The sequence below is a fragment of the Variovorax sp. CCNWLW225 genome (assembly GCF_037204045.1).
GTDB lineage: Bacteria > Pseudomonadota > Gammaproteobacteria > Burkholderiales > Burkholderiaceae_C > Variovorax.
The window spans coordinates 673112-782138 of the sequence record NZ_JBBCBV010000001.1 but is presented as its reverse complement, the minus strand read 5'-3'; the positions used below and the strand labels follow the sequence as shown (position 1 = coordinate 782138).

The window sequence follows — 109027 nt, the reverse complement described above, 5'->3', positions numbered from 1 at the left end:
CGTCGAGCCGGGGAGGGGCGTGACGAAGCGGGCTGCGGTTAGCCGGTAATCGTCTTTTTGGTGATTGCTGCAACAACCGCGTCGCCCATCTCACGGGTGCCGACGCGCTTCGTACCTTCTGACCAGATGTCACCCGTGCGCAGCCCGGAGGCGAGCACGTGCTTGACCGCCGACTCGATACGGTCGGCAGCTTCGGCTTGGTTGAGTGAAAAGCGGAGCATCATGGCAGCGGACAGTATTGTAGCCAAAGGATTGGCAACCCCTTTGCCGGCAATGTCGGGCGCGCTGCCGTGGCTGGGTTCATACAGGCCCTGGTTGCTCGAATTGAGCGAGGCCGAGGGCAGCATGCCGATGGAGCCGGTGAGCATGGCGGCCTCGTCCGAGAGAATGTCGCCGAACATGTTGCCGGTGACGATCACGTCGAATTTCTTCGGCGCCTTCACGAGCTGCATGGCTGCGTTGTCGACGTACATGTGGTCGAGTTCGATGTCCGGATAGTCCTTGTGGACCTCGGTCACCACGTCCTTCCAGAACTGGAAGGTCTCGAGCACGTTGGCCTTGTCGACGCTGGTCACGCGCTTGTTGCGCTTGCGTGCCGCCTCGAAGGCCACGCGGGCAATGCGCTCGACCTCGGGGCGCGAATAGCGCATCGTGTCGAAGGCTTCTTCTGCGCCCGGAAAGTGCCCGTCCACGGCGGTGCGGCGGCCGCGCGGCTGGCCGAAGTAGATGTCTCCGGTCAGTTCGCGAATGATGAGGATGTCCAGGCCCGCGATGAGTTCGGGCTTGAGGCTCGATGCATCCACCAGCTGCTCGTAGCAGATGGCCGGGCGGAAATTGGCGAACAACCCGAGGTTCTTGCGCAGGCCCAGAATTGCCTGCTCGGGACGCAGCGGTCGGTCGAGCTTGTCGTACTTCCAGTCGCCGACGGCGCCGAACAGCACCGCATCCGCTTCTTTCGCAAGCTTCAGCGTCGACTCGGGGAGCGGATGGCCATGCGCCTCGTAGGCCGCGCCGCCGACCAGCGCAGTTTCCATTTCGAACGAGAGGTCGAGCGCGTCGAGCACGCGGATGGCTTCGGCCACGATTTCGGTGCCGATGCCGTCACCCGGGAGAACTGCGATTTTCATAAGTTGGTCTGAGGTTTGAAATTGGAGATGCGAAGCTTCAGGCGATCATCGTGTGCGCGAGCCACGGCTTCTGCGCCAGCCGCTCGGCCTCGAAGGCCTTGATCTTGTCCTTGTGGCGCAGTGTCAGGCCGATGTCGTCCAGCCCGTTGATGAGGCAATATTTGCGGAAGGCCTGTACGTCGAAAGCAAACTCGCCGCCGTCGGGCTTTACGACCACCTGGCGTTCCAGGTCGATGGTCAGCGAATAGCCGGGGAAGGCAAAGGTCTCGTCGAACAGCTGCGCCACCTGCGCTTCAGGCAGCACGATCGGCAGCAGGCCGTTCTTGAAGCTGTTGTTGAAGAAGATGTCGGCGTAGCTCGGCGCAATGATCGCCCGAAAGCCGTACTGGTCGAGCGCCCACGGCGCGTGCTCGCGCGACGAACCGCAGCCGAAGTTCTTGCGCGCCAAAAGGATCGATGCGCCCGCGTAGCGCGGCTGGTTCAGCACGAAGTCGGGGTTCGGCTTGCGGCTGGCCGGGTCCTGGCCCGGAAAGCCGGCGTCCAGATAGCGCCATTCGTCGAACAGGTTCTGGCCGAAGCCGGTCTTGCGGATCGACTTCAGAAACTGCTTCGGAATGATGGCGTCGGTGTCGACGTTCTCGCGGTCCATGGGGGCGACGAGGCCCTTGTGCACGGTGAATTTCTGCATGTGAATCTCTCTTCTTGTTCAGGCGAAGGTGCGCACGTCGACGAAGTGGCCGTGCACCGCGGCGGCGGCGGCCATGGCCGGGCTCACCAGGTGGGTGCGGCCACCGGCGCCCTGGCGGCCTTCGAAGTTGCGGTTGCTGGTCGATGCGCAGCGCTCGCCGGGTTCCAGGCGGTCGGCATTCATGGCGAGGCACATCGAGCAGCCGGGCTCGCGCCATTCGAAGCCCGCGGCCTTGAAGATCAGGTCGAGGCCCTCGCGCTCGGCCTGTTCCTTCACCACGCCGGAGCCCGGAACCACCATCGCGAGCTTCACGTTTTTCGCAACCTTCTGGCCGAGCTTCTTCACCACGGCCGCGGCTTCGCGCATGTCCTCGATGCGGCTGTTGGTGCACGAGCCGATGAACACCTTGTCGATGAAGATGTCGTTCATTGCCTTGTTGGGCTCCAGGCCCATGTAGACCAGTGCGCGCTCGATGGCGCCGCGCTTGCTGGCGTCCTTTTCCTTGTCGGGATCGGGCACGCGGCCGTTGATGTCGACCACCATTTCGGGCGATGTGCCCCAGGTGACCTGCGGCTGAATCTGCGTTGCGTCGAGCTCGACCACGGCGTCGAACTTCGCGTCGGGGTCGGACTGCAGCGTGCGCCAATAGGCCACGGCCTGATCCCATTCCACGCCGGAGGGTGCGAGCGGGCGGCCCTTGATGTAGCTGATGGTCTTTTCGTCGACCGCCACGAGCCCCGCGCGCGCGCCGGCCTCGATGGCCATGTTGCAGACCGTCATGCGGCCTTCCATGCTCAGGTCGCGAATCGCCGAGCCCGCGAATTCGATGGTGTAGCCCGTGCCGCCTGCAGTGCCGATCTTGCCGATGATCGCGAGCACGATGTCCTTGGCGGTGCAGCCGAACGGCAGCTTGCCTTCGACCTTCACCAGCATGTTCTTCGCCTTCTTGCCGAGCAGCGTTTGCGTGGCCATCACGTGCTCGACCTCGCTGGTGCCGATGCCGTGCGCCAGGGCGCCGAATGCGCCGTGCGTGGAGGTGTGCGAGTCGCCGCAGACCACGGTCATGCCGGGCAGCGTGGCGCCCGATTCGGGGCCGATCACGTGCACGATGCCCTGGCGCTTGCTCAGGAACGGAAAGAACGCCGCGGCGCCGAACTCCGCGATGTTCTTGTCGAGCGTGGTGACCTGCTCCTTGCTGGTGGGGTCGGCAATGCCTTCGTAGCCGCGCTCCCAGCCCGTGGTGGGCGTGTTGTGGTCGGCCGTGGCCACGACCGAGCTGATGCGCCAAAGCTTGCGGCCGGCCTCGCGCAGCCCCTCGAAGGCCTGCGGGCTGGTGACCTCGTGCACCAGATGGCGGTCGATGTAGAGGATGGCGGTGCCGTCTTCCTCGGTGTGGACGACGTGTTCGTCCCAGATCTTGTCGTAGAGCGTGCGTGCCATGTCGTTCTCTGTCTTTCGTGGGGAAGTGAATTGTCTTGTTTCTATGCCGCAATCGGCTCGGCCACATCGTGGGTGGCCGCCGGCGTATGCAAGTGGTTGACCAGCGTGCGCGCGGCCACGGGAAGGGTGGAGAAGTCGCGCGCTACCAGCCGGATTTCGCGGTTCGACCAGGCGTCGTTCAGCGCCACGCTGCACAGGCGGCTGCCGATGCCAGCCTGCAGCAGCTCGAACGCACGCTCCGGCATCACGCCGATGCCCAGGCCGTTGTCGATCATGCGGCACATGGCGTCGAGTCCGGTCACGTGGATGCGCAGCTTGACGCTGCGGCCCGCTTCAACCGCGGCCTGGTGCATGGCCACGTAGATCGAGCTGTTGGTGTGCAGGCCGACGTGGTCGAAGTCGAGCGAAGCCGTGAAATCGATCGAACCTTGCGTAGCGAGTGGGTGCCCTGCGGGCACGATCAGCACGAGCCGGTCGTGGCGGTAGGGCAACGTCTGCAATTCGTTGGTGCCGTCGGGAATATGGCAAATACCCAGGTCGGCGGCGCCTTCCTGCACCGCACGCACCACTTCGTTGCTCAGGTGCTCTTCCAGGTCGATCTTGATCGCGTCGTGCTCGCGCGTGAAGGCGCCGAGGTCTTCAGGAAGAAACTGCACGATGGCCGAGATGTTGGCGTGCACCCGCACATGGCCACGCACGCCCTCGGCGTATTCGCTGAGTTCGCCCTGCATCTTCTCAAGGCTGTAGAGCACCGAGCGCGCATGGTGCAGCAGGCTTTCGCCCGCGGGCGAAAGATCGACCCCGCGCGCGTGACGGTAGAGGAGGGTGGTGCCCAGGGTGGCTTCCAGGTCGGACAGCCGCTTGCTGATGGCTGAGGCCGCAATGAATTCGCGCTCCGCCGCCCGTCCGATGCTGCCCAATTCGCAAACGGCCACGAACAACTGCAGCGACGTGAGGTCGATGCGCCGGGCGAAGTTGCGTTCTGAAGTGCTCATGGGGTGTCGGACATCGCGTCTGGCGATGAGTTCGTCATTTTCTATGGGTTTTGATCAACTTGCCATCGTCATCTGAGATGGGTTTGTTGCCCTGAGGCGAGGAGTTCCAGCCCCGGAACCCGTGCAAGCGGTGAATTTCCCGCACCGCAGACGGCAAAACGCCCCGCTCCTCGCTTTTCAGGCGAGGGAGCGGGGCGTGCGTCAGAGCGCGGTACGCAGGCGAGGAAGCGGTCTTCCGACGCCCGCGCGGGTCTTGGAAGACCCGGGGTCGGTGCCTGCTTACTGGCGCTTCTTGGCGGCGTCTTCTACTTTTTCGCCACCCTTCTGGATGTCCTGGCCAGCACCCCGGAAGGTGTTGCAGCCGGACAGCGGGACGGCGAAGGCGAAGGTGACGGCAATCAGCGCGGCAATTTTCTTCATGACGGATCTCCTGAAGGCGTTGAAAAAGGCGGCCCGACCTCGGGCCTCCGATACACAACGTACCGACGCCGCACAACGAATCCTGTCAGCCAAGACGCAAAAAAGCTGCCCGAAGGCAGCTTTCCGCGGTGAGCGCCGGGGCGCCTTCAGCGCTTGCCGATGGGCTGAACGTCGCGCTTGGGCGAGCCTTCGAACAGCTGGCGCGGACGGCCGATCTTGTACTCCGGGTCGCCGATCATTTCGTTCAGCTGGGCAATCCAGCCGACCGTGCGGGCCAGGGCGAAGATCGCGGTGAACAGCGGCACCGGAATGCCGATGGCGCGCTGCACGATGCCCGAATAGAAGTCGACGTTCGGGTAGAGCTTGCGCGAGACGAAGTATTCGTCTTCGAGGGCGATCTTTTCCAGTTCCTTGGCCAGCTTGAAGAGCGGATCGTTTTCCAGGCCCAGCTCGGTCAGCACTTCGTTGCAGGTTTCCTGCATCAGCTTGGCGCGCGGGTCGTAGTTCTTGTACACGCGATGGCCAAAGCCCATGAGCTTGACGTTCGAGTTCTTGTCCTTCACCTTCTTGATGAACTCGCCGATCTTCTCCACGCCGCCTTCCTTCTGGATGTCGTAGAGCATGTTCAGCGCCGCTTCATTGGCACCGCCGTGCGCCGGGCCCCAGAGGCAGGCCACGCCGGCCGCAATGGCCGCGAAGGGGTTGGTGCCCGACGAGCCGCACAGGCGCACGGTCGAGGTCGAGGCGTTCTGCTCGTGGTCTGCGTGCAGGATGAAGATGCGGTCGAGCGCGCGCTCGAGCACCGGGTTCACCTTGTACTCCTCGCACGGCGTGGCAAACATCATGTGCAGGAAGTTGCCCGCGTAGCTCAGGTCGTTCTTCGGGTACATGTACGGCTGGCCGATCGTGTACTTGTAGGCCATGGCCACGAGCGTGGGCATCTTCGCGATCAGGCGGATCGCGGCGATCTCGCGGTGCTCGGGATTGTTGATGTCCGTGCTGTCGTGATAGAAGGCCGACAGCGCGCCAACCAGGCCGGTCATGATGGCCATCGGGTGCGCATCGCGGCGGAAGCCGCGCAGGAAGAACTGCATCTGCTCGTTGACCATCGTGTGGTTGGTCACGAGCTTGGTGAAGTTGGTCTTCTTGGCCTGGTCCGGCAGCTCTCCGTAGAGCAGCAGGTGGCAGGTTTCGAGGAAGTCGCAGTTGGTTGCGAGCTGCTCGATGGGGTAGCCGCGGTACAGCAGTTCGCCCTTGTCGCCGTCGATGTACGTGATGGCCGACTGGCATGCGGCGGTCGACATGAAACCCGGGTCATAGGTGAACATGCCGGTCTGTGCATACAGCTTGCGGATGTCGATCACGTCCGGGCCCACGGTGCCCTTGTAGATCGGCAGTTCGACGCTGTCGCCGCCGTTGCTGAACGACAGCGTGGCCTTGGTATCGGAAGCTTTCATTTCGGGTTTCTTTCAGAGAGTATTCAGGAAGGCGAAGAGGAAACGGAGGCGGAAACAGAGGTGGAGGGACGCTGCGCGCCGTCGGTGCGCATCAACTGGAGCAACTCGACCACCTCGGCCCCGGCCCATGCGGGCTCGGGCTCCTTTCTTCGCAGCAGAAGATCGAGGAGGTCGTTGTCCGACAGGTCCATCAATGTCTCCATCGCTCCCGCCTGGCCGACGGTCATGTGCGACTCGTGCCGCTCGAAGAAGCGCGCGATGAACAGGTCGTTCTCGAGCAGACCGCGCCGGCAGCGCCATTTCAGCTTGCTCAGCGCACGTTCGCTGAGAGGCTGTGCGAGTTCGGCGGCGGTTTGCATGGTTTCTCTCGGCAAAGGATCAGATGGCGCGGCGCACCATCAGTTCCTTGATCTTGCCGATCGCCTTCGTCGGGTTCAGGTTCTTCGGGCACACGTCCACGCAGTTCATGATCGTGTGGCAGCGGAACAGGCGGTACGGGTCCTCGAGGTTGTCCAGGCGCTCGGCGGTGGCTTCGTCGCGGCTGTCGGCGATGAAGCGGTAGGCCTGCAGCAGGCCGGCCGGGCCCACGAACTTGTCGGGGTTCCACCAGAAGCTGGGGCAGCTCGTGGAGCAGCTCGCGCACAGAATGCACTCGTACAGGCCGTTGAGCTCGTCGCGCTCCTCGGGCGACTGCAGGCGCTCCTTCTCGGGCGGCACGTTGTCGTTCTGCAGGTACGGCTTGATCGAGTTGTACTGCTTGAAGAACTGCGTCATGTCGACGATCAGGTCGCGGATGACGGGCAGGCCCGGCAGCGGCTTCAACACGATCGTGCCCTTGAGCGTGAGCATGTTGGTGAGGCAGGCGAGACCGTTCTTGCCGTTGATGTTCATGGCGTCCGAGCCACAGACGCCTTCGCGGCACGAGCGGCGGAACGACAGCGTGGGATCCTGCGCCTTGAGCTTCATCAGGGCGTCGAGCAGCATGCGCTCATGGCCGTCGAGTTCGATCTCGATGGTCTGCATGTAGGGCTTGGCGTCCTTGTCCGGGTCGTAGCGGTAGATCTGGAATGTGCGCTTCATCGTGAAACCTTGTGATGTTGTTCTTGCTTGCTTAGAACGTACGGACCTTGGGAGGAACGGAGTCGACCGTCAGCGGCTTGAGGTTGACCGGCTTGTAGGAGAGGCGGTTGCCCTCGCTGTACCAGAGGGTGTGTTTCATCCAGTTGGCGTCGTCGCGGCCGAGCGGCGCAACCGGGTCGTCCGACGGACGCTCGTAGTCTTCCACCGTGTGGGCGCCGCGGCATTCCTTGCGGGCGGCCGCCGAGACCATGGTGGCTTGCGCCACTTCGATCAGGTTGTCGACTTCGAGCGCTTCGATGCGCGCGGTGTTGAACACCTTCGACTTGTCCTTCAGGCCAATGGCGTTGACGCGCTCGCGCACGGCGGCGATCTTGACCACGCCTTCGTCCATCGAGGCTTGCTTGCGGAACACGGCCGCATGCTGCTGCATGACCGAGCGGATTTCGCCGGCCACATCCTGCGCGTATTCGCCGTCGGTGGCCGCTTCGAGCCGGTTCAGGCGCTCCAGCGTGCGATCGGCGGCATCGGCCGGTAGCGGCTTGTGCTCCTTGTGCTTGTCGTTGAACTCGACGATGTGGTTGCCGGCCGCGCGGCCGAACACCAAGAGGTCGAGCAGCGAGTTGGTACCCAGGCGGTTGGCGCCGTGCACACTCACGCAGGAGCATTCGCCCACGGCATAGAGGCCGTTCACCACGGCGCTGTTCTGCTCGCCCTGCTGAATCACGACCTGGCCGTTGATGTTGGTCGGAATGCCGCCCATCTGGTAATGGATGGTCGGCACGACGGGGATCGGTTCCTTAGTGATGTCGACGTTGGCGAAATTCACGCCGATTTCGTACACCGAGGGCAGGCGCTTGTGGATGGTCTCGGCACCGAGGTGATCGAGCTTCAGCAGCACGTAGTCCTTGTTGGGGCCGCAGCCGCGGCCTTCCTTGATTTCCTGGTCCATCGAACGCGAGACGAAGTCGCGCGGTGCCAGGTCCTTCAGCGTGGGCGCATAGCGCTCCATGAAGCGTTCGCCGTTGCTGTTGAGCAGAATGGCGCCTTCCCCGCGGCAGCCTTCGGTCAGCAGCACGCCGGCACCGGCCACGCCGGTCGGGTGGAACTGCCAGAACTCCATGTCCTGCAGCGGAATGCCCGAACGCGCGGCCATGCCCAGGCCATCGCCGGTATTGATGAAGGCGTTGGTCGAGGCCTGGAAGATGCGGCCCGCGCCGCCGGTGGCCAGCAGCACGGTCTTGGCCTGCAGGATGTGCAGGTCGCCGGTTTCCATTTCGAGGGCCGTGACACCGACCACGTCGCCTTCGGCGTCGCGGATCAGGTCGAGCGCCATCCACTCGACGAAGAACTGGGTGCGTGCCTCGACGTTCTTCTGGTAGAGCGTGTGCAGCATGGCGTGGCCGGTGCGGTCGGCCGCGGCGCAGGCGCGCTGCACGGGCTTTTCGCCGTAGTTGGCCGTGTGGCCGCCGAATGGGCGCTGGTAGATCGTGCCGTCGGGGTTGCGGTCGAACGGCATGCCGAAGTGTTCGAGCTCGTACACGACCTTGGGTGCTTCACGGCACATGAACTCGATCGCGTCCTGGTCGCCGAGCCAGTCGGAGCCCTTGATCGTGTCGTAGAAGTGGTAGTGCCAGTTGTCCTCGCTCATGTTGCCGAGCGACGCGCCCACGCCGCCTTGGGCAGCCACGGTGTGCGAACGGGTGGGGAACACCTTGGAGAGCACCGCCACGTTCAGGCCGGCGCGGGCCAGTTGCAGCGAAGCGCGCATGCCGGAGCCGCCGGCACCGACGATCACGACGTCGAACTTGCGCTTGGTGATTTGTTCTTTTGTGTAGGTCATGGTGGGGTCAGATCTTCCAAAGCACTTGAATGGCCCAACCCGCACAACCGACAAGCCAGACGATGGTGAAAATTTGCAGGGCAAGGCGAATGCCGACGGGCTGGACGTAGTCCATCCACACGTCGCGCATGCCTACCCACACGTGATAGAGCAGGGAAGCGATCACGGAGAAGGTCAGCACCTTCATCCACTGCGCGGCGAAGATGCCGGCCCAGAGGTCGTAGCCGAGCGGGCCACGCGTGAAGATCAGTTGCGCGAGCAGGATGATCGTGAAGAGCGCCATCAGGCCGCCCGTGATGCGCTGGCTGAGCCAGTCGCGCAAACCGTAATGTGCGCCGACGACGATGCGCTTGGAGCCGTAATTCACAGACATGGTTGGCTCCTTCTCAGTACAGGCCGAACAGCTTGGCGCCGAGCACCACGGTGAGCAGAACGCTCAGGGCCAGCGTGACCAGGGCCGAACTCTGTCCGAACTCCTTGGTGACGGCGGCGTGGCTCACGTCCATCCAGAGGTGGCGCAGGCCGGCGATGAAGTGGTGCAGGTAGGCCCAGATCAGTGCGAGCGCGACCAGCTTGAAGAACCAGCCCGGAACGAAACCAAGGCCGCTGTTGAAGGCGGCCTTGAATCTGGCGAACGAATAGTCGGACGAAAGCGAGGTGTCGAACATCCAGATGATGAATGGCATCAGCAGGAACATCAGCACACCGCTCACGCGGTGCAGGATCGACACGATGCCGGCCGGCGGCAGCCGGTAGGTCGTGAGATCGGTGAAGGCATTGATGTTCCGGAATTCGCGACGCGGCGGCCGGGGAGGGGTTGCAAGCTCTGTCATTGGGGGGAGGCTTTCGTGGCTTGGTGGCTTGTTCTGATAGCGAACGCTTTTGTTTCTTCTGCGGAATGCAAACAACGCAAAATTCTATTGCAATGCACCATTGCATGGCGGAGGTGCCCGCGTCGGCGCAGTGCCGCAGTCGGATGCTATTGACTTCGGAGCGTGCTGCGCGCCGTGCGCAGGTGCTGCAATGCGGTTCGATCGTGGTTTCATCTTGGCGCGATCTCAGCCGAGCTGATTCCGGTAATGGTGCGTGTCGGTGCGATACAAGCCGCGGCGCAGTTCCATCGGCGTATCGTGGTACGTGTGCGCCAGGCGCTCCACGCTGAGCAAGGGCATCTGCAGCGATACGTCGAGCAAGGCCGCCTGCTCCGCGTCGGGCAGCACCGCGCGAATCTTTTCTTCGGCGCGCACCATGCGCACGCCGAATTCGGTTTCGAACATTGCGTACATCGGGCCGGGCCAGGCCCGCAGCCGCTCGGCCGTGAGGCCCTTGAAGGGTGCGCCGGGGAGCCACAGGTCTTCGAGAATGGTCGGCACGCCGCCGTAGGCGAGCACGCGCCGCACCTGCAGCACCGCGTCGCCGGTGCGCAGGCCCAGTGCGCGCGCCACGTCGGCCGATGCGCGCTGGCGGCGGCAATCGATGATGGTGCGCTCGGCGGGACCTTCGGTGCTTGGCGTGCCGACATCGGGCACGAGCTTCAGAAAGCGGTACTGCACGTGCTGCTCGGCGTGCGTGGCAACGAAGGTGCCCTTGCCCTGGCGCCGCACCACGAGGTTCTCGGCCGCCAGCTCGTCGATGGCCTTGCGCACCGTGCCCTGGCTCACGCGATAGCGCACGGCAAGATCCATTTCGCTCGGAATCGGTTCGCCCGGCTTCCACTCGCCGGCCTGCAGGCTCTGCAGGATCAAGGTCTTGATCTGCTGGTAGAGCGGACTGAAGGAAGGCGTCGCGGAGTCTTCGAGGACGGTGGCATTCATGGCAGCGGTGGGGTGCGCCGTGGCGGAACCTCCGAGCATATCTTATATAAGACATAAGACGGGCTGCATCGATTCGGCTTAAAATGCGGGCCGGCCTGCGCCGCGGGAAGGATTCCCGCCCTGCAGGACACCGGCGCCAAACGCGCCCGCCGATACCGTTTTCACCATCTTCTGGAGTCTTCCCATGAGCAAAAAACCCGTCCGCGTTGCCGTCACCGGTGCCGCCGGCCAAATCGGTTACGCCCTGTTGTTCCGTATCGCGTCGGGCGAAATGCTCGGCAAAGACCAGCCGGTCATCCTGCAACTGCTCGAAATCCCCGACGAGAAGGCCCAGAAGGCGCTCAAGGGCGTGATGATGGAACTCGACGACTGCGCTTTCCCGCTGCTGGCCGGCATGGAAGCCCATGGCGACCCCATGACCGCCTTCAAGGACGCCGACTACGCGCTGCTGGTCGGCTCGCGTCCGCGCGGCCCGGGCATGGAACGTGCCGAACTGCTGGCCGTCAACGGCGCCATCTTCACGGCACAGGGCAAAGCGCTGAACGCCGTGGCCAGCCGCAACGTGAAGGTGCTGGTGGTCGGCAACCCCGCCAACACCAACGCCTACATCGCGATGAAGAGCGCCCCTGACCTGCCGCGCAAGAACTTCACCGCCATGCTGCGCCTGGACCACAACCGCGCCGCCAGCCAGATCGCCGCCAAGACCGGCAAGCCTGTGGCCGACATCGAAAAGCTCGTCGTGTGGGGCAACCACTCGCCCACGATGTACGCCGACTACCGCTTTGCCACCATCAAGGGCGAAAGCGTCGCCAAGATGATCAACGACCAGGAATGGAACGCCAACACCTTCCTGCCGACCGTCGGCAAGCGCGGCGCGGCCATCATCGAAGCACGCGGCCTGTCGTCGGCCGCCTCGGCCGCCAACGCAGCCATCGACCACATGCGCGACTGGGCCCTGGGCACCAACGGCAAGTGGGTCACCATGGGCATTCCGTCGGACGGCCAATACGGCATTCCGAAGGACACGATGTTCGGCTTCCCCGTGACCTGCGAGAACGGCGAATACAAGCTGGTCGAAGGCCTGGAAATCGATGCATTCAGCCAGGAACGCATCAACAAGACCCTGGAAGAGCTGCAGGGCGAGCAGGCGGGCGTCGCTCACCTCCTGTAATCGCAATCGCAGCATCGGCATGCTCGACTGGAACCCCGCGCTCTATCGTCGCTACGAGGACGAGCGCACCCGGCCCGCACAGGAGCTCCTGGCGCGGGTGCCGTTGTCCGAGGCGGCCCATGTGGTCGACCTCGGCTGCGGACCGGGCAATTCCACCGAGCTGCTGTTTCATCGGTTTCCGAAGGCGCGTGTCGTCGGAACCGACAACTCCGAAGCCATGCTGGCCAGCGCGCGCGAGCGCCTGCCGCAGGCGCGCTTCGAGTTGAGCGACATTGCGACCTGGGCGCCGCAAGACCAAGCGCCCGACCTCATTTACGCCAACGCAGCCCTGCAGTGGGTGCCGGATCACGAAACGCTGATCCCGCGCCTCTTTGCCGCGCTGGCCCCGGGTGGCGTGCTCGCCGTCCAGATGCCCGACAACCGCCAGGAGCCCACGCATCGCCTGATGCGCGCCGTGGCCTCCGAGGCGCCGTGGGCCGAGCCCATCGGCGACGCCGACCGAATGCGCACGCTGCTGCTGCCGCTCGGCGGCTACTACGACCTGCTGGCGCCCGAGGCGGCCAAGGTCGATGTCTGGCACACCATCTATCAGCATCCCATGGCCGACGCCGCAGCCATTGTCGAATGGGTGCGCGGCACGGGGCTGAAGCCTTTCGTCGACCGGCTGCCTGACGAGCTGCGCGCAAGCTACCTGGCCGAATACGAGCGCCGTATCGACCAGGCCTATCCCGCCCGTGCCGACGGCAAGCGGCTGCTCGCCTTTCCGCGCATGTTCATCGTGGCGCAGAAAAAAGCATGACGAACCCGGTCCATCCCGCTGAAGTGTTGCTCGGAGCGCAAGCCGGCGCTGTGACGCTGCCCGTGTGCGACCACTACAGCGGCGTTGAAGCGCGCATGAAGAAGAGCCTCGCGCTCCAGGCCGAAATGGCCGAGGAGTTCGGCGCCTGCGTGTTCGACGTCACCCTCGACTGCGAAGACGGCGCCCCGGTCGGCGGCGAGGCCGAGCATGCCGCGCTTGTTACCGAACTGGCACTTGCCGCAAAGCCGGGCATGCGAGTCGGCGTGCGCGTTCATCCGGTCGATCACCCGGCCTTCGCCGGCGACGTGGTCACCATTGCCGGGCGTGCCGGCCACCGGCTCAGCCACCTGATGGTGCCCAAGGTCGAGTCCGTGGCCGACGTGGCGCAGGCCGTGGCGGCGCTCGAGGCGGCCGACGCCGATGCGCTGCCGCTGCACGTGCTCATCGAATCGCCGCTGGCGGTGCACAACGCATTCGAAATTGCCGCGCATCCGCGCGTGCAATCGCTGAGCTTCGGCCTGATGGATTTCGTTTCCGCCCATGCGGGCGCCATTCCGGCTGACGGAATGGGGGCTGCCGGCCAGTTCGCGCATCCACTGGTGGTGCGTGCCAAGCTGGCCATCGCGTCCGCTGCGCATGCCTACGGCAAGGTGCCTTCGCACTGCGTGGTCACCGAGTTCAACAACACCGATGCCATGCGCACGGCGGCCCGCAAGGCGGCCTCCGAATTCGGCTACACGCGCATGTGGAGCATCCACCCGAACCAGATCCGGCCGATCCTCGAAGCGTTTGCGCCGGACGAGGCCCAGATTCAGATTGCCGTAGAAATCATTACAAATGCCGCACTCGCGGATTGGGCGCCGACACAAATTGATGGCACATTGCACGACCGCGCGAGCTATCGCCATTTTTGGCAAGTGCTGACGCGTGCCCACGCAACAGGGCGCGCGTTGCCTGCAGAGGCAAAAGCCTGGTTTGCACTCGCGGCCTCCTGAAACTTACGAATCCAGCCTCAAGGAAACACCCATGAAAAAAATCGCTCTGATCGCAGCCCTGGCCCTGGCGCTCCCGTTTGCCGCCACGGCGCAAACCACCCCTGCCAAGCCGGCCGCCAAGGCTGAAGCCAAGAAGGCGCCCCCCAAGAAGCAGGTCACCCGCAAGGCCGCCAAGGCCGTCGAAGAAGTGACGCCCATCGCCGATGAAACCAACATCGTGCTGACCGACGCCGACCTCGAAGTCGCCAAGCGCGTTTCGCTCGGCAAGGCCCAGTGCGAACTTGGCGCCGACGTGACCGTGGCCGCCGACGAGAAGAAGCCCGGCTTCTTCAACGTGTCGACCAAGGGCCTGAAGTACCGCATGCACCCGGTCGAAAGCCGCACCGGCGCCATCCGCCTCGAAGACCCGCGCGCCGGCGCCATGTGGCTCCAGCTCGGCAACAAGTCGATGCTGATGAACCAGAAGGCGGGCCTGCGCATTGCCGATGAATGCCAGACCGCCGAGCAGGTCGCGTTTGCCGAAGAAATGAAGAAGAACCCGCCCAAGAGCCTGTTCGAAGGCGCCGACGCGGCCAAGAAGTAGTCGTACCAAACACGGGGTGCGGCGCGGCTCTTGCTTGCCGCACTGCACGCTCGCCAGCCCCAGTTTCCGGAGAAAAGAAGATGTTGCAAGCCTACGTTGACCATGTTGCCGAACGCGCCGCGCTCGGTATTCCGCCGCTGCCATTGAGCGCGAAGCAAACCGCCGAAGCCATCGAGCTCCTCAAGAGCGCGAATGCCAAGGACGGTGCCTTCCTGCTCGATCTGCTCACCTATCGCGTGCCCGCCGGCGTCGACGACGCGGCCAAGGTCAAGGCGAGCTACCTGGCGGCCGTGGCCCACGGTACCGAGAAGAACGCGTTCATCACGCGTGCCCGCGCCACCGAATTGCTCGGCACCATGCTCGGCGGCTACAACATCAGCCCGATGATCGACCTGCTCGACGACGCCGAAGTGGGCGCCGTGGCGGCCGAGGGCCTGAAGAAAACCCTGTTGATGTTCGACCAGTTCCACGACGTCAAGGAAAAGGCCGACAAGGGCAACGCCAATGCCAAGGGCGTGCTGCAAAGCTGGGCCGATGCCGAATGGTTCACCAGCCGCCCCGAAGTGCCGCAAAGCCTGACCATCACGGTCTTCAAGGTGCCTGGCGAAACCAACACCGACGACCTGTCGCCCGCGCCCGACGCCACCACGCGCCCGGACATTCCCATGCACGCGCTGGCCATGCTCAAGAACAAGCGCGAAGGCACGGCCTTCGAGCCGGAAGAAGACGGCAAGCGCGGTCCGGTCAAGTTCATCGAATCGCTGAAGCAGAAGGGCCACCAGGTCGCCTACGTGGGCGACGTGGTCGGCACGGGTTCCAGCCGCAAGTCGGCCACCAACTCGGTGCTCTGGTTCACCGGCGACGACATTCCGTTCATCCCCAACAAGCGCTTCGGCGGCGTGTGCCTGGGCACCAAGATCGCCCCGATCTTCTACAACACCATGGAAGACGCGGGCGCGCTGCCCATCGAACTCGACGTGAGCCAGATGGACACGGGCGACGTGGTCGAGCTGCGCCCCTACGAAGGCAAGGCACTGAAGGACGGCAAGGTCATTGCCGAGTTCAAGGTGAAGAGCGATGTGCTGTTCGACGAAGTGCGCGCCGGCGGCCGCATTCCGCTGATCATCGGCCGCGGCCTCACGTCCAAGGCGCGCGAAGCGCTCGGCCTGCCGGCTTCCACGCTGTTCCGCCTGCCGCAAAGCCCGGTCGACACCAAGAAGGGCTTCTCGCTTGCACAGAAGATGGTCGGCCGCGCCTGCGGCCTGCCCGAAGGCCAGGGCGTTCGCCCGGGCACGTACTGCGAACCCAAGATGACCTCGGTCGGCTCGCAAGACACCACCGGCCCGATGACGCGCGACGAGCTGAAGGACTTGGCCTGCCTGGGCTTCTCGGCCGACCTCGTCATGCAGTCGTTCTGCCACACCGCGGCCTACCCCAAGAAGGTGGACGTGAAGATGCACCACGAACTGCCCGACTTCATCAGCACGCGCGGCGGCGTGTCGCTGCGCCCGGGCGACGGCGTGATCCACAGCTGGCTCAACCGCCTGCTCACGCCCGACACCGTGGGCACGGGCGGCGACAGCCACACGCGCTTCCCGATCGGCATCAGCTTCCCGGCCGGTTCCGGCCTCGTGGCCTTCGCGGCCGCCACCGGCGTGATGCCGCTGGACATGCCCGAGTCGGTGCTCGTGCGCTTCAAGGGCAAGATGCAGCCCGGCGTCACGCTGCGCGACCTGGTCAACGCCATTCCGCTGTACGCCATCAAGAGCGGCCTGCTCACGGTCGAGAAAAAGGGAAAGAAGAACATCTTCTCGGGCCGCATTCTCGAAATCGAAGGCCTGCCGGACCTGAAGGTGGAGCAAGCCTTCGAACTGAGCGACGCCTCGGCCGAACGCTCGGCCGCCGGCTGCACGGTGCACCTGAACAAGGAACCGATCATCGAGTACATCAACAGCAACATCACGCTGATGAAGTGGATGATCGCCGAAGGCTATGCCGACGCCCGCACGCTGGCGCGCCGCATCGCCGCGCAGGAAGCCTGGCTCAAGGACCCGCAGCTGCTCAAGGGCGACGACGACGCCGACTACGCGGCCGTCATCGAAATCGACCTGGCCGACATCCATGAGCCGATCGTGGCCTGCCCGAACGACCCCGACGACGTGAAGACGCTGTCCGACGTGGCCGGCGCACAGATCGACGAAGTGTTCATCGGCTCGTGCATGACCAACATCGGCCACTTCCGCGCCGCGTCGAAGCTGCTCGAAGGCAAGCGCGACATCCCGGTCAAGCTGTGGATTGCACCGCCCACCAAGATGGACGCACACCAGCTCACCGAGGAAGGCCACTACGGTGTTTTCGGCAATGCCGGTGCGCGCACCGAAATGCCGGGCTGCTCGCTGTGCATGGGCAACCAGGCACAGGTGCGCGAAGGCGCGACGGTCATGTCGACCAGCACCCGCAACTTCCCGAACCGCCTCGGCAAGAACACCAACGTGTACCTTGGCTCGGCGGAACTGGCCGCCATTTGCTCGCGCCTGGGCCGCATTCCGACCCGCGAGGAGTACATGGCCGCAACGGGCGTGCTCGATGCATCGAGCGCGCAGATCTACCAGTACCTCAACTTCGACAAGCTCGACGAGTACAAGACCGAAGCGGCTGCTGCCGTGGCGCCTGCCGTGGTCGCAGCCTGATCAGAGCGCATAACTCGCGGTTAAGAAAGCCCCGCTTCTGCGGGGCTTTTTTCATGTCGGCTGTGCCGCCAGCGCGGTCAATGCCGCGGCCGTTTGCGCATCGGCCGGAAAGAACGATTCCACCGCCAGCTCCTGCAACGTCACGTCTACCGGCGTGCCGAAGATGGTGGTGGTGCTGATGAAGCTCAGCACGCCGTTGGGCGTGACCAGCTGAAAAGGCACCACGACGCCTGACAGTTCGGTGTTCGCGGCCGGCGCGTCGTGGCTCACGCTGGGCGTGGGGTAGGCCTCGAGCTCGTCGTGCAGCGCCTGCAGCACGGCATCGCCTGTCGCGGCAATCTGCTGCTGCAGCCGTTCGAGCAAGTGGGCACGCCATTGCGCCAGATTGGCGATGCGGGAGGCCAGCCCGTCGGGGTGCAGGCTCAGGCGCAGCACGTTGATCGGGGCTTGAACCAGTTCCGGCGCTGCGCCGGCCATCAGCATCGGCACCAGTGCGTTGTGCGCCACCAGGTTCCAGTGGCGGTCGACTGCCAGCGCGGGAAACGGCTCGTGGCCCTTCAGCACCAGGTCGACGGCGCGGCGCGCCGAGGCCAGGGCAGGGTCGTCGAGCGAGCGCTGCCGGTACATCGGCGCGAAGCCCGCGGCCACCAGTAGGGCGTTGCGCTCCCGCAGCGGCACTTCCAGTCGTTCGGCCAGGCGCAGCACCATCTCGCGGCTCGGTGCGGCGCGGCCGGTTTCCACGTAGCTCAGGTGGCGCGTCGAAACCTCGGCCTCTTGCGCGAGATCGAGCTGGCTCAGGCGGCGATGCGTGCGCCAGTGCCGAAGATGCGCGCCGAACGGGTCGCGCGCGCCGGGCTGGCCGGCCTTGGACGAATGGGTGCGGGGAGTGTTCATGGCCCGCATTCTGGCGCGGCGCCGCTGGCACGCCATGACCTCCGAGGTTATCGACGCTGTGCCTGCCTTTCGAAATCATTGGGTCCAACGCGGCAGGACAGGCTTGCGGCGTACCAACCGAAGGAGATTCTCATGTCCGTCTTTGCATCCCCCCGTTTCCTCCCCAACGTCATGTGGGCGGACGCCGCTTCATGCGCCGCGACCGGCGCAATGCAGGTGGCTTTCACCGATGCGCTGGCAAGGCTGACCGGCCTGCCGGCTCCGCTGCTCATGGGCACAGGCGTATTCCTGCTGGCATATGCGGCGGCCGCAGCCTTCATGGCCACCCGCCGCATGCCGCCCCGCACACTCATCGGGCTGGTGGTAGCCGGCAATTTCGGCTGGGCGGTGGCCTGCGTGGCGCTGCTGATGAGCGGCCTGTTCGCGGTTACCGCATTGGGCATGGCCTGGGTGCTGGCGCAGGCTCTGTGCGTGGTGGTGCTGGCCGAGCTGCAATGGACGGGCCTGCGCCGGACGCGCGGCAGCGCGAACATGGCCCTGGCTTGAGCGAAGCGGATGCCGGCGACGCCCATTTACCCGGCATTCGTGGCCATGAGGAACGTGGCGCCGCGGGGGCATTGCAGGGAAGACCGACTACAACAACTGACATCGATCCCTGCTATCTTTGAGGTGCATCCACGAACAGATCGAACGAACAGGAGTTCCTCAATGGCCAAAGCACCGGCGCACGCCTTTGCGTCCACCCTCAAGACCTTCAAGACCTCGTCCGGCGCTTCCGGCAAATATTGGTCCCTGAAGGAGCTGGCCAAACAATATCCCTCCGTGAACCGGCTGCCGGTGTCCATCCGCATCGTGCTCGAGTCGGTGCTGCGCAACTGCGATGGGCAGAAGGTCTCGCCCAAGCATGTCGAAGAACTGGCGCACTGGGCCCCCAATGCAGACCGCGTCGATGAAATCCCTTTCGTCGTCACCCGCGTGGTGCTGCAAGACTTTACCGGCGTGCCGCTCCTCGCTGACCTGGCTGCCATGCGCAGCGTGGCTGCCAAGCTCGGCAAGTCGCCCAAGACCATCGAGCCGCTGGTGCCGGTCGACCTGGTGGTCGACCACTCGGTGATGGTTGACTACTACGGCACGCCGAAGGCGCTCGACCTGAACATGAAATTGGAGTTCCAGCGCAACAACGAGCGCTACCAGTTCATGAAGTGGGGCATGCAGGCCTTCGACACCTTCCGCGTGGTGCCGCCGGGCTTCGGCATCGTGCACCAGGTCAATCTTGAATACTTTGCGCGCGGTGTCTACAAGAGCTCGAGCGACAACGCCGAGGTGCCGGTGTACTACCCCGACTCGCTGGTCGGTACCGACAGCCACACGACCATGATCAACGGCGTTGGCGTGGTCGGCTGGGGCGTGGGCGGCATCGAGGCCGAGGCCGCCATGCTGGGCCAGCCGGTCTACATGCTGACGCCCGACGTGGTGGGCTTCGAGCTCACCGGCAAGCTGCGCGAAGGTGTGACGGCCACCGACCTGGTGCTGTACGTCACTTCCATCCTGCGGGCCGAGAAGGTGGTGGGCAAGTTCGTCGAATTCTTCGGACCCGGCGCTGCGTCGATCGGCGTGCCCGACCGCGCCACCATCGGCAACATGGCGCCCGAGTACGGTGCCACCATGGGCTTCTTTCCGGTCGACGAGGCGACTGTCGCTTACTTCGAAGGCACCGGCCGCACCAAGGAAGAGGTCGAGCGCTTCGAGGCCTACTACAAGGCGCAGGGCCTCTTCGGCATGCCGGCGCCTGGCGACATCGATTACACCAAGATCGTCAAGCTCGACCTGGGCACCGTGTCGCCGAGCCTCGCAGGTCCGAAGCGGCCGCAAGACCGCATCGACCTGGGCCACCTGTCGACCAAGTTCTCTGAACTCTTCAGCAAGCCCAACGACGCCAACGGTTTCAACCAGCCGGCCGAGCGGCTCAAGCTGCGTTATCCGCTGACCACGAGCGGCCAGGGCGACGACAACGAAGCCGCGCCGCCGCCGCCCGGCGCACCGCGCGAACTGGTCGAAATGGTGGCCAACCGGTCGACCAAGGCCGCTGCCCATGTGAACGCCACGGCACCGGCGGCGCCCAAGGGCGGCGTGACCATCGGCAACGGCGACGTGCTGATCGCGGCCATTACCTCGTGCACCAACACTTCCAACCCGAGCGTGATGCTCGCGGCCGGCCTGCTGGCCAAGAAGGCGGTGGAGGCGGGCCTTACGGTCAAGCCGCACGTCAAGACCTCGCTGGCGCCCGGTTCCCGCATCGTCACCGAATACCTCGAGAAAGCGGGGCTGCTGCCGTATCTCGAAAAGCTCGGCTTCTACTTGGCCGGCTACGGTTGCACGACCTGTATCGGCAACGCGGGCGACCTCACGCCCGAGATCAACGACGCCATCATCAAGAACGACTTAGTCGGCGCCGCAGTGCTTTCGGGCAACCGCAACTTCGAGGCGCGCATCCATCCGAACCTGAAGGCCAACTTCCTTGCCTCGCCGCCGCTGGTGGTGGCTTTTGCAATTGCCGGCAACGTGATGGTCGACCTGATGACCGAGCCCGTGGGCAAGGGCAAGAACGGCAAGGACGTGTACCTGGGCGACATTTGGCCCACGCCGAAGGAAATCGACGAGAACCTGCGCTACGCGATGAACGCCAAGTCGTTCCGCGCCAACTACGACAAGGTCAAGACCGACCCCGGCAAGTTCTGGAGCAGCATCCAGGGCACCACGGGCCAGGTCTACGACTGGCCCACCTCGACCTACATTGCCGAGCCGCCGTTCTTCGCCGACTTCAAGATGCAGCCGCATGCATCGGACGCGGGCTTCAAGGGCGCGCGCATCATGGCGCTTTTCGGCGACTCGATCACCACCGACCACATCTCGCCAGCCGGCTCCATCAAGGAAAGCTCGCCCGCCGGCATCTGGCTCAAGGCGAACGGCGTGGCCAAGGCCGACTTCAACAGCTACGGCTCGCGCCGCGGCAACCACGACGTGATGATGCGCGGCACCTTTGCCAACGTGCGCATCAAGAACCTGATGATTCCGCCGGACATCAACGGCACGCAGGAAGAGGGCGGCGTCACGCTGTTCCAGCCTGGCAACCAGAAGATGTTCATCTACGACGCCGCCATGAAGTACATGGAGCAGGGCATTCCGACCGTCGTCTTCGGCGGCGAGGAATACGGCACCGGCTCATCGCGCGACTGGGCCGCCAAGGGCACGCAGCTCCTGGGCATCAAGGCCGTGGTGGCGCGCAGCTTCGAGCGCATTCACCGCGCCAACCTGGTCGGCATGGGCGTGCTGCCGCTGCAGTTCCGCGGCGCCGATTCATGGCAGACGCTGGGCCTAACGGGCGACGAAAAGATTGACGTGGTCATTGGCGGCGAACTCAAGCCGCAGATGGACGTGAAGCTGGTCGTGCATCGTGCCGACGGCTCGCACCAGGAAGTGACGGTGCGCCTTCGCATCGATACGCCGATCGAGGTGGACTACTACAAGCACGGCGGTATCCTGCCCTTTGTGTTGCGGCAGTTGCTCAACGACTGATGGCGCAGGGCCTCGGCTTCAGATCGACAAGGCAGGAATCGGCACCTTTTCTTTCAGCCGCTGCGTGAAGTAGCGGTCCTGGTAGTAGCGGATCTTGTCGCACTTGACCGGATGCGGAATGCCCTCGTAGAGGAAGACCTCCGTATCCGGCCCCATGGCCTTGAGCTCCTGCGGCAGCATCAAGGCGCGGCGCTCTTCCGATTCGCTGCGGCTGGTTTCTCTTCCCCGGCTGACGTTTTCTTTCTTGACCGTGGTGTAGCCCAGCATGTCGGAATAGTCGTTGGCGTCCTGCTGCTCGCGCGGCGCGTAGATGATCTGCAAGGCATGGTTCGTAATGAGCGTGCGCGCCACCTCCTTGCCGTAGGTGGCGTCCAGCTGGGCCATGCTCTGGATGATGGGCAGCAGCCGCATGTTGTAGCCCGCCATGTAGCTCACGGCGTTGGCGATGATGTTCACCTTGCCGATGCTGGTGAACTCGTCCATCAGCAGCAGGCACTGGTGCTTGAGCGCCTTATTGTTCTGCGGCAGCTCCTTGGTGTTCACGTTGATGAGCTGGCTGAAGAACAGGTTGACGATTAAACGGCTCTCCGACTTTCAAAGGAGTGCTTTCGCGGTACGACAACGTGGAGAAATAACGCGTGGCGGACTTGTGCGCCAAGATGTCATTCAGGGCGATGGAGTGGCCGAACACCAAGTTGCCGATCCGCAGGCTGAAGTTGGCGAAGGGCATGGACCAGCGGCAAAGGCCCAGTCCGAAGTAGTCCTCGTCCGTCAACAAATCGACATAGAGTTCACCCTTGTAGACCTTGTCGTTCACGCGGCTCAGGGCCATCGGGACATCCTTTTCGGGAGTCAGCGTGGCGCCGCTGAAAGGGGTGAGCGGTACACAACTACCGTTCGCAACTTCATAGCCAGCCGACCCCTCCACAGCATCGAAAGTCGTCGCGGAAGGTATTGATCTTGTTGTCGACCCAAACGTAGATCAGCGCGAAATAGGCCATGTCCATGATAAGGAGCCTTTACTTGATGGCCAGGGCGGCTGCCAGGGCGCCTGTCTGGATGAGCTGGCCTGTACTGGGAACGCTGCCGCCGCTGCCGTTGATAGCAGTCTGGGTGAGGGCGTTTTGCTGGCCTTCGTGAAACTTGATGGCGGCCTCGTAGGCCGCCAGACGGGTGCGCCAGAAACCCATTTCGGCTTGCAGCTTGCCGATGGTGCGCAACGACTCGTTGGTGTTGGCCCACAGGTCGCCCTGGGTCTTGGCCGAGCCACGGTTGTTGTCGATCTTCGTGAGCTGCTCGCTGTATTGCTCGAACCGGTTCGCCATCTCGATGCTGTCGTTGAAGGCCTGAACGCGCAACTGGATGAGTTGCTGGCAGATTTGCTGCTTGCCTGCGCTGATGGGGGCAATGGTTGTGACGTTTTGACCGGCGCCGCCAGCCCCTGCGCCCACTGCGTCCAGTACGCCGCCCACTGCGCCGCCCTTGCCGGGACAGGCCTGTTTCACGTAGGCGGAGAGGTCCGAGATTTTCTGGAGCTGGTTGTTGGGAGTCAGCGTGGCCGAGAAGCCCACGCTTTTGACACCGGTCTTGATTTCGTCGAGGAGTTTGGAGGTCGTCTCGTTCAGATTGCCTTCGCCGAGACGGTCTTTGATGTCTTTGAGTTTTTCATTGGCGTCCTTGTCGTTGACGGCCCAATCGGCATGGGCCGCGCTCGCGAACACCACGGCCAGCGAGAGGGCGGCGCGGGCTGCGAGGGAGGTTAAAAGTCGGCGATGGTGTTTGATGCGGTTCATGGGGATTCCCTGGGGCTTCAGTGTTCGTACGGGGTGCTTTCCGGTCGGCCCGACCCCTTCCATTGGCCTTGCCGGTGGGCGGCCGGGCAGATCGACATGTATTGGAAAACGGCGGTCACGGCCGTCTGCGTCCAATCGCTTCCGAAACGCAAAGGGCCGACGACGCAGTACGTGCTCGGCCACGGGCAATACCCTGGCACCGCATTCCAACTGCCGGCAATGGGGTCGAGGGGGGTCCAGTTTTTGTCCTGGTCCTTGCATCCCTGGGTGCAGAACACGAAGGGGTCGTTGTCGCGGCAGACGAGTTGCTGGTAGACGCGCTGATCCGCCTGTGCCGCAGCTTGCATGCCCAGGCACAAGGCGGCGGTCCAAATCCAACGTGTGGTATGCATTTTTTCTTTCGAAGGGAAATGATCTCTGGCGGCCGCTCAGGCCATCAGGCGCGGACGCCCCGTGCGCTGAACGGGCTGAATGGACAAGGCCGTACCCGCCGAAAGGCGGCTTGTAGCGCGCACACGAGCGCCCCACGCAATAGCTTGCGTTTGGTTAAACACTGCGACTCCCTGAAGTCTTTTTTATGTCCGCCGATCTTAGGTAGATCAGGCGGTCGTGCCGTGCTGCGCTGTGCAGGAGTGCACGAATTGAACGCAATCAGACTGCATATCGTTAACACTTCGGAGCGCTGGCTTCTTCGCCGACAGCACGGGGTTCCTCGTTCTCGCGGATTCGGCGGAGCAGAGGCTTCAGGGGCGCAATTCGTCGACCTCGGGCGGGCAGGGATGGCCCACCGGGACCAGGGATGAGTCCGTTTCAATGATAATTGTTCTCATTGCTGATGATGAATGAGCTCCAACCCGCATGACCATCCCTCTTTCCGTGGCCGCCGCCCCTGCCCATGCTTCTATCCGTCTGGACGAATTACCCAGCCATCAGTGGGCGACGGTATTGGACGTCGCGCGGTCGGCCGACGCCGAAGGGCAAGAATTGGCACTGCGCCTGACCGAAATCGGCTTCGTGCCGGGCGAAGCGGTGCGCATTGTCGCCATCGGCCGTCCGGGTCGCGAGCCGCTCGCCGTCCGGCTGGGCCACACCACCTTCGCGTTGCGTCGCCACGAGGCCGCACTGATCCATGTGGCACCGGGCCTGCCGGAGGGCGCAAACCATGGTTGAGGCGGTCATCCAGGGGCCGGGGCGCCTTGCCGCCACGGCCCAGCCCTCCCGCGTCGCGCTGCTCGGCAACCCGAATTGCGGCAAGACCGCGCTTTTCAACCTGCTTACCGGCAGCCGTCAAAAGGTTGCCAACTACGCCGGCGTTACCGTCGAGCGCAAAGAGGGCACGCTTCGCACCGCATCGGGCCGCCGCGTCTTCGTTCTCGACCTGCCCGGCGCCTACAGCCTGAACGCGCTGAGCGCCGACGAGGCCGTGACGCGCGACGTGGTCACCGGCAAGAGCAGCGAGCCCTTGCCCGACCTGCTGGTGTGCGTGACCGACGCCACCAACCTGCGGCTCAACCTGCGGCTCGTGCTCGAGGCCAAGCGCCTCGGCTTGCCGATGGTGGTGGCGCTCAACATGACGGACATGGCGAAGAAGCAGGGCATTGCCATCGACACGGCCGTGCTCTCGCGCGAACTGGGCGTGCCGGTCATCGAGACCGTCGGCGTGCACTCCGGCGGCGCGCAAGGCCTGCTCGAAGCCCTGGATTCGCCGGTGGCCGCCGCCGCGCCGCAGCCCTGGCAGGCGCCGGGGCTCGACGATGTGCTTGCCACGCAGCGCGAAGTGCGCCGCATCCTCGGCATTGCGGTGCGCGAGCCCGTTGGAAGCCTGGCTACCAGCGACCGCATCGACCGCGTGGTGATGCACCCCGTGTGGGGCATGCTGGTGCTCGCGGTCACCATGTTCCTGATGTTCCAGGCCGTGTTCAGCTGGGCGAATGTGCCAATGGACGCGATCAAGGCCGCGACCGAGGGCCTTGGCGGACTGCTGAAGACCCGCATGCCCGAAGGCATGCTGCAAAGCCTGCTGGTCGACGGCGTCATTGCCGGCGTGGGCGGCGTGATCGTGTTTTTGCCGCAGATCCTGATCCTGTTCCTGTTCATCCTGGCGCTGGAAGATTCGGGCTACCTGCCGCGTGCCGCATTCCTGCTCGACCGGGTAATGGGCACCGTGGGGCTCTCGGGCCGCTCTTTCATTCCGCTGCTTTCGAGCTTTGCCTGCGCCATTCCCGGCGTGATGGCGACGCGCACCATCAGCAACTGGCGCGACCGCATCACCACCATCATGATTGCGCCGCTCATGACCTGTTCGGCCCGCCTGCCGGTCTATGCGCTGCTCATTGCGGCCTTCATTCCGGCACGCACCGTGGGCGGCGTGTTCAACCTTCAGGGCGTGGTGCTGTTCGCGCTGTATGTGTTCGGCATCGTCTCGGCCATGGCGGTGGCATGGGTGATGAAGCGCTTCCGCGACAACAAGCAGCAATCGCCGCTGATGATGGAACTGCCGGCCTACCGCTGGCCCAACCTGCGCAACCTCGCGCTGGGCCTCTACGAGCGGGCATGGATCTTCATCCAGCGCGTGGGCACGATCATCCTCACGCTCACCATTCTCTTGTGGTTCCTGTCGACGTTTCCTTCACCGCCTGAAGGCGCCACGGGGCCCGCCATCCAGTACAGCCTGGCCGGCATGATCGGACGCGGTCTGGAGCACATCTTTGCGCCCATCGGCTTCAACTGGCAGATCTCCATTGCGCTGGTGCCGGGCATGGCAGCGCGCGAGGTGGCGGTGGGTGCCCTCGGCACCGTGTACGCGCTTGCGGCCAGCGGCGACGATGTGGCGGGCCAGCTCGAGCCGCTGATTGCTGGCAGCTGGTCGCTCGCGACGGCGCTGTCGTTGCTGGTCTGGTACGTGTTTGCGCCGCAGTGCATTTCGACCCTGGCGGCCGTGAAGCGCGAAACAGGGTCGTGGCGCTATGTGTGGATCATGGCGGGCTATCTCTTCGCGCTTGCCTACGCAGCCTGCTTCATTACCTACCGCGTTGCAGTGGCGCTCGGAGCAGGTTAAAACCTGCAATGAAAGGCTTCAAGAAGATATGGCACAGCAACTGATCGTCGGATTGATCGTCGCCGCTGCCGCGTTCTACGCGGTGTGGCGCTGGATGCCTGCGGGCTGGAGGCGCAGCGCCGCGCAGAAGGTCGCGGCCGGCACCCACCGCGCGGGCCTTGTCGACCAGCAACGTGCCGAGCAACTGGCGGCGTCGCTCGCCAAGACTTCAGGCTGCGGCTCCTGCGACAGCTGCGACAGCTGCGGCAGTTGCGGCCCCAAGGCCACCGACAAGAAACACGCCGAAGAAGCCGGCCGCGGCCCGCTGTCCACGCACAGCCGCTGAAGGCCGATGCCTGCACACATCCTCGTCGCCGGCGGCGGCATCGGGGGGCTTGCTACTGCGCTGGCGCTGTTTCGAGCCGGCCATCGCGTCGATGTCTTCGAACAGGCTGCTGCGTTTGCCGAAATCGGCGCCGGCGTCCAGATCGGTCCCAACGTCACGCGGCGTCTACAGCAACTGGGCGTGGGCAAGAGCGTCGATGCCGTCGCCGCGCGCCCCGAAGCGCTGGTGGTGCAGAGCGCCGGCAGCGGCACCGAGCTGGCCCGCCTGCCGCTGGGCGATGCCATGCACCGGCGCTATGGCGCCCCCTACCTCTGCGTACACCGGGCCGACCTGCATTCGTTGCTGCTCGAAGCCGTGCGGTCACAAGGCTCGGGCACCCTGGTGACCGATGCCCGCATTGCGCAGATCGAAATGAGCGATGACCTCGTCTGCATCTCGAGCAGCGGTGCGCGCGCCTGGGAAGGGGAGGCGCTGGTCGGCGCCGACGGCCTCTGGAGCGTGGCGCGCCGGCGGCTCGAATCGGCGTCGGCGGCCGAGCCGCCCCGCGTCACAGGCCACACGGCTTGGCGCGGACTGGTCGCGCAAGCTGAACTGCCGCAGGCGCTGCGCCGCCGCCGCATCGATGTATGGCTCGGGCCCCGCCTGCACGTAGTGGCTTACCCGGTACGCGGCGGCGATTGGCTCAACGTGGTGGTGATTGCCGAATCCGCCCCGGCCGGCGATGCACGCGACTGGGACCAGGCCAGCAGTCTTGGCGCACTGCAGCAGGCCACGGGCCGCAGCGGCCGCGCCCTGCAAGCCTTGCTCGAAGCCATGCCCGGCTGGCGTGCGTGGACGCTCTGCGACCGCGCGCCGTTGTCCGGCGCGGCGGACATGGCCCACGAGCGCATTGCGTTGGTCGGCGATGCCGCGCATCCGATGGTGCCTTACCTCGCGCAGGGCGCCGGCATGGCCATCGAAGACGCTGTGGCCCTGGCTGAAGCGCTTGGCAACGGTGGGGCGGCCGAAGTGCCCGCGGCCTTTGCGCGTTATGCCGAGGCGCGCTGGCAGCGCAATGCCATGGTGCAGGCAAGGGCGCGGCGCAACGGACAGGTCTTTCATGCCACCGGCCCCATGCGCCTGGGCCGCGACCTTGCCCTGCGCACGCTGGGCGCGCGGCTGCTGGACCAGCCCTGGCTGTACGGGGGCTGAAAAGCCGCTGCGCCCCGGTTCTCAGAGCCTGAATGTCTGCAGGTGCTCGATCCGTTCGGCGAGCCCCTCGGGGCCGAGGTAGTGGCCATGGGAACCGTCGCGCACCTCCAGCAACGTGGCCTCGAGTTCGGCCAGCATCGCATCGCGCTCGGCGGCGAAAGCGGGCGACACGTCGATGCCGGCCTGCGTGCATGCATCGGCGATCAGGTGGGCGCTTGCGGGCGCGCCGCAGGCCGCGCACTTGACGATGGCAGCCACGTTCGGCTCGGCCCCGTTCGCGAGCAGCGCATGCGTGAGTTCGGGTGAAATCTGGCCGTCGATGTTGCGCAAGGCGTCGCGTGCCACGGGAGCCCCCGCGCGGACCAGCGCCATGGCCGCGGCAAAGGCACCGTTGCCTATGGCAACGTCCGTGGCCAACGCACTTCCCTGCTGCGGTCCGTCGAAGCTCACGCCTGCGGCGGCGAGCTCGGCCACCAGGTCCGCGTCGTCGCTGGCAATGGCATGGTGCAGCGCCGCGCGCGCAGTGGCCGGCAGCCGGCGCAGCGTTCCGTTGGCCAGCGGTGTGCGCCAGTCGATCACCGCGCGGCAATAAAAGCTCACCAGCTTGTCCATCAGGTCGAGGTCCAGGCCATGGTCCTGGTGCCGGTCGTCCAGGTACTGGAGCAGGGCTTGGCCTGAAAAATAATCGCCAGTGGGTGCCAGCGGGTCTTCGTCGAGATGCAGTGCTCCAAAGGCGCTGTACAGGTCGGGCGCGATGGTGCTCACGCAGTCTTCATGCAGCGCATGCGTCCAGGCCGCCGGCAGCCCGTGCTTCCACGCGGTGATGTGGCCGTGCTCGGGTCCGGGCTCGACCACCGCATAAACCCGGTCCAGGTACTCGAAGCCGCCGAAGGGCAGGTGCGTGAGCTTGCCGCTCCAGTCGCGGCCATCTTCTTCGGCTGCCTCTTCGGCCAGCTCCTGCTCATGCTCGATCCAGCCCTGCAGATCGCGATAGCCGTCGCTGCCGTTCCAGAACAGCTCCGACCAGCTGACGGATTCGATGTTGCCGTTCATCGGCAGCGACAGGTCGTAGTCGAGCCGGCCGCCCGCCGTTTGCCGCCACAGTTCGAGCAACGGCTCGGGAACCGGGCCCGCGCACAGCGCCTGGACGGCGGCTATCTGCTGCTCAGGCATCGGTGGCTGCGCGTCGAAGATCACGCGGTCCGCGAACAGGACCACGCCATGTTCGCGCAGGGTAGCAAGCTCTTCGACCGAGAACTGGACATCTTTCATTGGCAGTGCCTCCGTTGATGCCAATGTAGCGCTTTGTGCAAATGGAGCAAGCACTTGCAAGCACTTGCATGGTGGCCCGCGCATGCGGCCCGCATCAAAGGTCCGTGCGCAGCTTCCAGATCTCGGGAAACAGCACCACGTCGAGCATCTTGCGCAGGTAGCTCACGCCGCCCGTGCCGCCCGTGCCGCGCTTGAAGCCGATCACGCGCTCGACCGTGGTCACATGGCGAAAGCGCCAGAGCCGGAAAGCGTCTTCGAGGTCGGTGAGCTTTTCGCCGAGCTGGTACAGGTCCCAGTGGTCGTGCGGGTTTCTGTACACCGTGAGCCACGCGGCCTCGACGCCATCGCTGACTTCATAAGGCTGCGTCCAATCGCGTTCCAGATGATCGGCGGGCACCGCAAGGCCGCGGCGCGCCAGCAGTTTCAGTGACTCGTCGTAGAGCGAAGGCGAGCGGTAGGCTTCTTCGACCTGCGCCAGCAGATCGGCCCGGTGCGCATGCGGCTTGAGCATGGCGGCGTTCTTGTTGCCGAGCGCAAACTCGATGCAGCGGTACTGCGCGCTTTGAAAGCCGCTCGAGTTGGCCAGGTAGGGCCGCATGGCGGTGTACTCGGGCGGCGTCATGGTCGAGAGCACGGTCCATGCGCTCACCAGCTGTTCCATGATGCGGCTCACGCGGGCCAGCATCTTGAAAGCGTCGGCGAGTTTTTCTTGCGCGATGCAGGTGGTGGCGGCGCGCAGCTCATGCAGCATGAGCTTCATCCAGAGCTCGCTGGTCTGGTGCTGCACGATGAAGAGCATTTCGTCATGCGCGGGCGAGAGCGGGTGCTGCGCGTTGAGGATCTGGTCGAGATGCAGGTAGTCGCCGTAGCTCATCGACGCGCTGAAATCCAGCTGCGCTTTTTCTTCGTGAACGATTTTTTCGGTGCTCATGATGCTTGCTGCCGGGTCATCGCCAGACCACTGCGGTGTAGGAAGGGCGGCCCGGTACCGAATCTTTTGCGGGATAGACGAAACGCACGACGTCGTTCTTGCGCTTGAACTCCTGGTAAGTCTCGCCGCCCGGAATGCGGCCCTTTTCGGCTGGCGCGTAGCCCGCGGCGCGCACCTCCTTCACCAACCGCTCGAAGGCGGCCTTGTCGGTCAGCGAGAGCTGGATGTTGTTTTCGCCGGCTCGGCTTTCCGCGTAGGTGGACTTCATGAAGCGGATCGTGTGGTCGTCAACCACCTTGTCGTATTCAATCATGCTGACCTCGGGGGTCACGGTCTTGTCGGCGTAGGAAAAACCTTGGCCCTTGACCTGCTGGCGGAACGCATCGGGCGTGAGGGCGACGAAAGCCTTGAGTTGGTCAAGCGTGTAGCTCGCCTGCTGTGCGAAGGCCGGTGCGGCCAGCATCAGGAGCGAGGCGAAGAGGGTGATCAATTTGTGTTTCATGGGTACGTGCTGCTCAGGTCACTGCATTCTTGCGATTGAATTCTTCGCGCTTCCACTCGCCTGCCTCCAGCACCTGCACCAGGTGCTCGACGGAGTTCCACACATCCTCGAAGCCGAGGTACAGCGGCGTGAAGCCGAAGCGCAGGATGTCGGGCATCTGCGAATCGCCTGCGCGGTAGTCACCGATCACGCCGCGCGCAATCAGCGCCTGCACGATGGCGTAGGCGCCTTCATCGCGGCTCAGGCACACCTGCGAGCCGCGGCGCGCATGGTCGCGCGGCGTGACGAGCGAAAGGCCTTGCCCTGCACAGCGCTCTTCGACCAGCGCGATGAAAAGATCGGTGAGCGCAAGCGATTTGGCGCGCAGGGCCGCCATACCGCCCTTGCCGCCATCGAACGCCTCGGCCGCCAGCACCGTATCGAGCCCGCATTCGAGCCCCGCCAGCGCGATGATCGGTTGCGTGCCGCAGAGGTAGCGGCCCACGCCCGGCGCAGGCCGGTAGTGCGGCGTGAATTCGAAAGGCGCCGCATGGCCCCACCAGCCAGACAGCGGCTGCTCGAACTTGCCCGCATGCCGCGTGTGAACCCACACGAATGCCGGTGCACCGGGGCCGCCGTTCAGGTACTTGTAGCCGCAGCCAATGGCGTAGTCGGCATTGCTTTCGTTCAGCGCAACGGGCACCGCGCCCGCGCTGTGCGCGAGGTCCCACACCGTGAGCGCGCCGGCGGCGTGCGCGGCGGCAGTGATGGCCTTCATGTCGTGCATGGCGCCGGTGCGGTAGTTCACGTGCGTGAGCATCAGCACGGCCACGTCATCGGTCAGCACCGCGGGCAACTCGTCCGCGTCGATCAGCTTGAGCGTGAAGCCGCGCTCGCGGCACAGGGATTCGGCGATGTAGAGGTCGGTCGGAAAGTTGCTGCGCTCGCTGATCACCAGCTTGCGGGCGCTGTCCTTTTGCTGCGAGAGCGCCGCGAAGAGCACCTTGTACAGATTGACGGAGGTGCTGTCGGTGCACACCACTTCGCCGGGTGCGGCGCCGATCAGCCGGGCCACCTTGTCGCCGAGGCGCTGCGGCAGGTCGAACCAGCTGGCCGTGTTCCACGAGCGGATCAACCCCTGGCCCCATTCCTCGGCGACCACTTCGGCAATGCGTGCGGGCGCGGCCTTGGGCAGCACGCCGAGCGAGTTGCCGTCGAGGTAGATCACGTCCGGCGGCAGGGTGAATTGGTCGCGCAGCGAGCGCAGCGGGTCTTGCGCGTCGAGCGCGCGGCAGTCTTCAAGGGTCGTCATTGGGCGGGGTTTCAGCGTGGAAGGTCGCGCAGCACGGCGCGAACGGGAGATGCGTCGGCGCTGACCAGCTTGAGCGGCAGCGCGATGAGTTCGTAGTCGCCCTCGGGCACATCGTCGAGCACGAGGTTCTCGAGCACGCGCAGGTTGAGGCGGCGGATGCGCTGGTGGCTTTCCAGCGTCTTGCTGTCGGCCGGGTCGATGCTGGCCGTGTCGATGCCGATGAGCTTCACGCCCATGGCCGCAAGGCGTTCGACGGTGGCAGGTGCGTAGGCCGCGAGCTGCGGATCCCACTGGGCGACGGGCATGGCGGCATAGGTGCGCACCAGCACGCGGGGCGGCAGGTCGCTCGCGATCGCATGCGCAATGTGCTCCCACTCGATCAGCGGGCCCTTGGCAATCGCGTGGATCACGCGGCAAGGGCCGAGGAAGGGCGCGAGATCGACCTGGCCGATGGTCTGGCCCTCGGGGTCGTAGTGCAGGGGCGCATCCGCATGGGCACCCACATGCGGCGAGAGCTTGATCTCGCTGACGTTCACCGGGCAGACCTGCGAAATGGTTGCGGCCCATCGCTGCTGGTAGGGCGTGTCGCCGGGGAACACCGGCGTGCCTTCATGCACGGGCGGCGAGATGTCCCAGATGCGGGGTTGAGATTGCAGAGAACGCATGGCGCAAAGTTAGCGCCGGGAGCGGGGTCGTGGTGTCGGTTATTTCCAACACACAACGTGACGAGATGATCGGCTCAGGAGGGCAGGGCTGGCAGCCCGTGCCTGGCGCGTGCGCGCTCGCAGGCGTCGCTACCGGCCTGCAGTTCATGGCACGGATTGGGCCGCCATTCGTAGATGCCGCAGGCCACCGAGTGGCCGATCTTGCCGGTCAGCGCGGCGCAGCGCATGGGCGTGTGGTCGGTGCCGCGCATGCGGCAGAGGGCGTCGTTCACTTCGACGGCAAGGCCCGAGGGCACCTTGCCACCGTTGTCGTCGAGTTCGTGGACGCTGAAGTCGACGCGGTAGCTGGCGCAGCAGGCGCCGCATTGCTGGCAATGAGACACGCGGCCGCGCCTTCAGCTTTTTTTCAGAGCCTGCCGAGCAGCAAGAACTCCATCAACGCCTTCTGCGCGTGGAGCCGGTTCTCGGCCTCGTCCCACACCACCGACTGCGGGCCGTCGATGACTTCGGCCTGCACTTCCTCGCCGCGGTGGGCGGGCAGGCAGTGCATGAAGAGGGCGTCCGGCTGGGCGACGCGCATCATGTCTTCGTCGACGCACCAGTCGGCAAAGGCCTTGCGGCGGGCCTCGTTCTCGGACTCGTAGCCCATGCTGGTCCAGACGTCGGTGGTGACGAGGTCGGCGCCGCGGCAGGCTTCCATCGGGTCCTTGAAGACCTCGTAGCTGTCGGCCGACCGCAAGCCAGCTACGGATTGATCAACCTCGTAGCCGCTGGGCGTGCTCACATGCACCTTGAAGCCGAGGATCTCGCTCGCCTGCAGCCAGGTGTTGGCCATGTTGTTGCCGTCGCCCACCCAGGCCACCGTTTTCCCCTGGATCGAGCCGCGGTGCTCGATGTAGGTGAAGATGTCCGCGAGGATCTGGCAGGGATGGAACTCGTTGGTCAGGCCGTTGATCACCGGCACGCGCGAGTGCGCCGCAAAGGTGTCGATCTTGGTCTGCTCGTAGGTGCGGATCATCACGATGTCGACCATGCGGCTGATCACCTTGGCGCTGTCCTCGATGGGTTCGGCGCGGCCGAGCTGGCTGTCGCCGGTGGTCAGGTGCACCACGCTGCCGCCCAGCTGGTACATGCCCGCCTCGAAGCTCACGCGGGTGCGCGTGCTGGCCTTCTCGAAAATCATTGCCAGCGTGCGGTCGGTCAGCGGCTGGTGCTTTTCGTAGGTCTTGAACTTCTTCTTGATGATCGCCATGCGATCGAAAAGATAGGCGTATTCGTCGGGCGTGAGGTCCGAGAACTGCAGGTAGTGGCGGATGGCGTTCGGCGTGGTGGCGGTCGTCATTGCGCTGCTGGCTCCGACAGGAAGGTTTTCACGATGGGCGCGAGGATGGCGACGATTTCGTCGGCCTCGGCAATGCTCAGGATGAGCGGCGGCACGAGGCGGATCACCTTGTCGGCCGTCACGCTCAGCAGCAGGCCGGCGTCGCAGGCGCGGTTCAGGATGACGCCGCAGGGCCGGTCGAGCTCGATGCCCAGCATCAGGCCCTGGCCGCGGATTTCCTTCACGCCGGGCAGGCCGCCGATTTCGCGCTGCAGCGCGCTCTTCAGGTGTTCGCCCACCGTCGCGGCGTTTTCGAGCAGCTTGTGCTCTTCCATGATGCGAATGGTCTCGATGCCGGCGCGCATCGCGAGCGGGTTGCCGCCGAAGGTTGTACCGTGGTTGCCCGGACCGAAGATGTTGGCGGCCTTGGGGCCGGCCACCACCGCGCCGATAGGCACGCCCGAGCCCAAGCCCTTGGCCAGCGGCATCACGTCAGGCTTGATGCCGGCCCACTGGTGCGCAAACCACTTGCCGGTGCGGCCCATGCCGCATTGCACTTCGTCGATCATCATGAGCCAGTCGCGCTCGTCGCACAGGGCGCGGACCTGCTTCAGGTAGTCCACCCGCATCGGGTTGATGCCGCCTTCGCCCTGAATGGTTTCGAAGAACACGGCCACCACGTTGGGGTTGCCTTCGGTGGCTTTCTTGAGCGCCTCGATGTCGTTCAGCGGCACGCGGATGAAGCCCTCGACCAGCGGGCCGAAGCCGGCCTGCACCTTCGGATTGCCCGTAGCGGACAGCGTGGCGATGCTGCGGCCATGGAAGGCGGCCTCGTAAACCACGATTTCAGGCCGTTCGATGCCCTTGTCGTGGCCGAACTTGCGCGCGAGCTTCAGCGCGGCTTCGTTGGCTTCCAGGCCCGTGCAGCAGAAAAAGGCGTTGGTCAGGCCCGAAAGCTCGGTCAGCTTGGTGGCCAGCTGCTCCTGGCCGGGCACGTGGTAGTAGTTGGAGCTGTGGATCAGCTTGCTGATCTGGTCCTGCAGCGCGGGCACCAGCTCGGGGTGGTTGTGGCCCAGCGTATTCACGGCAATGCCGCCAAGGCCGTCGAGATACGCCTTGCCCGAGGTGTCCCAGACTCGGCAGCCCTGGCCGTGCGACAGCGCGATCGGCAGGCGACCGTAGGTGTTCATGACGTGGGGCGAGGTGGGCTGGGCGGTAGCGCTCATTCGGGTTCTCCAGATAGGGAACCGCGGATTCTAGGCGTCCGGTCGGGCAGCTTCATTGAGGATTCCGCATTACAGCAATGCCCTTGGGCCGAGCGGCAAAGTGGCGCGGATAGAATCCCTTGTTGCACTGCAGCACCTGCTTGCGGGCGCCTCATTCAACGATGATTTCCCCCACTGCCAAAGAAATCTTCATCCAGGGCATCACCCATGATGGCCGGACTTTTCGCCCGAGCGACTGGGCCGAGCGGCTGGCCGGCGTCATGTGCTCTTTTCGCCCCGGGGGCGCCTATCCCGGAAGCCACCTGAGCTATTCGCCGTGGTGCGTTCCCACCACCATCAACGGTGTGAAATGCGTGGTTGTGAACCGCGCCCTGCGCGATGCCGAGCCCATGGCCTGGGACTTCTGCGTCAATTTTGCGCGCGACAACGACCTGCAGGTGGCCGAGGCTTGCCTGGTTCCCGACGCGCCCGGCGCACCGCCCAAGACCTGAGCCGGCCCGCCCCGCTTCTTCCACAAAGCGAACGCCCATGAAAAAACCGCCCGAAGGCGGTTTTTTACACTTTGCTGCAGCGCACCCCGATCAAACGGCGGACCGGAGAATTCCGATCCGGGCTTGCCTGACAGGTGTCAGGCGGCTGCCTTTTCAGGCGCGAGGGCGAGGGCCTTGACCTTCGCCGACAGGCGGCTCTTGTCGCGAGCTGCCTTGTTCTTGTGGAAGATGCCCTTGTCGGCGACGGTGTCGACGATGCTCTGGGCCTTCGCGAAGAGTTCGCTTGCCTTGGTCTTGTCGCCGGCCAGAACGGCCTTCTCGACATTCTTCACGGCGGTGCGGTACTTGGAGCGCAGCGAGGTGTTCGCAGCGTTGAGTTTGGTGTCCTGGCGGACGCGCTTACGGCCGGAGGCGAGGCGCGGGTTCTTTTTCTTGGGCTTGGCGGATGCCATGATTTAGTTCCTTAGGTGTCTGAGGATGATGCAGCAAAGCCCTCCATTATAGGCCGGGTTGGGTTTTTCACCGAATCGGGGGCTTGCCGGGCCCTACACTCGCCCCGTGTCACTGCTCAAATCCGCCTCCACCGTTTCCCTTCTGACGCTCGCATCGCGGATCACGGGCCTCGTGCGCGACGTGCTTTTCGCCTCGGTGTTCGGCGTCAGCGCGCTCACCGACGCCTTCAACGTCGCTTTTCGCATTCCCAACCTGTTCCGGCGGGTTTTCGGCGAAGGCGCCTTCAGCCAGGCCTTTGTGCCGGTGCTGGCCGGGCACAAGACCGAGGCCGGGGAAGAGGGCGCCAAGGCGCTGATCGACCACGTGGCCACGCTGCTCACCTGGGCGCTGGTGATCGTGTGCGTGGCCGGCGTGGTTGGCGCGCCGTGGCTGGTGTGGGCCATGGCCAGCGGGCTGGAGGGCTTCGACGCGGCCGTGGTCATGACGCGGTGGATGTTTCCGTACATCGGCTTCATGTCGCTCGTGGCGCTGGCGGGCGGTGTCCTGAACACCTGGCGCAAGTTCGCGGTGCCGGCCGCCTCGCCGGTGCTGCTCAACATTTCGCTGATTCTTGCCATCGTGGCCGGCGCGCCGCTGTTCAGGCGCTACGGCATCGAGCCGATCTACGCGCAGTGCGCGGGCGTGCTGGTCGGCGGTGTGCTGCAACTGGCGCTGCAGGTGCCCGCGCTGCGCGCGCTGGGCCTCATGCCGCGTATCGGCGCAACCTTCGGAGCGCTCCGCGCCGCCTGGACCGACCCGACCACGCGCAAGGTGCTCAAGCTCATGCTGCCCGCCTTGCTGGGCGTGAGCGTGGCGCAGATTTCGCTGCTCATCAATACGCAGATTGCATCGCACCTTGCCACGGGCAGTGTCACCTGGGTGGTCAATGCGGACCGCCTGATGGAGTTTCCGACCGCCATGCTGGGCGTGGCGCTTGGCGTGGTGCTGATGCCGCAGTTGGCCGGCGCGCGCGCCGCCAAGGACGACGAGCGCTATTCGGCGCTGCTCGACTGGGGCCTGCGGCTGGTGGTGCTGCTCTCGGCGCCGTGCGCCATTGCGCTACTGCTGTTCTCGCAGCCGCTGGTTGCGGTGCTTTTTCACAACGGCGCGTATGGCGCCGAAGACGTGAGGCGCACCACGCTCGCCTTGATGGGCTACGGCGTCGGGCTGGTCGGCATCGTCGCCATCAAGGTGCTTGCGCCGGGCTACTACGCCAAATACGACATGCGCACGCCGGTGATCATCGCTGTCTCGGTGCTGGTGCTGACCCAGTTGCTCAACGTCTTTCTGGTGCCGGTGCTGCAGCATGCCGCGCTCACGCTCACCATCGGCATCGGCGCGGTGGTCAACGCGATCTGGCTGCTGGTGGGGCTGGTTCGCCGCGGCAGCTACAAGCCCGAGCCGGGCTGGGGCAAGTTCATTCTGCAGGTGGCGGCGGGCACGCTGGTGCTGGCGGCCCTGCTGGCCTGGGGCTCGTACTATTTCGACTGGATCGGCCTTCGGGCCCAGCGGCTGCAGCGTATCGGGCTGCTGGCGGCGCTGATCGCGGGGGCGGGGCTGCTGTACTTTGCCGTGCTTGCCGCCGTGGGCGTGCGGCTGCGCAGTTTCATGCGCCGTTAAGCCGCAGGTACAACGGCTGACAACAGGGCCAGATCAAACCGCCGCCGGCTTCTGCAGCCGCGGCGTTTTCGTATTGCGCAAGCTGAAAACACCGCCTTGACGCTCCCCGAATGCTCCTCTACAAAGACACATGACGTTCAGCTTTCAGGTTCCCACGGCACTGGCGTATTTCGAGTCGCTGGTGCAGAGCGACGACCACTTTCCGCTGCTCGAGGCTGCCGCCAGCCTTGCGCAGGACGAATACCCCGACCTCGACGTGCAGCAGGTGCTCGGCGACGTCGACCAGTTGCTGGCTCGGCTCAAGCGCCGGCTGCCCGCCGACGCCGCGCCGCTCGCCCGACTGCGTGCGCTCAACCAGTTCTTCTTCAACGACCTGAACTTCGGCGGCAACGTCAACGACTACTACGACCCGGACAACAGCTACCTGAACGCCGTCCTGCGCACGCGCCGCGGCATTCCCATTTCGCTGGCGGTGCTGTGGATGGAGCTGGCGCAGGGCCTGGGCCTGCAGGCGCGTGGCATCGGTTTTCCGGGGCACTTCATGCTCAAGGTCACGCTGCCGAAGGGGCAGGTGGTGATCGACCCCTTCACCGGCAAATCGCTCTCGCGCGAAGAGCTCGGCGAGCGGCTCGAGCCCTACAAGCGCAGCAACGGGCTGGTCGGCGATTTCGACGTGCCGCTGGGCCTTTACCTCCAGCCCGCCAGCTCGCGCGAAATCATCGGGCGCATGCTGCGCAACCTGAAGGAAGTGCACCGCGCCCAGGAAGACTGGCAGCGGGCCATCGCCGTGCAAGACCGCCTCATTGCGCTGCTGCCCACCGCCTGGGGCGAATACCGCGACCGCGGCATTGCGCATGCCGAGCAGGGCAACACCGCGGCCGCCGTGCGCGACCTGGAAACCTACCTGGAGCACGCAGAAGACGCGCTGGACGTCGACGTCATTGCGGAGCGGGTGGCCGCCTTGCGCCGAGCGGCCAACTGATGAGCGCCAGGAGCGGCGTTGCCGACGCCTCCGATCTCGGCACGCTTCACGAATTTCACGGCGTGCAGCCGGTGCTGCCGGTGTCCGACGTCACGCGCGCCGCGCGCTGGTTCCGCGACATCCTGGGCTTCGAGCTCGATTTCATCGCCGGCGAGCCGCCCAGCTACGCACGCGTGAAGAAGGGCGACCGCACCTATGGCGATCCGGTCTACCTGCGCCTGTGGCAATGCAACACGCGCGGCGCCGTACCCTGGCGCGGCGAAATCGTGATCCACGTGGGCAAGGACATCGACGGCCTGCACGCCGCCTACGTGAAGCGCGGCGTTACCGTGGTCGAGCCGCCCACGTCGCAGCCCTGGGGCCTGCGCGAATTCGCGATCCGCGAACCCGATGGACATATCCTGCGCTTCTGCGGCTATCTGTCCTGAATTCTGAAACATAAATTTACAAATGGATCGGCGCGAACGTGTCGATCCGGCTTCCCCTCGTCCGACGTGTGAACAGGAGCGCGCAGTTTTCAACGCCTCCGGCTTCATTCATCAACCTTCAGGAGAAACGACATGCGATTCATGGTTCTGGTCAAGGCCAACAAGGATTCCGAAGCGGGCGTGATGCCCAGCACCGAAGTGCTCACGGCCATGGGCAAGTTCAACGAGGAACTGGTCAAGGCCGGCGTGCTGCTGGCGGGCGAAGGGCTGCATCCGTCTTCAAAGGGTGCGCGCGTGCGCTGCGAAGGCTCCAAGCGCACGGTGATCGATGGCCCCTTCGCCGAGACGAAGGAGCTGCTCGCGGGTTTCTGGCTGCTGCAGGTCAAGTCGAAGGAAGAAGCCATCGAATGGATCAAGCGCAGCCCGTTCCAAGAGGGCGAGATCGAGATCCGCCAGGTGTTCGAGGCCTCCGATTTCGGCGACTCCATGACGCCCGAGCTGCTGGCGCAGGAAGACCGCCTGCGCGCCGAGACCGAGGCCCGCAGCAAGGCCGGCAACTGAATAAAACCGCATCAAGGAGACCTGCCATGCGATTCATGCTGCTGATGATTCCCCACGGCTACGAAACAGCCGCACCCGGCACCATTCCGGACGACGTCGAAGCCGTCGGGGCCATGATGGCCTACAACGAGTCGATGCAGAAGGCCGGCATCCTGATCAGCTGCGACGGCCTGCATCCGCCCTCGATGGGCGCGCGCGTGAGCTTTCCGGGCCGCAAGCCCAAGGTGGTGGACGGCCCCTTCGCCGAAGCCAAGGAAGTGCTCGGCGGCTACTGGATCATCGACGTGCCCTCGCGCGCCGACGCGATCGAATGGGCCACCCGCTGCCCCGGCAGCGAAAACGAAGTGATCGAGGTCCGCCAGATCCAGGAGATTGCCGATTACCCGCCAGACGTGCAGGCCCTGACGGCCGAGATGGCGTCGATGCAGGCGGTCAAGAAGGCATAGGGATGAGCGCTGCGGCCCGGGACGAGGCCGCCATTCACCGCACCATCGAGGCGGTGTGGCGCATCGAGTCCGCGAAGATCATCGCCACCGTTGCGCGCATGGTGCGCGACGTGGGCCTGGCCGAAGAGCTGGCCCAGGACGCGCTGGTCTCGGCCTTGGAGCAATGGAGCGAAACCGGCGTGCCCGACAACCCCGCCGCCTGGCTCACTGCCGTGGCCAAGCGCCGCGCACTCGACCGGCTGCGCCATCGGCAAATGGCCGAGCACAAGGCCGGCGAGATCGGCCGCGAACTCGACGCACAGCACGAAATGGCGCAGGCCGATTTCGCCGAAGCGGTCGATGCCGCGCTCGACGACGACATCGGCGACGACCTGCTGCGGCTGGTGTTCACCGCCTGCCATCCGGTGCTTTCGACCGAGGCGCGCGTGGCGCTCACGCTTCGCCTGATGGGCGGCCTCACGACGGACGAGATTGCCCGGGCGTTCCTTGTGCCAGAGGCCACCGTGGCGCAGCGCATCGTGCGCGCCAAGCGAAGTCTTCTCGAAGCGCGCGTGCCCTTCGAAGTGCCGCGCCGGCACGAGCTCGAGGCGCGGCTCGCCTCGGTGCTCGAAGTGCTCTACCTGATCTTCAACGAAGGCTACTCGGCCACGGCGGGTGACGACTGGATGCGGCCCGCGCTGTGCGACGAAGCCATGCGGCTCGGCCGGATCGTGGCCGAGCTCGTGCCCGATGCGTCGGAAGTGCACGGCCTGGTGGCGTTGATGGAGATTCAGGCGTCCCGCACGGCGGCCCGTGTCGGCCCGTCGGGTGAGCCGGTGCTGCTGCTGGAGCAGAACCGCGCGCGCTGGGACCACATGCTGATTCGCCGCGGCCTGGCGGCACTTGCGCGTGCGGAGGCTCTTGGCGGAGCCTTGGGGCCCTATGCCTTGCAAGCCGCCATCGCCGCTTGCCATGGCCGGGCGCGAACGGCTGCGGAAACCGATTGGCCCCGCATTGCGGCGTTGTACGACGCGCTGGCCGAGCTTTCTCCGTCGCCTGTCGTCGAGCTGAACCGCGCCGTGGCGCTGTCCATGGCGTTCGGGCCCGCAACGGGGCTGGAGGTGGTGGACGCGCTGCTCGGCGAGCCCGCATTGCAGGGCTATCACTTGCTGCCGGCGGTGCGCGGAGACCTGCTCTTCAAGCTGGGCCGCCGCGACGAGGCGCGCAACGAATTCGATCGCGCCGCCTCGCTTACGCGCAACACGCGCGAGCGGACGCTGCTGCTGGCGCGGGCACGCGCCTGCCTCCGTCCGCCTGCCTGACTGCGCACCGCGCCGCGCCGTTAGACGGTCGGCGCAGGCGCGGCGGCCGAAGGCGAGCCCGGCAATCCGAACTGATGCCACGCGCGCCGCAGTTGCGTGTCCGAGCCGAAGCCCGAGATTTCCGCCGCCCGCGTCACGCTCGCGCCCGAGGCCAGCGCGAGCTGCGCCGCCGCCAGCCGCAGCCGGCGCAGATAGGCCAGGGGCGCCACGCCTGCGTGCTCCACGAACAGCCGCGTGAGGTGCCGCGCCGAGGTGTGGGCCACTTCCGCCATGCGAGGCACGTTCCAGTCGGCCTGGGGCTGTTCGCTGACGGCGTCCTGCACGCGGTGCAGGGCGGCATGCAGATGGTTCCGGTAAGCCAGAAAAGGCGAAAGCTCCGGGTCGTGCGGGCCGCGCCGCTGCGCCACCACCATGGTCTGCGCCACCTGGGCCGCGAGCGCTTCGCCGCACACATCCGCAATGCGGTGCAGCACCAGGTCAATGCCGGTCGTGACGCCCGCGCTGCTGTAGACGGGCGGGTCGATCACGAACACGCGGTTGGCGACCACGTCGCAGCGCGGCTCCACCGAGCGCAGCTCGTCCAGGTGATGGTGGTGCGTGGTGGCGCGCCGGCCGGAGAGCGCGCCCGCATGCGCCGCCAGCAGGGCGCCCGCGCACACGGTGACCAGCTCGAGCCGGCCGCGTTCGAAGCGCTGGCCGCGCAGCCAGTGCAGCAGGTCCTGCGTCTCGGCGTTGTCGATCGCGATGAAGTCGCCGGGCAGCCCGACCAGCACCACCCACGCCGGCCCATGCCATTGCGCCGGCAATGGCGCAAGGTTGGCAAGCGCCACGCCCACCGAGCCGACGGAGGTAGGCCGCGGGCTGGCGAATTCGATCTCGAAGCGCTCCGGCTGGCCGGCGGCGCGCAGCCGCTGGTTGGCGATGCGCAACGCCTCGGCAGGCCCGGCCCAATCGAGCACCAGGCTGCCCGGCAGCAGCACGAACACTACGCGGATGGGTGGTTGCCGGAGTTCCATGCGTAGTCCATCTGGCGCGCCGTGCGTTCGGCCAGCGCGCGGCCGGCCAGCCGCCCGACCAGGTACAGGCTCATGTCGATGCCTGCGCTGATACCCGCGGAGCTGACGACGCGGCCGCTGTCGATCCAGCGTTCGCCTTCGCGCACGTCCAGCAGCGGGAACTGTTCGCGCAGGTCTGCAATGTCTTCCCAGTGGGTGGTGACGGCCTCTTGTGTGAGCACGCCGCTTTTTGCGAGCAGGAACGCGCCGGTGCATACCGAGGCGGCAAGCTGCGCGCCGGCCGCGCATTTTGCAATCCAGCGCAGGGTGGCGGGGCTTGCCATCGGCGCATCGACCACGCCGCCGGGCACGATCAGGAGGTCCGCCGTGGGACTGTCGGCCAGGTCGTGGTCCGCCAGCAGACGCAGGCCGGCTCGGGCTTGCACGGGCTGGCCCGCGCTTGCGAGCGCCACGGAGGCGACCTCGAAGGGCGCCTCCGTGTCGGGATTCAGGCGCTGGCTGACGCGGCTCGCCGTGGTGAACACCTCGAACGGGCCCGCAAAGTCGAGAGCCTCGACACCGTCGAAGGCAAGGATGAGTACCCGCAGGGTCATGCCGCCGCTGTCTCGGCGGAGAGGGCGCCGGCGCGTTCGAGCGCCTGTGCCACGGTACACACGGTGGCAAACCGGCCGTCCAGCACAGCCGCCGTACGGGCCTTGATGTCAGCCGCGGCAAGCGGGCGGCCGTCGGGTTGCACCATGTCGAAAGTGAGCGTGGCCTCGGTCACGTAGTCGACTTCCCAGCCCAGGTCGGAAGCATGGCGCGTGGTGGTTTCGCAGCATTGCTCGGTGCGGATGCCGCTCACGATCAGCCGGCCGATGCCCTGCTGCGTGAGCCAGATGTCGAGCCCGCTGTTGACCAGCGCGCTGTGGCGGTGCTTGGTGAATGTGGCTGCGGCTTCGAATGCCGCCAGGCCTTCGATCGGCCGCACCAGGCCTGACTCGACGGCGAAGGGGTGGCTTGCGACGGCAGGCTCATCGACATGGAAGACCCGCACGATCGGAATGCCGGCGGCCGCGCAGCCTTCGATCAGCGCGTTCTGGGCGGCGAAATAAGGCCGCGCAACTTCTTCGGACCAGTAGGCACGCTGGCGGAAGGATTCCTGCGCGTCGATCACTATCAGACACGATTTCATGGGTATGGGGCTCGAAGGGCGGAGTGAATGATGCCGCCTATTCTTCTGCGCCGCCAGCCCGTGGTCCGCGCCAAAGCGGACCAGAACCGATCAAATCAGGACATCGGAGCTAGACCAGGCCGGCGGCCTGCAGCTCTTTCTTGAGGTAAGCGTAGAAAAGCGGCGCCGCCACCAGCCCGGCCGGGCCGAACACCGCCTCGGCCACGAACATCACCGCCAGCAGTTCCCACACCCGCATTTGCGTGCGGCTGCCGACCACCTTGGCGTTGATCACGTATTCCGCCTTGTGGATGATGATGAGGAACACCAGGCAGGCCAGCGCCGTGATCGGCGAGACGGACAGCGCCACCAGCGTGATCACCGCATTGCAGACCAGGTTGCCCACGATCGGCACCAGGCCGGCCACGAAGGTGAGCGTGATGAGTGCCGGCGTGTAGGGCAGGTGCGGCCCCCAGAGCGGCAGCAGGAACAGCAGGAAGATGGCGGTCAGCAGGGTGTTGAATGCCGCAATCCAGAACTGCGCCGCAACGATCTGTCCGAACGCCTCGCCGAAGATGGTGATGCGGCGGTAGAGCTGCGCGGCCAGGGGCCGGCGCTGCAGCGGCGGCGGCGCAATGGCGGCCAGCCCGCCCACGATGAGGCCCACATAGGCAAACAGCAGCCCGCCCAGCCACGCGCGCCCGGCCAGCGCCAGCGAGCCGGCCTGCGCCCGGAGGTAGTTGGCCACCACGCGCTGCACCTCGGCCGCGCCCTCCGGCAGGTAGACCGCAATTTCGGGTGGCAGCTTGAGCCGCAGTTCCAGCACCGTGCGGGCCGTGTAGTCGAGCAGTTCGCGGTACTGGTCGGGCGCGTCGACGATGTACTCGCGCGCTTGCGACAGCCCCACCGATATCAGCGCGATGGGCGCCAGCAGCACCAGCGTGACCGCCAGTACCCGGGCCAGCACATCGGCACGGGCTTGCGGCAGCCTTGCCCGTGCGAGGCCGCCGCCGATCAGGCGCGCAAAACGGCGGGTGGCCAGAAAGCCGATGCATACGCACAGCAGCCCGGGCAGCAGGTGCTGCCACATCACCAGCAGCAGGGCGGCCGGCATCAGCAGGTAGCTGGCCAGCACCACGTTGCGCGAGGCGGGCTGTGGCTTGGTGTCGATGTTGACGACGAGCGGTTTGGTCATCAGGGACCGGGTGCTGCGCTGGTTGCGAGCCTCGGAAAGAGGATCAACCGACCACCACGGCGGCGCCGGTGCCCCGCTCGGCGATGGTGCCGATCTCGTACACCGCTTCGCCGGCCGTGCGCAGCGTGGCGGCGCAGGCGGCGGCTTCGGCCGCGTCGATCACCACCACCATGCCAATGCCGTTGTTGAAGGTGCGGTTCATCTCGATGTCATCGATGCCGGCCACCTTCTGCAGCCAGGCGAAGAGCTCGGTCTGCGGCCAGCTGCCCTTCTTGAGGTGGGCCGCCGTGCCTTCGGGCAGCACGCGCGGAATGTTCTCGAGCAGGCCGCCGCCGGTGATGTGCGCCAGCGCCTTGATCGGGTGCTTGGCCAGCGCCTCGAGCACCGGCTTCACATAAAGGTGGGTGGGCTCCATCACGGCCTGGCGGAAGGGCTTGCCGTCGAGCGTGGCGGGCAAATCGGCACCCGCGCGTTCGATCACCTTGCGCACCAGGCTGAAACCGTTGGAATGCACGCCGGCCGAGGCCAGGCCCAGCACCACGTCGCCGGGCTTGACGTTCTGGCCCGTGAGAATTTTCGATTTTTCGACCGCGCCGACCGCAAAACCCGCCAGGTCGTACTCGCCGGCCGGGTACATGCCGGGCATTTCGGCGGTTTCGCCGCCGATCAGCGCGCAGCCGGAGATTTCGCAGCCGCGGGCAATGCCGCCGATCACGGCCGCGGCCGTGTCCACGTCGAGCTTGCCGCAGGCAAAGTAGTCAAGAAAGAACAGGGGTTCGGCGCCCTGCACCAGCACGTCGTTGACGCTCATGGCCACCAGGTCGATGCCCACGGTGTCGTGCATGTTCCATTCGAAGGCCAGCTTGAGCTTGGTGCCCACGCCGTCGGTGCCGCTCACCAGCACCGGCTCCTTGTAGCGCTTGGGCACCTCGAACAGCGCGCCGAAGCCGCCGATGCCGGCCAGCACGCCTTCGCGCAGGGTCTTCTTGGCCAGGGGCTTGATGCGGTCGACCAGGGCGTCGCCGGCATCGATATCGACACCGGCATCCTTGTAGCTGAGCGGGGTGGGCGTAGGGGAAGTCATGGTCGGACGATGTCGAGAAAGGGACGGGAAGGAGGCGAAGAGGTGGAGGCGCCGGCAACCGAAGCGGCCGGGCCGATAGAATTCCTCACGATTTTAAGGGCCCCAGCGGCCCCCTCCATGAACCTTCCCGGGATGAAACAGCTCGCGCTCGATATCGGCATTGCGACGGGCCCCAGCTTCGACGCTTTTTTTGCCGGCCCGAACGAGGCGGCGCTGCGGCACCTGCAACTGTGGGTGGGCGGCGCCGGCAATTCGGTGCCGCACTCTCCTGTGCCTACCTATCTGTGGGGCGAAGGCGGCAGCGGCAAGACCCATCTGCTCGAATCGGTGCGTGTCGCACTGCGCGAGCAGGGCGCGAGCGTGGGCTGGCTGCACGCCGGCCTCTTGGAGCCGCCCGAGTTCGACGAGCGCTGGGGCGCCGTGCTGCTCGACGACGTGCACCTCTACACCGCCGTGCAGCAGCACGCGGCCTTCAACTGGTTCGTCAACGCGCAAACCCTGCAGCGCGGGGTGGTGGCCGCCGGCGCCCTGCCGCCGGCCGACCTGTCGCTGCGCGAAGACCTTCGCACCCGGCTGGGCTGGGGCCACGTGTTCCACCTGCAGGTGCTGAGCGAAAGCGAACGCCGCGCGGTGCTGCGCCAGGCGGCCGATGCGCGGGGCGTCATGCTGTCGGACGACGTGCTCGACTACGTGCTGCACCGCTTCAGCCGCGACCTGGGCAGCCTGATGGAGCTGCTCACGCAGCTCGACGGCTATGCCCTGCAGACACAGCGCGCGATCACGATCCCGCTGATCCGATCCATGCTCGAAAACGAATAAGAAGAGCTTCAACCAACAATGATCAAGAAATTCATCGACAAGCTGCTCGGCAAATCGGCCGGTGGCGCGCAGGGCAAGAGCCGCTTCGGCAAGCGCCAGGAGGTGCCTGCGGAGGTTCACAAGATCGATCCGGCCCTGGTCGACGAACGCGCGAAAAACGTGGTCACCACGCTCCAGCAGGCGGGCTATGAGGCCTATGTGGTGGGCGGCGCGGTGCGCGACCTGCTGCTGGGCCTGCGCCCGAAGGACTTCGACGTGGCCACCAACGCCACGCCGGAGCAGGTCAAGTCACTCTTCAGGCGCGCGTTCATCATCGGGCGGCGCTTTCGCATCGTGCACGTGGTGTACGGCCGGGGCCGCGAGCACGAGGTGATCGAGGTCTCGACCTTTCGCGCCTACATGGACAACGCCGCCGCCGAGCAGGTGGCCGGCAACGAGCGCACCAGCAAGGGCGAGCTCGCAAGCATGAAGCATGCGGTGGACGCCAGCGGCCGCGTGCTGCGCGACAACGTGTGGGGGCCGCAGGAAGAAGACGCGGCCCGCCGCGACTTCACCGTGAACGCCATGTACTACGACCCGGCCAACCAGATCGTGGTCGACTATCACAACGGCATCAAGGACGCGCAAAAGCTCACGCTCCGCATGATCGGCGACCCGGCCACACGCTACCGCGAAGACCCGGTGCGCATCATTCGCGCCATTCGCTTCTCGGCCAAGCTCGCGGCACTGGGCTTCAAGATGGAAGCCAAGACGGCGGCCCCGCTGGTCGAGTCGAGCAAGCTGCTGGCCGACGTGCCGCAAAGCCGCCTGTTCGACGAAATGCTCAAGCTGCTGCAAACCGGCCATGCCATTGCCACGGTCGAGCAGCTGCGCAAGCTGGGCCTTGTCACGGGCATCTATCCGCTACTCGATGTGGTGGTGGAGCGTGCCGATTCACCTTTCGTGAAGGCCGCCCTGCAGGACACCGACCGCCGCGTGGGCGAAGGCAAACCCGTGGCGCCCAGCTTCCTGCTGGCCTGCGTGCTGTGGGCCGATGTGCGCGACGGCTGGGCCCAGCGCATCGAAGGCCGGCACGGCCAGCGCCCGCAGCCGCCTTTCCCGGCCCTGCAAGACGCCATCGACGACGTGTTCAACGCCCGCATCGGAGATGTGTCGGGCCGCGGCAAGCTCGCCGGCGACATGCGCGAGATCTGGATGATGCAGCCGCGCTTCGACAAGCGCACCGGCTCCACGCCCTACAGCCTGGTCGAGCAGGCGAGGTTCCGTGCCGCCTTCGACTTCATGCGGCTGCGCGCGGATGTTGGCGAGGTCAGCGAGGCCATTGCCGAATGGTGGCAAGAGTTCAGCACAGCCGACGACGTGCGCCGGCAAGACCTGCTGGAGCAGGTGCGCGACGAACAAAAGACCCGCCAGCGCGTGCGCACGCGCGACCCCGTGGCGCCGAAACCCCGCAGTGAACCGGCTGCCCGCCACCGCCAGGCCGACGCCGAGCCGCGGCAGGGCGACGACGAGGAAGAAGCGGAAGTCGGGGCCGGCGCCGTGCCGCCCGATGGCGAAGCGGCCGCGCCGCGCAAGCGCCGCCGACGCCGCAAGCCGCGCACCGGCGGTGGCGGCAGTAGTGGCGGCGAGGGCGGCGGGAGCGCCGAAGGCGCATGAGCACGTCCGACCTGCCGAAGGACGGCAAGAAGAGTTCCAAGACCAGTGACAAGGCCAAGGCCGCTCCACCGCGCGCGGGCGGTGCCAGGCCCCCGCCGGCCGGCGCCAGGAAGGGCCCGCCCGGCACCCCTCCTGCGCGCCGTGCGCCTGCCCGCGCCCCCACGAGTCGCCCGCGCGGCCCGCGCGAGGACTACCCCACCGTGCAGGCCTTCGTCGCCATCGGCGCCAACCTGGGCGATGCCGAGGCGGCCGTGAAGGCCGCCATGACTGCGATCGGCGCATTGCAGCGGACCCAGGTGACGGCCCGTTCATCGCTCTATCGCAGTGAGCCGGTGGACGCCGAGGGCCCCGATTTCATCAACGCCGTGGTGGCCGTGCGCACTGGCCTGGACGCCGAGCAGTTCCTCGTTGCGTTGCAGCGCCTCGAGACGCAGGCCGGCCGCGAAAGGCCATTCCCCAATGCGCCGCGCACGCTCGATCTCGACCTGCTGATGCACGGCAATTCGGTGATCGACACGCCGACGCTGACCCTGCCGCACCCCCGCATGCGCGAGCGCGCCTTCGTGCTGAAGCCGCTCGCTGAAATCGCGCCCGACAAGGTGCCGCGCGCTGCGCTGGCACGCGTCACAGGCCAGGTGGTCAAGCGCATCGTCTGAAAAAGGCGGCCGTGCTGCTTTACGTCCTCGATCTCGCCGGTGTGGCGGTCTTCGCGGTCAGTGGAGCACTGGGGGCTGGCCATGCGGGCCTCGACTGGCTGGGCGTGGTGGTGATCGCCTCGGTTACGGCGGTGGGCGGCGGCACGCTGCGCGACCTGCTGCTCGACCGCCATCCGGTGTTCTGGATCCGCGACACCCGCTACGTCTACGTGATCCTGGCGGCAGCGGCGCTCACGATCGCCTGGGTGCACCTGATGCCGCTGCCCGAGCACGCACTGGCCGTGGCCGACGCGCTGGGCCTCGGCCTGTTCGCCATCACGGGCGCGCAGATCGCCGAAGAGCGGCGCCTTCCGGCGGTCATCGTGATACTGGTCGGCACCATGAGCGGCGCCGCCGGAGGCCTGCTGCGCGACGTACTCACGGCCCGCATCCCGCTGTTGCTGAGCAGCGGCATCTACGGCTCGGCCGCCATCGCGGGAATTGCGGCCTATCTGCTCCTGCAGGCCGCCGGCACGCCGCGCCGCTGGGCGTTTCATGCCGGCCTGCTGCTGATCGTGGTGCTCCGGCTGGGCGGCATCTACGGCGGGTGGCACCTGCCAGTACTGCGTTTGCCGGGCTGAAATCGCGGTCGCCCTGCGGCCTGAAAACCAGTTCGGACGGGGTCGGACCGGCGCGCCCGTTAAACTTCGTCGGTTTTTCATGAAGGCGTCATGAAATTGTGATTGACGCGCCCCAGGAGTTCCAATGTTCGGCAAGCTGCTGCCCCGCGAGGGGAATTTTTTCGAGATGTTCAACCAGCACGCCGAGCGCATCGTCGAAGCGGCGCGGGCGTTCGAGCAACTCGTGGCCAACTACAGCGACGTGCACCTGCGCGAGCAGTACAACCGCGACGTCGACAATGCCGAGCGCGCGGCCGACCGCGTGACGCACGACGTCAACCGGCTCATCCATAAGACTTTCATCACGCCCATCGACCGCGAGCAGATCCACAAGCTCATCAATACGATGGACGACGTGGCCGACCTGATCCAGGATTCGGCCGAGACCATGGCGCTGTACGACGTGCGGCACATGACCGACGAGATCGTGCGCCTCACGGCCCTGAGCGTGAAGTGCTGCGACCGCCTGAAGGACGCCGTCAAGTTTCTCGGCAAGATCGCCGATCCGGCTGTGGCCGAGGCCACGCTGAAGACCTGCGAGGAAATCGACCGCCTCGAATCCGACGCCGACCGCGTGATGCGAAGCGCCATGAGCAAGCTGTTCCGCGAGGAGCCCGACGTTCGCGAGGTGATCAAGCTCAAGGCAATCTACGAGTTGCTCGAGACGATCACCGACAAATGCGAAGACGTGGCCAACGTGATCGAGGGCATCGTCCTCGAGAACTCCTGAGCGGTAGCGATCGATGGCAACGGTTCAGGTCGCCCTCTGGGTGGTGATATTGCTGGTCGCGCTCGCGATCGCCTTCGACTTCATGAACGGCTTCCACGACGCGGCGAACTCCATCGCCACCGTGGTGTCGACCGGCGTGCTCAAACCTGGGCACGCGGTGCTGTTCGCGGCCTTCTTCAACCTGATCGCGATCTTCATCTTTCACCTGAGCGTGGCGGCCACGGTGGGCAAGGGCATTGCCCAGCCTGGGGTGGTGGATGTGCACGTGGTCTTCGGCGCGCTCATCGGCGCCATCAGCTGGAACCTGGTGACCTGGTACTACGGCATTCCGAGCAGCTCGTCGCACGCGCTGATCGGCGGCATCGTGGGCGCCGTGATCGCGAAGACGGGTGCCAGCGGCCTGGTGGCCACCGGCATCTGGAAGACCGTGGCCTTCATCTTCGTTTCTCCGTTCCTCGGATTCGTGCTGGGCTCGATGATGATGGTGGTGGTGGCCTGGGGTTTCCGGCGCGCCACCCCGTCGCGGGTCGACCGGTGGTTCCGGCGGCTGCAGCTGGTTTCGGCCGGGGCCTACAGCCTGGGCCACGGCGGCAACGATGCGCAGAAGACCATCGGCATCATCTGGATGCTGCTGATTGCCACCGGCTATGCCACGGCCGGCGATGCGGCGCCGCCCAACTGGGTCATCGTGAGCTGCTACGCCGCCATTGCCCTGGGCACCATGTTCGGCGGCTGGCGCATCGTGAAGACCATGGGCCAGAAGATCACCAAGCTCAAGCCCGTGGGCGGCTTCTGCGCCGAAACCGGCGGTGCGCTCACGCTGTTCCTGGCCACCGCGCTGGGCATTCCGGTGTCGACCACGCACACCATCACCGGCGCGATCGTCGGCGTGGGTTCCGCGCAGCGCGCGAGCGCCGTGCGTTGGGGCGTGGCGGGCAACATCGTCTGGGCCTGGATCTTCACGATTCCGGCGTCGGCTTTCGTGGCCGCAATCGCTTACTGGCTCAGCCTGCAGATTTTCTGAGGCCGGCAGAGCTGGCGCGCGCCAGCTACTGCGAAATTTTCCGGCCCTCTTCGACCTGGTGTTCGAAGTAGCGCTGAAAGCTGAACACGATGCTGGCCATGAGCACGGTGCTGCCGAAGAAGAGCGCAAGCACCACCGCGCCGATGGTGGCCCAGCTCGTGCGGCCCGGCTCGGCATCCGGCGGCGCGCCGGCGTTGAAGCGGGCGTTCCACTTCTCGGGCGTCATAAGGCCATAGATGATGGCCATCAACGCGCAGCCCGCAATGGTGAAGCCCAGCAACGGAATCAGCACCCAGCTCCAGCCGTCGTCCACGCCGTACATGCGCACGCGCTCCATGCCGTAGAGGCCCAGCGCCGTGGGAATGGGCAGCAGCCAGCCGAGCCAGTCGCCCATGCCGCGCAGGTAGAAGCGGTGCAGGCCCAACGGGCCGCCGAGGAAAGAGAGCCAGGCGGCAACGGTTTTGTTTTTCATTCGGGTTTGGTGGTGCTGCCTTCGCCGAGCACTTTTTCCATCAGGACCACGTCGCGCCACTCGCCGAACTTCCAGCCGCAGTCCTTGAGCACGCCCACGTGCGTGAAACCATTGCGGCGGTGCACGCCGACGGAGCCTGCGTTGGCCGAATCGCCGATGACTGCGATCAGCTTGCGGACGCCGACCGCTTCGGCGGCCTGTGAAAGGGCCGCCAGGAGCTGCGAGCCAAGGCCCTTGCCGCGCGCGGCTTCGGACATGTAGATCGAGTCTTCCGCCGAAAACCGGTAGGCCGGGCGCGGTTTGAACCAGTTGCAGTAGGCAAAACCCAACACTTCGCCGTTTTCTTCGGCAACGAGATACGGCAGGTTCTTGCCGAGCACATCGGCACGCCGTGCAGCCATGTCGGCGGCAGAGGGGGCTTCGGTTTCGAAGGTGCCGGTGCCGTTCAGCACGTGGTGGGCATAGATGGCCGTGATGGCCGTGATGTCTTCGTCGCGGCTGGGGCGGATGGTGAGGGTCATGCAGGTCGCAAGCAAACGGCGCAACGGCCGGAATTCGGAGAAAACGCAGGTCGGGCTATAATCGCAGGCTTTTCAGCGTGTCGCTGGCCGGGTGGCCATGTCGCGTGTCTCGACGTTGAAAGAACACTGTGAGCGGGCTTCTTGTTTAGAAAACGGGCTTGCTGCACCACCCAAGGATAAATCATGGTCGTCATTCGACTCTCCCGCGGCGGCTCCAAAGGCCGTCCGTTCTTCAACATCGTCGTGTCGGACAAGCGCGTTCGCCGCGATGGCCGTTTCATCGAGCGCCTGGGTTTCTACAACCCGATCGCCAAGGAAAACGAAGAAAGCATCCGTATTGCCCAGGATCGCCTGGCCTACTGGAAGAGCGTCGGCGCACAAGCTTCGCCCACGGTCCTGCGCCTGATCAAGCAAGCCGCTGCCGCGGCCCCCAAGGCGGCAGCCTAAGCTACCCGGCACGGCGATGTTGCCCGCACTCGAAGCCGCCGAATTGCCGGCGGATGCGATCGAGGTAGGACGCATCGCCGATGCATGGGGCATCAAGGGCTGGTTCAAGGTCCTGCCCCACAGCGCCCAGCCCGAGGCGCTTTTTTCTTCCAAGCGCTGGTTCCTGCAGGCCCCCGGAGCCTCGGCAACCGCAGCTTTCCGGCTCGCAATCCGCGAAGCCAAAGAACATTCCGACTGCATCGTCGCATCGTCCGAAGACGTGCCTGACCGCAATGCGGCCGAGGCGCTGCGCGGTGCGCGCGTGTTCGTGCCGCGCTCGAGCTTTCCGACGGCGGGCGACGACGAGTACTACTGGGTCGACCTGATCGGCCTTTCGGTGGTCAATCGCGAAGGCGTCACGCTCGGCACGGTGCGTGAGTTGCTCGCCACCGGCCCGCAGACCACGCTGGTGCTCACGGCCGAAGAAGACGGCAAGACCATCGAGCGCATGGTGCCCTTCGTCTCGGTCTTCGTCGACAAGGTCGACCTGGCTGGCCGGCTGATCACGGTCGACTGGCAGCCCGATTTCTGATTCCGCCGATCCGGGCCCTGCGCGCATGCGCTTCGACGTCCTCACGCTCTTCCCCGAACTGTTCGCGCCCTTGATGGCCAGCGGCGTGACGCGCCGTGCCTACGAGTCCAAGCAGGTCGAGGTCGTGCTGTGGAACCCGCGCGACTTCGCGCAAGGCAACTACAAGCGTGTGGACGACCGCCCCTTCGGCGGCGGACCGGGCATGGTGATGATGGCGGAGCCGCTTTCCGCCTGCCTCGACGCGGCGCTGGCCGCGCGCGGTGCGCAAGCGCCGGTGGTGTTGTTTTCTCCCATCGGCGAGGCGCTCCGGCATGAGGCGGTCGAGCGCTGGTCCGCCAGCGAGGGCGCGGTGCTTGTCTGTGGCCGCTACGAAGGCATTGACCAGCGCTTCATCGACACGCGCGTCACGCACCAGATCAGCCTCGGCGATTTCATTCTTTCGGGCGGCGAAATTGCAGCCATGGCGCTGCTCGACGCTGTGGCCCGCCTGCAGCCCGGTGTGCTAGGAGACGAAGCCAGCCACGTGCAGGACAGCTTCAACCCGGCGCTGGACGGGCTGCTCGACTGCCCCCACTACACCCGGCCCGAGCAGTGGAACGGGCAGGGCGTGCCGGCACCGCTGCTCTCGGGGCACCATGTGCAGATCGAACGCTGGCGGCGCGACCAGCGGCTGGCCATTACCGCAGCCCGGCGTCCCGACCTGATTGCCGCCGCGCGCGCTGCGGGCCGCCTGAGCAAAGCCGATGAGACGGCGCTGAAAAAAAAGCTATAATCTTCGGTTCCCCGATCCTCTGCCCGGCCGCGCCCGGCTTTCATTGTTCACCCACGGGTGAGCACGGCAATGAAACCAACGGCGCCTTTTGTGTAGCGCGAGCACGATCGAATATCAGGAAATCATGAACCTCATCGAAACCCTCGAGCAGGAAGAAATCGCCCGCCTCGGCAAGAAGATCCCCGATTTCATGCCCGGTGACACGGTCATCGTCAGCGTGAACGTCGTCGAAGGCACCCGCAAGCGCGTGCAGGCCTACGAAGGCGTCGTGATCGCCAAGCGCAATCGCGGCCTCAACAGCGGCTTCACGGTGCGCAAGATCTCCAGCGGCGAAGGCGTGGAGCGTACGTTCCAAACCTACAGCCCTCTGATCGCCGGCATCGAAATCAAGCGACGCGGCGACGTTCGCCGTGCCAAGCTGTACTACCTGCGCGACCGCAGCGGCCGTTCGGCACGCATCAAGGAAAAGCTGCCGGGCAAGTCGCAGGCTGCCAAGTAAGCACTGCCTTCTGCCTTGCAAAAAGCCGCCGCTCTGGCGGCTTTTTGCGTTGTTGCGCCGTGCATGCTTCTTGCGGGCTTTCCGCAAAAAGACAGCGCCGCTTTTTTAAGCTCTACTCCTTCACTGAAACTACAGCACTTGACCGACTCCACCGCCCCCATGCAATTTGCCCCCGTCGAACCCGTCAATGCCGTGGTGCCGCCCACGCTGCTGCCGATCGATCCGCGCAAGGCGCCTGTGGTCGGCGGTCCTGACGGCCTGCCTGCCGTCGAACCCGCACAGCTGACGCCCGATGCCCTGCGCAGGCGCTTTGCCACGCCGCCGGAGTGGACGCCCGAGCTTCGGCGCGAGCCGCGCCTGACCGACCGCGCCCCTGCGCAGGCGGCCGTGCTGGTGCCCATCGTGCAGCGCCCACAAGGCGCTGCCGTGCTGCTGACGGAACGCACGGCGCACCTGTCGAATCATTCGGGGCAGGTCGCATTTCCGGGCGGCCGCGTCGATCCGGAAGACGCGAACGTCGCGGCGGCCGCGCTGCGCGAAGCCTGGGAAGAAGTGGGCTTGTCGGCTCATTTCATCGAGGTGCTCGGAAGCCTTCCGACTTACACGACCGTTACCTCGTTCGTCGTGACGCCCGTGGTCGCGCTGGTGAAGCCGGACTTCGAGCTCACCATCAATCCCTACGAAGTGGCATTGGCCTTCGAAGTGCCGCTGGCCTGGCTCATGGACCCGGCCAATCACCGCCGCCACACGGTGCCCGCGCCGGACGGCACGCGGCGCGAGTGGTACTCGATGCCTTACCAGGACGGCGCCGAAGAGCGCTTCGTGTGGGGCGCCACCGCCGGCATGCTGCGCAACCTCTATCGCTTTCTCGCCGCCTGACCCTGGCCTGAACCGAGATCGTCCGGGCGCTCTCGCTATCATCGACGGATGAGCTTCTTTGCCATCCTGTGTGCGTTGCTGATCGAGCAGGTGCGGCCGCTCGCCCCCCACAACCCGGTGTATGGCGGCGTGCTGGCATGGACCCGCTGGACAAGCCGCAACTTCGACGCCGGAAAGCCGCATCACGGATGGGTCGCCTGGGGCCTCGCGGTGCTGGTGCCCACGCTGTTGACGCTGGGCATTCACTTGCTGCTGGTGTACACGCTGGGGCTGCCTTTTGCGGTGCTCTGGAGCATTGCCGTGCTCTACGTCACGCTCGGGTTCCGGCAGTTCAGCCATCACTTCACGGACATCCGCGATGCGCTCGACGAAGGCGACGAGCCGCTCGCGCGCTCGCTGCTGGCGCATTGGCAGGGCGTGGATGCGGCTGAGCTGCCGCGCAGCGAAATCGTGCGGCATGTGATCGAGCATTCGGTAATTGCAGCGCATCGCCATGTGTTCGGCGTGCTGGCGTGGTTCTCGATACTCGCGGCCTTGGGGCTCGGCCCGGCCGGTGCGGTGTTCTATCGCATGAGCGAATTCGTGTCGCGCTACTGGATGCACAAGAACGGCGCGGCGGTGCAGCCTTCGAGCGTTTCGGTGCAGCGTGCCGCCGAGCGCGCATGGCATGCCATCGACTGGCTACCCGCGCGGATCACCGCGCTGGGCTTTGCCGTGGTCGGCAGCTTTGAAGAAGCGATCGATTGCTGGCGCAACGATGCACGGCGTTTTCGGAGCGAGAACGACGGCGTGATCCTTGCAGCGACTTCGGGCGCGGTCAACGTGCGGCTGGGCGGCGGAGCGTTGAGCCCGATCCCGCTCACGGACCCCCTGCCGCGTGCACAAGCCGGCGATTCGATGGCCGATGGCCGCCGGCTGGACAGCGGCAGCACACCGGGCCGCGAGCCAGAGCCAGGTCATTTGCGCAGCGTGGTCGGCCTGGTCTGGCGCTCGGTCGTGATGTGGATGGTGCTGCTCGCCTTGCTCACCCTGGCTCGCCTGCTCGGCTGAGCCCCGGAGCCGTCATGACCGCTGGAATACCGGCCTTCTGGAGTCCGCGCATCGGCGCGCTCGAACCCTATGTGCCCGGCGAGCAGCCGCGCATCGAAAACCTCGTCAAGCTCAACACCAACGAGAACCCGTATCCGCCCTCTCCGATGGCTGTGGATGCGATCCAGCAGGCGGCCGCAAGCGGCCTGGAGCGCTACCCCGATCCCACGTCCCTTGCGCTGCGCGAAGCAGTTGCGCGGCGGCACGGCCTGCGGGCCGATCAGGTTTTTGTGGGCAATGGATCGGACGAAGTGCTGGCGCACGCGTTCTTCGCCTTCTTTCAACAAGCCGAGCCGCTGCTGATGCCCGACGTGAGCTACAGCTTCTATCGGGTCTATGCGCAGCTGTACGGCATCGATTGCGAACTGCTGCCCGTTGACGAAGGCCTCCGCATCGATGTCGATGCCATGGTGGCCAGGGCCCGCCGCGGCTGCGCGGGCCTGGTCATCGCCAACCCCAACGCGCCCACCGGTATCGGCCTGCCACTGGCTCGCATCGAGCAACTGCTCGCAGCGTGCCCCGAGCGCGTGGTGCTGGTGGACGAGGCGTATGTCGACTTCGGCGGCGAGAGCGCGCTGCCGCTCGTCCGCAAATATCCGAACCTGCTGGTGGTGCAGACCTTGTCCAAGTCGCGCTCGCTGGCTGGCTTGCGCGTCGGCTTTGCCTGCGGACAGGCGCACCTGATCGATGCGCTCGTGCGCGTCAAGGACAGCTTCAATTCCTACCCGCTCGATCGGCTTGCAGTCGCGGGCGCCGTGGCGGCCATAGAAGATGAAGCGTGGTTCGTGTCCACACGCGACAAGATCGTCGATACCCGCGAGGGGCTCAGCCTGCAACTCGAAGACCTGGGCTTCGAAGTCTTGCCTTCGCAAACGAACTTCGTGTTTGCGCGGCAACCGGAGCGCGATGCGGCCGAACTGGCGGCGCTGCTGCGCGAGCGTGCGGTGCTGGTGCGGCATTTCAAGCAGCCGCGCATTGCGCAGTACCTGCGCATCAGCATCGGCTCGCGGGAGCAATGCAGCGTGCTCGTGCAGCGGCTGCAGGAAATCCTGGACAGGCCGTGAGCGCCAACCCCGGTACGCCTCAGTAGCGCGGCTGGCTCAGCTCGGCAAAGAGCTCGCCGTAGATCCTGTAGCGCGTGGCGCTGATCGGCCCCGGCTTGGCGGGCGAATCGACGTTCGCGATCACGCCGCAGCCTGGCTCGTGCAGGTGGGTGCAGTTGTAGAACTTGCAGTCGTTCGCGTGCTCGGCAATGTCCGGCATCAAGCTCGCGAGCTGCATCGGCTCGATGTGGTTCAGCCCGAATTCCTGAAAGCCCGGCGAGTCGATGAGGCCCGTGGTGCGCGCTTCGTCCACCCAGTACCACGTGGTGCTGGTGGTGGTGTGCTTGCCCGAATTCAGCGCCTGCGAGATCTCACCGGTCAGTGCCGTGGCACCGGGCACCAACAGGTTGATGAGCGTGCTCTTGCCGGCGCCGGAAGGGCCCAGCACCAGCGTGCTCTTGCCCGCCAGCAGTTTCATGAGCGACGCGTGGTCGGCCTCGGCGGACGCCTTGAGCGACAGCGGCAGCACGCCATGGTGCATGCGGCGGTAGGGCGCAAGCTTGCTCCATGCACGCTCGAAGGGCTCTGCCAGGTCGCTCTTGTTGAGCGCGATGATGGGTGTGATGTGCTCGGCTTCGGCGGCGATGAGTGCGCGCGCCAGCTGGTGCTCCGAGAACTCCGGCTCCGCCGCGATCAGTATCAGCACATGGTCGAGATTGGCCGCAAACGACTTGGTGCGGATCTCGTCCTGCCGATAGAAGAGATTGCGGCGCGGCACCACCTCTTCGATGGTGCCTTCGTCTTCGCTCGCTTGCCAGCGCACCCGGTCGCCAACCACGGCCTGGCTCTTCTTGCCGCGCGGATGGCAGATCAGGCGGTCGCCCGCGGGTGTTTCGACCAGGCAATGCCGTCCGTGGCTTGCAATGACCAAGCCGTCATGCAGAACGCGTGCGGATGTGCCGCCTCCCTTGGGGAGTGTGCGGGGCGGCTTAGCCAACGGCGGGTTTCCTCATCACGGCGCCGGGCTGGCCACGAGGGCGTCGGCCTGGCGTGCGCAGTCGAAGTCGGTGACCGAGAGTCCGCCCACGTCGTGCGTGTTGAACCGCACCACGCAGCGGTTGTAGTGCACCGACAGGTCCGGGTGATGGTCTTGGGTATGGGCGATGAAGGCCAGCGCGTTCACGAAGGCGATGGTCTCGAAGTAGTTGGCGAAGGTAAAGGTCTTCTCGATGGCGACGTCGGCGCCGTCTCCGGTGAGCTTCCAGCCGTCGAGCTTGGCCAGGCCGGAAACGATCTCGGTGGCGCTCAGTGCGTGGCGTGGAATGGCTTTCCAGTCTTTGGGCTTGAACATGCTGCTCATGGGCTCGGCTTCCGGGGAGAAATATCGTGGTTCAGGCCGTCGTCATGCGCGCAAGGCGCTCGGAGGCCGGAGGGTGGGAATAGTAGAACTTGACGAACACCGGATCGGGCGTGAGCGTCGACGCATTGTCCTGGTAGAGCTTGAGCAGTGCGGCCGACAGGTCGGCGCTGCTGGTCTGCGCCACGGCATAGGCGTCGGCCTCGAATTCGTGCTTGCGCGAAAGCCGGGCGGGCAGCGGGGCGACGAAGAAGCCGAACACAGGCACCGCGAGCATGAACAGCAACAGCGCGAGTGCGTTGTTCGGCGCCGTGGGCGTCATGTTCGGCTGCACGCCGAGGCCGGTGTAGAACCACACCTGGGTCGACACCCAGCCCAGCAGCGCGAAGCCCGCGAGGCTCAGCGCGAACATTGCCGCAAGCCGCTTCACGATGTGGCGGTGCTTGAAATGGCCGAGCTCGTGCGCGAGCACCGCCTCCATCTCGGCCGCGTTCAGCTGCCGCAGCAGCGTGTCGTAGAACACCACCCGCTTGCTCGCGCCAAAGCCCGTGAAGTAGGCGTTGGCATGTGCGCTGCGCCGGCTGCCGTCCATGACGAACAGCCCCTTGGCGCGAAAGCCGCAGCGCGCCATCAGCGCAGTGACGCGTTCCTTGACGGTGGGATCGTCGAGCGGCTTGAACTTGTTGTAGAGCGGTGCGATGAACATCGGGTAGACGATCATCAGCAGCAGGTTGAATCCCATCCAGGCCACCCAGGCCCAGAGCCACCACAGGGTGCCGGCAGCGCCCATGATCCAAAGGATAAGCGCCGCAATCGGCAACCCGATGGCCGCGCCGATCAGCGTGGAGACGACGGTGTCGCGCAGCCAGAGGCCGAACGTCATCTTGTTGAAGCCGAAGCGCTCTTCGAGCCTGAAGGTCTGCCAGAGGGTGAAGGGCAGTTCGAGCAGCCCGCCGATCACCGCGAAGGCCGCCAGCAGGGCCAGCTGCTGCACCATGCCGCCGCCCAGCCAGGCGAGAAGCAGCTTGTTGAGCACGTCGAGGCCGCCCAGCAGCGTCCAGCCCAGCAGCAGTGCCGCTCCCCACGCCATCTCGACCATGCCGAAGCGGGCCTTGGCAATGGTGTAGTCGGCAGCCTTCTGGTGGGCGGCAAGCGTGATCTTGTGCTCGAAAGCGGCCGGCACGGCGCCACGGTGCCGTGCGACATGACGCACTTGCCGCGATGCGAGCCAGAACTTCACGAGCAAGCCAAGGACCAGTGCAGCCGCGAAGGCAGTGGTGAAGATGAGCGAATAGGACATGGAGCGTCGAGTTTAGCCCTCGGGTCCGGCCGGCGCAGACCTTCGACGACAATCCTGCAATGCCCGAATCCCTTGACCCCACGATCGTCACGACCCCGCCGGTCCTGAAGAAAAGCGACCAGAACCTGGTCTGGCTCGACTGCGAAATGAGCGGCCTCGACCCCGAGAAAGAGCGCCTGCTCGAGATCGCCGTGGTCGTGACCGGCCCCGATCTCACCCCCCGCATCGACGGCCCGGTGCTGGTCATTCACCAGAGCGATGCCGTGCTCGACGCCATGGACGCCTGGAACAAGGGCACGCATGGCCGAAGCGGCTTGATCGACAAGGTGAAGGCCTCCACGCTCGACGAAGCCGCGGCCGAGCAGCAGTTGCTCGAATTCATTGCCAAATACGTTCCCCGGAGCGGCTCGCCGATGTGCGGCAACACCATTGGCCAGGACCGGCGTTTCCTGGTCAAGTTCATGCCCAAGCTGGAGGCGTACTTTCACTACCGCAACCTCGACGTCAGCACCCTCAAAGAGCTGGCCAAGCGCTGGAAACCCGCCGCCTACAGCGCCTTCAAGAAGCAGCAGGCGCACACTGCGCTGGCCGACGTGCACGAATCCATCGAGGAGCTCGCGCACTACCGGGAAACCTTCTTGAAATTAACGGATTAGGTAAAAACCCCGAGCCGTGTCATAATCGAGGGCTTCGCTGATCGGGGTTTTCCGTTCAGCGTCTCTTGCATCTCCCTATCTTGCACACCGCGCCCGATCGCATCCGCTGATCAAAAAGGGCCGCAGCCTCCGGCGAAAGCCAGAAGTTGAATGTCGTTGGATGGTTGATGTTTTTAACCACCAACGGGGCGCCGCCTACGGCAGCGCTCGCGTTTGAGATTGATATTCACATGACCGACGCTTTTGAAGCGCAGGGCGAGTTCGCGCCTGTGCAATCCACCAACAACAACGAATTTGTCGCTGCCGCGGACACCATGTCCGAAGCGCCGATTCTCGAGGCGCTCGACGCCGCCGCTCCCGAAGCGGCCGTGGCCGAAGAAGCCCGCATTCCCAACGGCTTCATCAAGCTCGGCCTTGCGCCGGAACTGATTGCCGCCGTGGCGGACCTGGGCTTTACCCAGCCCACCACCGTGCAAGACAAGGTGATTCCGCTCGCCATGGCCGGTGAAGCCGGCCAGGACGGCAAGGCACGCTTCGTCGACCTGATGGTCTCGAGCCAGACCGGCTCGGGCAAGACCGCTGCCTTCCTGCTGCCCGTGCTGCACACGCTGCTCAAGCGCCAAGCCGAAGCCGAAGCCGAAGCCAAGGCCGAATTCCAGCGCCTGGCCGCTGAAGCCGCCGCTCGCGGCGAAGCCGTGCCCAAGAAGCCGAAGCGCAAGGACCCGACCAACGCCCGCCATTTCAAGGCCGCCACCCCTGGCGCCCTCATCCTGTGCCCCACGCGCGAACTCGCGCAGCAGGTTGCGCACGACGCCATCGAGCTGGTTCGCCATTGCCGCGGTCTGCGCGTGGCCAACGTTGTGGGCGGCATGCCTTACCAGCTGCAAATCGCCAAGCTGCAGAACGCCGACCTCGTGGTTGCCACGCCCGGCCGCCTGCTCGATCTGCAGCGCTCGTCGCAGCTCAAGCTCGACCAGGTCAAGTTCCTGGTGGTCGACGAAGCCGACCGCATGCTCGACCTCGGCTTCTCGGACGACCTGGCTGAAGTGAACCAGCTGACCATCGAGCGCCAGCAGACCATGATGTTCAGCGCCACCTTCGCGCCGCGCATCCAGCAACTGGCCCAGCGCGTCATGCGCGAGCCGCAGCGCATCACCATCGACAGCCCGCAGGAAAAGCACGCCAACATCAAGCAATCGCTGTACTGGGCTGACAACAGCCAGCACAAGCGCAAGCTGCTCGACCACTGGCTGCGCGACACCAGCATCAACCAGGCGATCGTGTTCGCCAGCACGCAAGTCGAGTGCGACGGCCTCGCCGGCGACCTGCAGCAAGAAGGCTTCAGCGCCGTCGCGCTGCACGGCGCCCTGAGCCAGGGCCTGCGCAACCGCCGCCTGATGGCGCTGCGCCAGGGCCAGGTCCAGATCCTGGTGGCTACCGACGTTGCCGCCCGCGGCATCGACGTGCCCACGATCACCCACGTCTTCAACTTCGGCCTGCCGATGAAGGCGGAGGACTACACCCACCGCATCGGCCGCACCGGCCGTGCAGGCCGCGACGGCCTGGCCATCACGTTTGCCGAGTTCCGCGATCGCCGCAAGATCATGGACATCGAGCAATACAGCCGCCAGCAGTTCAAGGCTGAAGTGGTTGCAGGCCTCGAGCCGCAACAGCGCATGCCGCAATCGCGTCCGCCCATGGGCGAGTACCGCGGCGGCCGCGGCGACAACCAGTCGCGCGACCGCAAGTTCGGCAACGGCGGTGCAGGCGGCGGCGGTGGCTACCGCGGCAACAACGGCGGCGGCTATGCCGGCGCCAGCGGTTTCAATGACCGCAACTCGCGTGGTCCGGCGCAGGGCCAAGGCCCGCGCGGCTTCCAGGGCGGCAACAACGCCGGCTTCGGCGGCGGCCGTGACGACGGTGGCAATGGTGGCGGCGGTGGTTATGGCCGCAAGCCAGGCTGGGGCGACAGCGCCCCGCGCGGGGGCCATGGTCATGGTCACGGTGGTGGCCGCGGCGACGGCGGTTTCGCGCCGCGCGAAGGCTTTGCACCCCGCGAAGGTTTTGCTCCACGCGGCAATGGCGCAGGCCATGGCGGCCCGGGCAAGGTCTTTGTGCCCCGCGACGCACAAAAGCGTGCGTTCAAGCCTACGCGCTGATCCATTCCAGAGCGGCCGACCGGTCGTTTTGCCCCAAAAGAAAGCCCGCGCTTCGCAAGAAGCGCGGGCTTTTTCATTGCGGGTTTCCGTGGAGGCGACAGGCGCGAAATTTGGTTGACACATGAACAGATGAAAAGTAATGTAATAAGGCATTGCTTCCCCGGTCCGTACCGCGGCTGCCGGTTCATCGACATCTGCTTTTCAAATCTCGAATATGAAAATTGCGATTCTTGGTGGTGGTCATGGCGCCTACGCGGCTGCCGCCGACCTGTCCGAAGCCGGCCATGAGGTGCGCCTGTGGCGCCGCGATGCAGCGGCGCTCGAAGCGGTGGTGCAAGCCGGCGCCATCACGCTGAAGGATGCCGACGGCACGCGCGAGGTGCCGCTCGCACTCGCCACCGCCGACATCGCCGCGGCGCTGAAGGGCGCCGAGCTGATCGTTCTTCCCACGCCCGCCATTGCACAGCACGACATCGCGCTGGCCATGGCGCCGCATCTCGTCGACGGTCAGGTCGTCTTTCTGCCGCCCGGCACCTTCGGCAGCTACGTGATGGCGCGAACGGTGAAAGAGGCGGGCAGCCGTGCCGACGTGGCCTGGGCCGAGACCGGCACGCTGCCCTACCTCGCGCGCAAGCACGGCGAGCGCGAAGTGAACGTCACCATCCGCGCCATCCGCCTGCCGACGGGCGTCTATCCGGCCCGCAAGGAAGCCGAGGCGATCGAAGTGATCCGCAAGGCCTATCCCGCCGTGCACGGCTGCGGCGATGCGCTGTCGGGCGCGCTCATGAATGCCGGTCCGGTCATCCATCCGCCACTCATGGTGATGAACGCCGCGCCGCTGCAGCACTTCGAGCGCTGGGACATCCACAACGAAGGCACCCAGCGTGCGGTGCGCGATGTGACCGACCGGCTCGACCGCGAGCGCATGGCCGTGCGCGAGGCCTTCGGCCACGGTGCGCCGCACTATCCGCTGGCCGACCACTACAACAACGACCAGTGGATGTACGGCGATGCGCACAAGCAACTCGTCAAGTCCGGCGACTGGCGCGAGAACATCGACCTGCACACGCACCGCTACATCACCGAAGACACCGAACTCGGGCTCGCCTTCCTGGCCTCTGCCGCGCGCCATGCGGGCGTGGACGCGCCCATCGCACACGGGCTGCTTGCCATCGTGGGCGGTTTTCTTGGCCGTGACCTGCGCCAAGGCCCGCGCACCTTCGAAAGCCTGGGCCTTGCCGGCCTGAGCGCGGCACAGCTCAAGCAAAGGCTGCACGATGGCGAATGAACGCGCGCCGCTGCCACGCTTTGCGGCCGTAGGCGCCGGCCGCATGGGGCGCGGCATCGCGATTGCGTTCGCCTACGCCGGCCACCGCATCTCGTTGATCGATCTTCGCCGGCGCACCGACGAAGCCTGGCAGCGCCTGCAGGGCGAGGCCCGGGCCGAGATTGAAGCAAGCCTTGCGGGCCTGGCGCAACTCGGCGTGATCGATGCAAAGCAGATACAGGCCATCGCCGAACGGGTGAGCCTGGTGAACGCCGCTGAAGCACCGCAGGCTTTGGGCGCAGCAGAGCTGGTGTTCGAAGGCGTGCCCGAAACCATGGAGGCCAAGCGCGAGGCGTTCGAGCAGATCAACCGGCATTGCCGCGACGACGCGATCCTCACCTCCACCACCAGCAGCATTCTGGTCACGCAGCTCGCGGCACTCGTGCGGCTCCCCGAGCGCTTCCTCAACATGCACTGGCTCAACCCGGCGTATGTGATTCCGGTGGTCGAACTCAGCTGCCACCCCGGCACCGATGTGGCCGTGCTCGCACGCACCAAGTCGTTGATGGAACAGATCGGCAAGCTGCCCGTGGTCTGCGGCGCATCGCCGGGCTACATCGTGCCGCGCCTCCAGGCGTTGGTGATGAACGAGGCCGCCCGCATGATCGAGGAGGGCGCCGCCACCGCCGAGGAGATCGACAAGGCCACGCGCTACGGCCTGGGCCTGCGCTTCGCTGCGCTTGGCGTGGTCGAGTTCATCGACTTCGGCGGCTGCGACATCCTGCACCATGCCAGCCGCGAAATGTCGGCGTCGATCGACAAGGGCCGCTACACCGCGCCGGCCATCGTCGATCGCATGGTCGAAGAAGGGCGTCTCGGCCTCAAGAGCGGCAGCGGCTTCTACAGCTACGAAGGCCGCGACATCGCCGCCTACCGGCGCGACGTGCTTTCGCGCACGCTCGGCGAACTGAAGCATGCCGGCCTGTGGCGCGCACCGGCCGACGAGACGTTGTCATGACCATTCGCCGCGCCTTTGCCGACCTGTCGGTGGGGCAGGTGCACTACGCGACGTGCGGCGATGCGGATGCGCCGGCCGTGTTGCTGCTGCACCAGTCGCCGCGCAGTTGGGCTGAATATCGCGCAGTACTTCCATTGATCCGTGCGCGCCATCGGGCCGTCGCAATGGACACCGCGGGCTTCGGCGATTCCGCTGACGGCGGCGTGCCGGCGAGCATCGAGCAATGGGCGCGCGTGGCGTGCGAACTGCTTGAGGTACTGGGCGTCGCGCGCGCCGATGTTGTGGGCCACCACACCGGCGGCGTCGTGGCCATCGAACTCGCGGCCGCCTTTCCCGATCGCGTGCGCGGCCTGGTGCTGTCGTCCACGCCGTACACCGACGAAGCCTTTCGCCGCGCAAGGGCAGAGCGGCCGCCCATCGACGAGGTGGCGCCGAGCCAGGACGGAAGCCATCTGGCCGCACTGTGGCAAAAGCGGCAGGGCTTCTATCCGCCCGAGCGGCGCGATCTGCTCGAGGCCTTCGTGCTCGATGCGTTGAAGGTCGGCCATCGGGTTGAAGAGGGCCATCGCGCCGTCGCGTCGTATCGCATGGAAGATCGCATCGGCCGCGTGACGCAACCCGCGCTCATCATTCGCGCGACCCACGACCCGTTCGCTGCGCCGCATGCGGCAGAGCTGCAACATCATCTGCCGCAGGCGCGCATCGTCGACATCGAAGGCGGCATGGTTCCCTTGCCCGACCAGATGCCAGAGGCCTTCGCACGCACGGTGCTCGACTTTCTCTCCACGCTGCCATGAAGGCCGTTCGCATCCACGGTTTCGATGCGGTGCCCGCGCTGGAAGAGGTGCCCGACCCGGTGCAAAGGCCTGGCCGGACCATCGTGCGCATGCAGGCGGCCACGGTCGGCCACATCGACCGCACCATTTGGCGCGGCAGTTTCCTGCGGCATCCACCGCTGCCGTATACGCCGGGCGTGGAAGCCGCCGGCATCGTTGTAGCGAGCGAACGCTACGCCGAAGGCCAACGCGTGTGGCTGCGCGGCAGCGGCCTGGGGACCTTGTTCGACGGCACCTGGTGCGAGCTGATCGATGCGCCCGACGAAGCACTCGGCGTGCTGCCCGATGCATTGCCGATGCCCCTCGGCGCTGCGTTCTTTTCGCCCACCACATCGGCATGGGTGGCGCTGCATGAAGTCGCGAGGCTGCAGGCCGGCGAACAGGTGCTGGTGACAGGCGCAAGCGGTGCCGTGGGCTCGCTGGCCGTGCAGCTGGCCATCGAGGCCGGCTGCACCGTGACGGCGGTCGATCCGGATGCGGGGCCTCCACCTGTCGCATGTGCGGACCTGTTGATCGACACGGTCGGAGGAAGCGTCCTTTCGGCGGTGCTGCCCGCCGTGCGGCCCGGTGGCCGCGCCGTGCTCATCGGCTACACGGCAGGCCCCATGCTGCAGCTGGACATCGCGCACTTTCTGCAGCGCGACGTGGCGCTGCTGCCGCTCAACATGTTCAGGCGCGAGGCCGCTGGCCGTGCGGCAGTGCCCGGGTTGCTGGCGCGCCTGGCCGATGGCCGTTTGCAACTCGACGTGCGCAGCTTCGCGCTTGCCGATGCCGCCGCGGCTCTCGAGTGGATCGCGCAGCGCGGCCATCGGGGCCGCGCCGTGCTCGTGCCCTAGTCTTCCTCCGGCTCCTCGACCGGCACATGCACGTGCAGGTCGATCATCTGCCGCAGGGTCTGCTTGAGCTCTTCGGCACGGCGCAGGCCGAAGGGTTCGAGCACGCGCCGCTCGTGGTCGCGCGCGAGCTCCATCAGATGTTCCACCGCCTTCAGCCCCTTGCGCGTGATGCGCACCAGCGTGATGCGGCGATCACTCTCGTGGGGCAGCCGCTCGACCTGCCCGCGCGCTTCCATGCGGTCCAGCAGGCGCGTGACCGTGGGCTGCTTGGTCACCGTCACTTGCGCAAGCTGGCCGATGCTGATCGGCTCGCTGCCGGCAAGCGACGCCATCACGCGCCACTCGGAAACAGAGAAGCCTTGCTGCCGCGCCACCTCGTGGAACTCCGAGGAGATCAGTTGGCTGGCCTGCGCCAGCAGCGCCGGCAGGTAGTCATCGACGAAGCGATGTGTTTCAGGAGGTTGCTCAGCCATGAACGCACCTCATGGCCACGCGCCGCATACCGGCCGCAGGCACGCTGCTTGCATGTCTAGGGTAATTCATGATTGTGGATACATTCATTTGTCAACATTATAGAAAGCGTGATGTGGCACCTGAAGCGCATCCTCCCACGAGAAAGAAGAAGGACCCACATGGCTGAGCGTTCATTCGTCGAAGAAGTCAAGAAGCTGCGACTTTCCGGTGGCGAGGTGTTCCGCGGTGAAGGCATTCTGGCCGTCACCAAGGCCTTGCTCGAATCGGGGGTTTCCTATGTGGCCGGCTACCAGGGCGCGCCCATCTCGCACTTGATGGACGTGCTGGCCGATGCGCAGGACATCCTGGCCGAGCAGGGCATCCGATTCGAGAACAGCGCAAGCGAAGCCACTGCCGCAGCCACGCTGGCTGCTTCGGTCAACTATCCGCTGCGCGGCGCAGTCACCTTCAAGGCCACCGTGGGCACCAACGTCGCGTCCGACGCGTTGGCCAACCTGGCCTCGGGCGGCGTGACTGGCGGCGCGCTCATCATCGTGGGCGAAGACTACGGCGAAGGCTCTTCCATCATGCAGGAGCGCAGCCACGCGTTCGCGATGAAGTCGCAGATCTGGCTGCTCGATCCGCGGCCCAACCTGCCGAGCATCGTCGATGCGGTGAAAACGGGCTTCGATCTTTCGGAGGCCAGCAACACGCCCGTGATGCTGCAGCTGCGCATCCGCGCCTGCCATGTGCACGGGCACTTCGTTGCAGGCGACAACAAGCGCGCCAAGTTCACGCTGCAAGAGGCGCTGGAGAACCCGCAGCGCGACGTCAGCCGCATCGTGCTGCCGCCCGCGAGCTTTGTGCATGAACAGGAGAAGGTGAAGGACCGCTGGCCCGCCGCCGTGCGCTTCATCGAGGAGCGCCAGCTCAACGAATTCTTCTCAGAAGACGCCGACGACATCGGCATCATCGTGCAGGGCGGCAGCTACAACACGCTGCTGCGCGCGTTGGAGCGCCTGGGCCTGGCCGACGTGTACGGCAACACGCAGGTGCCGCTCTACGTGATGAACGTGGCCTACCCTGTCATCGAGAGCGAAGTGATCCGCTTCTGCGAAGGCAAGCGTGCGGTGCTGATCGTCGAAGAAGGGCAGCCCAACTTCGTCGAACAGAACCTAGCGACCATCCTGCGGCAAGCGGGCTCCACGACCATGTTGCACGGCAAGGATGTGTTGCCCGTGGCCGGCGAATACACGGCGTCCGAGCTGCTGAAGGGCGCGCGCACCTTCTGCGAGCGCTATGAGCGGCTTGCACCGCTGCCCGTTCCCGCACCGGTGCGAAAGGTGATCCCGCTGAAGGAAGTCGCCGCCATCGGCGTCGATGCGGCACCCGAGCCGGCCATGCCGTCCACAGCGCTCGGCGATGTCGTGCATGCGCGCCCGCCGGGCTTTTGCACCGGCTGCCCCGAGCGCCCGATCTTCAGCGCGATGAAGCTGGTCGAGCGCGAACTCGGTGCGCATCATGTGAGTGCCGACATCGGCTGCCACCTGTTCTCCATCCTGCCGCCCTTCAACATCGGCAACACCACCATGGGCTACGGCCTGGGCGGTGCCGGCGCGGCGGCGCTGAATGCGCCCGCCGGCAAGCGCGCCATCTCGATGATGGGCGACGGCGGTTTCTGGCACAACGGCCTCACGAGCGGCGTGGCCAACGCGGTGTTCAACAAGAGCGACAACCTCACCATCATTGTCGACAACAACTACACCTCGGCCACCGGCGGGCAGGACATCCTCTCGTCGAACGCCATCAACAAGACCCGCAGCACCGGCCACGAGATCGAGCGCGCCGTGCGTGGTGTGGGCGTGGAGTGGGTAAAAACAATGCGCCGCACCTACGACGTCGCGGGCATGCGCGATGCGCTGAAAGACGCACTCACCACCACCAAGAAGGGGCCGAAGGTCCTCATCGCCCAATCGGAGTGCATGCTCAACAAGCAGCGCCGCGAGAAGCCGCTCGTGCGCAAGGCCATTGCCGACGGCAAGCGCATGGTGCGCGAGAAGTTCGGCGTCGATTCGGATACCTGCACCGGCGACCACTCGTGCATCCGCCTGTCGGGCTGCCCGTCGCTCTCCATCAAGCCCAACCCCGATCCGCTGCGCATCGATCCCGTTGCCACCGTGCTCGACAGTTGCGTGGGCTGCGGCAACTGCGGAGATGTTTCGCATGCCGCCGTGCTGTGCCCGTCGTTCTACAAGGCGCAGATCGTGAGCAACCCGACAGGCTGGGACAAGCTGCGCGAACGCGTTCGCAGCGCCGTCATCGGCTGGCTGCAGCGCGGCGACGCGCGCCGCCGCGAAGCCTATGCCTTCTGAAGCAATGATGACGACCAAGGCCCAACCCATCAAGATCGCGATCCTCGCCATGGGCGGGGAGGGCGGCGGCGTGCTGGCCGACTGGATCGTCGACATGGGCGAGGCCAACGGCTACGTCGCCCAGACCACCTCGGTGCCAGGTGTGGCGCAGCGCACGGGCGCAACCATCTACTACGTGGAGCTCTATCCAACGGCGCAGGCCGAAGCGGATGGCGGCCGGCCCGTGCTGGCGCTGATGCCGCTGCCGGGCGATGTGGATGTGGTGCTCGCGTCCGAACTCATGGAAGCGGGCCGGGCGGTGCAGCGCGGGCTGGTCACCAGCGACCGCACCACGCTCATCGCATCCACGCACCGCGTGTTCTCCATTGCCGAGAAGAGCGCGCTGGGTGACGGCCGTGTCGACAGCACGCAGTTGCTCGCGCACACGGCCCGGGCCGCCAAGCGCTTCATCCGCTTCGACATGGCGCAGGCCGCTGAAGCCTCCGGCAGCGTGATCAGCGCGGTGCTGTTCGGGGCGCTGGCGGGCTCGGGCGTGCTGCCTTTCAGCCGCGCGCAGTTCGAAGCGACCATCGAGCGCGGCGGCGTGGGCGTCAAGCCCAGCCTCAAGGCCTTTGGCGGCGCATTCGCTCGCGCGCAGGCCGGCGACGATGGTGAGACACCGCCGGAAGCCGCCGCGGCTGTGCCGACTCCGCAACCACGTCACCCGGCCGTGCGTGCGCTGGTCGAGCGCGTACAGCGCGACTTTCCGCTCGCGGCGCAAGACTTCCTGCTCGAAGGCGTGCGCCGCCTCATCGACTACCAGGACCCGGCCTATGCCGGCCTCTACCTCGACCGCATGGCTGCCATCGCGGCGCTGCCCGGCGACAGCGCCCACCGCCTGCTGCGCGAAACGGCTCGCCACCTCGCGCTCTGGATGTCGTACGAAGACACCGCCCGTGTCGCCGCGCTCAAGACCCGCGCCACCCGGTTCGAGCGCGTGCGCGGCGAGGCCCGCGTGCAGCCCGGCCAGGTGCTTGCCATCAACGAATACATGCATCCGCGCCTTCAGGAAATCTGCGAGACGCTGCCGGGCGGCATCGGCCGCTGGCTCATGAACTCCACATGGCCGAAGAAGCTCGTCGAGCGATTGACGCAGCATGGCCGGGTGATCCAGACCAGTTCGCTGCACGGCTACCTGATGCTGCGCATGGTTGCGGCATGCAAGCGCTGGCGCCTTTCCACGATGCGCTATGCCGAGGAAAACCGCCGCATCGAGGAGTGGCTGCAGCGCATTGCCGCCGCCGCGGGGCACAACCCGGAGCTGGCGGTGGAACTCGCGCAGTGCCAGCGCCTCGTCAAGGGCTACAGCGACACGCACGAGCGCGGCATTCGCAACTACGACACCGTGATGCGCGCGGTGGAACGCGCCGGCCCCCGGCTCGCGCCCGCCACCCTGCGCGAACTGCGCGACGCCGCGCTCGCCGACGAACACGGCCACAAGCTGCAAGCCGCGCTGGCGCAGCACGCACTGGCCTGAAGAGAGACAACGGACGCACGATGACCGCACCCACCGCCACGCTCCAGCTTCGCGTTGCCGAAGCGCGCGAACTCAATCCGCTCATCCGCATGCTGCGCCTGCGCCCGGAAGACGGGCGCCCGCTGCCCGGCTTTGCGGCCGGTGCACACATCCGCGTTCAGGTGAAGCTGCCCGATGGCAAGACCGACTGGCGCCACTACTCGCTGATCAACTTCGCGACCGCACGCAACGCGACGAACGCCCCCGCGGAGTATGTGATCGCGGTGCGCAAGGAAGCCGAAGGCCGCGGCGGATCGCGCTTCATGCACGAGCAGCTGAAAGAGGGCGATACCCTCGCCATCGAGGCGCCGAAGAACGACTTTCCGCTGCACACCGGTCCCGGCGGCTCGGTGCTGGTGGCGGGCGGCATCGGCGTGACGCCGCTGGCCACCATGGCCGCGCGCCGCCGCGCCGAAGAGGCGCCGGTGCGCATGCATTACGCCGGCCGCAGCCGCGACCTGATGGCCTTCCTGCCCGAGCTCCAGGCGCTGCTCGGCGGCGACCTGCGCGTGCATGCCGATGCCGAAGCCGGCGCACCGCTCGATATCGATGCGCTGCTCGACGATGTGCCGGCCGGCGACCGCCTCTACGTCTGCGGCCCCAAGGTCATGCTCGACGCCGTGCTGGCCCGCACCCAGGCGCGCGGCTGGGAGCATGACCGCGTGCACTTCGAACTCTTTACGGAGCCGGTCGCGGAAGAGGGCGACCAGCCCTTCGAGGTGGAACTCGCCCAATCGGGCCAGCGCTTCACCGTCGCGGCCGACCAGAGCATTCTCGATTGCCTCATCGACAACGGCTGCGACCCGATGTTCGACTGCAAACGCGGCGAATGCGGCGTGTGCGCCGTGCCCGTGCTCGAAGGCGAGATCGACCATCGCGACTACGTGCTCACCGCCCGCGAGAAGGCGGAGGGCAACGTCATGCAGATCTGCATCTCGCGCGCCAAGGGTGCGCGCCTGGTGCTCGACATGTGAAGGAGCCACGAGAACCATGCCTTCGTACCGAGACAACCCCGAAGCCGTGCGCGCACTCGTGCAGAACGACCGCGTGCACCGCGACCTGTACACCAGCCAGGAACTGTTCGAGCTGGAGCAGGAACACTTCTTTGCCAACACATGGAACTACGTGGGCCATGAGAGCCAACTGCCCAAGCCCGGCGACTGGATCAGCAACGAAATCGCCGGCCGTCCGCTGATCGTCGTGCGCCACACCGACGGCAGCGTGCGCGCAATGATGAACCGCTGCGCCCACAAGGGTTCGCGTCTTGTGAGCGCACCGTGCGGCAACACCGGCAAGTTCTTTCGCTGCCCGTACCACGCATGGACTTTCAAGACCGACGGCTCGCTGCTGGCGATTCCGCTGAAGACCGGTTACGAGAACACGGCGCTGCACGAGTGCGAGTCGGCCAAGGGCCTGACCACGCTGAAGCATGTGCGCAGCTACCGCGGCTTCATCTTCGTGAAGATCAATGATGCGGGGCCGGACTTCGACGAGTACTTTGGCGATTCGTTGAGCTCCATCGACAACATGGCCGACCGTTCGCCCGAAGGCGAGCTCGAGATTGCCGGCGGTTGCCTGCGCTTCATGCATCAGTGCAACTGGAAGATGTTCGTCGAGAACCTCAACGACACGATGCACCCCATGGTGGCGCACGAGTCCTCGGCCGGCACAGCCAAGCGCATGTGGGCCGACAAGCCCGCCGACGAGCCAAAGCCCATGGCCGTGGAGCAGTTCGTGCCTTTCATGTCCGACTACAAGTTCTTCGAGGACATGGGCATTCGCACCTACGACCACGGCCACAGCTTCACGGGCGTGCACTTCAGCATCCACAGCAAGTACAAGGCAATTCCCGAGTACGACGACGCCATGAAGGCGCGCTACGGCGAAGAGAAGACCGCGCAGATCCTCGGCATGGCACGGCACAACACCGTGTACTACCCGAACCTCACCATCAAGGGTGCGATCCAGGCGATCCGCGTGGTGAAGCCGATCTCGGCCGACAAGACGCTGATCGAGAGCTGGACCTTCCGCCTGAAGGGCGCGCCGCCCGAGCTGCTGCAGCGCACCACCATGTACAACCGGCTCATCAACTCGCCGTTCTCGGTGGTGGGCCACGACGACCTGCAGGCCTACCGCGGCATGCAGGCCGGGCTTCACGCGAGCGGCAACGAGTGGGTCAGCCTGCATCGCGACTACGACGCGTTGGAGCTGAAGGGCGGCGAAATCACCACGGGCGGCACCAACGAACTGCCGATGCGCAACCAGTACCGCAGCTGGGTGCAGCGCATGACGGAGACGATGTGATGGCCGGCGCCGAAATCTCGACCCAGATCACCCGCCAGGACCTGATCGACTTCGTCGTGAACGAAGCGCGCCTGCTGGACACCCGTCACTATGAGGAGTGGAACGCGCTCTTCACCGACGACGCCTTCTACTGGGTGCCGCTGGTGCCCGACCAGGAAGACGGGCTCAACCACACCTCGCATCTGTACGAAGACAAGCTGCTGCGCGAACTGCGCATCGAGCGCCTCAAGAGCCCGCGTGCCTTTTCGCAGCAGCCGCCGAGCCGCTGCCACCACCTGCTGCAGGTGCCGGTGGTCGAAACCTTCGACGCCGAAGGCAACCGCTTCGTGGTGCGCACCGAGTTCCACTACACCGAATCGCAGGGCGATGAACTGCAGTTCTACGTCGGCACCTTCTTCCACTACCTCACGGTGCAGGGCGGCATGCTGCGCATGACGCTCAAGCGCGTGAACCTGCTCAACTGCGACGCGGCGCTGCCTGCCGTGCAGCTCTTCATCTAGGGACGCGATGCAAGACTCCACCGTTTTCGCCACCGTCCATCAAGTCTTTGCGGCAACTGCCAAGCGCACGCCGCAGGCCGAGTTCTTGTTCACCGAGTCGGTGACCGCCGCCGCCTACGGCATTCCGGCCGGTGCCATCCGCTGGGGTGAGGCAGCCGCCGAGGTCGAGCGGCTTCGCGCTGCCTACGCGAAAGCCGGCTACGGCCACGGCCATCGAGTGGGGCTGCTGCTGGAGAACCGGCCCGCGTTTCTCTTCCACTGGTTCGCGCTCAACGCGCTGGGCGTGAGCGTGGTGCCGATCAATGCCGAAATGCGTTCGGCCGAACTGGTGTACCTGATCGGCCACAGCGAGATCGGCCTGGCGGTGACGCTGCCTGAACGCGCGAATGATCTGCGCACAGCCGCTGCGCAAACCGGCGTGCCCTTCGAAACCATGGGACCCGGCGACGCTGTGCCCAGAGCCAGCACCGCTGCGCCGCGGGCGCACGAACCCATCGGCACCGACACCGAATGCGGCCTGCTCTACACGTCGGGCACCACCGGGCGCCCCAAGGGTTGCATCCTGAGCAACGCCTACTTCCTGCGTGCGGGCGAGTGGTACGCGGCGCTCGATGGCGTCTGCAGCATCCGCCCCGATGCCGAGCGCGTCATCACGCCGCTGCCGCTCAACCACATGAACGCGATGGCGTTCTCCACCATGGTGGTGCTGGTGGCCGGCGGTTGCCTGGTGCAGCTCGACCGGTTCCATCCGAAGACATGGCTGGCAAGCGCTCGCGAAAGCGGCGCAACCATCGTGCACTACCTTGGCGTGATGCCCGCGATGCTGCTGTCGGCCCCGCCGTCTGCCGCGGACCGCGACCACGCAATCCGCTGGGGCTTCGGCGCCGGCGTGGACCGCAAGAACCACGCACCCTTCGAGGAGCGCTTCGGCTTTCCGTTGGTGGAGGCGTGGGCCATGACCGAGACTGGCGCGGCCGCCTGCATCATGGCCAACCGCGAGCCGCGCTTGGTGGGCACGAGCTGCTTCGGCAGGCAGGAAGATTTCGTGCAGATTCGGCTCGTGGGCGAGGACGGCAACGATGTGGGTACCGACGTGCCGGGCGAACTGCTCGTGCGCTCGGCCGGCGACGACCCGAAGCGTTATTTCTTCTCCGGCTACCTGAAGGACGAAGAGGCAACGCGCGAAGCATGGGCCGACGGCTGGTTCCACACAGGCGACCTTGTGCGCCGCGACGCCGAAGGAAACTTCTTCTTCGTCGACCGCAAGAAGAACGTGATCCGCCGCAGCGGCGAGAACATTTCGGCCGTCGAGGTCGAGAGCGTGCTCAACCAGCATCCAGCGGTGAAGACCTCTGCCGTGGCCGCGACGCCCGATGCGGTGCGCGGCGACGAGGTGCTGGCCTGCATCGTGATGCGCGAAGACGCCGATGCTGCGCAGCGCGAGCAGATCGCAGCGAGCATCGTGCAGCACGCGCTCGCGCAGCTGGCCTACTACAAGGCGCCGGGCTACGTCGCCTTCGTCGATGCGCTGCCGCTCACGCCGTCGCAGAAGATCCAGCGCGGCCAACTGCGCGAGATGGCGCAGTCGCTGCCGGGGCAGGGCCACTGCATCGACACCCGCTCGATGAAGAAAAGACAAGTGGGGCAGGCATGACCAGGCAACGGCTCTCCTACGAAGGCGTTGCAGTCGCCGTGCCCACCACGGTGCCCTACGTGCGCTACTCCACCCGCACCGCGCACTGGTTCATCGGCCAGGCCATCGAGGCGCTGGTCGAATCCAGCGGCGTCGCCAAGGAGCAGATCGACGGCCTGTGCCTCAGCAGCTTCTCGCTCGCGCCCGACACGGCCGTGGGCGTCACTCAGCACTTGGGGCTTTCGCCGCGCTGGCTCGACCACGTGCCCACCGGCGGCGCCTCGGGCGTGATGTGCCTGCGCCGCGCCGCGCGCGCCGTGCAGGCGGGCGATGCCGACATCGTCGCCTGCGTGGGCGCCGACACCAACCATGTCGACTCCTTCCGCCAGACGCTCGGCAGCTTCAGCAACTTTGCGCGCGACGCGAGCTACCCCTACGGCTCGGGCGGACCGAACTCGATCTTCGCGTTCATCACCGCCAACTACATGCGCACCTACGGCGCCAGGCGCGAAGACTTCGGCCGCATCTGCGTGGACCAGCGCACCAATGCGCTCGGCAATCCGAATGCGATGTTCAAGAAGGCGCTGACGCTGGACGAATACATGGCTGCGCGGCCGATCTCCGACCCCATCCACCTCTTCGACTGCGTGATGCCCTGCGCAGGCGCCGACGCCTTCCTGGTGATGAGCGAGGAGCGCGCGCGCGACCTGGGCCTGCCGCACGCGGTGATCCGCGGCGCCATCGAGCGCCATAACGCCTATGCCGAAGACCCGGTGATGGTGCAGGGCGGCTGGCGCATGGACCGCGACGACCTGTATGCACAGGCCGGCGTCCAGCCCGCACAACTCGACTTCGTGCAGACCTACGACGACTACCCCGTCATCGTGATGATGCAGTTCGAAGACCTGGGCTTCTGCGAGAAGGGCGAGGGCCCGGCCTTCGTGCAGTCGCACACCATGACTTTCGATGGCAGCTTTCCTAACAACACCAGCGGTGGCCAGCTCTCGGCCGGGCAGGCCGGTGCGGCAGGCGGCTTTCTCGGCATGGTCGAGGCGATCCGCCAGCTGACCGACCAGGCCGGCAAGCGCACTGTGCCCGATGCGCAACTCGGCCTCGTCGCCGGCTTCGGCATGGTGACCTATGACCGCTGCCTGTGCACGGGCGCGGTGATCCTGGGGAGACCCGCATGACGATGCCCTTGATGCGCCCCCCGCGCAAGAACCCGGTGCTGCGCACCCGGCAGATGAACCTGCCGCCCGGCGCGCGCGGCCGCGTGGCGCTCGGCCTCACCGCAGCCGCCGCCGAAGGCCGCTTCGAGCTTCAGACCTGCGAAGACTGCGGCACCGTGCAGTACCCGCCGCGCGAGGTTTGCCACAAGTGCCTCTCCGCTGCGCTGCGCTGGCGCGCACAGAGCGGCGAGGGCGAACTGCTCGGCAGCACCACGCTGCACCACAGCAACGACCTGTTCTTCCGCGAGCGGCTGCCCTGGCGGCTGGGGCTGGTGCACCTGGATGCCGGCCCGACGCTCATGGTCCACCTGCATGGGGAGGTCGGCGACGCGCCCCAGCGCGTCCGTGTCGGCGCCCGGCTCGACCGCGCCGGCCAGGCCGTTCTCATTGGTTTTCCGAATGAAGGGAGTGCCCACATGGCCGACGACAAGATGCTGCGCGAGATGACCAGCGACCCCAAGTTTCGCAAGGTGCTGGTGACCGACGGCAAGACCGAAACCGGCCAGGCCATCGTGCGTGCGCTGGTAAAAGCCGGCGCCGACATCGTCTGGGTCGGCCACGCCGAGCCGTGGAAAAAGATGGGCGACGGGCTCGACGACATCTCGGCACTGCCGCAGGTCACGCTCGTGCCGCTCGACCTCACCAACGGCCGCCAGGTGACCGAGCTTGCAGGCTCCATCGGCGGCAAGGTCGACATCGTGATCAACAACGCCGAGGTGCACCGCACCTTCGGCATCGGCGCGCGCCGCGGCACCGATGTGGCCAAGGCCGAGATGGACATCAACTACTTCGGCCTGCTGCGCCTCGCGCAGGAGTTCGGCCCTGCGCTCAAGGGCCGCTCGGCCGACGGTGCAACGGGCGCGACCGCATGGGTCAACCTGCTGTCGATCTACGCGCTCAGCAACTTTCCGCCGCACGGCACCTTCAGCGCCTCGAAGGCTGCGGCGCACTCGCTTGCGCAGTGCCTGCGCGCAGAGATGCGCCCCGCCGGCATCCGCGTGATCAACGTGTTTCCCGGACCCATCGACGACGAATGGAACCAGCACACGCCGCCGCCCAAGCTGGCGCCAACCGCGCTGGCCAACGCCATCGTCAAGGCGCTGCGCGATGGGGTGGAAGACGTGTACCCCGGCGATGTGGCGCAGGAGTGGCTGGAGCGCTGGCGCGACAACCCCAAGGTGCTCGAACGCGAACTCGCGGCGGGCGGCTGAGAACAGGAGCCACACGATGACAACCACCACCGAACTGATGTCCGCCGCCGAAATCCTCGGCGGCCTGGTGACCGCCATGGCGAGCGGCCGCATCCGCGTGATCGACCTCACGCAGACGCTCACACCCGAGTTCCCGCAGATCGCATTGCCGCCAGAGATGGGCCAATGCTGGCCCTTCCGCATCGAAGAAGTGTCGAAGTACGACGAGCGCGGCCCGGCCTGGTACTGGAACAATTTTTCGTGCGGCGAGCACACCGGCACCCACTTCGATGCGCCGATCCACTGGATCTCGGGCCGCGACCTGCCCAACAACTCGGTCGACACCATTCCCGTGCAGCACTTCGTGGCGCCGGCCTGCGTGATCGACTGCTCGGCCGACGTGCAGGCGAACGACGACTACCTGCTGAGCGTGGCCGACATCGAGCGCTACGAGGCCGCGCACGGCCGCATTCCCAAGGGTGCCTGGGTGCTGATGCGCACCGACTGGTCCAAGCGCAGCGATCCCGAGGCGTACCAGAACTTCGACGAAACCGGCCAGCACACGCCCGGCCCCAGCACCGAGGCTGTGCGCTTCCTGGTGGAGCAGCGCGACGTGCTCGGCTTCGGCTCCGAGGCCATCGGCACCGACGCGGGCCAGGGCTATCACCTGCGGCCGCCTTACCCGTGCCACTACTACATGCATGGTGCAGGCCGCTACGGCCTGCAGTGCCTGAGCAATCTCGACCTGCTGCCGCCATCGGGTGCGGTGCTGATCTGCCCGCCGCTCAAGATCGAGAAGGGCAGCGGCAGCCCGCTGCGCGTGCTCGCGCTGGTGGGAGCACACGCATGACGCCGAAGGTCGCAGCGGTTACCGGCGGCAGCGCCGGCATCGGCAAGGCGATCTGCGAAGACCTGCTCGCGCAGGGCTACGAAGTGGTCTCGCTCGCGCGCCGCAAGGCCGAGATTGATCACCCGAAGCTGCACAGCATCGAGGTCGACCTGAGCGATCGGGCGGCGACGGGCGAGGCGGTGCACGAGCTGGTCGCGCGTTTCGAACCGACAACCATCGTGCACAACGCCGGCGTGATCCGCCCCGCGCTTCTGCCTGAGGTGAAGCTGGACGATCTCGATGCGCTCGTCGACCTGCACCTGGGCTGTGCGATCCAGCTCGTGCAAGGTGCATTGCCCGCGATGCGTGCACAGCGCTTCGGCCGCGTGGTGCTGCTCTCGTCTCGCGCGGCGTTGGGCCTGGCTACGCGAACCAGCTATTCCGCGACCAAGGCCGGCATGCTGGGCATGGCACGCACCTGGGCGCTCGAGCTCGCGGCGGACGGCATCACGGTGAACGTGGTCGCGCCCGGTCCTATCCGTACCGACATGTTCTACGACGTGGTCGAGGCGGGCAGCGAGAAGGAACGCGCGCTAGCGGCCTCAGTGCCCGTCAAGCGACTTGGCGAATCGGCCGACGTGGCACGCGCCGTGCGTTTCTTTGCCGCGCCCGAAAACAGCTTCGTCACCGGGCAGGTCCTGTACGTCTGCGGCGGCACCAGCGTCGGCAGTCTCGCCCTCTAGTTTTTCAGCGTTCGTTTCGTTCATCCATCACACCCTGGAGCACCGCCATGAAAGTCCTGAACCGAATTCGCACCCTCGCGGCCATTGCCGCGGGCCTCGGCGCACTCAGCGCCGCCAGCGCTTGGGCCGCAGATCTCAAGGTCGGCTTCATCACGTCGCTTTCGGGGCCGGTGTCGTCGCTGGGCATTCCCTATGAAAAGGGCATGAAGGCCGCGCTCGCCTACAAGGCCGACCTGGGCGGCCGCAAGATCCAGCTGGTGCAGCTCGACGATGCCTCCGACCCGACGACGGCCGCGCGCAACGCCCGCAAGATGATCGACGAGGACAAGGTCGACGTCATCATCGGCACCGCGGGCTCTCCGGGCGCACTCGCCATTGCCGGCGTGGCGCGTGAAACGAAGACGCCGCTGATCTCCATCGCCAACGCCAACCTGCCAGGCGAAGAGGGCGCATGGATGGTCACGCTGCCGCAGCCAGCGCCGCTGATGGTGAGCGCGGTGGTCGAGCGCATGAAGAAGTCGGGCGTGAAGACGGTGGGTTACATCGGCTTTTCGGATGCATGGGGTGACCTGGTGTACGGCGCGCTGCAAAAGAGCGCAGAGCCGGCCGGCATCAAGATCGTGTCGAACGAGCGCTATGCGCGTGGCGATTCGTCGGTGACCGGCCAGGTCCTGAAGATCGTCGCGCTGCGCCCCGACGCGGTGATCACCGGCACCTCGGGCACACCCGGTGCGCTGCCTTACCTCGCGCTCTCGGAGCGCGGCTACAAGGGCCAGATCTACGGCATGCATGCGCTGATCAACCCCGACTTCGTGCGGGTGGGTGGTGCGTCGGTCGAGGGCTTGCTGGCCCCCACGGGGCCGGTGATCGTTGCCGAGCAGTTGCCCAGCGAGAACCCGATCCGCAAGGTGTCGATGGACTTCCGCGCGGCCTACCAGAAGGCCAACGGCGCACCGCCGACCGATGCCTTCTCTGCCTACACCTTCGATGCGTGGCTGCTCTACCTCGATGCCGCCCAACGCGCGCTCGCCACCAAGGCGGAGCCGGGCACGCCGCAGTTCCGCGAAGCGCTGCGCGACGCCATCGTGAGCACCAAGGAGCTGGTGGGCACGCACTCGGTCTACAACTTCAAGCCGAACGACCGCTATGGCTCCGATGAGCGTTCACGGGTTGTCGTGAAGCTCGAGAAGGGCCAGTGGAAGCTGGTTCCCTGAGATGGGGTTTTCCTGTTTGGGCCGCTGGGGTCATTCATGGTGCGCACCCGCCGACGGGGTGCCTTACTCCGCGAATGTCCCCCGGCCTGCGGCCTCCTCCTTTATTTCGCTGCGCAAGGCACCCCATCGACGTGCGCGTTATGAGCAGTGGTCGTTGATCGGCCGCGTACCAGCAGCGTGCCCTGGGCACTCGCCCTGAGCCCTGAGCCCTGAACAACAGAACGCCCAAACGAAGCAAGAAACAACACAAGCCGGAGCAACCAAGATGAAAAAGAACCTAGTTCGAATCCTCGGCCTCGCCACAGTCGCCATGGCCGCCGCGCAGGCCATGGCAGCCGACCTGAAGATCGGCTTCATCAGCTCGCTTTCAGGCCCCGTCGCTGCGCTTGGCGTGCCCTACGAAAAGGGCATCCGCGCAGCCATTGCGGAGCATCCGGAAATCGGCGGCCGCAAGGTCCAGCTCATAGTGCTCGACGACGCTTCCGACCCCACCACCGCCGGGCGCAACGCACGCAAGCTCGTGACGGAAGACAAGGTCGACGTGCTCATCGGCACTTCCGGCGTACCGGGCGCAATGGCCATAGCCTCCGTGGCGCGCGAACTCAACACGCCGCTCATCTCGCCCACGCCCGTGACCATTGCCGGCCCCGAGGGCGCGTGGACCGTGACCGTGTCGCAGCCGTTCCCGCTCATGGTCGCCGGCGTGGTGGAGCGCATGCAGAAGTCCGGCGTGAAAACCGTGGCCTTCATCGGCTTTTCCGACGCGCTCGGCGACCTGGCCTACGACTCGCTTGTGAAGAGCGCCGAGAAAGCCGGCATCAAGGTGGTGGCCAACGAGCGCTATGCGCGCAGCGATTCATCGGTGGCGGGGCAAGTGCTGAAGATCGTCGCGGCCCGGCCCGATGCCGTGTTCGCGGGCAACTCCGGCACGCCCGGTGCGCTGCCCTACATCGCGCTTGCCGATCGCGGCTACAAGGGAAAGATCTACGGTACGCATGGGCTCATCAACGCCGACTTCGTGCGCGTGGGCGGCGCCTCCATCGAAGGCCTGCAGGTGCCGAGCGGCCCGGTGCTCGTGGCCGACCAGCTGCCTGACAGCAATCCCATCAAGAAGGTGTCGATGGGCTTTCGCAACGCCTACCAGAAGGTGAACGGTGCGGTGCCTACCGATGCCTTCTCCTCCTACACCTACGACGCCTACCTGCTGCTGGCCGATGCCGCCTCGCGCACCAAGGGTGAGCCGGGCACGCCGCAATACCGCACGGCTCTGCGCGACGCCATCGTGAGTACGAAGGAGCTGGTGGGCACGCATGGCATCTACACCTTCAAGCCCGACGACCGCTATGGCTCCGACCAGCGCGGCGTGGTGATCGTGCAGATGAACAAGGGCCAGTGGAAGCTGGTTCCCTGATAGAAAAAACCGAGCGCCGCCGATGACCAGCTACCGCCATCATCCCGACCGCATTGCCGCCCTGGTGCAGAACGACCGCGTGCACCGCGACCTGTACCTGAGCGAGGAGATCTTTGCGCTCGAGCAGGAGCGCCTGTTCGCGAACACCTGGGTCTTCCTTGGCCATGCGAGCCAGGTGCCGGAGGCGGGCGATTACGTGACGCAGGAGGTCGCAGGCCGGCCGCTCCTTATGGTGCGGCAGCCCGACGGCGCAGTGCATGTCATGTACAACCGCTGCGCCCACAAGGGCACGCAGCTGGTAACGGATGAATGCGGCAATACCGGCCGCTTCTTCCGCTGCCCGTACCACGCGTGGACCTACAAGCTCGACGGCGCGCCGCTCGGCCTGCCGCTGAAGAACGGTTATGAGGGCACCCAGCTCAAGGCCTGCGAATCGGGGCAGGGGCTGTCGGTGGTGAAGCATGTGAAGGTGTACCGCGACTTCGTCTTCGTGCGCCTCTCCGAGGCCGGCCCCTCATTCGAAGATTACTTCGGCGAGGTGCTCGGCGCCATCGACAACATGGTCGACCGCTCGCCGGAAGGCAAGCTCACCGTCGGCGGCGGCGTGCTGCGCAACATCGTCCATTGCAACTGGAAGATGTACCTCGAGAACATCAACGACACGGTGCATCCGATGTCCACGCACGAGTCGGCCACCAAGGCGGCCGAGGCGCTGTGGGAGGGCCACGCGCCCACCGACCCCAAGCCCATGGCGATGGAGCAGATCCTCCCCTTCGGTTCGGGCTACGAATTCTTCGACAAGATGGGTGGCCGCGTGTTCGCCAACGGCCACAGCGTGCTGGGGGTGAACTTCAGCATCCACTCCAACTATGCGCAGTTGCCCGAGTACGAGGCCGCGATGCAGGCCGCGCACGGCGCCGAGCGCGCGGCCGACATCCTGCAGCGCTCGCCGCAAAATTCGGTGCTGTATCCGAGCCTTTCGGTGAAGGGCTCTCCCCAGGCCATCCGGGTGATCCGGCCCTTGGCCGCTGATCGCACGCTGATCGAGGCCTGGAGCTTCCGCGCAGCGGGCGCGCCGGCGCTGCTTTTCGAGCGGGCGATGAGCTACAACCGGCTCGTTTTCTCGCCGATGTCGGTGGTGGCGCACGACGACGTGCACCTGTTCGAAAGCATCCAGCAAGGGCTGCGCGCCGGCGGCAACGAGTGGGTGAGCCTGCACCGCAACTTCGACGCGGCCGAGCTCGCGCAAACCACCATCACCACCAACGGCACCAACGAACTGCTCATGCGCAACCAGTTCCGCGCCTGGGCGAAGGCAATGGCTTCGGAGGCTGCGGCATGACCAGCGACCCGCGCGATTTTGTCGCCCATGAGGCCGCGTTGCTCGACGAACGGCGCTTCGACGACTGGCTGGCGCTCTTTGCCGACGACGGCCACTACTGGGTTCCATTGCTCGGCGCCGCGCAGGCCGATCCGTTCTCCCACAACTCGCTGGCTTACGAAGACCGGCTGCTTTTGCAGCTGCGTGTGGATCGGCTGAAGAACCCGCGCGCGCATTCGCAGCACCCCGCAAGCCATAGCCAGCATGTGCTGCAGCCTTCGCGCATCGAAAGCGAAACGGGCGACGAGGTGCGCCTTCGCACGCCATTCCTCTACGTCGAAGCGCGCGGCGAATCCCAGATATTGCTGAGCGGCACGGCCCGCCACCATCTGACGCAGACGCCCTCGGGCTGGCGCATCCGCCAGAAGCGCATCGACCTGCTCAACGCTGCACGCGCATTGCCGGCCATCCAGTTGTTCATCTGAGTTTTCCGTTCCTTCCATTCTTTCTCACTGGAGCTACGACATGAAGAGCCTGATGCTGACCTTGACGCGCGGTGCCATCGCCGCGGCGCTGACTGCCTGCGGCGTTGCGAGCGCGCTTGCGGCCGACCTCAAGGTCGGCCTGAGCGTGTCGCTCTCGGGCCCCAACTCTTCGTTGGGCGTGCCATATGCGAAGGGCATGCAGGCCGCGCTGGCCTACAAGCCCGAGATCAATGGCCGCAAGGTGCAGCTCATCGTGCTGGACGACGGCTCCGACCCGACGACCGCCGGGCGCAATGCGCGCAAGCTTGTCGAAGAGGAGAAGGTCGACGTGCTCATGGGCACCTCGGGCGTGCCGGCCGCCATCGCGATGGCGCAGGTGGGCCGCGACGCGAAGACGCCGATGATCGGCCTCACGCCGATCCTGCTCGATGCGAACGAGAACTCGTGGGTCATGACGGTCGCGCAGCCCACGCAGCTGATGATCGATGCGGTGGTCGAGCGCATGAAGCGCAACAACGTCAAGACGGTGGGCTACATCGGTTTTACCGACGCCTGGGGCGACCTGGTCTACAACGCGCTCATGAAAGCCGCGCCAGAAGCCGGCATCAAGGTGGTGAGCAACGAGCGCTACGCGCGCGCCGATGCCTCCGTGACCGGGCAGGTGCTGAAGATCGTCGCGCTGCGGCCCGACGCGGTGATGACCGGCGGCGCCGGCACGCCGGGCGCGCTGCCGTTTCTCGCGCTGCAGGAGCGCGGCTACAAGGGCGGCGTGTACGGCCAGCACGGCCTCATCAACCCCGACTTCGTGCGCGTGGTCGGTGCCGCCGGCCAGAACGCACTGATGCCCACCGGCCCGGTGATCGTTGCCGAGCAGCTGCCGGACACCTACCCGACCAAGAAGATCGCGACCGATTTCCGCGCGGTGTTCCAGAAGGTCAACAACGCGCCGACCAGCGATGCCTTCTCGGCCTATTCCTTCGACGGCTGGCTGGTGTTTGCCGATGCCGCATCGCGCGCCATGAAGAAGGCCGAGCCGGGCACGGCGGAGTTTCGCGTGGCGCTGCGCGATGCCATCTTCAGCACCAAGGAGGTGGTGGGCACGCACGGCGTGTACAGCTTCAAGCCCGGCAGCCTCTACGGCGTGGACGAACGCGCCCGCGTGATCGTCAAGCTCGACAACGGCCAATGGAAGCTCGCACCTTGAACCGCTTGACGACGATGTTTTTGCCTGAGGTTTTCCTATGACGTGGGACGTCGCGCTGATCCTCATCACCGATGGCCTGGCCAACGGTGCCGTCTATCTGCTCGCCGGGCTCGGGCTGGTGCTGATCTTTTCCGTCACGCGGGTGGTGTTCGTGCCGTTCGGCGACATCGCGGCCTTTGCCGCACTGTCGCTGGCGGCCTTCGAAACCGGCCGCGTGCCGCCGACCATCGGCATGGTGGCGGTGCTCACGGCGCTGGCGCTGGCAACCGAAGTCGGCAGCCTGCTGCGGCGCGGCGAAGCCGCCCGCATTCCCAAGGCGGTGCTGATGTGGGGCGTGTTGCCCGCGATTCCCTGCGTGCTGGCGTGGCTTGCGGCAAAGCCGGGCGTGCCGGTGGCGGTGCATATCGCGGTGGCGGTGCTGCTGGTGGTGCCCATCGCGCCGCTGCTCGCACGGGTGGTGTTCCAGCCGATTGCCGACGCTTCGGTGCTGGTGCTGCTGATCGTTTCGCTGGCGCTGCACTTCCTGCTCTCGGGCCTGGGCCTGTTGTTCTTCGGCCCCGAAGGCTCGCGCACCACGCCGCTCACGAACGCGGTGTTCACGCTGGGCGATGGGTTCACCGTCAGTGGCCAGGTGGTGCTGATGGTGGGCGCGGCCATTGTGCTGAGCGGGCTGTTCTTCCTCGTGTTCGAGCGCACGGTGGCCGGCAAGGCGCTGCGTGCGACGGCGGTGAACCGGGTGGGCGCGCGGCTGGTCGGCATTCGGCCGGTGCGCACCGCGCTGCTGGCCTACGGTTGCGCCTCTCTGCTGGCCGGGCTCATCGGTGTGCTGATCGCGCCGGTAACGACCATGTACTACGACTCGGGTTTCATCATCGGCCTGAAAGCCTTCGTGGCCGCAATCATCGGCGGGCTCGTGAGCTACCCGATGACGGCCGTGGGCGCACTCGCGGTCGGCGTGGTGGAAAGCTTTGCGTCGTTCTGGAGCGGTGCGCTGAAAGACGTGATCGTGTTCAGCCTGCTCATACCGGTGCTCATGCTGCGCTCCTTCATGGCCGCGCACTCCGAAGAGGAAGAAGACGAGGTGGAGCAATGAACGGCAACCGCAAACGCATGGGCTTGATCGCCCTGGTCGTCGTCGTCCTGGCGCTGGTGCCGGCGGTGGCGGGCAGCTTCACGGTTTCGCTGCTCAACGACATCGGCATCGGCGCGCTGGTGGCGCTCGGGCTGGTGCTGCTCACCGGCGTGGGTGGGGCAACCTCGTTCGGGCAGGCGGCCTTCGTGGGCATTGCGGCCTATGCGACGGCGTGGCTCACGACCACGCAGGGCATGTCGCCATGGATCGGCCTCTTGTTCGCGCTGCTGCTCACCGGGCTGTCGGCCCTTGCCATCGGCATGCTCACGCTGCGGCTCGGCGGACACTTTCTGCCGCTGAGCACCATCGCGTGGGGCCTGTCGATCGCAATGCTGTTCGGGAACGTCGATGCGCTCGGGCGCCACACGGGGCTGTCGAACATTCCGGCGCTGCAGGTCGCGGGCTGGTCGCTGGCCGATCCGCGGTCGATGTACTACCTGATCTGGGTGGTGGTCGGGTTGGCCTGCCTGTTCAGCCACAACCTGCTGCAGTCGCGCCCCGGCCGTGCGATTCGCGGGCTGCGCGGCGGCGCCACGCTGCTGGCCAGCGTGGGGGCCGATGCCTACCGCGTGCGGCTTACGCTGTTTGTGACGGCCGCGCTCTTTGCGGGGCTGGCAGGCTGGCTCTATGCGCACATGAACCGCTTCGTGAGTCCGTCGCCGTTCGACGTGCGCGCGAGCATCGAGTACCTGCTGATGGCGGTGGCCGGCGGGCTCGGGCAGCTGGCTGGCGCGCTGGTGGGCGCGGCCCTGGTGCTGGTGTTGAAGAACGGCCTGCAGGACGTACTGCCCATGCTCACGCAGCGTGCCGGGCAGCTGGAGGCGGTGGCGTTCGCAACGCTCTTCATTCTGTTGCTGCACTTTGCGCGCGGCGGTCTCATGGGCCTGCTGCGGCGCTGGACGCGTCGCAGGGCCGGCTCGCAGGGTGCCTCGCGCTATGAAGCACCTGCGGTCGAACCGCTGCCGCACCGGCAACTGCCCGCGCGCGGCACGCAGGTGCTGTCGGTGAAGGGCGCGGTCAAGCGCTTCGGCGGGCTGGTGGCGGTGAACGACGTGAGCTTTGAAGTGAATGCGGGAGAAATCATCGGACTGATCGGCCCGAACGGCGCCGGCAAGTCGACGATGTTCAACCTGCTGACCTGCACGCTGCCGATGAGCGCGGGCCAGGTGCGCTTTCTGGAGCACGACATCGCCGGCATGCCGCAGCGCCAGGTGGCGCGGCTGGGGCTGGCGCGCACTTTCCAGCACGTGAAGCTGCGGCCGCACATGAGCCTGCTCGACAACGTGGCGCTGGGTGCGCATTCGCGTACGCGCTCGGGTGTCTTGAAAGCCGGCCTGCGGCTGGACCGCACCGAGGAAAGGCAGATCCTGCAGGAGGCGCAGCGCCAGCTCGACCGTATCGGCCTGGGCGACCGCGCGCATGAGCTCGCGGGCAGCCTGCCGCTGGGCACGCAGCGCATTCTCGAAATTGCGCGCGCGCTGGCTGCAGACCCGGTGCTGCTGGTGCTCGACGAGCCCGCGGCAGGCCTGCGCCGCAAGGAAAAGATGGCGCTCGGAGACCTGCTGCGCAAGCTGCGCGAGGAGGGCGTGACCATCCTGATCGTTGAACACGACATGGACTTCGTGATGAAACTGGTGGACCGGCTGGTGGTGATGAACTTCGGCTCCAAGCTCGTGGAGGGCGTGCCGTCGGCGGTGCGCGCCGACGAGCGTGTGCAAGCGGCTTACCTGGGGAGCGTTGTATGACCGCCGCACGGCCGCCCGAAGGCGCGGGCCCCCTTCAGGGGGTGCGCGAAGTACACGCAGTGACAAGCCTGGGGGTGACGAAATGACCGCGATGCTGGAGATTGGGGACCTGCATGTGTCTTACGGACAGGTCGAGGCAGTGCGTGGTGTGTCGCTCGACCTGCAGCCAGGGCAGATCATCTCGGTGATCGGCCCCAACGGCGCGGGCAAGACCACGCTGTTGGCTGCCGCCATGGGCCTGCTGCCCTGCAAGGGCACGCTGCGCTTCGAGGGCGAAGACCTGCAAGGGCTCGATGTGGAGGCGCGCGTGGAGCGCGGCCTGTGCCTTGTGCCCGAGAAGCGCGAATTGTTCGGCGAGCTCACCGTGCTGGACAACCTGCAGCTCGGCGCCTATGCCAAGCGGCTGCGCGGCGATGCGATGAAGAAGCGGCTGCAATCGGTATACGACCGGTTTCCGCGGCTCGCGGAGCGCCGCGCGCAGCGCGCCGACACGCTCTCGGGCGGCGAGCGCCAGATGCTGGCGGTGGGCCGCGCACTCATGTCGGCGCCGCGCCTGCTGATGCTCGACGAGCCCAGCCTCGGCCTTGCACCGCTCATCGTGCGCGACATTCTCACCATCGTGCGCAAGCTGCGCGAAGACGGCGTGTCGATCCTGCTGGTGGAGCAGAACGCGCGCGCCGCGCTTGAAACCTCGGACCACGGCTACGTGCTCGAAACCGGCGAGATCGCGCTTTCAGGCGCTTCGGCCGAGCTGGCGAGCGACCCGCGGGTGCAGGCCACCTATCTTGGCGGAGGCACGCACGATGACGAGTGAACCGCGCGCAGTGCCCCCGGCACAGCGAACGCTGCCGGCCATGCTGCAGCGGCAGGCGGCAGTGTTCGGTACGCGCCCGTTGCTGCGCATTGCGGGCTCTCGCTGGTCGCATGCCGATGCGGCACACGCGGCCGGCACTCGCGCCGGCGTGCTCGCGCAAGCCGGTGTCGAACGCGGAGACCGCGTGGCCGTGATGTGCGGCAACCGCATCGAGTTTCTTGAGACTTTTCTCGGTGCCGGTTGGATCGGCGCTTCGACGGTACCGATCAACACTGCCTCCATGGGGCCGCAGATCGGGTACTTTCTTGCGCACAGCGAAGCGAAGCTGTTGGTCATCGAAGCGAGCTTTCTGAACCGCCTGCAGGCCGCGGACCTGGGGCGAACGAAGCTCAAGGAAATCTGGGTCATCGGCGAGGCGGCTGGCGGAGAACCTGCCGCGTGGCTGGCGCCGGCCAGCGTGCGTGTGCTGGCGTATCCCTCCGGCGGCGCCGCCGTTGCGCCGGCCGATGTGCAGCCGGGCGACCCGCTCGCCATTCTGTATACCTCTGGTACCACGGGGCCCGCCAAGGGCGTGATCTGCCCGCACGCGCAGTATTTCTGGTGGGGTGTGAACAGCGCCGAGGTGCTCGGCGTGGCGGCGGACGACGTGCTGTGCACCACGCTGCCGCTCTTTCACATCAATGCGCTCAACACCCTTGCGCAAGCCGCGCTCACAGGCTCCGAGGTCGTCTTCGAAACTCGCTTCTCGGCTTCGGGTTTCTGGCCTTCTATGCATGCGACCGGTGCCACCGTGGTCTACCTGCTGGGCGCCATGGTGCCGATACTGCTTGCGCAGCCCGCGGGCGAGGGTGAGCGCAACCATCGCGTGCGCGTCGGACTTGGGCCTGGTGTGCCCGAGGCCGCCGGCAAGGCATTTTTCGAGCGCACCGGCGTACGCCTGCTCGAAGGCTATGGTTCCACCGAGACCAACTTTGCCATTGCCACCGCGCCCGATTCGCCGCGCGGCGGCGTCATGGGGTGGCTGCGGCCCGGCTTCCAGGCACGCGTTGCCGATGAAGGCGATGCGGAGCTGCCGGCCGGAGAAGCCGGCGAGCTGCTGCTGCGCGCAGACGAGCCGTATGCCTTCGCAAGCGGCTACTTCAAAATGCCCGAGAAGACGGTCGAGGCCTGGCGCAATCTCTGGTTTCACACCGGCGACCGCGTGGTGCGCGACGCCGACGGAGCCTTCAGGTTTGTCGACCGCATCAAGGATGCGATCCGCAGGCGCGGCGAAAACATTTCTTCGTTCGAGGTCGAGCAGGTGCTGCTGAGCCATCGCAGTGTTGCGTCGTGTGCGGTGTACCCGGTGCGCTCCGAACTGGCTGAGGACGAAGTCATGGCCGCGCTGGTGCCGCGCGAGGGCGAGCGCATCGATCCGCTGGAACTGATGAGCTTCTGCGAAAGCCGCCTGCCGTATTTTGCGGTGCCCCGCTATGTCGATGTATTGCCCGACCTGCCGCGCACCGAGAACGGCAAGGTTCAGAAGTTCAAGCTGCGCGAGCGCGGGGTAGGCGCGCAGACCTGGGACCGTGCGCTGAACAAGCGATAAGCCACATTCGCTAGAATAGTTCAGAACTAAACATTTCAGGTATGCATGCAAATCCATTGACCGGCCGCCACGCCCTGGTGACTGGCGCCGCGCGCGGCATCGGAGCCGAAATCGCCCGCACCCTCGCCGCCGAAGGCGCTACGCTGACCTTGCTCGGGCGCGACATCGATTCGCTCCAGCGCGTGGCCGCCTCGCTCCAGGGCCAAGGCCATGGTGTCGTGGCCGCCGACGTGGCCGATGCGCAAGCGGTACAGGCCGCCTTCGCGCAGGCACGCGCCGGGCGAGGGCCCATCGCAATCCTGGTGAACAACGCCGGCGCCGCCGAAAGCGCGCCTTTTCTCAAGACCTCGGTCGAACTGTGGCAGCGCATGCTGTCGGTCAACCTGACGGGCAGCTTCTTGTGCGCGCAGGCGGCACTGCCCGACATGCTCGAGGCGGGCTGGGGCCGCATCGTCAACATTGCGAGCACCGCCGGCCAGAAGGGCTATGCCTATGTGGCCGCCTACACAGCGGCCAAGCATGGCGTGATCGGCCTCACGCGCTCGCTGGCGCTCGAAGTGGCCCGCAAGGGCGTGACGGTGAACGCGGTATGCCCCGGCTATACCGACACCGACATCCTGCGCGCGAGCGTCGCCAACGTGGTCGGCAAGACCGGCCGCAGCGAAGCCGATGCATTGGCCGAGTTTTCCAACGTCAATCCGCAGCGGCGCATCGTGCAGCCCGCCGAGGTGGCCGATGCGGTGCGCTGGCTGTGCGGCGAGGGCGCGGCCTCCGTCACCGGGCAGTCGGTATCGGTTTCCGGCGGGGAGGTCATGTAATGCGCAACGATGCCTCGCACGCCGCGCTCAGCGATGCCGAAGAACTCGGCCACGAGGCGCGCGCGGGCCGTGAAGACCACGCCATGCTCAAGCTGTGGCTGCGCATGCTCGCAAGCACCACGCAGATCGAGGCCGAAATTCGGCGCCGGCTGCGCGAGCGCTTCGGCATTTCGCTGGCGCGCTTCGACTACATGGCGCAGCTCTATCGCTACGAAGAGGGCCTGAAGATGCGCGTGCTGTCGCGCTACCTGATGGTGACGGGCGGCAACGTTACCGGCCTCACGGACGAGCTCGAGCGCGACGGCGTGGTGGCGCGCGCACACAGCCCCGACGATCGCCGCTCGTGGATCGTGAGCCTCACGCCCAAGGGCCGCGCCAGCTTCGAGACCATGGCCAAGGAGCACGAGCAATGGATTCTCGAAATGTTCTCGGGCCTCGACATGAAGACCGTCAAGCAGATGCATGCGCAACTCGGGCAGCTTCGCGTGCACGTGATGCGCAGCGAGCCCTCGGGCGAGGAGGGCTGATGACCGCAAGCCAGAAGGAAGCGCCCCAGGCCGATTTCCGCCGCACGCGGATGATCCGCTTTTCCGACTGCGATCCGGCGGGCATCGTGTTCTACCCGCAGTACTTCGTCATGCTCAACGGGCTGGTGGAAGACTGGGTGAGCGAAGGGCTCGGCATCGACTACCACGCGCTCATCTCGGAGCGGCGCGTCGGCTTGCCCACGGTGCGGTTGGAGGCCGACTTTCGCGCGGTGAGCCGCATGGGCGACCAGGTGGCGCTCGGCCTGTCGGTCGAGCGGCTGGGTTCGCGCTCGATCTCGCTCGTCCTGCGCTGCTTCGAGCCGGCCGGCGGTGAACTGCGCATGCAGGTGAAGCAGGTGCTGGTGACGACTTCGCTCGAGAGCCATCGCGCGGTGGAAATTCCGCAAGACTTGCGCGCGGCCATCCTGCGCATGTCGCCTTCTTCTGTTGCCTAAGAAAAGGCTCAGGCCGGCGGCTCTTCGCCAGCGCCGTGTGCGCGCTGCTTGAGCCAGCCGCTGAGCTCTTTTTTCCCCTTTGCGTTGGCCTGGCGCCAGGCCTCGCGCGCGGCCGCAATGAAGCGCTCTTCAGCCGCGTCGGGCACTTCGGAGGCGCGGTCTTCCTCGTCGAGCCAGCCAGTTTCTACTTCGCAGTGCCGCTCGATCTGCCGCGCCAGGGTGTCGCCGATCGGCCGCGAGCTCTTGATCTGGCTCCACATGCTGGGGGAGATTTCGATCTTCCTGGCAAAGGCCTGGTCCAGCCCCTTGGCGGGCAGGCCGGCTGCAATGGCCCCTTCGAGAAAGCGGCGGTGCAGCGCAAGAACATTGCGGCGGCGCGCGACGGTGAGATTGGGCACTGTTTGAAAACGACGACGAGGGGACGAGAACGATTGTCCCGGTTGTCGACGGTGCCGTAAACACTATTTACAGCCCGAAAGAGTAGGGAAGCGGCAGCCCCCAGAGCGGCAGGCTCAGCGGCTGAAGCCCCCGAAGACGCCGTAGGCGATGATCCCGGCGGTTGCAAGGCCGCCGACGATCAGGCAGATCACCTTGGTGGTGCGGCCGCTGCGGCGGCTTGAACGGGCCCAGTGCTCCGGACCGATCAGGTCGATGGGAACAGTGGGTTTGCCTAAGTCTGACGCCTTTTCCATGACAGGAAATATAGCGTAGCCCGCGGGGCGGAACAAAAAAATACCCGCCGAGGCGGGTGCAACGAGCTTGAGCTTCGAAACTTTATGCGCCCCTGTCGCCGGAGTTCTTGTTCTTCTTGCGATGCATGACAGCAACCCGCAAGATGCCATGCCAATCGCCTTTTCGGCGCGGGACAGGGCCGGATGCTGGTGAAATCACTTTAGAAAAGTGTGAAATATTGCCGTATGGACAAAGAAATCATCACTGAAAGCCTGAAGCGGGCGCTGGAAAGCTGGGTTCGCCACGCTTCCGCCGAACAACTGTGGAGTGTGCTCCAGGCGGGCGGGCTGGGTGCATCCATCGACGTGGAAGGCGATGCCGTTCACGTCCGCGTCGACCTCGGCGGGCCGCCCAACCCGCTGTCGGAACTGGGCCGAACCGACGGGCGCCTGCCGGTCACGGAGGCTTTTCTCGGCGAAAGCGCCATCTGGGGCAAGCCGCCTCCGCAGGGCGACGATACGCGCGAGCAATGGTTCCTGGCGAGCGAACTGGCCCAGCAGCATGCCCGGCAATACCTGATTGCGGAAGTGGGCGAGAAGCGCGAACTGTTGTCGCGCTTTGTCGAAGGGTGGATGGTGGGTTGAAGGACCGCTGGCCACGGTAAGCGGCGAGGGGCTGTTCAATCCGCCCGGGTAACAAGCACGTCCCCTATCTGCGGCCCGTCGACGATTGCACCGGCCGAGTCGTGCGCCACTTCGATGCCGACCCCGCAGCTATCGGCGTCCATCTCCCACACCCAGCCGTAAAGCTCGCGCGGGCTGCCCTTGGGCGACATGAGCGGCATGTTCATCCGCAGGCCGTGGTTGCTTCCCAGGTTCACCCTGACCATCACGGTCGATTCTTCGGGATCGCTTTCTGCACTGACCTCGATGATCGTGGCCCGCAGCGGTTCGCGGTGAAGGAGGGCTTGCAGTGCGGCCGGCAGGTCTTCGAAGGGCGGGGCGGTCGTTCCGTCGGGCTCGTCGGCAGGAAAGGGATCGCTCAACCGCACGGGCCGAAAGTAGTGTTCAGACCGGCCCATCGTTCCATCGGCACCGATGGACGTTGCGATGTCTTCGATGGCACCTTCTTGCAGCAGCCACGATTCGCCGCCGCTTTGCATGACGTACAAGCGCTCGTCGTTGGCATCGCTGCCGAGTGAATCGTCGTTCAGCTCTACGTCGAGCTGCATCAGGCGGGCGCCGCCGTCTGTTTCGACGACCTCGTACGGTCCGCTGTAGTGCCGCACGCCCACTGCCTCGCCCGTCTTTTCGTCGTTCTCCCAGAACAGCAGTTGGTAGCCGCCATTGCCGTCGAGCGCGAGCAGCCGGCGCCAGTCGATGTAGGTCGACAGGAAGAGTCCGCTTGGGCGGTCGCTGTCTCTTTCCGTGTTCTCGAAGGCCTCGCGGTATTCTGCGGGCATGGCCGCGTAAACGCTGTTGGGCGGCGATGCAGGCGGGGCGCTTTCGCGATCGACCTCCGCGCGGAGCTTCTGGTGGAGCGCCAGCGCATCGGTCTTGACGATCTTGAGCATCTGCATGGACAGCAGCATCGGATCGACGTAGTAGACCTCGCCGGCCGCAAGCGGGCCGGTTTCGCGCTGCGCTGTTTCGAGCATGTCCGGGCGGATGAATTCATCGACAGAGTCCGCATCGCTCAGCACGCTGTTGAAGAAATCCACCGCGTCCCAACTGAGGATGCTGGTGCTGCGCGTGACGGGGTTCAGCGTTGCCACGTCCTCGTCCGTTGCGGTGAGCTTCCGGTAGAAGAGCAGGGTGCCGAACGGCGTGATCGCAAACGGCACTCGCACCACGGTATCTTGTGGCGAAGCAACGATCCACCGGTCGAGCGTGGCTTGCCATGCATCCGGATCGATCAGGCAGAGCTGCCGGTGTCCGTACAGCCCCAGGCCGTGCTTGCGCCAGAGCTCGAGCATTGCCGCGGGCAGCCGGCCTTCATACCTTTGCAGCAGCTCCTGCGTGGCGGGCACACAGCCGGCATGCGGCGGGTTCGCCTTGATGAATGGATGGAGCTTGATTCGACCGAACATGGACTTCCGTTTTCTCAAGAATGCGATGAGCCCGGATTCTGCGTGAGTCGGCTCCCCTGGGGATTGCGCACGCAAAACCGGCGCGTCATGATCCGCACCCGATGACCGCGCGGCCCCAAGGCCGATTCACCGGCCTGTCACGCAGGGCGCCTAAGTTCCGCTCGCACACCAACCAGGAGACTTGCCTTGAACCACCTGAAGAAGATCTGCACAGCCATGCTCGGCCTGGGCATGTTGTTTGTGGCCGCCACACCGGCCACCGCGCACGAAGAACGCGCGCGCCGACGCGCCGACAACGCGCCGCTGGTCATCGGGCACCGGGGCGGCGCCAACGGCTACCTGCCCGAGCACACGCTCGAGGCCTACGCGCTGGGCATCTCTCTGGGCGCCGACTACATCGAACCCGACCTTGTCGCCACGAAGGATGGCCACCTGATCGCGCGCCACGAGCCCAACCTCATCGACACCACCAACGTGAAGGACCTGCCGCAGTTCGCAAACCGCCGGCGCACGGTGGTGCTCGACGGCGTTCCGACCGATGGCTTCTTTGCCAGCGACTTCACCCTGGCCGAGATCAAGCAACTGCGCGCGGTGCAGTCTTTTCCCGAGCGCGACCAATCCTTCAACGGCAGGTTCCAGGTTCCGACGCTGACCGAGGTGATCGACCTGGCCAAGCGCAAGTCGCGCGAAGAGGGCAGGCGCATCGGCATCTATCCGGAGACCAAGCATCCGACCTATCACCAGGCCATCGGGCTTCCGTTGGAAGACCGCCTTCTGGCCGTGCTGAGTGCCGCGGGCTGGAACCAGCGCAATGCGCCGGTCTTCATCCAGTCGTTCGAAACCGCCAATCTTCGTTATCTGCGCAGCAAGACGAGCGTGCGGCTAATCCAGTTGGTGGACGCGAATGACGTCAAGCCCGACGGCTCGCTGGACTTCAGCAAGCCTTACGACAAGCCCTACGACTGGGTCGTGTCGAACCGCGACGGCCAGTTCAAGGATTTGGTGACGCCCCGCGGCCTGCAAGAGGTCAGGGGCTATGCGGACGGTATCGGGCCCTGGAAGCCGTACCTGATTTCAAGCGCCTGCAAGTCGGTGCAGAACGGCGCGTGCGCCGACGTGACGGGCGACGGCGTGGTCGACGATCGCGATCGCGTGCTGCTGCCGCCCACCGACGTGATCGCGAATGCGCATCGGCTGGGACTGCTGGTGCATCCGTACACCTTCCGCAGCGAGCAGAAGCGGCTGACCGGCAGCTTCGGCGGCAACCCCGTCAACGAGTACCTCGCGTTCTACGAGGCCGGCGTTGATGGCTTGTTCAGCGATTTCGCGGACACGGCAGTGGCTGCGCGTGCGATGTTCCTGCTCAAGCACGACCCTGACTACGCCGGCTGCCTGGTCAACTCGCGCAAGTGCGAGCGCAACAACGATTGAGGCAGAGGGTCCGCCCCTATCGGTCACCAGGCCGGTGCTTCTTCGGCGACTGCAGAAGCGACCGGCATCGGCTGACTCGGAACCGAAACCGCGGGTGCCAGGCCGATGCCGGCGGCAAACCATCGAAAGGTGTTGGTCTGGTGGTCTCCGCGGCCCGTGGTCCGCACGAACAGATAGCCGGACGTTGCATTGCCCAGCTCGTCGACCGGAATTCCCGCCGATCGAAGCGCAGCGATCTCGCCGCTGGCGCTCATGTCGAGCGGCAATTGCAATGTGATGGTCGCGTTGTGAATGACTTGATTGAGCATTGCATCGGCCTCCGGTAAAAGTCCGCAGCATCCGCCTTGCCATGCTCATCTGTGTGCGGGTGTGCGGTAAAAAATGTGACTTTTTCGCATGTGGCCGCCGCCTCTCAGGAAGCGGTGAGCGCCCCGTGGGAAGTGGGCTGGAGAGGCGGTTGGCGAATCCGCTGCACGGAGTTGCAAGTGCGGAGGCCAAAAAAGAAAAAACCTCCCTGCAGTGAAGCGGGAGGTTTTTTTCTTTCTTGCAGAAGACCGTCGGCGATTGCAGAACAGTCCCGGCAAAAAAATAGCGCGGGAACCGCGCTACTTCTGGTGTTGGTGGTGGGCCCTGAGTGACTCGAACACTCGACCTACGGATTAAGAGTCCGCTGCTCTACCAACTGAGCTAAGAGCCCTTGCGCTCAAAACGTTGTGCGTTTTTAGGCAAGACCGCAAGTATAGCGTAAAAATTCCGGGGCTCAACGATTTTGTGCGGGGCGGCGGTAGGATTCGCCATCATCGACGGGCCTGGCCCTCAACCAAGGAGATTTTCCATGACCGATCCAATCACCGAGCTGCCGCATGTCGTGATCACCGGGGCCGCGGGTGCACTGGGCCGCGCGGTGGCCCAGCATTTTCTTGCGCAGGGCGCCCGCCTTGCGTTGATCGATCACCGCGCAGACCATTTGAACGAGGTCTTTCCGGGCCTGGACAATTCGCAGCACCTGCTGCTCGCGGGAGACGTGACGTCGCCGTCCGAAATGGCGGACCTGTCGGGCCAGGCGCTCAAGGCTTTCGGCCGCATCGATGCGCTGGTTCACATTGCCGGCGGCTTCGAGATGGGCGAGGCGACCCATTCGCTCTCGCGCGCAAGCTGGGACCGGATGATGAACCTCAACGCCTGGTCTTTCGTTGCGGTCACGCAGGCGGTGCTGCCTTCGATGATCGAGCGCGGCGCCGGGCGCATCGTTGCGGTTACCGCCAAGGTGGCGGCGCGCGGCCTGCCTGCCATGGCAGCCTACATCGCATCGAAGAGCGCGCTGCAGCGGCTGGTGGAAGCCATGGCCGCCGAAGCCGCACCGCATGGCGTGGCCGTCAACAGCGTTGCGCCCAGCGTGCTCGACACGCCGGCCAACCGGCAGGCCATGCCTGACGCGAATCCGGCGGAATGGGTGTCGACTTCGGTCGCCGCGCAGACCATCGCTTTCCTGGCATCGCCCGCCGCCGCGGCGCTGCACGGACAGCACCTGACGCTCGACACCTGACGCGCGGCACCTGATTCACAAATGAACAAACGCCCTGGCGCAACGCCAGGGCGTTTTGCTTTGCGCCGCCGCAAAGACAGCCGCCAAGCGAGGCAGGCGCTTTGTCATGGGTGCGGCGGGCGGGGGCGGGGCGATTGTCTCCCTCCAGAAGGGGCGCATCGCTCATGTGCGCAGAGCGCGCAATTTCTACAGTGACTCCACGGCAAAACGCTTCGATCCGGTTCGGATGAAAGGCGGCGCCGGTTGGCTACCTCACTGGAGAACACGCATGGAACCGATCGAACTGCTGCCAAGAACCTTCATGAACCTGCTGCGTGAAGACGCCGGCATGTCGTTCATGGAGTTTGCGCTCATCGGCGCGCTGGTGCTGGTTGTGTGCCTGCTCCTGCTGCTGGCGATACGGCGCAGCGCCTGAAGTGCCACTGACCCTGTCCATACGGAGCACAGACCTCATGACGGAACTCGACGCTTTCCTCGATCTGCTGATGCTCCTGGCGTCGGACTTCCGCATGGGCGGGCTCTTCGTTCTCCTGGTGATGGCCGCGGTCAGCGATGTGCGCTTCTACCGCATTCCCAACTGGCTCACCTTCGGCGGCGCGGTGTTCGCAATCATCTACGGCACCTTCGCGGCGCGTACGCCGATGACAGGCGCGATGAACGCGCTGGGCGGGCTGGGCACCGGCTTCGCGATCATGCTGCCGTTCTATGTGCTGCGGATCATGGGCGCGGGCGACGTCAAGCTGATGGCGATGGTCGGCGCGTTTCTCGGTCCCCAGCAAACGCTGCAGGCCATCCTGTTCACCTGCATTGCCGGCGGCTTCGCGGCCGTGGCGGTGGCGATTCACCGGCGCCGTCTGGGCCACATGCTGGCCAACGTCAAGGGCGCGGCGCAGGGCATCGTCGTCTCCGGCATTGCGGGCATCCGGCCGAGCGGCGCGATCGACACGCGGCAATCCATCGGAAAACTGCCTTACGGCATCTGCATTTGCGTGGGGACGATTGCACAGGTCCTGGCGCATCAGTTGGGCTTCGTCTAGCCCGTCCCATCCCTCATCCATTCATCCACGGCGGAGATTCGCATGAAAAACATCAAGGCGCTCGGGCTGCTTCTGCTGGCCCTCCTGACCGGCCTGGCGGCCGCGGTCTACGCAGCGGGCTGGGTCTCCCGACAGGGAGGCATCGCATCCAACAAGGTGGTGGTGGCCGCGGTCGACATCGAACTGGGCAGCCGGGTCAATCCCCAGATGCTGTCGCTGGTCGACTGGCCGAGCGGCTCGCTGCCACCCGGTTCGTTCACGGATGCCAAGTCGCTCGAAGACCGCGTGGTCAAGGTCGGCGTGCTGCGCGGCGAGGCCATCCTCGAAGGCAAGCTCGCGCCGGTCGGCACGCAGGGCGGGCTCTCGGCGGTCATTGCCAGCGGCAAGCGCGCGATGACCGTGCGGGTCAACGACGTGGTCGGCGTGGCGGGCTTTGCGCTGCCGGGCAACTACGTCGACGTGATGGTCAACGCGCAGCAGGACAAGAACCGCGGCGAAGAGGGCCGCCAGATCAGCAAGACCGTGCTCGAAAAAGTGCTGGTGCTGGCCGTGGCGCAAGAGGCCAACCGCGACGACACCAAGCCGAAGGTGGTCAGCGCCGTGACGCTGGAGCTCTCGCTCGAAGACTCCGAAAAGCTCGACCTGGCGCGCAGCGTGGGAACCCTCTCGCTGGTGCTGCGCAACCAGATGGACAAGACCACGGTGGCCACAGCGGGCATCACCAAGGGCCAGTTGTTCGGCGAGAAGGAAATCCTGCCGATCGCCACCACCGTGGCAGCCCGGCCGGCCCCTGCGCGAGTGCCGCGTACGGCTCCCGTGGCGTTGCGGCAATCCGAATGCGTGGAAGTGATCCAGCACGCAGCCCGCTCGCTCACCTGCTTCTGATCACCCAGTCCGGAGGAACCACAAGTGCAATATCTCTCTTCTTCACCCGCCTGGCTGCTGGCGGCGCTCACGGCCCTGGCGACGCCCGGGTTTGCGGCGGAGCTCGCAGCCCCGGCTCCGGCGCCTGTTGCGGCACCCTCGGCACCCGCGCCGGCCGCCGCACCCGCCATGCGCCGCTGCACGGCCATCATTCCGGACGACCAGCCCACCTACGCGGTGCTCGGCAAGTCGGTGGTCATTCCGCTCAAGGCGCGCGTGGCGCGCATCGTGGTCAGTGGGCAGCCACCGAACCGCGCGCCGGCCGCGGCGCCGGCAGGGCAGCCCGCAGCGGCGGCACCCACGACCGCGAACGCAGGCGACGGCGTGGCCGACGTCGACGTGATGCTGCTGAGCCCGAACGATCTCTTCTTCCGCGGGCGCCAGGCCGGCTCGATGAACGTCGTGCTGCAAAGCACCGACGGCACCTGCTACATCAAGGACGTGGTCGTCACCATCGATCCGGGCGCACTGCAGTCGAAGCTCGCCGAGCTGATGCCTGAAGAGAACCGCATCCGCGTGCGCAGCGCGGAGAAATCGATCGTGCTCACCGGCGAGATCAGCGACGCGCTCAAGCTCGACGACGTGATGAGCCTGGCCATGGCCTACGGTGCCGACGGCAAGAAGGTCGTGAACCTGCTGCGGGTCACGGCGCCGCAGCAGGTCATGCTCGAAGTCAAGATTGCCGAGATCAGCAAGACCCTGCTGGACCGGCTGGGCGCGCGCGTCGGATTGAGCCGCTCGGGCAGCGGCGGCCGCGACAGCTATTCGCTGATCTCCAGCTTCCTGAGCGGGGGCGGGGGCCTGATCGAGGCGCTGAGGATCGGCCGCACGTCCATCGGCATCGACGGCCAGAAGGACGACGGCCTGGTGCGCATCCTGGCGGAGCCCAACATCATGGCCATCAGCGGCCAGCAGGCGAGCTTCCTGTCGGGCGGAAAGATCTTCATTCCGGTTGCGCAGAGCGCCGCCGGCGGCGGTGGAACGAACATCACGCTGGAAGAAAAAGAGTTCGGCATCGGGGTCAAGTTCACCCCGACCGTGCTCAACGGCGGCCGGGTCAATCTCAAGATGGTCTCGGAGGTGTCCGACCTGTCGCAGACCGGCTCGCCCTTTACCACCGTCACCGGCGTGACCGCCGTGCTGCCTTCGCTGACGGTGCGCCGCGCCGATACCACCGTGCAGCTCAACGACGGGCAGAGCTTCGTCATTGCGGGGCTCATCAAGAGCAACGTGACCGAGTCCATCAAGCGCTACCCCGGTTTGGGCGAAGTGCCGGTGATGGGCGCGCTGTTCCGCAGCACCGAGTTCCAGAACGACCAGACCGAGCTGATGTTCGTGATCACGCCGCGCCTGGTGCGGCCGCTCGCCGAGGTGCCCCGCGTTCCGACCGACAACCACGTCGTTCCGAGCCGCGCCGAGGTCTACCTGAACGGCAGCCTCGAAAGCGCCACCCCGGCACCGGTTGCACCGGCCGGCAATACCCAATGACCCCAATGACACCAGCCAGGAGCACACCATGTTCATCAAGTCGACCACTCTCGCGCTGACGCTGCTGCTGGGCACCGGATGCTCCCACGTCACGCCGAACTACGACGCGCGCTTTGGCGATGCGGTGCGCGATGCCAGAAAGAAGATGACCCTCAATCCCGATGCGGGCAAGGACGGGAATCCGGTTGCCGGCATGGACGGCCGCTCGGCGAGCGAGTCGATGAAGCAGTACCACGAGTCCTACAAGGTGCCACCGCCGGCGGTGAACGTCATCAACATCGGCGGCCAGATCGGCGGCTCGGCGAAGTGACTGCATCCTTTTTGCGGATTTGTTCCACAGAGTCTTCAGATGGAAAGGAGAGCACCACGAATCTCAATCAACTTTCGTCCCCACCCGTCAATTCTTCAAACCTGATTTCCAACTGTTCAAACCTCGAAAGGAAAGAACCATGAAAAACCTTCTCCAGGCCATCGGCCAATCCACCGGCAGCTTCCTGCGCGACGAAGACGGCGCCCAAGTCGTCGAGTACGCGTTGATCATCGCGGTCGTTTCGATTGCGCTGGTCGTTGCACTGAAGGCGCTTACCGCCAGCAACGGCAGCTTCTCGACCTTCATCGGTCGCGTGACAACCTGCCTGACTTCGACAACTGGCGGTTGCGTGTAAGTCGCTGGGCGGGCGAGCCGGTAAACCCCGTGCTCGCCGGCTCACTGACCAGATCTGCATTCATCTCAATGAAAAGGAGTAGTCCCATGTTCAAGTCATTCCTGCAGGACGAGAGCGGTGCTCAAGTCGTGGAGTACGCGCTGATCATCGCGGTCGTCTCGATCGCACTGGTGGTTGCATTGAAGGCGCTCACCGACAGCAACGGCAGCTTCTCGACCTTCATCGGCCGTGTTGTCACTTGCCTGACTTCGACGACTGGCGGGTGCGTGTAAGTCGCTGGGCGGGCGAACCGTGGCATGTCTCACGCTCGCCGGCTCACTTCTTGTCAGGTCCGCCTTCTTCTCAAGACACAAAAGGAGTAGTCCCATGTTCAAGTCCTTTCTGAAGGAAGAAAGCGGCGCCCAGGTGGTGGAGTACGCACTGCTCATCGCGGTGATCTCGATCCTGCTGATCATCGCCCTGCAGCCACTGGCAACAGGCACCAGCCTCAGCGATTTCGTCGATCGCGTCTTCACCTGCCTCGGCGGCGTGGAGTGCGAATAAAGCGCAGAGTTTTTTCTTGAACCGCCACCATTGCACAGGAAGCCGATCATGCAAGTCCGCCACCCCGGCCGCCGCCAGCGCGGCGCAATGATCATCACCACTGCACTGGTCCTGCTGTTCCTCCTCGGATTCATGGGCATTGCACTGGACTTCGGCCACCTGTTCGTGGTGCGGACTGAATTGCAGACCGCCGTGGACAGTTGCGCGTTGGCCGCCGCGCGCGAGCTCGACAAGCAGGGCAACGCGATCACGCGGGCCCAAAGCGCGGGCCAGACCGCCGGTAACGCGAACCGGGTCAACATGCAGTCGGCCACCTGGAGCGGGGAGGGCCAGCTCGTCCTCGCCGACATCACGTTCCGCGATGCCTCGTATGCGCCCACGGTCGACCCCGCAGTGGCCGCCTATGCGCAGTGCGTACACACCCAGCCCAATATCGTCATCTGGCTCATGAAGGCCATGGGGGCCTTCTCCGGCAATGCCGCTGCCTATCCTGCGACAGGCAGCGTCTTCGCCAGCGCAGTGGCCACACGGGCCAGTGCGCAGACCACCTGCCCGATCCCGGTCGCACTCAAGCCGAAGGCCGGAGGCGTTGCGCCGAACTACGGGCTCAGCGTGGGCGACTGGGTGAAGCTGATCCAGGCGCAGAACGCATCCGCCGGAGGAGAGATCGGCTGGGCCAATCTCGACGGCAGCAACAGCGCCTCGGAAACGGAATCGGAGCTGAACAATCATTGCGGAACGAAAGTGGGCGACACACTCGGCACGCCCGGTGTGCAGACCTCGGTGGTCGATGTCTGGAACCAGCGCTTCGGCATCTACAAGAACAGCGGCGACCCCAGCGTGCAGCGGCCTGATTACACGGGCTATGCCTATACCGCCGTCACCTGGCCCGCGCAGTCCAATGCCTTTGGCGACTTCCTTGCCAAGCGCGCCGCCTTCGCGTCCTGCATCGACACCGGCAAGGTGAAGGACTGCGAAGACCTCACCGGGCTTTCGCTCAACAGCTTCCAGAAGCTGGCCGCGTCCGGCAACGTCGCCGGAGGCCACAAGCAATATGGGCTGGACCGGCGTGTGGTCACCGTGCCGGTGATCGACGGCGGCGGACGTGTCATCGACTACGCCTGCATGTTGATGCTGCAGCCGCTGACCATTCCGATGAGCGACACATGGCTCGAGTTCCGCGGCAATGCGGGTGCGGCCGGCAGCCCCTGCACCACCAGCGGACTCGCCGGTGGCACGGCCGGGCCCCTGGTGCCCGTTCTGGTGAGGTGAAGCGAATGAAAAGGCCTACGAACCACAAGCAGCGCGGCGCGGCGCTGGTCGAGCTGGCGCTCATCACGCCGCTCCTGCTGCTGCTCACCTTCATTACGACGGAGTTCGGACGGGCGATGTACGAATACAACCTGGTGGTCAAGTCGACGCGCGATGCGGTTCGCTACCTGTCGGTCCAGACGCCAGGCACGCACATCACGGAGGCGCGCAACCTGATGGTGTTTGGCAACACCGCCGGCACCGGCACGCCGCTCGCGCGCGGCCTGAGCCTTTCGAATGTGCCCGCGGACAGCTGCTGCACCTGGCAGGCAGCGGGCGCCAACCCGCTCATCACCACGGTGACCGTGCGCATCAGCAGCTACACCTTCCATTCGCTCTTTCCGTCGGTGATGGGCGTGGTGTTTGCCGATGCGAACGGCAACATCGTCTTCAGCGACATCACCGCCACCATGAGGGCTCCATCATGAGACACCGCACATCGGGGGCGACCACCGTGGAGTTTGCGCTGGGCCTGCTCATCTTTCTCATGCTGCTGCTGGGCATCGTGGACTTTTCGCGCATGCTGTTCACATGGAGCATGGCCAGCGAGGCCACGCGTGCCGGCGCGCGCTATGCGGTGGTCTGCGACGATACCGCCCAGCAGGCGCTGGTGCTGGCCCGCATGCAGGCCTTGCTGCCGCAGATCACCGCGGTGAGCGTGGCCTGGACACCGGCCAGCTGCACGGCCGCCACCTGCCAGGGCGTCACGGTGGGCATCACCGGGCTCAACTACCAATGGATCTCGCCCATCGTCGGTGCCGCTGCGCCGCTCATCCCGATGCCGAGCTTTTCCACCTTCCTGCCGCGCGAAGTGATGCGCAAGGACCCCCACAGCCCGACCATTTGCTCGTAGAGACGAAACGGAACCCGCCATGAAGATCTCCATCATCTCCCCCAATGCCGGCCATCTGCAGGACATGCGCAAGGTGCTCGAGGCCCGCTCCCATGTGGTCTCGCCGTTCGAAGGCGGCAAGAGCCGCATGCAATGGGTGGTCGAACGATCGGCGCCCGAGCTCCTGCTGGTGGACGGCATGTGCTGCGACCCTCATGAGCTGGCGATGGTGGAGCAGCTCACCATGCGCCATCCCGCGATTGCGGTGGTGCTGCTGTGCGCCATGCAGACGCCGGAGTTCCTGATTCTTGCCATGCGTTCGGGCGTGCGCGAAGTGCTGCCTTCGCCGCCCGAGCCCGCGGCGCTGGAGGCGGCCGTGGAGCGCATTGCGCTCAAGATGGCCGGCACGCAGGCGCGCGAGCCGGGGCAGGTGGTGGCGTTCATGCCGTGCAAGGGCGGCAGCGGCGCCACCTTTCTTGCGACCAACATCGGGCATCAGCTCTCGATGCGCCGCTCGGTGCTGCTGATCGACCTGAACCTGCAGTTCGGCGATGCGCTTTCCTATGTGTCCGACCTGCGGCCCACTTCCACGGTGGCCGACGTGGCGCGCGACATCGGCCGGCTCGATGCGTCCTTGCTTGCCGCAAGCGCGGTGAAGGTGGCGCCGGGCTTCAGCATTCTTGCCGCGCCTGAAGACCTTTCCCGCGCCCTCGAGGTCAAGGCCGAGCACATCGATGCCATCCTGCAGGTGGCCGTGGCGCAGTACGACTTCGTGCTGTTCGACCTCGGCCTGCGCGTCGATCCGCTCGCCATTCGCGTGATGGACCGCGCGGACCGTATCTTTCCCGTGCTCCAGCCCAGCCTCCCGCACATCCGCAACGTGACGCGTCTCATGCAGATGTTCAAGTCGCTCGGCTACCCGGCCGGCAAGGTCGAGCTGCTGGTCAACCGCAGCGCGGGCGGCACGGAGATCGGCTTGTCCGATATGCGCCGTTCACTCGGCGGGGCCACGCTGGTCAGCGTGCCCGACGGCGGCAAGGACGTGGACGCCTCGATAAACCGCGGCGTGCCGCTGGCGGAGATGTCGCGCGGCAGTGCGCTCTGCAAGCGGCTGGTTGAAATTGCCCACACGCTCAGTCCGCGCCAGAAAGAAGCGCCGGGCTTCATCGGCCGGCTCTTTCGCCGCGCCTGACGCCCGCTTTGCATCGCCGCGAATCTTCTTCCTCCAACAGCAAGGCAGGTCCACATGTCATTCAGAGAACAGCTCAATGCGATCGAAGCCGAGCCGGTCGCGCGCCCCACGGTTTTACCCGTGGCCGATGCCGCGCTTTCATCCTTTGCCTCGGACTCCTACAAGCTCCTGAAGGAGCGAATGCACCTGAAGCTGCTGGACCGCTTCGACCTGGCGGTGCTCGAAACCCTGAAGCCCGAGGTGCTGCGCCACGAGATCTCCACGATGGTTGCGCGGCTGCTGCAGGAAGAACCCGAGGCGCTGAACGATATCGAGCGGCGCACGCTCATCCGCGACATCCAGCACGAGATGCTCGGCTTCGGGCCGATCGAGCTGCTGATGGCGGACCCCACCGTGTCGGACATCCTGGTCAACTCGCACGACCAGATCTATGTCGAGCGCAAGGGCCGGCTGGAACTGACGGACGTGAGCTTCACCGACGAGAAGCACCTGCTGCGCATCATCGACAAGATCGTTTCGCTGGTGGGGCGGCGCATCGACGAATCCAGCCCCATGGTCGATGCCAGGCTGCCGGACGGGTCGCGTGTCAATGCGGTGGTGGCGCCGGTGGCGCTGGACGGCCCGATGATGTCGATTCGCCGCTTCGCGAAGATCCCGCTGAAGATGGAAAACCTGGTGGACGACCTCAAGACGCTTACGCCGCAGATGGCGCTGATGCTCGAGGGGCTGGCCAGCTCGAAGATCAACATGCTGATCTCCGGCGGCACCGGCGCCGGCAAGACGACGCTGCTGAACATTTTGTCGGGCTTCATTCCCGTCACCGAACGCATCATCACCATCGAGGACGCGGCCGAGCTCCAGTTGCAGCAGCCGCACGTCGCCCGCATGGAAACCCGGCCAATGAACATCGAAGGCAAGGGCGAGATCACGCAGCGTGCGCTGGTGCGCAACGCGCTGCGCATGCGGCCCGACCGCATCGTCATCGGCGAAGTGCGCGGCGCAGAGGCGGTCGACATGCTGCAGGCCATGAACACCGGCCATGAAGGCTCGCTGACCACCATCCACGCCAACAGCCCGCGCGATGCGCTGGCGCGGCTGGAGAACATGATCAGCATGGCCAACCTGAACCTTCCGCATCATTCCGTGCGCCAGCAGATCGCATCGGCCATCACCGTCGTGATCCAGGTCCTGCGCATGGTCGACGGCCGGCGCAAGGTCACCAGCATCCAGGAGATCACCGGTATGGAGGGCGAGGTGGTCACCATGCAGGAGATCTTCGCGTTCCGCCAGACCGGCATGGGCCCCGATGGCCGCGTGCGCGGCTACTTCCATGCCACCGGCGTGCGGCCGAAATTCGTCGAGCGCCTGCACTCCTTCGGCGTGGTGCTGCCCGACACCATGTTCGATCCCGACAAGCACTACGAATAAGGAGCCTCTCATGTTCCAGAACCTGGTTGGCGACACGCTCATTACCCTGTCGGTGCTGGTCTTCGTGACGGTGCTGCTGGTGATCGAGGGCCTCTACATGCTCTGGCGCGCATACCGCGGCCCCGATGCGCAGAAGATCGGCAAGCGGCTGCAGGCGCTGTCGGCCGCCAGCGACCGCGTTGCGCAAACCCGGCTCGTGAAGGACCGGGTGCTCAGCGACGCACCGTGGATGCAACGCGTTCTGCTGAAGCTTCCGCGGGCCCACCGCCTGGACCGCTTCATTCTCCAGGCCGGGCTGGAGTGGACGGTATCCCACGTGCTGTTGGCCTGCGCGCTGTCGGGCATGGTCGTTTTCGCGGCGATGGTGTCGCTCGCAAACCAGCCCGCCTGGATCGCCTTGCTCGTGAGCGCAGCCGGCGCGGCGGTGCCGCTGCTCTACCTGAATCACCGACGCAGCCGCCGCCTGGCCCAGCTGGAGCGGCAATTGCCGGACGCGCTGGACCTGGTGACGCGCGCACTGCGCGCGGGCCATTCGTTCGCGAGCAGCGTGCAGATGATCGGAGAGGAAATGTCCGAGCCCATTGCGGGGGAGTTCCGCATGGTGGCCGACGAGGTCGGCTTCGGCGTTTCGCTGCAGCAGGCGCTCACGAACATGAGCGAGCGCGTTCCGCTTACCGATCTGCGCTACTTCGTGGTGTCGGTGCTGATCCAGCGCGACTCCGGCGGCAACCTGACCGAGGTACTCGGGAACCTGAGCAAGCTCATCCGCGACCGCCTCAAGCTGCTGGCGCGGGTGCGGGTGCTGTCGTCGGAAGGGCGCCTGTCGGCCTGGATCCTCGGGCTTATGCCCTTCGCCCTTGCAGTGCTCATGAACACCTTCAATCCGGAGTTCATGTCGCCGCTGTGGACCGATCCGATCGGCATCACGGCAGTGAAGTACATGCTGGGCTTGATGGTGATCGGCGTGCTGATCCTGCGCAAGATCGTGAAGATTCGTGTCTGAAGGAGAAATGCCATGCTGCTTCCCATCCTCGTTTTCGTGACCGTGTCTCTTGCCATCGGCGGATTCGCGGTCTGGATGCTGCCCACGCGCACCGAGCAGCGCCTGAGGGCGGTGGCGCCTTCTTCGGGCAAGTCGGCCTGGACCGAAACCGCCGTCAAGATCGTC

General features: G+C 65.8%; 118 protein-coding genes and 1 tRNA gene (1 of these 119 only partly in view). 77 read left to right on the top strand and 42 right to left on the bottom strand.

Annotated elements, in window-relative coordinates:
• Positions 1–38 precede the first annotated feature (38 nt).
• The 12 genes from leuB to V9L20_RS03750 all read right to left on the bottom strand — a co-directional run bounded on the left by leuB (position 39) and on the right by V9L20_RS03750 (position 10861).
• Positions 39–1127, bottom strand: a complete 1089-nt coding sequence (gene leuB / locus V9L20_RS03805) for a 3-isopropylmalate dehydrogenase (protein ID WP_258504774.1) — start codon at positions 1125–1127, stop codon at positions 39–41.
• Between the two features lie 37 nt (positions 1128–1164).
• Positions 1165–1815 (bottom strand): 3-isopropylmalate dehydratase small subunit, encoded by a 651-nt coding sequence (leuD, locus tag V9L20_RS03800; RefSeq protein WP_337295545.1) that lies wholly within the window; start codon positions 1813–1815, stop codon positions 1165–1167.
• 18 nt (positions 1816–1833) lie between these two features.
• Positions 1834–3255: a 3-isopropylmalate dehydratase large subunit gene (gene leuC / locus V9L20_RS03795; RefSeq protein WP_258504776.1), complete on the bottom strand. Its 1422-nt coding sequence runs from the start codon at positions 3253–3255 to the stop codon at positions 1834–1836.
• A 41-nt stretch (positions 3256–3296) separates the two neighbouring features.
• On the bottom strand, positions 3297–4250 hold the full coding sequence (locus V9L20_RS03790; protein WP_337295544.1) for a LysR substrate-binding domain-containing protein: 954 nt from the start codon (positions 4248–4250) through the stop codon (positions 3297–3299).
• 279 nt (positions 4251–4529) lie between these two features.
• Complete coding sequence (locus V9L20_RS03785; RefSeq protein WP_126745778.1) at positions 4530–4670, bottom strand: entericidin A/B family lipoprotein; 141 nt, start codon at positions 4668–4670, stop codon at positions 4530–4532.
• 146 nt (positions 4671–4816) lie between these two features.
• Entirely contained in the window at positions 4817–6127 is a 1311-nt protein-coding gene (gltA, locus tag V9L20_RS03780; protein ID WP_126745779.1) for a citrate synthase, read from the bottom strand.
• Between the two features lie 23 nt (positions 6128–6150).
• Positions 6151–6486 carry an FAD assembly factor SdhE gene (locus V9L20_RS03775; RefSeq protein WP_258504781.1) on the bottom strand — a complete coding sequence of 112 codons (336 nt, stop codon included), beginning with the start codon at positions 6484–6486 and terminating at the stop codon, positions 6151–6153.
• 19 nt (positions 6487–6505) lie between these two features.
• Entirely contained in the window at positions 6506–7207 is a 702-nt protein-coding gene (locus V9L20_RS03770; protein ID WP_055804283.1) for a succinate dehydrogenase iron-sulfur subunit, read from the bottom strand.
• A 31-nt stretch (positions 7208–7238) separates the two neighbouring features.
• The gene (gene sdhA, locus V9L20_RS03765; protein ID WP_337295543.1) at positions 7239–9047 is read right to left on the bottom strand and encodes a succinate dehydrogenase flavoprotein subunit; all 1809 of its coding nucleotides are present in this window, start codon (positions 9045–9047) and stop codon (positions 7239–7241) included.
• Between the two features lie 7 nt (positions 9048–9054).
• Positions 9055–9420 carry a succinate dehydrogenase, hydrophobic membrane anchor protein gene (gene sdhD, locus V9L20_RS03760; RefSeq protein ID WP_281149609.1) on the bottom strand — a complete coding sequence of 122 codons (366 nt, stop codon included), beginning with the start codon at positions 9418–9420 and terminating at the stop codon, positions 9055–9057.
• 13 nt (positions 9421–9433) lie between these two features.
• Positions 9434–9880, bottom strand: a complete 447-nt coding sequence (sdhC, locus tag V9L20_RS03755; RefSeq protein ID WP_258504786.1) for a succinate dehydrogenase, cytochrome b556 subunit — start codon at positions 9878–9880, stop codon at positions 9434–9436.
• 225 nt (positions 9881–10105) lie between these two features.
• Positions 10106–10861: a GntR family transcriptional regulator gene (locus tag V9L20_RS03750; RefSeq protein WP_337295542.1), complete on the bottom strand. Its 756-nt coding sequence runs from the start codon at positions 10859–10861 to the stop codon at positions 10106–10108.
• 184 nt (positions 10862–11045) lie between these two features.
• Here V9L20_RS03750 and V9L20_RS03745 point away from each other — a divergent pair, with 184 nt between their 5' ends.
• The 5 genes from V9L20_RS03745 to V9L20_RS03725 all read left to right on the top strand — a co-directional run bounded on the left by V9L20_RS03745 (position 11046) and on the right by V9L20_RS03725 (position 17099).
• Positions 11046–12032, top strand: coding sequence for a malate dehydrogenase (locus V9L20_RS03745; protein WP_258504789.1), 987 nt, complete (start codon positions 11046–11048; stop codon positions 12030–12032).
• Positions 12033–12051: 19 nt separating this feature from the next.
• On the top strand, positions 12052–12831 hold the full coding sequence (gene tam / locus V9L20_RS03740; RefSeq protein ID WP_337295541.1) for a trans-aconitate 2-methyltransferase: 780 nt from the start codon (positions 12052–12054) through the stop codon (positions 12829–12831).
• Entirely contained in the window at positions 12828–13826 is a 999-nt protein-coding gene (locus V9L20_RS03735; protein WP_337295540.1) for an HpcH/HpaI aldolase/citrate lyase family protein, read from the top strand. The genes tam and V9L20_RS03735 overlap by 4 nt, the downstream gene beginning before the upstream one ends.
• Positions 13827–13857: 31 nt before the next feature.
• A complete protein-coding gene (locus tag V9L20_RS03730) occupies positions 13858–14409 on the top strand; it encodes a hypothetical protein (RefSeq protein WP_337295539.1) in 552 nt (183 codons plus the stop codon).
• 80 nt (positions 14410–14489) lie between these two features.
• A complete protein-coding gene (locus V9L20_RS03725) occupies positions 14490–17099 on the top strand; it encodes a bifunctional aconitate hydratase 2/2-methylisocitrate dehydratase (protein WP_337295538.1) in 2610 nt (869 codons plus the stop codon).
• Positions 17100–17150: 51 nt separating this feature from the next.
• Here the strand turns inward: V9L20_RS03725 and V9L20_RS03720 are convergent, their stop codons facing one another.
• Complete coding sequence (locus tag V9L20_RS03720) at positions 17151–17993, bottom strand: helix-turn-helix domain-containing protein (RefSeq protein WP_337295537.1); 843 nt, start codon at positions 17991–17993, stop codon at positions 17151–17153.
• A gap of 132 nt (positions 17994–18125) precedes the next feature.
• Here V9L20_RS03720 and V9L20_RS03715 point away from each other — a divergent pair, with 132 nt between their 5' ends.
• Together V9L20_RS03715 and V9L20_RS03710 are read left to right on the top strand one after the other, a co-directional pair.
• Positions 18126–18539, top strand: coding sequence for a hypothetical protein (locus tag V9L20_RS03715; RefSeq protein WP_337295536.1), 414 nt, complete (start codon positions 18126–18128; stop codon positions 18537–18539).
• Between the two features lie 162 nt (positions 18540–18701).
• Entirely contained in the window at positions 18702–21569 is a 2868-nt protein-coding gene (locus tag V9L20_RS03710; protein ID WP_337295535.1) for an aconitate hydratase, read from the top strand.
• Between the two features lie 18 nt (positions 21570–21587).
• Here the strand turns inward: V9L20_RS03710 and V9L20_RS03705 are convergent, their stop codons facing one another.
• From V9L20_RS03705 to V9L20_RS03690, 4 genes are all read right to left on the bottom strand, one after another.
• On the bottom strand, positions 21588–22112 hold the full coding sequence (locus V9L20_RS03705; RefSeq protein ID WP_337295534.1) for a type IV secretory system conjugative DNA transfer family protein: 525 nt from the start codon (positions 22110–22112) through the stop codon (positions 21588–21590).
• Positions 22081–22401: a hypothetical protein gene (locus tag V9L20_RS03700; protein WP_337295533.1), complete on the bottom strand. Its 321-nt coding sequence runs from the start codon at positions 22399–22401 to the stop codon at positions 22081–22083. Before V9L20_RS03700 ends, V9L20_RS03705 begins: the two co-directional genes overlap by 32 nt.
• 187 nt (positions 22402–22588) lie before the next feature.
• Complete coding sequence (locus V9L20_RS03695; RefSeq protein WP_337295532.1) at positions 22589–23362, bottom strand: hypothetical protein; 774 nt, start codon at positions 23360–23362, stop codon at positions 22589–22591.
• A 17-nt stretch (positions 23363–23379) separates the two neighbouring features.
• Positions 23380–23754: a hypothetical protein gene (locus V9L20_RS03690; RefSeq protein ID WP_337295531.1), complete on the bottom strand. Its 375-nt coding sequence runs from the start codon at positions 23752–23754 to the stop codon at positions 23380–23382.
• A 466-nt stretch (positions 23755–24220) separates the two neighbouring features.
• Between V9L20_RS03690 and V9L20_RS03685 the strand changes: the two genes are divergently transcribed.
• From V9L20_RS03685 to V9L20_RS03670, 4 genes are read left to right on the top strand one after another with little or no spacing between them, the layout of a single operon-like run.
• On the top strand, positions 24221–24532 hold the full coding sequence (locus tag V9L20_RS03685; RefSeq protein ID WP_337295530.1) for a FeoA family protein: 312 nt from the start codon (positions 24221–24223) through the stop codon (positions 24530–24532).
• Positions 24525–26420: a ferrous iron transporter B gene (gene feoB, locus V9L20_RS03680; protein WP_337295529.1), complete on the top strand. Its 1896-nt coding sequence runs from the start codon at positions 24525–24527 to the stop codon at positions 26418–26420. The genes V9L20_RS03685 and feoB overlap by 8 nt, the downstream gene beginning before the upstream one ends.
• A 28-nt stretch (positions 26421–26448) precedes the next feature.
• Positions 26449–26745, top strand: coding sequence for a DUF6587 family protein (locus tag V9L20_RS03675; RefSeq protein WP_337295528.1), 297 nt, complete (start codon positions 26449–26451; stop codon positions 26743–26745).
• 6 nt (positions 26746–26751) lie between these two features.
• On the top strand, positions 26752–27936 hold the full coding sequence (locus V9L20_RS03670; protein ID WP_337295527.1) for an FAD-dependent monooxygenase: 1185 nt from the start codon (positions 26752–26754) through the stop codon (positions 27934–27936).
• 21 nt (positions 27937–27957) lie between these two features.
• Here the strand turns inward: V9L20_RS03670 and V9L20_RS03665 are convergent, their stop codons facing one another.
• The 8 genes from V9L20_RS03665 to V9L20_RS03630 form a co-directional block, all read right to left on the bottom strand.
• Positions 27958–29208, bottom strand: a complete 1251-nt coding sequence (locus V9L20_RS03665; protein WP_337295526.1) for an SMI1/KNR4 family protein — start codon at positions 29206–29208, stop codon at positions 27958–27960.
• 94 nt (positions 29209–29302) lie between these two features.
• Entirely contained in the window at positions 29303–30139 is an 837-nt protein-coding gene (kynA, locus tag V9L20_RS03660; RefSeq protein WP_258504814.1) for a tryptophan 2,3-dioxygenase, read from the bottom strand.
• Between the two features lie 16 nt (positions 30140–30155).
• Entirely contained in the window at positions 30156–30641 is a 486-nt protein-coding gene (locus tag V9L20_RS03655; protein ID WP_337295525.1) for a hypothetical protein, read from the bottom strand.
• 13 nt (positions 30642–30654) lie between these two features.
• A complete protein-coding gene (gene kynU, locus V9L20_RS03650; protein ID WP_337295524.1) occupies positions 30655–31932 on the bottom strand; it encodes a kynureninase in 1278 nt (425 codons plus the stop codon).
• Between the two features lie 11 nt (positions 31933–31943).
• Positions 31944–32597, bottom strand: a complete 654-nt coding sequence (kynB, locus tag V9L20_RS03645; RefSeq protein ID WP_258504819.1) for an arylformamidase — start codon at positions 32595–32597, stop codon at positions 31944–31946.
• A 74-nt stretch (positions 32598–32671) separates the two neighbouring features.
• Entirely contained in the window at positions 32672–32980 is a 309-nt protein-coding gene (locus V9L20_RS03640; RefSeq protein WP_337295523.1) for a YkgJ family cysteine cluster protein, read from the bottom strand.
• A 23-nt stretch (positions 32981–33003) separates the two neighbouring features.
• The gene (gene argF / locus V9L20_RS03635) at positions 33004–33939 is read right to left on the bottom strand and encodes an ornithine carbamoyltransferase (RefSeq protein ID WP_337295522.1); all 936 of its coding nucleotides are present in this window, start codon (positions 33937–33939) and stop codon (positions 33004–33006) included.
• Complete coding sequence (locus V9L20_RS03630; RefSeq protein WP_337295521.1) at positions 33936–35144, bottom strand: aspartate aminotransferase family protein; 1209 nt, start codon at positions 35142–35144, stop codon at positions 33936–33938. The genes argF and V9L20_RS03630 overlap by 4 nt, the downstream gene beginning before the upstream one ends.
• A gap of 161 nt (positions 35145–35305) precedes the next feature.
• On the opposite strand from V9L20_RS03630, the gene V9L20_RS03625 reads away from it, so the two are divergent.
• Positions 35306–35635, top strand: a complete 330-nt coding sequence (locus tag V9L20_RS03625) for a DUF3579 domain-containing protein (RefSeq protein WP_258504825.1) — start codon at positions 35306–35308, stop codon at positions 35633–35635.
• A gap of 137 nt (positions 35636–35772) precedes the next feature.
• Here the strand turns inward: V9L20_RS03625 and rpsT are convergent, their stop codons facing one another.
• Positions 35773–36087 carry a 30S ribosomal protein S20 gene (gene rpsT / locus V9L20_RS03620; RefSeq protein ID WP_007831346.1) on the bottom strand — a complete coding sequence of 105 codons (315 nt, stop codon included), beginning with the start codon at positions 36085–36087 and terminating at the stop codon, positions 35773–35775.
• 106 nt (positions 36088–36193) lie between these two features.
• Here rpsT and murJ point away from each other — a divergent pair, with 106 nt between their 5' ends.
• The 6 genes from murJ to V9L20_RS03590 all read left to right on the top strand — a co-directional run bounded on the left by murJ (position 36194) and on the right by V9L20_RS03590 (position 41465).
• Complete coding sequence (murJ, locus tag V9L20_RS03615; RefSeq protein ID WP_337295520.1) at positions 36194–37747, top strand: murein biosynthesis integral membrane protein MurJ; 1554 nt, start codon at positions 36194–36196, stop codon at positions 37745–37747.
• 130 nt (positions 37748–37877) lie between these two features.
• On the top strand, positions 37878–38729 hold the full coding sequence (locus tag V9L20_RS03610) for a SirB1 family protein (RefSeq protein ID WP_157612858.1): 852 nt from the start codon (positions 37878–37880) through the stop codon (positions 38727–38729).
• Positions 38729–39157: a bleomycin resistance protein gene (locus V9L20_RS03605; protein ID WP_337295519.1), complete on the top strand. Its 429-nt coding sequence runs from the start codon at positions 38729–38731 to the stop codon at positions 39155–39157. The genes V9L20_RS03610 and V9L20_RS03605 overlap by 1 nt, the downstream gene beginning before the upstream one ends.
• Before the next feature lie 132 nt (positions 39158–39289).
• Positions 39290–39718 carry a YciI family protein gene (locus V9L20_RS03600; RefSeq protein ID WP_337295518.1) on the top strand — a complete coding sequence of 143 codons (429 nt, stop codon included), beginning with the start codon at positions 39290–39292 and terminating at the stop codon, positions 39716–39718.
• A 26-nt stretch (positions 39719–39744) separates the two neighbouring features.
• Positions 39745–40164 carry a YciI family protein gene (locus V9L20_RS03595; RefSeq protein ID WP_258504832.1) on the top strand — a complete coding sequence of 140 codons (420 nt, stop codon included), beginning with the start codon at positions 39745–39747 and terminating at the stop codon, positions 40162–40164.
• A gap of 2 nt (positions 40165–40166) precedes the next feature.
• A complete protein-coding gene (locus V9L20_RS03590; RefSeq protein ID WP_337295517.1) occupies positions 40167–41465 on the top strand; it encodes an RNA polymerase sigma factor in 1299 nt (432 codons plus the stop codon).
• A 20-nt stretch (positions 41466–41485) separates the two neighbouring features.
• Here the strand turns inward: V9L20_RS03590 and V9L20_RS03585 are convergent, their stop codons facing one another.
• From V9L20_RS03585 to purM, 5 genes are all read right to left on the bottom strand, one after another.
• A complete protein-coding gene (locus V9L20_RS03585) occupies positions 41486–42481 on the bottom strand; it encodes a GlxA family transcriptional regulator (RefSeq protein ID WP_337295516.1) in 996 nt (331 codons plus the stop codon).
• Entirely contained in the window at positions 42451–43074 is a 624-nt protein-coding gene (locus V9L20_RS03580) for a DJ-1/PfpI family protein (protein WP_337295515.1), read from the bottom strand. The genes V9L20_RS03585 and V9L20_RS03580 overlap by 31 nt, the downstream gene beginning before the upstream one ends.
• On the bottom strand, positions 43071–43655 hold the full coding sequence (locus V9L20_RS03575; RefSeq protein ID WP_337295514.1) for a cysteine hydrolase family protein: 585 nt from the start codon (positions 43653–43655) through the stop codon (positions 43071–43073). The genes V9L20_RS03580 and V9L20_RS03575 overlap by 4 nt, the downstream gene beginning before the upstream one ends.
• A 109-nt stretch (positions 43656–43764) precedes the next feature.
• Positions 43765–44829 (bottom strand): AI-2E family transporter, encoded by a 1065-nt coding sequence (locus tag V9L20_RS03570; protein ID WP_337295513.1) that lies wholly within the window; start codon positions 44827–44829, stop codon positions 43765–43767.
• A 43-nt stretch (positions 44830–44872) separates the two neighbouring features.
• Positions 44873–45913, bottom strand: a complete 1041-nt coding sequence (purM, locus tag V9L20_RS03565; protein WP_258504841.1) for a phosphoribosylformylglycinamidine cyclo-ligase — start codon at positions 45911–45913, stop codon at positions 44873–44875.
• Between the two features lie 132 nt (positions 45914–46045).
• Between purM and hda the strand changes: the two genes are divergently transcribed.
• The 6 genes from hda to V9L20_RS03535 all read left to right on the top strand — a co-directional run bounded on the left by hda (position 46046) and on the right by V9L20_RS03535 (position 51457).
• Positions 46046–46732 (top strand): DnaA regulatory inactivator Hda, encoded by a 687-nt coding sequence (gene hda, locus V9L20_RS03560; RefSeq protein WP_337295512.1) that lies wholly within the window; start codon positions 46046–46048, stop codon positions 46730–46732.
• 18 nt (positions 46733–46750) lie between these two features.
• Positions 46751–48388: a polynucleotide adenylyltransferase PcnB gene (gene pcnB, locus V9L20_RS03555; protein ID WP_337295511.1), complete on the top strand. Its 1638-nt coding sequence runs from the start codon at positions 46751–46753 to the stop codon at positions 48386–48388.
• The gene (gene folK / locus V9L20_RS03550; protein ID WP_274708794.1) at positions 48385–49044 is read left to right on the top strand and encodes a 2-amino-4-hydroxy-6-hydroxymethyldihydropteridine diphosphokinase; all 660 of its coding nucleotides are present in this window, start codon (positions 48385–48387) and stop codon (positions 49042–49044) included. The genes pcnB and folK overlap by 4 nt, the downstream gene beginning before the upstream one ends.
• An 11-nt stretch (positions 49045–49055) precedes the next feature.
• A complete protein-coding gene (locus V9L20_RS03545; protein WP_337295510.1) occupies positions 49056–49664 on the top strand; it encodes a trimeric intracellular cation channel family protein in 609 nt (202 codons plus the stop codon).
• Positions 49665–49788: 124 nt separating this feature from the next.
• Positions 49789–50433, top strand: coding sequence for a DUF47 domain-containing protein (locus V9L20_RS03540; protein WP_012746613.1), 645 nt, complete (start codon positions 49789–49791; stop codon positions 50431–50433).
• A gap of 13 nt (positions 50434–50446) precedes the next feature.
• Complete coding sequence (locus V9L20_RS03535; protein ID WP_258504846.1) at positions 50447–51457, top strand: inorganic phosphate transporter; 1011 nt, start codon at positions 50447–50449, stop codon at positions 51455–51457.
• Between the two features lie 25 nt (positions 51458–51482).
• Here the strand turns inward: V9L20_RS03535 and V9L20_RS03530 are convergent, their stop codons facing one another.
• Positions 51483–51929 carry a TM2 domain-containing protein gene (locus V9L20_RS03530; RefSeq protein WP_258504847.1) on the bottom strand — a complete coding sequence of 149 codons (447 nt, stop codon included), beginning with the start codon at positions 51927–51929 and terminating at the stop codon, positions 51483–51485.
• Positions 51926–52450, bottom strand: coding sequence for a GNAT family N-acetyltransferase (locus V9L20_RS03525; RefSeq protein ID WP_337295509.1), 525 nt, complete (start codon positions 52448–52450; stop codon positions 51926–51928). The genes V9L20_RS03530 and V9L20_RS03525 overlap by 4 nt, the downstream gene beginning before the upstream one ends.
• A 183-nt stretch (positions 52451–52633) precedes the next feature.
• Between V9L20_RS03525 and rpsP the strand changes: the two genes are divergently transcribed.
• The 7 genes from rpsP to hisC all read left to right on the top strand — a co-directional run bounded on the left by rpsP (position 52634) and on the right by hisC (position 57771).
• Positions 52634–52897: a 30S ribosomal protein S16 gene (gene rpsP / locus V9L20_RS03520; RefSeq protein WP_028259818.1), complete on the top strand. Its 264-nt coding sequence runs from the start codon at positions 52634–52636 to the stop codon at positions 52895–52897.
• Positions 52898–52913: 16 nt separating this feature from the next.
• Positions 52914–53468: a ribosome maturation factor RimM gene (gene rimM, locus V9L20_RS03515; protein WP_281149661.1), complete on the top strand. Its 555-nt coding sequence runs from the start codon at positions 52914–52916 to the stop codon at positions 53466–53468.
• A 25-nt stretch (positions 53469–53493) separates the two neighbouring features.
• Entirely contained in the window at positions 53494–54240 is a 747-nt protein-coding gene (trmD, locus tag V9L20_RS03510; RefSeq protein WP_258504852.1) for a tRNA (guanosine(37)-N1)-methyltransferase TrmD, read from the top strand.
• A gap of 124 nt (positions 54241–54364) precedes the next feature.
• A complete protein-coding gene (gene rplS, locus V9L20_RS03505; protein WP_126749215.1) occupies positions 54365–54739 on the top strand; it encodes a 50S ribosomal protein L19 in 375 nt (124 codons plus the stop codon).
• A gap of 159 nt (positions 54740–54898) precedes the next feature.
• Positions 54899–55618 (top strand): CoA pyrophosphatase, encoded by a 720-nt coding sequence (locus V9L20_RS03500; protein ID WP_337295508.1) that lies wholly within the window; start codon positions 54899–54901, stop codon positions 55616–55618.
• Positions 55619–55666: 48 nt separating this feature from the next.
• The gene (locus V9L20_RS03495) at positions 55667–56668 is read left to right on the top strand and encodes a CobD/CbiB family protein (RefSeq protein WP_337295507.1); all 1002 of its coding nucleotides are present in this window, start codon (positions 55667–55669) and stop codon (positions 56666–56668) included.
• A 14-nt stretch (positions 56669–56682) separates the two neighbouring features.
• Complete coding sequence (hisC, locus tag V9L20_RS03490; RefSeq protein WP_337295506.1) at positions 56683–57771, top strand: histidinol-phosphate transaminase; 1089 nt, start codon at positions 56683–56685, stop codon at positions 57769–57771.
• A 19-nt stretch (positions 57772–57790) separates the two neighbouring features.
• On the opposite strand, the gene rsgA is transcribed toward hisC, so the two are convergent.
• Genes rsgA through V9L20_RS03475 form a run of 3 tightly spaced genes read right to left on the bottom strand, consistent with a single transcriptional unit; the run spans position 57791 to position 60407 of the window.
• A complete protein-coding gene (gene rsgA, locus V9L20_RS03485) occupies positions 57791–58747 on the bottom strand; it encodes a ribosome small subunit-dependent GTPase A (protein WP_337295505.1) in 957 nt (318 codons plus the stop codon).
• 15 nt (positions 58748–58762) lie between these two features.
• Positions 58763–59110 (bottom strand): 4a-hydroxytetrahydrobiopterin dehydratase, encoded by a 348-nt coding sequence (locus V9L20_RS03480; RefSeq protein ID WP_258504861.1) that lies wholly within the window; start codon positions 59108–59110, stop codon positions 58763–58765.
• 31 nt (positions 59111–59141) lie between these two features.
• Positions 59142–60407 (bottom strand): M48 family metallopeptidase, encoded by a 1266-nt coding sequence (locus V9L20_RS03475; protein ID WP_337295504.1) that lies wholly within the window; start codon positions 60405–60407, stop codon positions 59142–59144.
• Between the two features lie 59 nt (positions 60408–60466).
• Here V9L20_RS03475 and orn point away from each other — a divergent pair, with 59 nt between their 5' ends.
• The 6 genes from orn to V9L20_RS03445 all read left to right on the top strand — a co-directional run bounded on the left by orn (position 60467) and on the right by V9L20_RS03445 (position 67179).
• Positions 60467–61063, top strand: a complete 597-nt coding sequence (gene orn / locus V9L20_RS03470) for an oligoribonuclease (RefSeq protein ID WP_258504864.1) — start codon at positions 60467–60469, stop codon at positions 61061–61063.
• A 230-nt stretch (positions 61064–61293) separates the two neighbouring features.
• The gene (locus V9L20_RS03465; RefSeq protein WP_337295503.1) at positions 61294–63222 is read left to right on the top strand and encodes a DEAD/DEAH box helicase; all 1929 of its coding nucleotides are present in this window, start codon (positions 61294–61296) and stop codon (positions 63220–63222) included.
• Positions 63223–63436: 214 nt separating this feature from the next.
• The gene (locus V9L20_RS03460) at positions 63437–64510 is read left to right on the top strand and encodes an NAD/NADP octopine/nopaline dehydrogenase family protein (RefSeq protein WP_337295502.1); all 1074 of its coding nucleotides are present in this window, start codon (positions 63437–63439) and stop codon (positions 64508–64510) included.
• Positions 64500–65507 (top strand): 3-hydroxybutyryl-CoA dehydrogenase, encoded by a 1008-nt coding sequence (locus tag V9L20_RS03455; protein ID WP_337295501.1) that lies wholly within the window; start codon positions 64500–64502, stop codon positions 65505–65507. The genes V9L20_RS03460 and V9L20_RS03455 overlap by 11 nt, the downstream gene beginning before the upstream one ends.
• Positions 65504–66304, top strand: coding sequence for an alpha/beta fold hydrolase (locus V9L20_RS03450; RefSeq protein ID WP_337295500.1), 801 nt, complete (start codon positions 65504–65506; stop codon positions 66302–66304). The genes V9L20_RS03455 and V9L20_RS03450 overlap by 4 nt, the downstream gene beginning before the upstream one ends.
• Positions 66301–67179, top strand: a complete 879-nt coding sequence (locus V9L20_RS03445; protein WP_337295499.1) for a quinone oxidoreductase family protein — start codon at positions 66301–66303, stop codon at positions 67177–67179. The genes V9L20_RS03450 and V9L20_RS03445 overlap by 4 nt, the downstream gene beginning before the upstream one ends.
• Here V9L20_RS03445 and V9L20_RS03440 read toward each other — a convergent pair.
• Positions 67176–67652 carry a MarR family winged helix-turn-helix transcriptional regulator gene (locus V9L20_RS03440; RefSeq protein ID WP_126749203.1) on the bottom strand — a complete coding sequence of 159 codons (477 nt, stop codon included), beginning with the start codon at positions 67650–67652 and terminating at the stop codon, positions 67176–67178. The genes V9L20_RS03445 and V9L20_RS03440 overlap by 4 nt on opposite strands.
• A 159-nt stretch (positions 67653–67811) precedes the next feature.
• Here V9L20_RS03440 and V9L20_RS03435 point away from each other — a divergent pair, with 159 nt between their 5' ends.
• The 22 genes from V9L20_RS03435 (at position 67812) to V9L20_RS03330 (ending at position 92701) form a co-directional block, all read left to right on the top strand.
• Positions 67812–70004 (top strand): indolepyruvate ferredoxin oxidoreductase subunit alpha, encoded by a 2193-nt coding sequence (locus V9L20_RS03435; RefSeq protein WP_337295498.1) that lies wholly within the window; start codon positions 67812–67814, stop codon positions 70002–70004.
• A gap of 7 nt (positions 70005–70011) precedes the next feature.
• Entirely contained in the window at positions 70012–71520 is a 1509-nt protein-coding gene (locus tag V9L20_RS03430) for an indolepyruvate oxidoreductase subunit beta family protein (RefSeq protein ID WP_337295677.1), read from the top strand.
• Positions 71521–71540: 20 nt separating this feature from the next.
• A complete protein-coding gene (locus V9L20_RS03425) occupies positions 71541–72533 on the top strand; it encodes a PDR/VanB family oxidoreductase (RefSeq protein WP_337295497.1) in 993 nt (330 codons plus the stop codon).
• Between the two features lie 16 nt (positions 72534–72549).
• Positions 72550–73863: an aromatic ring-hydroxylating dioxygenase subunit alpha gene (locus V9L20_RS03420; RefSeq protein ID WP_337295496.1), complete on the top strand. Its 1314-nt coding sequence runs from the start codon at positions 72550–72552 to the stop codon at positions 73861–73863.
• A complete protein-coding gene (locus tag V9L20_RS03415) occupies positions 73863–74363 on the top strand; it encodes an aromatic-ring-hydroxylating dioxygenase subunit beta (RefSeq protein ID WP_337295495.1) in 501 nt (166 codons plus the stop codon). Before V9L20_RS03420 ends, V9L20_RS03415 begins: the two co-directional genes overlap by 1 nt.
• Before the next feature lie 7 nt (positions 74364–74370).
• On the top strand, positions 74371–76017 hold the full coding sequence (locus V9L20_RS03410) for an AMP-binding protein (RefSeq protein WP_337295494.1): 1647 nt from the start codon (positions 74371–74373) through the stop codon (positions 76015–76017).
• Positions 76014–77186, top strand: a complete 1173-nt coding sequence (locus tag V9L20_RS03405; protein ID WP_337295493.1) for a thiolase family protein — start codon at positions 76014–76016, stop codon at positions 77184–77186. Before V9L20_RS03410 ends, V9L20_RS03405 begins: the two co-directional genes overlap by 4 nt.
• Positions 77183–78436, top strand: a complete 1254-nt coding sequence (locus V9L20_RS03400) for an SDR family NAD(P)-dependent oxidoreductase (protein ID WP_337295492.1) — start codon at positions 77183–77185, stop codon at positions 78434–78436. Before V9L20_RS03405 ends, V9L20_RS03400 begins: the two co-directional genes overlap by 4 nt.
• A 16-nt stretch (positions 78437–78452) precedes the next feature.
• A complete protein-coding gene (locus V9L20_RS03395) occupies positions 78453–79265 on the top strand; it encodes a cyclase family protein (protein ID WP_258504884.1) in 813 nt (270 codons plus the stop codon).
• Positions 79262–79987: an SDR family oxidoreductase gene (locus V9L20_RS03390; protein ID WP_337295491.1), complete on the top strand. Its 726-nt coding sequence runs from the start codon at positions 79262–79264 to the stop codon at positions 79985–79987. Before V9L20_RS03395 ends, V9L20_RS03390 begins: the two co-directional genes overlap by 4 nt.
• 47 nt (positions 79988–80034) lie before the next feature.
• Entirely contained in the window at positions 80035–81201 is a 1167-nt protein-coding gene (locus V9L20_RS03385; RefSeq protein WP_258504886.1) for an ABC transporter substrate-binding protein, read from the top strand.
• A gap of 265 nt (positions 81202–81466) precedes the next feature.
• Positions 81467–82612, top strand: a complete 1146-nt coding sequence (locus tag V9L20_RS03380; RefSeq protein WP_258504888.1) for an ABC transporter substrate-binding protein — start codon at positions 81467–81469, stop codon at positions 82610–82612.
• A gap of 22 nt (positions 82613–82634) precedes the next feature.
• Positions 82635–83954 (top strand): aromatic ring-hydroxylating dioxygenase subunit alpha, encoded by a 1320-nt coding sequence (locus tag V9L20_RS03375; RefSeq protein ID WP_337295490.1) that lies wholly within the window; start codon positions 82635–82637, stop codon positions 83952–83954.
• Positions 83951–84418 carry an aromatic-ring-hydroxylating dioxygenase subunit beta gene (locus V9L20_RS03370; protein WP_337295489.1) on the top strand — a complete coding sequence of 156 codons (468 nt, stop codon included), beginning with the start codon at positions 83951–83953 and terminating at the stop codon, positions 84416–84418. The genes V9L20_RS03375 and V9L20_RS03370 overlap by 4 nt, the downstream gene beginning before the upstream one ends.
• Positions 84419–84458: 40 nt before the next feature.
• Positions 84459–85622, top strand: coding sequence for an ABC transporter substrate-binding protein (locus V9L20_RS03365; protein WP_337295488.1), 1164 nt, complete (start codon positions 84459–84461; stop codon positions 85620–85622).
• A gap of 37 nt (positions 85623–85659) precedes the next feature.
• On the top strand, positions 85660–86715 hold the full coding sequence (locus V9L20_RS03360) for a branched-chain amino acid ABC transporter permease (protein ID WP_337295487.1): 1056 nt from the start codon (positions 85660–85662) through the stop codon (positions 86713–86715).
• Positions 86712–88499 carry a branched-chain amino acid ABC transporter ATP-binding protein/permease gene (locus V9L20_RS03355; protein ID WP_337295486.1) on the top strand — a complete coding sequence of 596 codons (1788 nt, stop codon included), beginning with the start codon at positions 86712–86714 and terminating at the stop codon, positions 88497–88499. The genes V9L20_RS03360 and V9L20_RS03355 overlap by 4 nt, the downstream gene beginning before the upstream one ends.
• Before the next feature lie 82 nt (positions 88500–88581).
• Positions 88582–89313 (top strand): ABC transporter ATP-binding protein, encoded by a 732-nt coding sequence (locus V9L20_RS03350; protein ID WP_157612906.1) that lies wholly within the window; start codon positions 88582–88584, stop codon positions 89311–89313.
• Positions 89303–90901 carry an ATP-dependent acyl-CoA ligase gene (locus V9L20_RS03345; protein WP_337295485.1) on the top strand — a complete coding sequence of 533 codons (1599 nt, stop codon included), beginning with the start codon at positions 89303–89305 and terminating at the stop codon, positions 90899–90901. Before V9L20_RS03350 ends, V9L20_RS03345 begins: the two co-directional genes overlap by 11 nt.
• A gap of 41 nt (positions 90902–90942) precedes the next feature.
• Positions 90943–91719, top strand: coding sequence for an SDR family NAD(P)-dependent oxidoreductase (locus V9L20_RS03340; protein ID WP_337295484.1), 777 nt, complete (start codon positions 90943–90945; stop codon positions 91717–91719).
• On the top strand, positions 91719–92246 hold the full coding sequence (locus V9L20_RS03335) for a MarR family winged helix-turn-helix transcriptional regulator (protein ID WP_258504903.1): 528 nt from the start codon (positions 91719–91721) through the stop codon (positions 92244–92246). The genes V9L20_RS03340 and V9L20_RS03335 overlap by 1 nt, the downstream gene beginning before the upstream one ends.
• Positions 92246–92701: an acyl-CoA thioesterase gene (locus V9L20_RS03330; protein ID WP_337295483.1), complete on the top strand. Its 456-nt coding sequence runs from the start codon at positions 92246–92248 to the stop codon at positions 92699–92701. The genes V9L20_RS03335 and V9L20_RS03330 overlap by 1 nt, the downstream gene beginning before the upstream one ends.
• Positions 92702–92709: 8 nt before the next feature.
• Here the strand turns inward: V9L20_RS03330 and V9L20_RS03325 are convergent, their stop codons facing one another.
• Positions 92710–93099, bottom strand: a complete 390-nt coding sequence (locus tag V9L20_RS03325) for a hypothetical protein (protein ID WP_337295482.1) — start codon at positions 93097–93099, stop codon at positions 92710–92712.
• A gap of 114 nt (positions 93100–93213) precedes the next feature.
• Entirely contained in the window at positions 93214–93393 is a 180-nt protein-coding gene (locus V9L20_RS03320; RefSeq protein WP_157612912.1) for a hypothetical protein, read from the bottom strand.
• Positions 93394–93618: 225 nt separating this feature from the next.
• Between V9L20_RS03320 and V9L20_RS03315 the strand changes: the two genes are divergently transcribed.
• On the top strand, positions 93619–94017 hold the full coding sequence (locus tag V9L20_RS03315) for a hypothetical protein (RefSeq protein WP_337295481.1): 399 nt from the start codon (positions 93619–93621) through the stop codon (positions 94015–94017).
• A gap of 35 nt (positions 94018–94052) precedes the next feature.
• Here V9L20_RS03315 and V9L20_RS03310 read toward each other — a convergent pair whose 3' ends face one another.
• Complete coding sequence (locus V9L20_RS03310) at positions 94053–95462, bottom strand: GAD-like domain-containing protein (protein WP_337295480.1); 1410 nt, start codon at positions 95460–95462, stop codon at positions 94053–94055.
• A gap of 186 nt (positions 95463–95648) precedes the next feature.
• Between V9L20_RS03310 and V9L20_RS03305 the strand changes: the two genes are divergently transcribed.
• Complete coding sequence (locus tag V9L20_RS03305) at positions 95649–96893, top strand: glycerophosphodiester phosphodiesterase (RefSeq protein ID WP_337295479.1); 1245 nt, start codon at positions 95649–95651, stop codon at positions 96891–96893.
• 23 nt (positions 96894–96916) lie between these two features.
• Here the strand turns inward: V9L20_RS03305 and V9L20_RS03300 are convergent, their stop codons facing one another.
• Entirely contained in the window at positions 96917–97201 is a 285-nt protein-coding gene (locus V9L20_RS03300; protein ID WP_258504913.1) for a hypothetical protein, read from the bottom strand.
• A 313-nt stretch (positions 97202–97514) separates the two neighbouring features.
• Positions 97515–97590, bottom strand: a tRNA-Lys gene (locus tag V9L20_RS03295).
• Between the two features lie 138 nt (positions 97591–97728).
• Between V9L20_RS03295 and V9L20_RS03290 the strand changes: the two genes are divergently transcribed.
• The 16 genes from V9L20_RS03290 to V9L20_RS03215 form a co-directional block, all read left to right on the top strand.
• Positions 97729–98439, top strand: coding sequence for an SDR family NAD(P)-dependent oxidoreductase (locus V9L20_RS03290; RefSeq protein WP_258504914.1), 711 nt, complete (start codon positions 97729–97731; stop codon positions 98437–98439).
• 268 nt (positions 98440–98707) lie between these two features.
• Positions 98708–98854, top strand: a complete 147-nt coding sequence (locus V9L20_RS03285; protein WP_258504915.1) for a hypothetical protein — start codon at positions 98708–98710, stop codon at positions 98852–98854.
• Positions 98855–98891: 37 nt separating this feature from the next.
• Positions 98892–99476 (top strand): A24 family peptidase, encoded by a 585-nt coding sequence (locus tag V9L20_RS03280; protein ID WP_337295478.1) that lies wholly within the window; start codon positions 98892–98894, stop codon positions 99474–99476.
• 42 nt (positions 99477–99518) lie between these two features.
• The gene (cpaB, locus tag V9L20_RS03275) at positions 99519–100361 is read left to right on the top strand and encodes a Flp pilus assembly protein CpaB (protein ID WP_258504918.1); all 843 of its coding nucleotides are present in this window, start codon (positions 99519–99521) and stop codon (positions 100359–100361) included.
• 24 nt (positions 100362–100385) lie between these two features.
• Complete coding sequence (locus V9L20_RS03270; protein ID WP_337295477.1) at positions 100386–101888, top strand: type II and III secretion system protein family protein; 1503 nt, start codon at positions 100386–100388, stop codon at positions 101886–101888.
• Positions 101889–101916: 28 nt separating this feature from the next.
• The gene (locus V9L20_RS03265) at positions 101917–102198 is read left to right on the top strand and encodes a hypothetical protein (protein WP_337295476.1); all 282 of its coding nucleotides are present in this window, start codon (positions 101917–101919) and stop codon (positions 102196–102198) included.
• Positions 102199–102337: 139 nt separating this feature from the next.
• Positions 102338–102553, top strand: a complete 216-nt coding sequence (locus V9L20_RS03260; protein ID WP_337295475.1) for a Flp family type IVb pilin — start codon at positions 102338–102340, stop codon at positions 102551–102553.
• An 86-nt stretch (positions 102554–102639) separates the two neighbouring features.
• Positions 102640–102825, top strand: a complete 186-nt coding sequence (locus V9L20_RS03255) for a Flp family type IVb pilin (RefSeq protein ID WP_258504927.1) — start codon at positions 102640–102642, stop codon at positions 102823–102825.
• Positions 102826–102919: 94 nt separating this feature from the next.
• A complete protein-coding gene (locus tag V9L20_RS03250; RefSeq protein ID WP_258504929.1) occupies positions 102920–103096 on the top strand; it encodes a Flp family type IVb pilin in 177 nt (58 codons plus the stop codon).
• A 48-nt stretch (positions 103097–103144) separates the two neighbouring features.
• Positions 103145–104368, top strand: a complete 1224-nt coding sequence (locus V9L20_RS03245) for a Tad domain-containing protein (protein ID WP_337295474.1) — start codon at positions 103145–103147, stop codon at positions 104366–104368.
• A gap of 5 nt (positions 104369–104373) precedes the next feature.
• A complete protein-coding gene (locus V9L20_RS03240; RefSeq protein ID WP_337295473.1) occupies positions 104374–104835 on the top strand; it encodes a TadE/TadG family type IV pilus assembly protein in 462 nt (153 codons plus the stop codon).
• On the top strand, positions 104832–105260 hold the full coding sequence (locus V9L20_RS03235; RefSeq protein WP_126749168.1) for a TadE/TadG family type IV pilus assembly protein: 429 nt from the start codon (positions 104832–104834) through the stop codon (positions 105258–105260). The genes V9L20_RS03240 and V9L20_RS03235 overlap by 4 nt, the downstream gene beginning before the upstream one ends.
• 19 nt (positions 105261–105279) lie before the next feature.
• Positions 105280–106431, top strand: coding sequence for an AAA family ATPase (locus V9L20_RS03230; RefSeq protein WP_337295472.1), 1152 nt, complete (start codon positions 105280–105282; stop codon positions 106429–106431).
• A gap of 54 nt (positions 106432–106485) precedes the next feature.
• A complete protein-coding gene (locus V9L20_RS03225) occupies positions 106486–107859 on the top strand; it encodes a CpaF family protein (RefSeq protein WP_337295471.1) in 1374 nt (457 codons plus the stop codon).
• Between the two features lie 10 nt (positions 107860–107869).
• A complete protein-coding gene (locus tag V9L20_RS03220) occupies positions 107870–108862 on the top strand; it encodes a type II secretion system F family protein (protein ID WP_337295470.1) in 993 nt (330 codons plus the stop codon).
• 12 nt (positions 108863–108874) lie between these two features.
• Positions 108875–109027, top strand: partial view of a type II secretion system F family protein gene (locus tag V9L20_RS03215; protein WP_258504941.1) — the 5' portion only. It continues 756 nt past the right edge of the window; only the first 153 of its 909 coding nucleotides appear in the window; its start codon is at positions 108875–108877; the stop codon falls past the right edge of the window.

Excerpts from the sequence above, each read along its gene's own strand:
- leuB (WP_258504774.1), bottom strand. The coding sequence starts at position 1,127 with ATGAAAATCGCAGTTCTCCCGGGTGACGGCATCGGCACCGAAATCGTG.
- leuD (WP_337295545.1), bottom strand. The coding sequence starts at position 1,815 with ATGCAGAAATTCACCGTGCACAAGGGCCTCGTCGCCCCCATGGACCGC.
- leuC (WP_258504776.1), bottom strand. The coding sequence starts at position 3,255 with ATGGCACGCACGCTCTACGACAAGATCTGGGACGAACACGTCGTCCAC.
- V9L20_RS03790 (WP_337295544.1), bottom strand. The coding sequence starts at position 4,250 with ATGAGCACTTCAGAACGCAACTTCGCCCGGCGCATCGACCTCACGTCG.
- V9L20_RS03785 (WP_126745778.1), bottom strand. The coding sequence starts at position 4,670 with ATGAAGAAAATTGCCGCGCTGATTGCCGTCACCTTCGCCTTCGCCGTC.
- gltA (WP_126745779.1), bottom strand. The coding sequence starts at position 6,127 with ATGAAAGCTTCCGATACCAAGGCCACGCTGTCGTTCAGCAACGGCGGC.
- V9L20_RS03775 (WP_258504781.1), bottom strand. The coding sequence starts at position 6,486 with ATGCAAACCGCCGCCGAACTCGCACAGCCTCTCAGCGAACGTGCGCTG.
- V9L20_RS03770 (WP_055804283.1), bottom strand. The coding sequence starts at position 7,207 with ATGAAGCGCACATTCCAGATCTACCGCTACGACCCGGACAAGGACGCC.
- sdhA (WP_337295543.1), bottom strand. The coding sequence starts at position 9,047 with ATGACCTACACAAAAGAACAAATCACCAAGCGCAAGTTCGACGTCGTG.
- sdhD (WP_281149609.1), bottom strand. The coding sequence starts at position 9,420 with ATGTCTGTGAATTACGGCTCCAAGCGCATCGTCGTCGGCGCACATTAC.
- sdhC (WP_258504786.1), bottom strand. The coding sequence starts at position 9,880 with ATGACAGAGCTTGCAACCCCTCCCCGGCCGCCGCGTCGCGAATTCCGG.
- V9L20_RS03750 (WP_337295542.1), bottom strand. The coding sequence starts at position 10,861 with ATGAATGCCACCGTCCTCGAAGACTCCGCGACGCCTTCCTTCAGTCCG.
- V9L20_RS03745 (WP_258504789.1), top strand. The coding sequence starts at position 11,046 with ATGAGCAAAAAACCCGTCCGCGTTGCCGTCACCGGTGCCGCCGGCCAA.
- tam (WP_337295541.1), top strand. The coding sequence starts at position 12,052 with ATGCTCGACTGGAACCCCGCGCTCTATCGTCGCTACGAGGACGAGCGC.
- V9L20_RS03735 (WP_337295540.1), top strand. The coding sequence starts at position 12,828 with ATGACGAACCCGGTCCATCCCGCTGAAGTGTTGCTCGGAGCGCAAGCC.
- V9L20_RS03730 (WP_337295539.1), top strand. The coding sequence starts at position 13,858 with ATGAAAAAAATCGCTCTGATCGCAGCCCTGGCCCTGGCGCTCCCGTTT.
- V9L20_RS03725 (WP_337295538.1), top strand. The coding sequence starts at position 14,490 with ATGTTGCAAGCCTACGTTGACCATGTTGCCGAACGCGCCGCGCTCGGT.
- V9L20_RS03720 (WP_337295537.1), bottom strand. The coding sequence starts at position 17,993 with ATGAACACTCCCCGCACCCATTCGTCCAAGGCCGGCCAGCCCGGCGCG.
- V9L20_RS03715 (WP_337295536.1), top strand. The coding sequence starts at position 18,126 with ATGTCCGTCTTTGCATCCCCCCGTTTCCTCCCCAACGTCATGTGGGCG.
- V9L20_RS03710 (WP_337295535.1), top strand. The coding sequence starts at position 18,702 with ATGGCCAAAGCACCGGCGCACGCCTTTGCGTCCACCCTCAAGACCTTC.
- V9L20_RS03700 (WP_337295533.1), bottom strand. The coding sequence starts at position 22,401 with ATGGCCCTGAGCCGCGTGAACGACAAGGTCTACAAGGGTGAACTCTAT.
- V9L20_RS03695 (WP_337295532.1), bottom strand. The coding sequence starts at position 23,362 with ATGAACCGCATCAAACACCATCGCCGACTTTTAACCTCCCTCGCAGCC.
- V9L20_RS03690 (WP_337295531.1), bottom strand. The coding sequence starts at position 23,754 with ATGCATACCACACGTTGGATTTGGACCGCCGCCTTGTGCCTGGGCATG.
- V9L20_RS03685 (WP_337295530.1), top strand. The coding sequence starts at position 24,221 with ATGACCATCCCTCTTTCCGTGGCCGCCGCCCCTGCCCATGCTTCTATC.
- feoB (WP_337295529.1), top strand. The coding sequence starts at position 24,525 with ATGGTTGAGGCGGTCATCCAGGGGCCGGGGCGCCTTGCCGCCACGGCC.
- V9L20_RS03675 (WP_337295528.1), top strand. The coding sequence starts at position 26,449 with ATGGCACAGCAACTGATCGTCGGATTGATCGTCGCCGCTGCCGCGTTC.
- V9L20_RS03670 (WP_337295527.1), top strand. The coding sequence starts at position 26,752 with ATGCCTGCACACATCCTCGTCGCCGGCGGCGGCATCGGGGGGCTTGCT.
- V9L20_RS03665 (WP_337295526.1), bottom strand. The coding sequence starts at position 29,208 with ATGAAAGATGTCCAGTTCTCGGTCGAAGAGCTTGCTACCCTGCGCGAA.
- kynA (WP_258504814.1), bottom strand. The coding sequence starts at position 30,139 with ATGAGCACCGAAAAAATCGTTCACGAAGAAAAAGCGCAGCTGGATTTC.
- V9L20_RS03655 (WP_337295525.1), bottom strand. The coding sequence starts at position 30,641 with ATGAAACACAAATTGATCACCCTCTTCGCCTCGCTCCTGATGCTGGCC.
- kynU (WP_337295524.1), bottom strand. The coding sequence starts at position 31,932 with ATGACGACCCTTGAAGACTGCCGCGCGCTCGACGCGCAAGACCCGCTG.
- kynB (WP_258504819.1), bottom strand. The coding sequence starts at position 32,597 with ATGCGTTCTCTGCAATCTCAACCCCGCATCTGGGACATCTCGCCGCCC.
- argF (WP_337295522.1), bottom strand. The coding sequence starts at position 33,939 with ATGACGACCGCCACCACGCCGAACGCCATCCGCCACTACCTGCAGTTC.
- V9L20_RS03630 (WP_337295521.1), bottom strand. The coding sequence starts at position 35,144 with ATGAGCGCTACCGCCCAGCCCACCTCGCCCCACGTCATGAACACCTAC.
- V9L20_RS03625 (WP_258504825.1), top strand. The coding sequence starts at position 35,306 with ATGATTTCCCCCACTGCCAAAGAAATCTTCATCCAGGGCATCACCCAT.
- rpsT (WP_007831346.1), bottom strand. The coding sequence starts at position 36,087 with ATGGCATCCGCCAAGCCCAAGAAAAAGAACCCGCGCCTCGCCTCCGGC.
- V9L20_RS03610 (WP_157612858.1), top strand. The coding sequence starts at position 37,878 with ATGACGTTCAGCTTTCAGGTTCCCACGGCACTGGCGTATTTCGAGTCG.
- V9L20_RS03605 (WP_337295519.1), top strand. The coding sequence starts at position 38,729 with ATGAGCGCCAGGAGCGGCGTTGCCGACGCCTCCGATCTCGGCACGCTT.
- V9L20_RS03600 (WP_337295518.1), top strand. The coding sequence starts at position 39,290 with ATGCGATTCATGGTTCTGGTCAAGGCCAACAAGGATTCCGAAGCGGGC.
- V9L20_RS03595 (WP_258504832.1), top strand. The coding sequence starts at position 39,745 with ATGCGATTCATGCTGCTGATGATTCCCCACGGCTACGAAACAGCCGCA.
- V9L20_RS03590 (WP_337295517.1), top strand. The coding sequence starts at position 40,167 with ATGAGCGCTGCGGCCCGGGACGAGGCCGCCATTCACCGCACCATCGAG.
- V9L20_RS03585 (WP_337295516.1), bottom strand. The coding sequence starts at position 42,481 with ATGGAACTCCGGCAACCACCCATCCGCGTAGTGTTCGTGCTGCTGCCG.
- V9L20_RS03580 (WP_337295515.1), bottom strand. The coding sequence starts at position 43,074 with ATGACCCTGCGGGTACTCATCCTTGCCTTCGACGGTGTCGAGGCTCTC.
- V9L20_RS03575 (WP_337295514.1), bottom strand. The coding sequence starts at position 43,655 with ATGAAATCGTGTCTGATAGTGATCGACGCGCAGGAATCCTTCCGCCAG.
- V9L20_RS03570 (WP_337295513.1), bottom strand. The coding sequence starts at position 44,829 with ATGACCAAACCGCTCGTCGTCAACATCGACACCAAGCCACAGCCCGCC.
- purM (WP_258504841.1), bottom strand. The coding sequence starts at position 45,913 with ATGACTTCCCCTACGCCCACCCCGCTCAGCTACAAGGATGCCGGTGTC.
- hda (WP_337295512.1), top strand. The coding sequence starts at position 46,046 with ATGAAACAGCTCGCGCTCGATATCGGCATTGCGACGGGCCCCAGCTTC.
- pcnB (WP_337295511.1), top strand. The coding sequence starts at position 46,751 with ATGATCAAGAAATTCATCGACAAGCTGCTCGGCAAATCGGCCGGTGGC.
- folK (WP_274708794.1), top strand. The coding sequence starts at position 48,385 with ATGAGCACGTCCGACCTGCCGAAGGACGGCAAGAAGAGTTCCAAGACC.
- V9L20_RS03540 (WP_012746613.1), top strand. The coding sequence starts at position 49,789 with ATGTTCGGCAAGCTGCTGCCCCGCGAGGGGAATTTTTTCGAGATGTTC.
- V9L20_RS03535 (WP_258504846.1), top strand. The coding sequence starts at position 50,447 with ATGGCAACGGTTCAGGTCGCCCTCTGGGTGGTGATATTGCTGGTCGCG.
- V9L20_RS03530 (WP_258504847.1), bottom strand. The coding sequence starts at position 51,929 with ATGAAAAACAAAACCGTTGCCGCCTGGCTCTCTTTCCTCGGCGGCCCG.
- V9L20_RS03525 (WP_337295509.1), bottom strand. The coding sequence starts at position 52,450 with ATGACCCTCACCATCCGCCCCAGCCGCGACGAAGACATCACGGCCATC.
- rpsP (WP_028259818.1), top strand. The coding sequence starts at position 52,634 with ATGGTCGTCATTCGACTCTCCCGCGGCGGCTCCAAAGGCCGTCCGTTC.
- rimM (WP_281149661.1), top strand. The coding sequence starts at position 52,914 with ATGTTGCCCGCACTCGAAGCCGCCGAATTGCCGGCGGATGCGATCGAG.
- trmD (WP_258504852.1), top strand. The coding sequence starts at position 53,494 with ATGCGCTTCGACGTCCTCACGCTCTTCCCCGAACTGTTCGCGCCCTTG.
- rplS (WP_126749215.1), top strand. The coding sequence starts at position 54,365 with ATGAACCTCATCGAAACCCTCGAGCAGGAAGAAATCGCCCGCCTCGGC.
- V9L20_RS03500 (WP_337295508.1), top strand. The coding sequence starts at position 54,899 with ATGCAATTTGCCCCCGTCGAACCCGTCAATGCCGTGGTGCCGCCCACG.
- V9L20_RS03495 (WP_337295507.1), top strand. The coding sequence starts at position 55,667 with ATGAGCTTCTTTGCCATCCTGTGTGCGTTGCTGATCGAGCAGGTGCGG.
- hisC (WP_337295506.1), top strand. The coding sequence starts at position 56,683 with ATGACCGCTGGAATACCGGCCTTCTGGAGTCCGCGCATCGGCGCGCTC.
- V9L20_RS03480 (WP_258504861.1), bottom strand. The coding sequence starts at position 59,110 with ATGAGCAGCATGTTCAAGCCCAAAGACTGGAAAGCCATTCCACGCCAC.
- V9L20_RS03475 (WP_337295504.1), bottom strand. The coding sequence starts at position 60,407 with ATGTCCTATTCGCTCATCTTCACCACTGCCTTCGCGGCTGCACTGGTC.
- orn (WP_258504864.1), top strand. The coding sequence starts at position 60,467 with ATGCCCGAATCCCTTGACCCCACGATCGTCACGACCCCGCCGGTCCTG.
- V9L20_RS03465 (WP_337295503.1), top strand. The coding sequence starts at position 61,294 with ATGACCGACGCTTTTGAAGCGCAGGGCGAGTTCGCGCCTGTGCAATCC.
- V9L20_RS03460 (WP_337295502.1), top strand. The coding sequence starts at position 63,437 with ATGAAAATTGCGATTCTTGGTGGTGGTCATGGCGCCTACGCGGCTGCC.
- V9L20_RS03455 (WP_337295501.1), top strand. The coding sequence starts at position 64,500 with ATGGCGAATGAACGCGCGCCGCTGCCACGCTTTGCGGCCGTAGGCGCC.
- V9L20_RS03450 (WP_337295500.1), top strand. The coding sequence starts at position 65,504 with ATGACCATTCGCCGCGCCTTTGCCGACCTGTCGGTGGGGCAGGTGCAC.
- V9L20_RS03445 (WP_337295499.1), top strand. The coding sequence starts at position 66,301 with ATGAAGGCCGTTCGCATCCACGGTTTCGATGCGGTGCCCGCGCTGGAA.
- V9L20_RS03440 (WP_126749203.1), bottom strand. The coding sequence starts at position 67,652 with ATGGCTGAGCAACCTCCTGAAACACATCGCTTCGTCGATGACTACCTG.
- V9L20_RS03435 (WP_337295498.1), top strand. The coding sequence starts at position 67,812 with ATGGCTGAGCGTTCATTCGTCGAAGAAGTCAAGAAGCTGCGACTTTCC.
- V9L20_RS03430 (WP_337295677.1), top strand. The coding sequence starts at position 70,012 with ATGACGACCAAGGCCCAACCCATCAAGATCGCGATCCTCGCCATGGGC.
- V9L20_RS03425 (WP_337295497.1), top strand. The coding sequence starts at position 71,541 with ATGACCGCACCCACCGCCACGCTCCAGCTTCGCGTTGCCGAAGCGCGC.
- V9L20_RS03420 (WP_337295496.1), top strand. The coding sequence starts at position 72,550 with ATGCCTTCGTACCGAGACAACCCCGAAGCCGTGCGCGCACTCGTGCAG.
- V9L20_RS03415 (WP_337295495.1), top strand. The coding sequence starts at position 73,863 with ATGGCCGGCGCCGAAATCTCGACCCAGATCACCCGCCAGGACCTGATC.
- V9L20_RS03410 (WP_337295494.1), top strand. The coding sequence starts at position 74,371 with ATGCAAGACTCCACCGTTTTCGCCACCGTCCATCAAGTCTTTGCGGCA.
- V9L20_RS03405 (WP_337295493.1), top strand. The coding sequence starts at position 76,014 with ATGACCAGGCAACGGCTCTCCTACGAAGGCGTTGCAGTCGCCGTGCCC.
- V9L20_RS03400 (WP_337295492.1), top strand. The coding sequence starts at position 77,183 with ATGACGATGCCCTTGATGCGCCCCCCGCGCAAGAACCCGGTGCTGCGC.
- V9L20_RS03395 (WP_258504884.1), top strand. The coding sequence starts at position 78,453 with ATGACAACCACCACCGAACTGATGTCCGCCGCCGAAATCCTCGGCGGC.
- V9L20_RS03390 (WP_337295491.1), top strand. The coding sequence starts at position 79,262 with ATGACGCCGAAGGTCGCAGCGGTTACCGGCGGCAGCGCCGGCATCGGC.
- V9L20_RS03385 (WP_258504886.1), top strand. The coding sequence starts at position 80,035 with ATGAAAGTCCTGAACCGAATTCGCACCCTCGCGGCCATTGCCGCGGGC.
- V9L20_RS03380 (WP_258504888.1), top strand. The coding sequence starts at position 81,467 with ATGAAAAAGAACCTAGTTCGAATCCTCGGCCTCGCCACAGTCGCCATG.
- V9L20_RS03375 (WP_337295490.1), top strand. The coding sequence starts at position 82,635 with ATGACCAGCTACCGCCATCATCCCGACCGCATTGCCGCCCTGGTGCAG.
- V9L20_RS03370 (WP_337295489.1), top strand. The coding sequence starts at position 83,951 with ATGACCAGCGACCCGCGCGATTTTGTCGCCCATGAGGCCGCGTTGCTC.
- V9L20_RS03365 (WP_337295488.1), top strand. The coding sequence starts at position 84,459 with ATGAAGAGCCTGATGCTGACCTTGACGCGCGGTGCCATCGCCGCGGCG.
- V9L20_RS03360 (WP_337295487.1), top strand. The coding sequence starts at position 85,660 with ATGACGTGGGACGTCGCGCTGATCCTCATCACCGATGGCCTGGCCAAC.
- V9L20_RS03355 (WP_337295486.1), top strand. The coding sequence starts at position 86,712 with ATGAACGGCAACCGCAAACGCATGGGCTTGATCGCCCTGGTCGTCGTC.
- V9L20_RS03350 (WP_157612906.1), top strand. The coding sequence starts at position 88,582 with ATGACCGCGATGCTGGAGATTGGGGACCTGCATGTGTCTTACGGACAG.
- V9L20_RS03345 (WP_337295485.1), top strand. The coding sequence starts at position 89,303 with ATGACGAGTGAACCGCGCGCAGTGCCCCCGGCACAGCGAACGCTGCCG.
- V9L20_RS03340 (WP_337295484.1), top strand. The coding sequence starts at position 90,943 with ATGCATGCAAATCCATTGACCGGCCGCCACGCCCTGGTGACTGGCGCC.
- V9L20_RS03335 (WP_258504903.1), top strand. The coding sequence starts at position 91,719 with ATGCGCAACGATGCCTCGCACGCCGCGCTCAGCGATGCCGAAGAACTC.
- V9L20_RS03330 (WP_337295483.1), top strand. The coding sequence starts at position 92,246 with ATGACCGCAAGCCAGAAGGAAGCGCCCCAGGCCGATTTCCGCCGCACG.
- V9L20_RS03320 (WP_157612912.1), bottom strand. The coding sequence starts at position 93,393 with ATGGAAAAGGCGTCAGACTTAGGCAAACCCACTGTTCCCATCGACCTG.
- V9L20_RS03315 (WP_337295481.1), top strand. The coding sequence starts at position 93,619 with ATGGACAAAGAAATCATCACTGAAAGCCTGAAGCGGGCGCTGGAAAGC.
- V9L20_RS03310 (WP_337295480.1), bottom strand. The coding sequence starts at position 95,462 with ATGTTCGGTCGAATCAAGCTCCATCCATTCATCAAGGCGAACCCGCCG.
- V9L20_RS03300 (WP_258504913.1), bottom strand. The coding sequence starts at position 97,201 with ATGCTCAATCAAGTCATTCACAACGCGACCATCACATTGCAATTGCCG.
- V9L20_RS03290 (WP_258504914.1), top strand. The coding sequence starts at position 97,729 with ATGACCGATCCAATCACCGAGCTGCCGCATGTCGTGATCACCGGGGCC.
- V9L20_RS03285 (WP_258504915.1), top strand. The coding sequence starts at position 98,708 with ATGGAACCGATCGAACTGCTGCCAAGAACCTTCATGAACCTGCTGCGT.
- V9L20_RS03280 (WP_337295478.1), top strand. The coding sequence starts at position 98,892 with ATGACGGAACTCGACGCTTTCCTCGATCTGCTGATGCTCCTGGCGTCG.
- cpaB (WP_258504918.1), top strand. The coding sequence starts at position 99,519 with ATGAAAAACATCAAGGCGCTCGGGCTGCTTCTGCTGGCCCTCCTGACC.
- V9L20_RS03265 (WP_337295476.1), top strand. The coding sequence starts at position 101,917 with ATGTTCATCAAGTCGACCACTCTCGCGCTGACGCTGCTGCTGGGCACC.
- V9L20_RS03260 (WP_337295475.1), top strand. The coding sequence starts at position 102,338 with ATGAAAAACCTTCTCCAGGCCATCGGCCAATCCACCGGCAGCTTCCTG.
- V9L20_RS03255 (WP_258504927.1), top strand. The coding sequence starts at position 102,640 with ATGTTCAAGTCATTCCTGCAGGACGAGAGCGGTGCTCAAGTCGTGGAG.
- V9L20_RS03250 (WP_258504929.1), top strand. The coding sequence starts at position 102,920 with ATGTTCAAGTCCTTTCTGAAGGAAGAAAGCGGCGCCCAGGTGGTGGAG.
- V9L20_RS03245 (WP_337295474.1), top strand. The coding sequence starts at position 103,145 with ATGCAAGTCCGCCACCCCGGCCGCCGCCAGCGCGGCGCAATGATCATC.
- V9L20_RS03240 (WP_337295473.1), top strand. The coding sequence starts at position 104,374 with ATGAAAAGGCCTACGAACCACAAGCAGCGCGGCGCGGCGCTGGTCGAG.
- V9L20_RS03235 (WP_126749168.1), top strand. The coding sequence starts at position 104,832 with ATGAGACACCGCACATCGGGGGCGACCACCGTGGAGTTTGCGCTGGGC.
- V9L20_RS03230 (WP_337295472.1), top strand. The coding sequence starts at position 105,280 with ATGAAGATCTCCATCATCTCCCCCAATGCCGGCCATCTGCAGGACATG.
- V9L20_RS03225 (WP_337295471.1), top strand. The coding sequence starts at position 106,486 with ATGTCATTCAGAGAACAGCTCAATGCGATCGAAGCCGAGCCGGTCGCG.
- V9L20_RS03220 (WP_337295470.1), top strand. The coding sequence starts at position 107,870 with ATGTTCCAGAACCTGGTTGGCGACACGCTCATTACCCTGTCGGTGCTG.